Origin of the sequence: Mucilaginibacter sp. L196, assembly GCF_009765905.1 — a bacterium.
GTDB lineage: Bacteria > Bacteroidota > Bacteroidia > Sphingobacteriales > Sphingobacteriaceae > Mucilaginibacter.
In genome coordinates, this window is the sequence record NZ_LMUO01000015.1 from 1,150,575 (window position 1) to 1,265,917 (window position 115,343).

Genomic DNA, 115,343 nt, shown 5'->3' on the forward strand with positions numbered 1-115,343 from the left:
CATTACAGGTGCTACTGGTAATATCGGGGCTACTGGTGCGCAAGGTGTAACGGGAATAACAGGTGCTCAAGGAATACAGGGCATTCAAGGCATAACTGGTGCTACTGGTAATATCGGGGCTACTGGTGCGCAAGGTGTAACGGGAATAACAGGTGCTCAAGGAATACAGGGCATTCAAGGCACAACTGGCGCCACCGGTAATATTGGGGTTACTGGAGCACAAGGTGTAACTGGTGTTACAGGATCGACGGGGGCTACAGGAGCTGTTGGATTACAGGGTGTAACGGGAGTTACTGGTGCAACTGGCAATGTCGGCGCTCAAGGTATTACCGGTACAACTGGAATTACAGGCGCGACTGGTAATACTGGTGCTCAAGGTGCTATTGGAGTTACCGGCCAACAAGGTGTAACCGGGGTTACTGGAACAACGGGATCTACGGGTGCCGTAGGTGCTACAGGTGCAGCCGGTAGTGCAGGGACAGCTTCTACAATTAGCGGTATACAATATACTATTGCTACACATGGAGTAGGAGCTGGTGGACAACTTTATTTTAATCCACTTGCAAGTGGTAATGGTGTATTAGTCGGGAGTTTTACAACCGGCGGAGGTGCAGCTTTAGTACCCACCACAGCCGGCTGTCATGCTTATATAACTATTTATACTCCTAATACTATAACATGGACACTTGAAAAGGCACCATATGCAACAGGTGGTGTTGCGGGTGGTGTTGCTCCCGCACAATCAGCCTATGTTGTTGCAAAGGGTGATGCGCCCGCAACTGGTAGTTGTTCAACTTCAAGTGGAACTCCTCAATGTACTATTGATGGAGGAATTGTAACATCTGGTACATTACTAACCTTAAATTATGGCGGTACAACGGCTACTGTTGGGGTAGTATTTACCACATCTTTCTCGTGTCAATAATAAAAATCTAATAACAAAAACGGCATCATAATATTATGATGGCCGTTTTTGTTTAAGGTATTATCGTCTTAGATTAGTTAAATACGTACATTAAAAAATATTTGATCCTATTGTCAGAAGTAAAGATCAGGCTCAAAGCCCAAACTATAGCCTATTAAATTAGTAGTTAAAGTTTTAGGATTAATAGCCGCTGACACGTTACAATTAATGTAAAGATCGCGCACAAAGGTAAGAAAAGCGGTTTCAGGTAATAGTTTTTGGCAGGAGCGTAGCGTAATGTTTCGCCGTGTTGGAAGAAAACTTCATCACCTGATTAGGTTAGTTAAATGACAACGCTTTATCATAACGAATTAAAGCACACTTTGCCCTGCTATGTTTGGAAGTTGACTGCAAATCACAACAACAAAATAGTTTACCTAATTATTTGCCAGCTTTAGATTTCAGTCCTATTAGCTGATCCAACTGGTCTATATTTAGATCTTTAGCGATAATATGCTTCTCGGCATCGAGCAAGTATAGTGTTGGAATATCGGCAATATCATATAACTGTAGATAGTTAGGTACACCTTGTTTGGCTATTGCTTGTTGAGCCTCGTCGGTTTGATATGCGAATATCCAATCGTTATTAAAGTGCTTATTATTTACATAATTTTTCATTTCATTAATCAATCCACCGTTAACATTCATACAATAAATCTTAACACCCAATGCCTTCCACTTTGCCCGGTAAATACTATCTATACGTGGTAATTCTTTTTGACAATGCGGACATGTCGGATCCCAAAAAACAATTAAAGTATAAGGGGATGAAATATTATAAAGAGATGCCGGTTTTCCGTTAATATCTGTCATATCAAGTGGCGGGGTCTTATCTCCTACCTCGTTTGCCATTAGTTGATAGACTCTGTCAAACAGCATTTTTTTTGCTGCTGGATTTAGTAAGGTAGTATCACCTCTAAGAAAAAAATTATTAAAAAGATACAATAACACCTTATTCTGCCCGGCATGCTGTGGATTGAAGTATTGATTAGTAAACTTTAACAACAAGTAAGGATACATCTCTTTCCCTGTACGCGCATAAAGCAACATATACTGTAATGCATTAATAACAGAGTCGGATACCGGCGAAACGTAATATTTATAATAAGTGTCGATCTTATTTTCAAAAAATGGTGTATATAATAACCGATCATCATTAAAAGGGACATCATCCCAATAATGCTTCCTCATAAACTGTACCGCATTTAAGGTATCTTGCTTTGTTTTAAGTATGTTTCCCTTTGGTAATTTAACTTGTTTACCCAAGGTTAACAAAAGTGCGGTTACAGATTTTGGTGCGACTCTAATAATTGAATCCTTCAGTTTATCCAGTTTTGCATTACTTAATTGCTGCTTATCACTTATCAATATACTATCTGCCCTTGTTTTTGCAGTTTTATAAGTTGATACTAAAAATGCATTCTCCTTTATTATTGCTGTAGTTTTTTGTGAGTAATCTTTTAAAAGATCATTATCTGGCGACCCTGTAAACTTAACATCATTACGATTGGCGGTATCAGCAATAATCTCAAATTGCTGGCCATCGGTCATTAAGAAATCAAAAAGCATTTTTTTATCCGGAGAAACTACAAAATACAACCCATCTGTCAATTGATATTTGTTTTTGAAGTGTCCTTCACTTTTTTCATTAAGATGAGCAGTATCAACAATAGTTTGTTTATTTCCATAATATGCGCCTAAATAAATATCACAATTTACGTAGGGAGTAATTTTTACGCTAATATTATGAGTTGGTTTTGTTTGGCAGAATACGGAAGTTGTATATATCGATAAACAAAGAAAAAGCAAATATATTTTCATACCACAAACACAAAGCGCTCTAAAAGTATATTTTATTACTTAATTGACCCGAAACTATAATTTAAGGAAAAACGAACCCCACCTGCTAAAGGAGTTGATTGTTCGCTGGCTGCAACATATGAAAAATCAAGCCCAAGGTTATCAAAGCGATAACCAACACCCAATGTAAGGTAATGCCTATCGCCTTTATTAGGATTTTCATACAGATAACCGGCCCTTAAAGCAAGTTGTTTGTTATACCAGTATTCCACACCTGGTGAAACGCTTATTTCCTGCAATTCTTCTTTAAAGCCACCCGGAGCATCGCTGAATGATTCGAAAATACCATTTACAATTGACACATCCTGGCCATTGTCGGTTGTAGTCGTCCCATTTACGGTGTAAGTATGTGGCGTAGGAACCAACAGTTTATTTAAATCAACCGTAAAAGTTATTTTATTAAGATCATCCATATCCACCGTTTGTGCAGCACCAATTTTTAAATTAGTTGGTAAAAAGTAAGACGGCTGACCAATAGAGTAACTCATTTTTGTACCGATGTTAGATATATCAACACCAAATGCAAAATTACTTGTAGATCTGTAATACATTGAAGCATCCGCTGCAAAACCATTGGCTGCCGATGCCTGATTACCGCCCGCCCCTTGAGTCAGATCAGAATGAATATAACGCGCGGTTAATCCAAGTGAAAAACCTTCGCCAAATTTACGGGCCAATGAAACGTCAAATGAATATTCGTTGGGGTGTAGAGTACCTAATGAATTAAAATTATTATCATAACCATCAACATTGCCTAAGTTAAAATAGCGCATAGATGCGGCTATAGTATTACGATCATCAAGCTTTTTGTAGTAGCTTAAGTAACCTAAATTTATATCAGGAGTTAATTGCCGCATCCAGGGGGTATACGATAATGAAATATCGCTACTTTCAGTTACAAAAGCTAATTTTGATGGGTTCCAAAAAGTAGCGCTGGCATCTGGAGATATGGCTACTCCTGCTTCACCTATGCCACCAGAACGGGCATCAGGTGTAATATCTAAAAATGGGACTGCTGTTGTAATGGCATTTCCTTTGCTTCCATTTATGTTTACTGCAGTATTTTGTGCTTTAACAAAAACAGAACAACCCAATAAGAAGGAAAATAAAAGTAAATATTTTACCATATTAGAAACTGTGATAAGGTTAGTGATATACAAAATCATAAGTATATAAAAACACAAATAAATAGTGCTTTTATTAATACTAATAAAAATTTATTAAAGATAAATGGTTATATAGATAATTCCTAATTTAAAGCATTTTTTTGCGATAAATATTGTAACCATAAATAATGTAGTCGAATCCTATCATATGCAAAAAGTATTCATGCCCAATAGGTTAGGCTATATGTTGCTTAGAAAATAGACCGTTTAATTAGCCTTACGGGTGGCCTGCTCTATACTATCCCACATTTCATCAGGAACCATTTCCAGCGCACTAAACTGACCGGCACCATGCAACCATTCGCCGCCATCAATGGTTATAACTTCCCCGTTAATATAGCCCGAAAAATCAGACACCAAGAAAGCAGCAAGATTTGCAAGTTCCTGATGTTCTCCTACCCTTTTTAACGGTACCCTATTTTTAAAATCGAACTTCTTAGCCATATCTCCTGGTAATAAACGCTCCCATGCGCCTTTCGTTGGAAACGGGCCCGGAGCTATGGCATTGGTTCTGATACCATGCCTACCCCATTCAACGGCCAACGAGCGGGTCATAGCCAATACCCCACCTTTAGCGCAGGCTGATGGCACCACATAAGCCGAACCCGTGAAGGCATAGGTGGTCACGATATTTAAAATATTCCCGGGTATTTTCTCTCCTATCCAATATTTACCTAAAGCGAGTGAGCAGTTGGCCGATCCTTTTAAAACAATATCAATTACCGCTGAAAACGCATTTGATGATAACCTTTCTGTTGGAGAAATGAAATTACCGGCTGCATTGTTCATCAGTGCATCTACTCTTCCGAAAGTATCAATGGCTTGTTTAAGCATATTTTCTACTTCGTCATACTTACGGACGTCGCAAGCCACTGCAATTACCTTTCCGCCTGTTTCTGCCTCCATTTCATCGGCAGCTTGTTTCAATACATCCAATTTGCGACTGGTAATAACCAGATTAGCCCCTAGCTTTAAGAAGTAAGTGCCCATTGAACGACCAAGGCCAGTACCGCCACCAGTTATAATTATCGTTTTACCTTTCAAGGCATCGTCTCTTAACATACCCTGATATGCCGTGGCTGTATTCTCGTTCATTATTTGGATTTTAATTTTTCAATCATCATTTGCAAGCCCTTTCTGGTTTCAGGTGCCCACCATTGTTTAAGCATTATATTTAATGTTTCTGATTGATCTTGTTTTAACTGATTTATTAGCGCTGCTCGCAAATTTATTTTACTTGTGCTCCAGGTAACGGGGTTAAATTGCATTAATGCTCTTGCCTTTTTCTCAGCTACATATTGTAGATTTTCTTCCGTACAGATTTCATCTATCAACCCTGCGCTATGTGCTTCCATTGGATTTAACAATTTGCCCTCAAGTATATATTGGTAGGCTCTTCGCTCGCCAACACAAGCTGAATATAACTTAAAAATACCATCAGGTACTATAATACCAACTGGTATTTCATTTAGGCCAATAATAAATTGTCCTTCAACCATCACTCTATAATCGCAGCATAAAGCAATAACACACCCACCTGCCGGGCTATGACCATTTATAGCAGCGATCAACGGTTTTTTGAATGCAGATAACGCGCCGGGTAGCGCTAAAAAATCTATCCAGAATTGTTTTATCTGTTCTTCATCATAATCATAAGCTTCGATCAAATCTATACCCGATGAAAAAAAACCGGGTTTACCGGTGATGATTAATCCACCTACATTATCATCGTCATTTAATTGCGTGATGCAAGCAACCAGTTCCTTAACCATTTGATGATTAATAGGATTGGAACGGCCTCTATCTAAAGTGAGCGTTGCCAATCCGTTACTGGTGATAATTTGAAATGTACTCATAATATTAGTTAGATGTTACTAATGAGGGATTTTCATATGTCTCATCCGCATACATTTTTTCAATTTCAGCATCGTATTTCTCCATAATAACCTTGCGTTTCATCTTACCGGTTGGTGTGAGCTCGCCGCTATCTATCGACCATTCATTAGGTAGTAATGTAATCTTCTTAACCTGTTCAACATGGTTAAATTCAGGGTTAAAAGCATCTATAGCTTTTTGATATAAAGCGATTACCCTTTTATCTTTGATCAACTCATCATGAGTGGTGAACGGTATATCATTTTGTTTGCACCACGGTAAAAGATTGGTATATGAAGGAACAATAAGGGCAGCCGTAAACTTTTTACCAGCCCCAACTACCATCATTTGTTCAATAAAATGATTCTCTTTCATCTTATTTTCAATTGGTAAAGGTGCTACGTATTTACCACCGGATGTTTTGAAAATCTCCTTCTTACGATCCGTAATTTTAAGGAAACCATTGGCGTCTAGTTCGCCGATATCGCCTGTATAAAACCAACCATCCTGTATAACCTCGGCAGTTAATTCCTGGTTCTTATAGTAGCCGAGCATTATGTTTGGCCCTTTGCATAATATTTCCCCATCGGTAGCGATTTTAACTTCTACACTATTTAATAATGTCCCTACTGTGCCAAATTTCCTGCCTGATATGTTGTAATGATTTACTGTGATTACAGGCGACGTTTCAGTAAGTCCATAGCCTTCTAAAACTACCATGCCTGATGCTGTAAATATTTTTTCGAGTTTAATTTGTGTAGCCGAACTACCAACCACAATAGCTTTAACATTACCCCCCATAGCTGCGCGCCATTTGCTATAAACCAGTTTGTCGGCAATTGCTAGTTTAAGTTTGTACCAGGGGCTATTGCCTGTTAATTCAAATTGCTCTGCCAATTTAACCGACCATAAGAATATCTTTTTCTTAGCGCCGGTAAGTTTTTGACCTTCAGCCATAATTCGTTCAAATATCTTTTCGAGCAAACGTGGTACTGAAGTAAAAATAGATGGTTTAACATCGCGAATATTAGCACCGATCGTTTCTATACTTTCGGCATAAGAAATGGAAAAACCATAAAAAAGATAAATGTAGGTACACATTTTCTCGAAAATATGATTCAGTGGCAAGAAACTAAAAGCGCGTTTATCTGTAATTGGAACTTCTGCAAGTATATCGCCTGAATCAAAAACATTACTCAGAATATTTTTATGGCTTAACATCACCCCCTTTGGCCTACCTGTGGTGCCTGAGGTATAGATTATGGTCGCTAAATCATTCTCTGTTATTTTACTGCTCGTGTCTTTTATTCTTTGCTGATGATTATCTGTTAGTGGTTTTAATAAAGTACGCCAATTAATGCAACCCTCTACCTGATCAAAAGAATAAACACCTTTTAATGAAGGTAAATTAGCTTTCACCTGCCCTATCTTACCGCATAGCTCATCATTACTAACAAACATTAGTTTTACTTCTGCTTCGCTTAGTATTTGTTCAATTTCCTTGGTGCTGGTGTTAGGATACAGCGGAACTAAAACCGCACCCGTTAGTTGCACAGCCAAATCAACTATTACCCATTCAGGTCGGCCGTTGCCAATAAGTCCAACTTTGTCTCTACCCTCATTAGTACCGTCACCCGCAGATATCCCCATGTCCATCAAAGAGATAGCTAGTTGATAAATCATAGTATGCACGTCTTGTGTACTGTACGTGTGCCAGTTGCCGTTTTCCTTCGCAATTAAAAAATCGGCACGCGGCTGGTTGGCCTGTATCGCCATGCAATCAAATAATCTTGTCGCTTTTTCCATCTTGCTATCGTTTTATCGGCTTATATATTATAACATTTCAAATATTCCGGCTGCGCCCTGGCCTGTACCCACACACATGGTTACCATGCCATACTTTTTATCCCGTTTCTTCAATTCATTAAAAAGCTGTACAGAAAGCTTCGCGCCGCTGCAACCAAGTGGGTGGCCCAGTGCAATAGCTCCTCCATTTACGTTGATCAAGTCGGGATTAAGATTTAGGCCTTTTATTACTGCCAGCGATTGCGAAGCAAAAGCCTCATTCAACTCGAACAGATCAATTTCTTCTTGTTTAATGCCTGATTTCTCCAACACCTTTGGGATAGCATAAAGCGGCCCGATTCCCATAATACGTGGAGGCACACCAACAACCGCATAATCAACCAAACGAGCAATTGGGTTAAGGTTGTTTTGTTTCATGAAACGCTCGCTAACCACCATTACAAAAGCTGCACCATCGCTGGTTTGGGATGAATTACCTGCGGTAACTACACCCTTAGCATCAAATACCGGTTTTAATTTTGACAATGCGTCAATAGAAGTATCAGCACGTGGACCTTCGTCCGTATCTATTTTGAAATCCCTTTTCTTTTTCTTGCCGCTTTCGTCAACATAAATCTCGGTAATATTCACGGGTACAATTTCATCTTTAAACCTGCCGGATGTAATTGCCTTAATGGCTTTTTGATGTGAATTGTAAGCAAACTGATCCTGTTCTTCGCGACTGACGTTATATTCTTTCGCAACAGCTTCGGCTGTTAAGCCCATGCCCCAGTAATAATCAGGATGAGCCAATGCAACATCTGCATTTGGAACGATACGCCAGCCACCCATAGGTAGTAAACTCATGCTTTCAACCCCACCGGCAATAATACAATCGGATATACCGGCATGTATTTTCGCTGACGCGATAGCAATGGTTTCTAATCCAGAAGCACAATATCTGTTCACGGTCATCCCGGGTACTTTATCAGTATCTAGTGCCATTAATGATATTAACCGGGCCACGTTTAAACCTTGTTCCGCTTCGGGTGTAGCGTTACCTACAATAACATCCTCAATTTGGTCTTTATCCACGTTAGGTACTGATGCCATCAAATGCTTAATAACATCCGCGGCAAGCGTATCCGGTCGAGTAAATCTAAAACCACCACGAGTTGCCTTCCCTACTGCGCTGCGGCTTGCTGCCACTATATATGCGTTCATAATTTTTTAGATTTTAGTAGCGAGTATCAAGTATCAAGACATAAAAAAAAACTTGATACCTGATACTAACTACTTGATACTATAATTAGTTTCTTAATACTTTACCACCTGTTAATATTGATTGTATACGCTCCAAAGTTTTACGTTCGGTACAAAGCGATACAAAAGCTTCTCTTTCCAACCCTAACAGATAGTCTTCGCTTACAAGGTTTGGTTGCGATAAATCGCCACCTGCCATTACGTAAGCCAGTTTTTGAGAGATCTTCACATCATGCTCGCTGATATAATTGCCACTGTACATAGTGTTTGCGCCTACATAACCTAAGCCCAAAGCTTGTTTGCCTAACACCTTAATATCTTTACGCGGGACAGGTTGTACATAGCCCTTATCAGCCAATTGTAGACAATGTTGTTTGGCTTCGGCTAATAAACGATTTTGCGATACAACAACTACATCATGGCCTTTTTTAAGGTAACCGTATTCAAAAGCTTCATAGGCTGATGTGGATACCTTTGCCTGACCAATAGTCAAGAACCTATCACGGAAATTATTCGTTTCGATATCGCCGTCCTGTAATTCGTCGGATAACCTCAAAGCAAACTCCTTGGTACCGCCGCCGCCCGGGATCAATCCAACACCAAACTCAACTAAACCCATATATAGTTCAGCATGAGCAACTACCTTATCGGCATGCAAACATATTTCACAACCACCGCCTAAAGCCATTTGATGTGGCGCCACAACAACCGGGATTGATGAGTAACGAACCCGCATCATCGTATTTTGGAACGCCTTGATCACCATATTCAATTCATCAAACTCCTGATCAACTGCCAGCATGAATATCATGCCTACGTTAGCGCCCGCGCTAAAATTAGCGCCTTCGTTAGAGATCACTAAGCCTTTATAACTGGCTTCTGCAAGCGTAATAGCTTTGTTAATTCCTTCAATTACTTCACCGCCAATGGTATTCATTTTGGTATGGAATTCCAGGTTGATGATGCCATCACCAATATCAGTTATGGTAGTACCGCTGTTTTTCCAAATGGTATGCGTTGGGCGAATATTATCCAGCAATATAAATTGCTCGGTACCCGGGATTATTTTGTAGCTCTTTGATGGAATATCGTAATACAAACGTTTGCCGTTCTCCACTTTATAAAAGCTTTGGATACCTGCTGCAAGCATATCATAAACCCATTGCGCTGGTTTATAGCCTAAAGCTTCCATCGCTTTTACGGTATCGGCAACGCCCAATGCATCCCATTTTTCAAATGGCCCCATTTCCCAGCCGAAACCGGCATTCATGGCGGCATCTATTTTATAAAGTTCGTCTGAAATTTCAGGAATACGATTGCTTGAGTAAGCAAACAATTGGTAAAAAGTTGAACGATAAAAGTCACCTGCTTTATCTTTAGCTGCAAATAATATTTTAAGGCGATCTTTTAAACTATCAATAGTTTTTGTGGTTTCTAATGATGCGAATTTTACCTTTTGTGATGGTTTGTATTCCAGTGTCTTCAAATCAAGGGCGAAAAACTGGTTAACGCCGTTTACTTTTTCTTTTTTATAAAAACCCTGACCAGTTTTGCTACCCAACCAGTTGTTTTTAACCATGCCGGTTACAAACTCAGGGATTTGAAATAGCTCTTTTGCTTCATCATTAGGTGCATTTTCTGCTAATCCATTGGCAACATGTACCATTGTATCTAATCCAACCACATCATTGGTACGGAATGTTGCTGATTTTGGGTGACCAATTACAGGACCGGTCAATTTATCAACTTCTTCAATTGTCATGCCTGTTTTATCAACATAATGCAAAACACTCATAATACTGAAGACACCGATACGATTACCGATAAATGCAGGGGTATCTTTAGCTAATACCGTGGTTTTGCCCAGGTATTTCTCACCATACAACATCAGAAAATCAACCACACTGTTTAAGGTATCTTTTGTCGGAATGATTTCCAACAGTTTCAGATAGCGTGGCGGATTAAAAAAGTGTGTTCCGCAGAAATGCTTTTTAAAATCATCGCTTCTGCCCTTCGTCATTAAATGAATTGGGATACCTGAAGTATTTGAGGTGATCAACGTGCCCGGTTTGCGATATTTCTCAACCGTTTCGAATACTTTTTGTTTGATATCTAAACGTTCAACTACAACCTCTATCACCCAATCACAGTCCCCAATTTTGGACATATCATCTTCGAAATTGCCGGTCGTAATACGCTTTGCAAATGATTTAAGATAGATTGGCGATGGATTTGATTTCAAAGCGAAGGCAAGCGCATCATCCACAATTTTATTCCTGGCTTTTTTGTCACCTACAGGTGCATCTTTGGGTACAATATCCAGCAACAATACTTGCAGGCCAATGTTGGCGAAATGACAGGCAATCCTGCTGCCCATAACGCCCGACCCAAGAACGGCAACCTTTTTTATAATTCGTTTAGCATCCATTATATGTGCTTTTTATTTAATTAAAGTTCTTATTCAACTCTTGACCAGGTAGTTGTCCTGCCGAAAAGTGAAATACCTATATAGCCGCGTATGGCCAGTGTTTTACCTTTGTAAGTAATTGTACAAGAGTATGTTTTACCATTGTTTGGATCATAAATTGTTCCGTCGGTGTATTTTTCGTCTCCATCTTTTACAAAATCTGCCAGTACAGGCAAACCTAATCTTGGTCGGCTACGAAGTTTTTCATCCTGGTTTAATTCATCAACCTTGGGTTTGCCATTTTTAAGCGGTTCCCGAAGCCAAACCACTTTGCCATAAAACTTGCCATTAGGTTGTTTGTAGATAAGTATTTTACCACTTTTTACATCGTTATACCAAAGACCTTCAATTTTGTCGGCTTGAGCTTTGGCAGAAAGACTGATTGATGTAATGGCTAATACTAAAACCATTAGGCGAATGAGATACTTTTTGTGTACTGACATGTTTGTAAAGATTAATATCGGTTAATAAATTCGGTTACCAGGAATACACCAACAAGGTATGCAAAACATAACCAAAACGGAATACTCCTGATTAAAGGCGAATAAAAATCAGTCGATAGTTAATAAGTTTAGTATTGGTTTACTTATAACAAATATCCTTTTACAAAGCCAAATACAAAGGGCTAAATGGCGGAAAGATTTGTCAAAATTACGGATAGTTTGGCCTTAGCTCTTCAAACCGTCTACTACGGCGATGTATTGGTGCATTGCGTCATCGGCAGATGTGCCTTTTAGTTTTGTCCAGGCATCATATTTTGCTTTGGCTACAAAGTCAAACATCCCCGGCGGGTCACTATTAATATCACCTTCGGTAGCTTGTTTGTATAGGCTGTATAACTGCAATAATGTTTCATTATCCGGTCGTGATGAAATTTGTTTGCTTTCAATTACCGCTTTATCAAAATTCTCCTTCAATTCCATTGTGTTAGTTTTGGGGTTTTGCCTGTTCCTCCATGTAATCATGGCCTTTGGGTGAATTCATGAAATGCTCCATTAATTCGGCAGGTAGGGCAGCAAGTTTTCTTTTTTCAAGGTCGATCCAGGCGCCTTCGACAATTATGGTGGCTGCTTTTATGCCATCGCTACGAAATATCTCGTGGCGCATTGTCCATCTTGAACCATCAACACGTGATTTTATTAGTTCGCAGGATACCTTAATGCGTTCGTTGATACCCACTTCACGTGTGTAAAACAGCTCTTCCCTGAATAAAACCGGGCCAATGTTGTGTTTTAATAATGCTTTAAGATCCAGGCCCAAGCTTTCCATCATGGTTAACCTGGCTTGTGCGCCAAAGTCAGCATATGCAGAGTGTCGCATATGCTGGTTGGCATCAATCTGCGACCATAAAACCTGGCCCTCATAAAACACATTCATAACGTATTTTATTTATGTTGTTTGAATTTTTTAACGGCTTCGGTAAGCTTAGGCAAAATTTCCATCGCATCACCAACTACACCGTAATTTGCCGCTTTAAAAAATGGCGCTTCTGGATCTTTGTTGATGACAACGATTACTTTAGAACCGTTAACACCGGCCAAATGCTGGATAGCACCCGATATACCTACTGCTATGTATAAATTAGGACGAATGGTGCCCCCTGTTTGACCTACGTGCTCGTGATGAGGCCTCCAACCGGCATCCGCTACCGGACGAGAACATGCTGTTGCAGCGCCTAATTGTTTAGCCAGATCTTCAATCAGCCCCCAGTTTTCAGGGCCTTTCATGCCACGGCCACCAGATACCACCAACTCTGCATCAACAAGTGATACTTCGCCGGTTACTTTATCTACCGATTTTACTTTTATGCCGAAATCTTTATCGCCAAAAGTTACGTCCAACTTTTCAATTGATGCTTTTCCGCTACCGGGCGCTAATGGAAACGAATTTGCCATTAAAGTAATTACTTTAACATCACTGGTGATATTAACAAAAGCAAATGCTTTACCGGAGAATACAGCTTTTTTAAGCACAAAGCCTTTATCCAGATCAGGATAAGATAATGCACCTGATACTAAACCTGCTTTCAATTTTACAGCTACACGTGGTGCTACTGCTTTGCCATTAATATCGTGTAAGGCAATAATAATCTTACTTCCCTCCTTTTGAGCCGCAGCAATTAATGCTGAGGCATAGGCACGGGCATGTAATTCGTCTAGCTTTTTATCGGCAACATGTAATACTTTTTGTACACCATATGTACCAAGGTTTTCAAGTTCACTATCAGCAATAGTTCCTAAAACTAAAGCGGTAGCAGTTGTATTTATTTTTTTAGCTATTTCAGCAGCGTATTGCACTGCTTCAAAGCTTTTCTTTTTTATGTTTCCATCGGTGTGTTCCACCAATACTAATACAGACATGTTTTCAGGTTTTAATTAAATAACTTTTGCTTCAGAATGTAACAACTCAACCAGTTCGTCCATATTATCCGGACTAATCATTTTAACACCTGCTTTTGCAGGAGGCATCTCGTAAGATAAAATAGTAGTTACAGCAGCGCCTGCGGTTGGTGCAATCACATTTAATGGTTTGGTACGTGCTGCCATAATTCCGCGCATATTGGGTATACGGGCTTCGGCAACGCCTTTTTGGCAAGCGATTACCACAGGAAAGTTAACCAAATCGGTTTCTTCACCACCTTCAATTTCACGTTTTACGGTTGCCGTAGTTCCTTCAACCTCAATATTTGTTGCAAAACCGATATAATCGGCGTCCAATAATTCAGCAATCATTACCCCTACTGAACCATTATTATAATCTATTGATTCCTTACCACATAAAACCAAATCGTATCCTACTGTTTTAGCATAGTCAGCAATGTAGTTAGCTGTTTGGTAAGGATCAATGCTATCAGCATCAATACGTACCGCCTGATCGCCACCTAAAGCTAATGCTTTGCGGATAACAGGCTCTGTATCGGCTTTGCCAACAGTTATTAGATGCACGTCGGTAGCAACTCCACTTTCTTTCAGCTCGAGTGCGCGAATTAAAGCGTACCACTCATCGTAAGGGTTAATAATGTAAGTTGTACCCTGTGTATTTACAGCGGTATCGTTGTCTTTTAGCATAATTTTAGTGCTGGTATCCGGCACCTGGCTTATGCACACTAGTATTTTCATGTTAGATGTATATTTGTATTTCGTCGAATTTACTCACCCGATCTGTGCTTCGCTGGATCACCCTCTCTTCGCTGCGCGGAAAGAGGGTAAAACAACATTAAAAACAATATTTATTCTCTTCTATTAATTTAGCGGCGATGTTTCTGCGGGCCTGTGTGGTATTAAAATCTTCGGTTTTGGTGAAGCGTTTTAAACCCATCATCATCATCCGGCGTTCATCGCCATCGGCAAACGAATTTATGGCTTCTTTACCGGATTTGAAGATCTTTTCGGCTGCGTCGTTAATATAAACACGCATAATATCCAATTGTTCTTTGCAAGCTTCTTCGCCACGTATACCAACTAATTTTTCAACACGTAATTGGGTCGACTCAGCTACATACAATTCAATCAGCATATCAGCTAAGTTCATCAAAACTTCCTGTTCTTTACCTAATTGTTGCATTAGTTTTTGTACTGCCGAACCTGCAACCATTAAAACCGCCTTTTTAAATCCAGCGATATATTTTTTCTCTTTCGAGAACAGTGTTTCTTCGTCCGATCCACCAAAATCAGGGATACTCATTAACTCACCGGCAACTTTTTGTGCGGGTCCCATTAAATCAAGTTCACCTTTCATGGCGCGTTTCAACATCATATCAACGGTTAACATGCGATTGATTTCGTTAGTCCCCTCGAATATTCTATTAATACGTGAATCACGGTATGATCTATCCATTGGCGCTTCTGCGCTATAGCCCATACCTCCGTATATTTGCACACCTTCATCAACTACATAATTCAATGTTTCGGATGCATTTACTTTGATTATTGCCGCCTCGATAGCATATTGCTCTGTGCCTTTTAATTTAGCTTTAATTGGATCCATACCGGTTTCAATCAAATGCGCAGTGGCTTCTTCCATGTTTTCGCTGGCACGATACGCAGCAGATTCTGATGTATAAGTTTTTATAGCTTGTTCAGCTATTTTATAACGGATAGCACCATATTTTGAAATCGGCCTGCCAAATTGTTCACGCTCATTAGCATAGTTTATAGCTGTGCTAATTACTTCTTTACTTGCGCCAATGGTACCACCACCTAACTTAATACGGCCAAGATTTAATATGTTAACGGCTATTTTAAATCCATTCTGGCGTTCAGATAATAGGTTTTCAACAGGCACTTTACAATCGTTAAAAAACACCTGACGGGTAGAGCTACCTTTTATGCCCATTTTGTGTTCTTCTGGATTTAAGGTTATTCCCTCAAAAGTCTTTTCAACAATAAAAGCGCTTAAATTTTCATCATTATCGATTTTAGCGAAAACTGTAAATATATCAGCAAAACCCGCATTGGTGATCCACATTTTCTGTCCGTTAAGCAGGTAATGTTTACCATCCTCGGTAAGTTTAGCACGTGCTTTACCTGAGTTTGCGTCAGATCCTGAACTTGGTTCGGTTAAGCAATACGCACCCTTCCACTCGCCGCTGGCCAGTTTAGGAATATATTTCGCTTTTTGTTCTTCAGTACCATAATATAATATTGGCAGCGTACCTATACCTGTGTGGGCTGAAAATGCCACCGAAAATGAATGACCTGCGCCTAATTTTTCGGTAACCAACATGGATGTTTTAAAATCTTTACCAAAGCCACCATATTCTTCAGGTATAGATATACTTAACAAGCCTAAAGCACCGGCTTCATCCATTAAATGTGGCATTAAGCCCTCTTCCTGCTCATCAATACGCGCTAAGTTTGGGGTTACGTGTTGTGCCAAAAAATTGGTGCATGTTTCAGCAATCATTAATTGCTCTTCATTCCATTCCTCAGGAATAAAAACAGATTCTGCAGGGGTTTCCCTGATCAGGAACTCGCCACCTTTTATAGCCTTTACAGCTTCAGTATCATTCATAAAAAATTAATTTTTAAGGATGTAATTGTACGTTTATAATTATGCAGCAGTGTAATTAACTACCGCTGTAATTCTTGGTTTTATAATTAACGGTAAAATTATAAGGGTTGTTGTGGTATTAAAAGGTTTACAATGCGGAGATATTCGTCAAAAAGTCGGAAAGAAACTGTGGAAAGAACCAAGAATTAAGAGTCAAGAATCAAGATACCATTGCGTCTTGATTCTTGACTCTTAATTCTTGGTTCTTTTTACAAAGCTGTTGCTACGCGATAATCTGATGGGGATAACCCAGTGTGGTTTTTGAAATATTTGCCAAACGACGATTGGTCGGGGAAATTGATGCCCTCTGCTACTCGAGCTATGCTGATGTCATGATTTCTCAATAACACCTTGGCTTCTAATATTACAGCGTCATCTATCCACTCACCCGCTGTACGGCCAGTAACTTCCTTTATGGTTTCGGTAAGGTGTTTGGATGATACGAATAATGAATCGGCGTAATATTGAACGTTGCGGTGCTCTTTATAATGATGAAAAACCAACTCCTGGAATAAAACATTTAATTCCTGTTTCCGGGTTTGCTTACCTTTTACCATTACATGGTGACTGGTATAAATGGATTCCACCTCGTATAATAATGATGTTAAAATGCTCCTGGATATTTCCATTCGGTAAGGATGTTCTTCCCTATCCAACTTTTTCTTCATCAACATATAAATATCCAATAACATGTTGATTTCATCATGCGTGGGATAAATTACCGGCAACGAAGCACTTTTAAAGTAACTGAACGATTCCAGAAAATGACTGTTAACATTATTCTCAGTCAGGAATGCTTTAGAGAATACAATAAAACGGCACAAAAAATCTTCGCTACTGTTATATATCCTCAAAATATGAAAAGGGGTTGCCAATAACATGGCATCGGCTTTAGCCTCATATATTTGTAGATTTACTTCAACTTGCGCAGTGCCACGGGTACAAATTCCTATAATGTAACCATCAGAACGATAGGGATGTTCGCTTAAGCTAAGTAGTTGTTTTTCATCAGTAATAAAAAAATCCGGCCCAACTAGCTTGTCGGCATACAGATCTGCAAATTTAGATAGACTTAGATGAGCAATTTTTTTATTCATGCACTGCAATATATGATTTTATAGCTATTTTTGTTAGAACATATTACCTAAAGCTTAAAACATGGGGGCTAAAACCTTTATCCGACTTTTTGACGAATATCTCCGCATTATAGCCCTTTTTTTACTATTAAACCAAGCTAAATTTATTTTTTTAAACCATGCAGCCTTTGCACCTAGCAAACTGCGCTTTATAAACCAATTATATCAATTATGAAGAAACTCTTACTATTAGTGTTCGCACTGATGCCTGTCATTTCGTTTGCACAGGGTTTCCAGGTAAACCTGGAAGGTGAAAAGCAAATAGGTATGGGCCATACAGGCACCGGACTTGTCCAGGATGGAGCATCTGTATTTTTCAACCCCGGAGCGGTTGCCATGCTACCGGAAAATTACGTGCAGGGTGGCATAAGTCCTTTATTGTTTAAATCGACTTTTAACCCACAAGGTACCAACGTGCAGGATCATACCGCAAATAAAATTGCAACCCCTTTTACCTTTTATGCTGCATGGGGGCCCAAAGATTCGTTTTGGAAACTTGGATTAGGCGTTTACACACCATTTGGGGGCTTAACCGACTGGGGTGATAGTTGGCAAGGTAAGTATGTACTGGAGAGCTTAAACCTTAAAGCTATTTATATACAACCAACCTTAAGTATAAAACTAGCCGACTTTTTAAGTGTAGGCGGTGGTTTTGTATATAACAGAGGTAGCGTTGATTTAACACAGGCAATACCGTTAACAAATTCTGCAGGGCAGGATGGACAAGCGGAGCTTAAAGGTACCGGTAAAGGTTATGGCTGGAATGCTGGTATATATATAGTAACCGAGGTTGGTGTAACTGTGGGCATAACACACCGTTCAGAAGTAAACACTACTATTAACAATGGTAATGCTGTATTTACTGTACCGTCATCGTTACAGGCACAATTCCCTCAGCCCAATACATTTTCATCAAGCATACCATTGCCGGCTACTACTTCAATAGGTTTTGGATTTTATCCTAATAAACAATGGACCTTAGCATTTGATGCCAACGCCATCAGTTGGGATGTGTATAAAGTATTAGCCTTTAATTATGGTTCAACAACCGCAGCTGGCTTACAAAACACAGTAGAGCAACGAGACTATAAAGATGCGTTTAGCTTAAGAGCTGGTGCGCAATATAAAACCAACAAAAATTTAGCCATACGTTTTGGTGGCGGCTACGCGACTACCGCGGTTGAAGATGGTTTTGTATCGCCGGAGGCACCTGATGCTAACCGTGCATTTGTAACGGGTGGCTTAGGTTATACATTTTCTCATCATTTAGATCTTGATCTTTCATTTGAATACGAACATGTTATGTCTCGCGATCAAACCAACATACAAACCCAGTTAGCGGGCACTTTTGAAACTAACGTTTATATCCCTGGTATATCACTGGCTTATCACTGGTAATTAAAAAATAACAGCATGAAGAACTTTAAATTATATATACTTTCAGGCTTGCTATTTGTAGCTGCCTGCAAACCCGAGATTCATACACCAAGCTTAAGCAGGGGTACTGCTAACTTCTCTCGCTTTATTGCCGTAGGAAATTCGCTAACTGCTGGTTATTCAAACGGAGGTTTATACCTGGATGGACAACTAAACTCCTACCCTTCAATTATGGCCAAGCAAATGGCACAAGTTGGCGGTGGAGCTTTTAATCAACCTTTATTTACTTCGGCGCAAGCTAACGGCTCAGGCTATTTAACCTTAGCCGGGTTTACTAAGACGGGAAGCCCCATAATAGATACTGTCACTACTGATCTTGCTATAAGGAGCGAGTATAATGCACCCGGATTTGGCCCTGTAATTTTATATACTAAATATACCGGCGATATTGAAAACTATGGTGTACCCGGAATTAAGCTTTTAAATATTACTTTCCCCCAATATGGTAACTACAATGGTTATTTTGAGCGCTTACTACCTGGTGACGGATCAACAACAACACTAAACACGGATTATCTTGATTTTGTAACAGCAAAACCGTTTACCTTTTTTACCGATTGGTTAGGTAATAACGATGCATTAAGCTACGCGACAACTGGTGGTGCAGGTGATGTGCTTACCGATAAAACAACATTTGCGCAGCTGTATGAAGCATCGCTTCAAGCATTAACTGCAGGTGGGGCAAAAGGTGTAGTTGCTACTATCCCTGATGTTACTTCAATACCTTATTTTAATACGGTTACTGTTGCCGCAATAAATGCACAAGTAGCCGCACTCGGTGCTAAACTTTATATTACTGCCTTAGTATCTGGCACCACCTACGCGCCAAGGCTCGCTACAAACAGTGATTTGATTGTACTTACATTCCCAACCAGTATGTTAGGAACTCTTGTAAGCACTCCCTACGGCCCGCTGCCTTATGGTTTAACACCATATACGCCGGTTGACAATAAATATGTATTGGACGCTAACGAAGTTGCATTAACCCGCGATTATGTGCAATCATATAACAATACTATTAAAACTCAGGCCGCTGCCAGAGGGTTAGCTGTATTTGATGCTTATACTTACTTAAATAATGTACAGTTGAATGGCTTAGAGATTGATGGTATTTCTTTATCATCTGCATACATCACAGGCGGGTTATTCTCACTGGATGGTGTTCACCTTACCCCTCGCGGTTACGCCATTATAGCCAATGAATTTATAAAAGCTATTAACACAACTTATAGTGCAAATGTTCCACTTGCTAACGTTGCAAGTTACCAGGGATTAAAATTCCCATAAATAATATTTATTGAAAAAATAGTGCATAACAATTATGCACTATTTTTTTTATTTTAATAAAATAAATACCAATTTGGTTTTTGGTATAAAAATGCTTTATTTTTGCATATATAAAACTTTTTCAACCATGAGCAGAGAACTAACAGAATTTTCAACACTGATTGATGAGCAATTTGAAATTGTGATTGTACACAAGATTAGCTTTGGAGAATATTTGCTAAGCTTATTCAGCTTTGCGAATTAATTAAATGAGCACCTAGCCTTTTATGGAAATGTTCTGCCTATTTTTTCCCAATTCATCACAAAAGCGATTTGCTTTTTTAGTCTTCACTATAACGTTGTAGCAAATAATAAGCCTTTATTATTTGAATGCCGGCCCCGGCAATTATATTTTTGAGCAGTAGTTGACAACTGTCAACTGATTAAAACCTAATTTACAATTGTCCGGATAATGTTAATTAAGACAATTCTTAATTTTGGTTGAAGCATCAAAATAAAACTTAAATTATTAAACACTAAAAAATTGGAAAATCAATTTTCATTAGCAGGCAAAGTAATCATTGTAACCGGTGGTACCGGAATATTAGGCGACTCATTTGTGAATGGCATAGTTGAAGCGGGTGGTGCAGTGGGCATTTTAGGTAGAAATGCTGAAGTCGCCGAAGAACGTGCGGCCGCTATCAATAAAAACGGCGGTAAAGCGGTTGCTTTAGTTGCCGATGTTTTGGATGAAGCTGATCTTCAAAAGGCTAAAGTAAAGCTTTTAGATACTTTTGGGCGACTTGATGGCTTAGTAAACGGTGCCGGTGGCAATATGCCGGAGGGCGTACTACAAAACGAAGAGGATATTTTTAAAATGAATATCGCCGGAATGAAAAAGGTAATGGAGGTAAATACCTGGGGAACGATAATACCTACACAAGTTTTTGGTGATGCTATTGCTAAAACAGGTAGAGGTAGTATTGTTAATATATCATCCATGAACTCTAAACGGGCTATTACTAAGGTATTAGGATATAATATAGGCAAAGCGGCGGTAGATTGCTATAACCAATGGTTTGCTGTTGAACTGGCCAATCGATATGGTGATGCCATTCGTATGAATGCGCTTGCTCCGGGGTTTTTCCTTACTGAACAAAACCGCAACCTGCTAACCAAACCCGAAGGTGGATACACACCACGCGGCGAACTGGTGATTAACCAAACCCCTTTTAAACGCTTTGGCCACCCTGATGAGTTGATAGGCGCCTTGGTTTGGTTGTTAAGTGATGCTTCGAAATTTGTTACCGGCTCAATGATCTGTGTGGATGGCGGATTTTCAATATTTGGTGGAGTATAATCACATCTAACTTAAATATTAATGTGTTTAGCGATTGGATTCTTATCGTTATACACATTTTTTGAGGATGTACCATAATTTGTAATTGACACACTTGGTACAATTGAAACACTTTTAGCCCAAAAAACGCCCGAAAAAGCCTTAAAAAGGCGGTTTTTACTTCTCTTTTAGAGCTTTTTTTGGACAAAAAAGGCCTTATTTTAGCTAAAAAAGTGCTCATTTTAGCATAAAACAGACTAAAAAAGCGCTTTTTTAGTCTGTTTTTGACTCGTTTTTGTACCAAAATTTAGCTTTTTATACCCTATAATGCGCCCGTTTGGAACAATACCTTAAAGCCCTATTCTGTGGGAGCGAGCGGTAATTAAATTAATTTTTCAATCGCTAAGCACGTTAAATATTATACGATTCTATTTGCTCGGCCACAAGGTCGAGCAATTCTTCTTCCTCCACTCCCGCATTTTTACAAATGTGCAAATGTTTGTGAGCGCCGGGTTCAAAACTGGCTACAAATAATCCATGTTTATACAGTTCAAATTTACATTGCACACCATCATGGTGCATGTAATCGCGTACCTCAAAATGATGGTTCTCGTTTTTGTAGCTTACTGATATTTCAAATAGTTCCATACCGCTGAATATTATAATATTCAAACCATATTATGGCCTTATTGTTGTAATTATAACCAATAAATATATAAATGCAATATGGAAAATAACTACACCGCATTAAGTCTTGATAATGGCATTATCAACATGCATGAATATTACGCGATTGAGTATTGGACAAATAAGTTTGGCATCAATCGTGAGGCGTTGCAAAAAGCGGTAGATACTGTTGGCAACTCCGTTGACGAAGTAAGAAAGTATTTAAAATAACTATTATGAGCCTGGTTAAATACGCCCAGAAGCGGGATTTTAAAAAAACCGCTGAACCAAAATCCGGAAGAAGCAAGGATAAAGATCATTTGATGTTTGTTATTCAAAAGCATGATGCATCGCGTTTGCATTATGATTTCAGGCTTGAGATGGATGGTGTATTAAAAAGCTGGGCTGTACCAAAAGGCCCGTCAACCGACCCAAAAACTAAACGTTTGGCGATGATGGTTGAAGATCACCCATTCGACTATCGCAATTTTGAAGGGATTATCCCGCAAGGCCAATATGGTGGCGGCACTGTGATTGTTTGGGATGAAGGCACATACGAGCCAATTGAAGAAATAAAAGGTAAGAAAGCACAAGAAAAACATCTTTTAGCGCAACTAAAATCAGGATCGCTAAAAATAAAACTACATGGCGAGAAACTGGATGGTGAGTACGCTTTGGTTAAAACCCATGGGATGGGCGAAAATGGATGGTTGCTGATTAAACATAATGATCAATTTGCGAGTACTGATGATATTACAAAAGAAAATCAATCTGTGCTATCCGGCAAAACCATCGAAACAATGGAAAAATCCAGCGAAAAGGTTTGGCAGCATGGTCACGAAGAGGATTTGAAAGAATCACCCAAAAGCGGTAAAAAAAAAGCCCTGGCAAAACCAGCTGAGGAAGTAGTGGGTGAAAAGTTGACTGAGGGACAGGTGGATGCGGTTATAGATGTAGCTTCAATTATAAAGTCAGCCCCTAAAGGTAATATACCCAAAAATATCCAACCAATGAAAGCCACTTTGGTTGATGAACCGTTTGACGACCTAAACTGGGTATATGAAGTTAAATGGGATGGTTATCGTGCTATTGCTACGATCAATAAAGGCGAAGTGGAACTCATATCACGCAACAATAAAACCTTTAACGATAAGTTTTACTCCATCCATAAGCTACTGCAGAAATGGAAGATAAATGCGGTGCTTGATGGTGAAATTTTGGTTTTAAATAATAAAGGTATATCGGATTTTGGCGCCCTGCAAAACTGGCGCAGCGAAGCTGATGGCGAGCTGATATTTTACGTGTTCGATATTTTATGGTACGAGGATAAAAACCTTATGGAACTACCGTTGATACAACGTCAAGTCATTTTAAAAGATATATTGCCTACTGACGATGACCACATCCGCCAAAGTAAAGTATTTAGTACGGGAGGTATCGACTTTTTTAATGCCGCACAACGTATCGGACTAGAGGGTATCATAGCCAAAAAAGCGGATAGTACATATACTTCGGATTTGCGCTCAAAAGAATGGCTCAAAATAAAAATACATCAACGACAAGAAGTTATTATTGCCGGTTTTACTAAAAATGCAGGTACCAGTAAATTATTCAGCGCATTGATTTTAGCGGTTTATAATGGTGGCGAGCTCCGATATGTTGGTAAAGTAGGTACTGGGTTTAATGATAAGATGCAAAAGGAGGTGATGGAGCAATTTAAACCGCTCATTACCAATAAAAGCCCTTTTGAGGTGGAACCTGATGTAGATAAGCCATCACGCTTCCGCCCCAAAAGAATGGGAGCTAAACCTACCTGGTTAAAACCTGAACTAGTTTGTGAAGTAGCTTATGCCGAGGTTACGAGCGATGGCGTATTTCGGCAGGCAGCATTCAAAGGCATGCGCATTGACAAGAAAGCAAAAGACATTGTGCTAGAAGCACCACAAGAGACCAATGAAACAGTAAAGGAGGTTGAGATGGAATCAAAAATTGAGATTGAGGAAACACATGCTGATGTAGTATCGCCACCCAAGAACAAAGACCGCAAAACGCTGTTAAACCCAACCGATGAAACGCAGGTAAGAAAGATATGTGGTCACGACATTAAGTTTACACATTTAAGTAAAGTTTATTGGCCCGAAGACAATGTGACTAAGCGTGACATGTTTAACTACTACTACCAGGTGGCCGAATATATTTTGCCTTATTTAAAAGATAGGCCTATGTCGCTTAATCGTTTCCCAAATGGTATATACGGGTCAAGCTTTTATCAAAAGGACGTAACAGGTAAAGCACCTGATTGGATCACTAAAACCTTCCCTTATACTACCAGCGATGGCGAGCATAAGGAGTACTTGGTTGGTTCTGATGAATCTTATTTGTTATGGATGGCATCGTTGGGCTGCATCGAGATGAACCCTTGGTTTAGTCGTGTAAAATCACCGGATAATCCGGATTATTGCGTAATTGATCTTGATCCCGATAAAAACACTTTCGATCAGGTAATAGCAGCTGCCTTAGAAGTTAAAAAAGTGTTGGATGCTATCGGGGTACCATCCTACCCTAAAACTTCCGGTTCAACAGGCATGCATATTTATATTCCGTTGGATGCTAAATACACATATGATCAATCGCAAATGTTTGCCAAAATTGTTGTGCAGTTAGTATATAAACAAATACCAGATTATACCAGTTTAGAGCGTATGGTAGCCAACCGCAAAGGAAAAATGTATCTCGATTTTTTACAGAATCGTCCGGGTGCAACAATTGCAGGTCCGTATTCGCTTCGCCCAAAAGTTGGCGCAACGGTTTCGATGCCTTTGCTTTGGGATGAAGTAAAACCGGGTTTGACGATGAAAGATTTCACTATATTTAATTCCATAGCCAGGTTAAAGGAAACCGGTGATTTGTTTAAGGGTGTACTGGCTAAAGGTATCGACCTGGAAAAAACGATAAAGAAGGCGCAAAGCATTTTCGTATAATATTTCGGTTTGTAGATTTTAGTCTATCGGCAAAAAACATATAACTAAAATTGTTGTTAATTTTTATTTGTTAACCTGCAAATATTTGATTTTTATACCTGATGAGCAACTCCTTTTCTTTAGATAAAGATCAAATATTGGAAGTCCTTTCCCTTTCTCAAAACGCCACGGCTATATATGCCGGTGATAATATAATTGTACAGTCCGCCAATGATGCCATGCTTGCTTTTTGGGGTAAAGACCGAAGCATTATAGGTAAACCGTTGGAAGAGGCTGTGCCTGAACTCAAAGGTCAACCTTTTAAAAAGATGCTGCAGGAAGTGCTCAGAACCGGGGTCAGCAACATTGGTAATGCCATACCTGCTACGCTAATGGTTGATGGAAAACTCCAAATATCCTATTACAACTACCAATATCGCGCGATAAAAGATCAAAGTGGTAAAATTTACTGCATTTTACATACAGCATCTGATGTAACAGAAAAAGAGCTTAACAAAATAGCATTAAAAAAAGCTAAAGAACAGGAAGAAGCGCAAACTAAAGCCCTATTGGAAAGTGAGCGTAACCTTCGCCGGTTTATTTTACAAGCCCCTGTAGCTATCGCGCTTTTCAAAGGCCCCGATTTTATTGTTGAGATTGCTAATAACCGCGCGTTGGAATTATGGGGGAGAAATTTAGAGGAAGTATCGAAAAAACCCATATTGGAAGCGATGCCCGAGTTGAAATCCCAGGGAATTAAGCAACTTTTAGATAATGTTTATACTACCGGAGAAACCTTTTCAGCAACGGAACTACCTGTAAAAATTCTGCGTAATGGCAAATATGTAAACGCGTATGTCAATTTTATATATGAGGCCCAATATGATGCTCAAGGCAATATAAATGGTTTAATGACTATTGGTACTGAAGTTACAGATGAGGTTTTGGCACGAAAAAGTATTGAACAAAGCAGCGGAGAGCAGCTTGCTTTAAATGAAGAACTTCAAGCTTCAAACGAGGCGTTAATTGCTATAAACGAAGAACTAACTGAAACGCAAGCTTATTTACAACAAATTGTGGACGCGCTTGAAGAAAGTGAATCGCGGTTTAGGTACCTGGTACAACAGGCACCTGTTGCCATATTTATATTAAATGGTAGAAGCTTACGTATTGAAACGATGAATAACCTGATGCTTAAAATGTTGGGGAAAACAGCTGATATTGTTGGTAAAACTTACATTGAAGCTTTACCTGAATTTGTAGATCAGCTGTTTTTTAAATTGTTGGATAATATATTCGATACCGGCGAAACATTTTATGGTAACGAAGTTAAAGCTGTAATTGAATTTGATGGAATACTTAAAGAAGGCTATTACAATTTCACATACCAGCCAATTAAAGATAATAACGGCATAACCAATGGTATTATTTGTGTTTCGGTGGATGTAACTGAACAAGTAAATGCCCGTAAAAAAGTTGAGCGTGCCGAAGAAAGTTTGCGGATGGCTGTTGACGCGGCTGAACTTGGGTCTTACTATATCAACGTTGTAGATCGAATATTTGTGCCCTCACCTAAGCTAAAGGAATTCTTTGGTTATGCTCCTGGTGAAGAAGTACCATATGAAGCTGCTATAAATCAAATTCACCCTGATTATCGCCAGGCAGCAGCAGATATGGTTGAAGCTGCCATTACATACGGCATTAAGTTTGACATGGAATACCCAATAATAGGGCATAATGATGGAAAAGTACGCTGGGTAAGGGGTCTAGGAACTGTACAACATGATAACAATGGTATTGACACTTATTTTACCGGTATACTACACGAGATAACTGAAAAGAAACAGGATGAAATGCGCAAAAATGATTTCATTGGCATGGTTAGTCATGAACTTAAAACGCCATTAACCTCCTTAACTGCAATTGTTCAGGTTATGAATGCTAAGCTTAAATATAGTGATGATCCATTCATAGCTAACGCCATGGGTAAAGCCAATATACAGGTAAAGAAAATGAGTAACATGATTAATGGTTTCTTAAATATTTCGAGGCTGGAATCAGGGAAAATATTTATCGAGAAAAATATTTTTGAAATTGATGCACTCATCCTTGAAGTTATTGATGAAATCCAGATGACAGCGTTTATGCATAGCATATCGTTGGTTTCCTGCCCTCCTATTAAAGTAAATGCTGATCGTGATAAAATAGGCTCCGTAATTTCTAACCTGTTAACAAATGCCATAAAGTATTCGCCAAAGGCCCAGCAAATTATTGTAAACTGTGAGAAGATTGGCAATACAGTACAAGTAAGTATTAAGGACGAGGGAATGGGCATTAAACCTGATGATTTGGATAAGTTGTTCGATCGTTATTACCGCGTAGAAAGCAAACATACTTCCCATATTTCGGGATTTGGCATAGGATTGTATTTGAGTGCCGAGATTGTTCAGCGACATGGCGGCAAAATTTGGGCTGAAAGCGAAAGTGGCGTTGGATCAACATTCTATTTCATTTTACCGCTTTCCTAGCATGAACATATTGGGTAAGTTTTACGGTGGTACCAGCGGATTGCAGTTACCAATGCCCAAACGGGATTTCCCCTTGGAATATGCTGGTAAAAGCCGGTTGCACTTCTATTCAACAATAGCAAACAGCCTTGAGGTAAATAGCTCCTTTTATAAAGTCCCTTTAGCTTCTACAGTAAAAAAATGGTCGGAAGATGTATGCGGTGATTTTAGATTCACATTTAAACTTTGGCGGGATATTACACACAATAAAGGGTTAGAGTTTCAGGCAGATGATGTCCGTAAATTTATGTCTATTATTGATTGTGCAGGAAACCGAAAAGGATGCTTGCTTATACAATTCCCTCCCAGCCTTGCCGTTACTAATAAAAACCAGTTACAAAATTTATTGTCTGTAATCAATAATTATAATCAAAGCAAATGGCCGATTGCTTTAGAATTTCGCCATCGCTCATGGTATCGGGATGATATTTATCAATTGATTGAAACATATAAGGCTAGTTTGGTAATACATGATATGCCTACCTCGGCATCTCCTTTAGATTCATTTAACAATAATTTTGTTTACCTGAGATTTCATGGCCCCGATGGAAAATACAGGGGTAGTTATACCAATCAGTTTTTATCAGAATATGCAAGTTATATTAATGACTGGCTGCATGAAGGTAAAACTATTTATACATACTTTAATAATACAATGGGTAATGCGCTGCAAAATTTAATTACATTAAAAACATCTATCAAAATCTGATAGACAAATTAAACTATAACTAAAATTTTTCTTTTTCGTCAACCTTTAGGTAACCAATTGCGTATAAGTACATAAATACATTTTAACATGACATTAATTAATAACTTGTTTACTGCGATACTTAAGGCAGTTTGTGCTCCTGCAAGTAATGGTGGTCTATTTAAAAAAGTAAAAAGAGCGCCTTTTAATCCCAAAATCACATTAGGATTCAATTTTTAGTTCTGAATTCTAATATCTCCCGGTCATAATTTTATAACGTAATTCGTATTTTTGCCTGATGCTTCAGGTTAGCGAATTATACATTTATCCCATTAAATCATTAGGTGGCATTGCAGTTAGTAGCGCCGAAGTAACTGATAAAGGTTTTAAGTATGATCGGCGTTGGTTATTGATTGATGAAAACAATCGTTTCCTATCCCAGCGCGAATTACCTGCAATGGCTCTATTAAAGGTTATCATTGCCACCAACGGGCTACTTATAACACACAGCCTTACATCCCACAATATTCTCATCCCATTTGCGCCACAAACAAACGAACATTGTACCGTGGCTGTGTGGGATGATACGTGCACCGCTATATATGTTAGTGATATTGCCGATAAATGGTTTACTGAAAAGCTTGGTGTAAAGTGCCGACTTGTTTATATGCCGGATGATTACAAAAGACAAGTAGATGAGAAATATGCACCGGAAGGTTTTGTAACTTCTTTTTCCGATGCTTACCCTTTTCTTATTATTGGGCAGGCTTCGCTTGATGATCTAAATAGCCGCCTCACTGATAAACTCCCCATTAACAGGTTCCGGCCAAATATTGTATTTACAGGCGGCAAGCCTTTTGAGGAGGATGTAATAGATCATTTAATAATCAATAATATCAACTTTTACGGTGTAAAATTATCCGCACGCTGCATTCTCACTACTATAGATCAAATTACCATAGCCAAAACTAAGGAACCGTTAAAAACATTGGCCAAATACCGCCGTCGTGGTAACGATGTTTTTTTTGGTCAAAATCTGATACATACCGGAAATGGTTTTATATCTGTTGGCGATGAAATAAGCATAAAAAACTATCACACCGAGGAAAGATTTTTTTTAAGGGCTTAATACATTTTTATGTAAAATATTGAAATTTTCATTAAAAAACTACTAATTCCCTGTACAATATGTATATTTGGCTAATGATACTCATTAATAACACTTACTGCAACAAAGTAATATGCTGTATGTATAGCAAGTGTATTTAGCTATAAGAGGAATTAAATATTCATAATCACGACGCCTCTTTAGTTAAAAGCCGAAGAGGCGTTTTTTTAATATATTAAAATTAAAACATGCAAAGTTTTAGAACGGAACTGGAAAACCCGATAGTTGAACAGGATATAATAGATCTGGAAAAAAAGATCAGGGCATTTCGCGATGGCAAAATTCATGATGAAAAATTCAGGAGTTTGCGCCTTGCCAGGGGGGTATATGGTCAGCGCCAGCCGGGTGTGCAAATGGTTCGTATTAAATTGCCATTTGGTAAGGTAACGTTTCAACAATTACTAAAAATTGCTGATGTATCAGACGAATATGCCAGCAGGAACCTGCATTTAACTACCCGTCAGGATATTCAGATACATTATGTAAGCCTCGACAGAACACCGCAACTTTGGGCTGAGCTTGAGCGTGATGATATTACTTTGCGTGAAGCTTGCGGTAATACTGTTCGTAACGTAACGGCATCACCAACCGCGGGCATTGATCCCTTGGAACCTTTTGATGTATCGCCTTATGCTTATGCTACTTTTGAATACTTTTTACGTAACCCAATCTGTCAGGATATGGGCCGTAAGTTTAAAATATCGTTTTCATCAAGCGATGATGACACGGCATTTTCGTACATACATGACATCGGCGCCATCCCTAAAGTAAATGAAAAAGGTGAGCGTGGTTTTAAAATATTATTAGGCGGCGGCCTTGGTGCCCAACCCCTACTGGCAAGCCTGGTCGAAGAGTTTTTGCCTGAAGACCAGCTGATCCCATACATTGAATCTATTATTCGTGTATTTGATCGCTATGGCGAACGCAATAACCGTAACAAGGCCCGTTTAAAATATCTGATACAGAAACTAGGTTTGGATGAGGTTATCCGCCTGGCTAAAATAGAGCATACTGCTAACAAGGTAAAATCATATATAGTTAACCGCAATACAGTTGAAGCGCCTGTTCTTCCACAAGCAACAACCTATCCCGAAGTGGTTATAACAAACCAGCTTCGCTATGAGCAGTGGCTTGCTACTAACGTTTTTGAGCAAAAGCAAGAAGGTTTTTATGGTGTTTATATTAAAGTACCTGTTGGCGATATCGCATCAGATACTGCACGTAAATTAGTTGCAGTATTAACGCCATTGGTTGCTGATGAAATACGCATCACCCAAAACCAAGGCTTATTATTAAAATATGTTCGTAAAGAAGCTTTACCTGCTTTATATAACGGTTTAACTGAGCTTGACCTTTCAGCGCCGGGCTTTGATAGTTTGGCCGATGTAACCACCTGCCCCGGTACTGATACTTGTAATTTAGGCATATCTAACAGCATGACCTTATCTAAGGTTCTGGAGGATGTGATCTATAATGAATACGAAGATTTTATTTATAACCGCGAAATCAAAATCAAAATAAGCGGTTGTATGAATTCATGCGGTCAGCATGGTTTGGCACATATTGGGTTTCACGGGAGTTCATTAAAAGCTGGTACAAGAGTATTGCCATCTGTACAAGTATTGTTAGGCGGTGGTACCGTTGGCGATGGCGTAGGTCGCGCTGCTGAGAAAGTAATTAAAGTACCTGCAAAAAGGGCTACCCATGTTTTACGGGCGGTATTAAATGATTACAAAGCGAATTCTATACAAGATGAAACTTTCCATAATTATTACGACAGGCAGGGTAAAGATTATTTCTACCAGTTGTTAAAGCCATTAGCTAACCTGGAGACACTTACCGAAGACGAATTTGTTGATTGGGGTCATCAGGAAACATTTGCTACTGCAATTGGCGTGGGCGAATGCGCGAGCGTTATTATTGATTTGGTAGCTACCTTATTATATGAATCGGAAGAAAAAATGGGTTGGGCAAACGGCGCTTACGAAAAAGGTGCCTGGGCTGATGCGATTTATCATTCATACAATGTGATGATAAGCTCTGCAAAAGCTTTATTGTTAGATAAAGGCGTAAGCAGCAGCACTCAAGCAGGTATTATTAAAGAATTTGATGCTCATTATGTATCAACCGGCGAAATTTCATTAGATGGTACTTTTAACGATTTGGTTTTGCAGATCAACAAAAATGAGCCTTCGCATGAGTTTGCAACAAAATATAAAGCAGCAGCCGAAGACTTCCTGGCTGCAAGTAAAGTGAAGAGAGAAACCCTGGCATAATGGAGACTCAGATAAAAAAGGAAATAAAAGAACCACGCATAACTCTTGTTGGCGCAGGCCCGGGCGATGCTGATTTGATAACGATAAAAGGTATTAAGGCATTACAAACAGCTGATGTTGTTTTGTATGATGCCTTGGTAAATGAAGAGATATTGGAGTTCGCCCCTGAGCATACGGTTAAAGTGTATGTAGGAAAACGCTCTGGCGATCATTCATTTTCTCAGGATGCCATTAACAAACTGATGATTGATTACGCGCTGAATTACGGTCATGTGGTTCGCCTTAAAGGTGGTGATCCGTTCGTTTTTGGTCGTGGTTATGAAGAGTTAGATCATGCAGCATCATTCAGTATACCGGCAACGGCAATTCCCGGTATCTCCAGTTCGATAGCTGTACCAGGGTTACAACAGATACCGGTTACTCATCGTGGTTTAAGCGAAAGTTTTTGGGTAATTACAGGCACTACAAGTAACGGCAAAATTTCTGCCGATATTTATACTGCAGCGCAAACTAATGCAACTATTGTGGTATTAATGGGCGTACATAAATTAGCCGAGATTACACAAATATTTAAAAATCAGGGTAAAAACCGTTTACCGGTAGCCGTTATCCAAAGCGGATCAACCGAAAATGAAAAGGTTGCTATTGGCACCATAGATACAATCGTTGAGCAAGTAGAAGAAAAGAAAATATCTTCTCCTGCGCTTATTGTAATTGGCGAAGTGGTTTCTCTGCATCCATCATTCCAGTCTATAAAAGAGTTTTATGACATTGTTGCCGAAGGATAGTAATTTAAATATCACACAGGATGATAATGCACCGGGTAACAACCAGTTATTCCCGGTATTTATTAAACTGAATGAATTACATACCGTGCTTATTGGGGCGGGCAATATTGGTTTAGAAAAACTAACAGCTATTGTTAATAACAGTCCGCTTGCAACAGTAACAATTATTGCCCGCACGTTTTTACCTGAAGTACATGCGCTTGCCGCCCAATTTAATGGCGTAAAAGTTCTACAAAAAACTTTTGAAGATATCGACCTCGATAATGCCAACCTGGTAATTGCCGCAACTAATGACAATGCGCTTAACGAGTATATTGTTAAAGCTGCCCATGAGCGTAATTTATTAGTGAACATTGCCGATAAACCCGCCTTATGTGATTTTTATTTGGGGTCGATAGTACAAAAAGGTGATTTGAAACTGGCGATATCAACCAACGGAAAATCGCCTACCGTAGCTAAAAGAATTAAAGAAGTATTGAATGAAAGTATCCCCGATGAAATTGATGATACTTTACAGCAAATAGCCGCCCTTAGACAAACACTTACCGGCGACTTTGCTCACAAGGTTAAAAAGTTAAATGAAGTAACATCTGTATTAGTTAGTAAAAAAGAACAAAATAATAGCAAAAGCATCATTTGGTTAATATGGGGGGCTATAATTTTAGCTATCGGTATTGCGGCTGCATCTTTATGGTTTAAAGAGCCTACCTTTAAAAGCTATGTACAAAATATCAATCCGCTTTTCTATTATTTTTTAGGGGGTGGTTTTCTTTTTGCTTTGGTTGATGGTGCGATTGGCATGTCGTACGGTGTAACAGCAACATCATTTTCGCTTACAATGGGCATCCCTCCTGCTGTAGCAAGTATGGGTGTGCATTTGTCGGAAATTATGAGCAATGGAATTGCAGGCTGGATGCATTACCGGATGGGCAACATCAACTGGAAATTATTTTGGATGCTGTTGTGGACAGGTATTATTGGCGCCGTGACAGGAGCTTATATACTCTCTTCATTAACACAGTATAGCCAATATACCAAACCGTTCGTATCGCTATATACCTTAATTTTAGGTTTGGTTATCCTTTCAAAAGCATTCAATCTTAAACGTAAACGCAATACGGAAAAAATCAAACGCATCCCATTATTGGGTTTAGGCGGAGGTTTTATTGATGCAGTAGGCGGTGGTGGCTGGGGATCTATCGTGCTGTCAACACTGATAGCAGGCGGGCGCAACCCTCGGTTTAGTTTAGGTACAGTGAAACTATCGCGCTTTTTTATAGCGTTGACGAGTTCGGTCACCTTTATATACATGCTTCATGTAACCCATTGGGAAGCAGTTGGCGGATTGGTGATTGGCAGCGCATTGGCATCTCCTATCGCGGCGAAAATCTCCAATAAAATATCAACCAAGGTTATTATGATCTCGGTTGCGATTATCGTTATCCTAATAAGTGTAAACAGCATTTGGCACTTCTTAGCTAAAGTTATTTAAACATGAGTACGCAAACAGAAAATATAAAACAACAATTAACAGGAGTTGACCCTGTTGATGCATTGTCGTTATTAGCTTCAGAATATCCGGGTAAGGTGATTTTTTCAACCAGTTTTGGCTGGGAAGATCAAGTTATCACACATATGATATTTAAAAATAATCTACCGATAAAAATTTTCACGTTAGAAACCGGCAGGTTATTTCCCGAAACCTATTATACCTGGAACCGCACCATGGAAATGTATGGCCAACCTATACATGCTTATTATCCAAATAACCAGGCTTTAGAGCAAATGGTTAATGCAAAAGGGCCAAGTAGTTTTTATGAATCTGTTGATAATCGTAAAGAATGCTGCGGTATTAGAAAAATTGAACCCTTAAAAAGAGCATTAGCTGGTAATGAGGTCTGGGTAACTGGTATCCGCGCCGAACAATCACAAAATCGGCAATCTATGGATGATGTGGAATGGGATGATCAGAATAACCTGGTAAAGTTCCACCCTATTTTTCATTGGAGCCTTGATGAGGTGAAAGAATACATCAAAGTAAATAACATTCCCTATAATCCATTACATGATAAGGGTTTCCCAAGTATTGGCTGCGCCCCCTGCACAAGAGCTGTTCGCGAAGGTGAAGACTTCCGTGCCGGCCGTTGGTGGTGGGAAGAACAGGATAAGAAAGAGTGCGGATTGCATAGCGCTTAAAAGTGGTCTAAAAACGAATGTGTTTCATAGGTAACGGTCAGACAGAAGCGCGTTGTCATGCAGAGGCACCCGAAGCATAAGCTTGTAAAGGCCTACCCACATACTTCGACTACGCTCAGTATGACAGCCTCTGCGCACGTTAATACCCAACAAGTGTCATTGCGAGGAACGAAGTAATCGCGGACTTTGCAAGTTTTCTCTGTATAGCATGAGATTGCTTCGTTCCTCGCAATGACATAGTTTTAAACAGCTTCTTAGTAAAAGACGCCACTTAACTTACAGTTATCCTACCCCATCCAATATTAACAAAACGTTAAAATTTAGCTTTAATTCACTTATTTTTTAAAAAAGACTTGCAAGCTCTGTTTTAATTTGTACTTTTACACTACTAAATCAGTAGACATTATGGACTTAGTAGATTACAATATGAATTTCTCAAAACCACATCATCTGTTACGCCCCATGTTATGCCACTACTCTATCGTGGATAAATACATCTGTTGTTGATTCCCTTCACAACTGTATTACAAATTTTTTCTATTTCAACTTAATCATTTAAACTATAACACATGAAAATTAATTACTTAAAGTATTTATTTATACTAGCACTTGTATTCCCCGCATTCGTAGCTAAAGCACAGCAAAACGATGACCTCTTAAACGTACTCGTTAAAAAGAACGTTATTTCTGAACAAGAAGCTGATTCATTAAGATCAGACGAGGCAATCAAGGCTCAAAAGAAAAAAGACCAGGATGTAGCGAATCAGCACAGCATAACTATTGGTACAAGGGCTTTGCAAATAAGCGGCTTGTTACAAACAGAATATGAAGGATTTGAACAAAGCAGCAAAACAAACACTTTTTTATTGCATAGAGCAAGACTTGACGTTAAAGGAAATATATCTGATGCTTGGAGTTATGAAGTTTATACTGAATTTGCAGGTGTAAACCCAAAGCTGCTGGATGCTTATACTACTTATAAAATATTCGACTTCTTAAAACTAACTGCCGGTCAGTTTAAGGTTCCCTTTTCTTATGAAAGTTTAGTATCTGACTCTGAATTAGAATTTATTGACCGTACACAGGTTGTAAATGCGCTTGCAGGGAGATCAACAGATGTAATTGGCAATCAAAATGGCCGTGATATTGGTGCAGAGTTAACAGGCAGCTTTGCCAAAGTAAATGATCATTATCTGTTTGATTATTATTTTGCTGTGGTTAATGGTGCAGGTTATGATGTTACAACCGATAATAACAACCATAAAGATATTTCGGGCCGTTTAGTTATTCACCCTATACAAAACTTAAGCATTGGGGCTGATTTCTACCATGGTATTGATCAATTTATAGTAGGTACTGCTAAAACCGCTACCAACAACCTGAGAAATCGCCAGGGAATTGATGCCAGATATGTTTGGAATAAACTATCGTTGACGGCTGAATATGATAAAGGAACAGATGCACATATCAACAGAAATGGCTGGTACGGCCAAGCTGCATACTTTGTATGGTCGAACAAATTACAATTAGCAGCGAGATACGATACTTACGATCCTACGCAGACTATCACCACTGATCGTACTACAGATTACACTGGTGGCATAAACTACTTCTTTAACAAATGGGCAAAATTCACGGTTAACTACATTGATGCCCGTGAGCAAACTACGCAAATCAAAAACAATTTATTTGAGGCGCAATTACAGCTAGCGTTCTAATTATTTAAAACATAACTATGAAAAAATTAATTCTAAAAAATAAATTACCACTGGTGATACTTACAACTGTAGGTATAGCCATAACGGCTTCGTCTTTTACAAATCCAAAACCGAAGCCGGCACCTGTTGCTGATGATTTGGAAGGTACTATAAGTATCTCAGGCGCATTTGCCTTATATCCTATTACTGTTAAATGGGCGAGTGAGTTTAAAAAGCTTCACCCAAAAGTAACTTTCAACATATCGGCAGGGGGTGCCGGAAAAGGTATTACCGACGCGCTTTCAGGTTTAGTTGATATTGGTTTAGCTTCTCGCGACATCGATCCATCCGAAGTAAAAAAAGGTGCTTATACAGTTTACGTAACCAAAGACGCGGTTGTGCCAACTTTTAACACCAACAACCCTGATGCTGCAGCATTATTAGCAAAGGGTGTTAAAAGAGAGCAATTTTTAAGCGTATTTGTAACCGGTAGTACCACTAACTGGAAACAATTAGGCGGTAAAGTTTCGGTACCTATCCACGTTTATACCCGCTCAGATGCTGCAGGTGCAGGTGAAACATGGGCGAAGTATTTCGGTAAAAAACAGGAAGACCTTTTAGGTGTAGGCGTTTACGGCGATCCCGGATTAGCGCAAGCGGTTAAAAAAGACGTTACAGGAATAGGTTATAATAACTTAGCTTATTTATACGACCTGAAAACTCGCAAGCAAATCCCCGGCATTAGCGTTTTACCGATTGATGTAAACGGAAATGGCAAAATTGATCCAAACGAAAATTTCTATGGAACAATCGACCAGCTGACTGAGGCAATTGCAACCGGTAAATATCCTTCGCCACCGGCACGTAACCTTGGCTTTTTATTTAAAGGTAAACCGAGGAAAAAAGAACTGGTTGAATTTGTAAAATATGTATTAACCACCGGCCAAAAATTCGTCGACGAAAACGGTTACATCGCTCTGTCAAATGCAAAGTTGCAGGAAGAGCTTAAAAAAGTAAATTAAGATTTACAATTGGTTAATCGGGTTGATTGGGTATGTGATTTCGTCACAATCTGGTCAACCCATTAACTATTAGCCCCACCCAACCCTCCCCGGAAGGGAGGGCTTTAAATAAAATGAAGTAAAAGTCTCCCCAACAGGGGGAGATTTAGAGGGGGCTTATTTATATAGTTGATGCAAACAATACGTTTATTAAAAGATAAGATCATTTCAAAGCTGATGCTATTGTTTACAATACTATCAGTCTCTTTAGTTTTTATAATTGGTATCGGGTTATACTATAAATCCATTCCTGTACTTCAAAATTCCACATGGGGACATTTACTAACCTCCAGTGTATGGAAACCGCTTAAAGGTTTGTTTGGCTTTTATCCATATATTATGGGTACGCTATGGGTAACTGGTATTGCTATCATTATCGCTTTACCCTTATGTGTACTCACCTCACTTTACATTGTTGAATATGCGCATCCACGTGTGAGGCGTATATTAATGCCATTTGTAAATTTACTATCTGGCATACCTCCTGTAATTTTTGGTGTTTGGGGTGTACTTTTTATTATCCCATTAATACAGGATCATATCGCGCCTCACTTTGTTGAATTTTCAACCGGGTACAGCGTTTTAGCGGGCGGTATTGTTTTGGCGGTAATGATATTCCCGTTAATTGTGAGCATACTAAACGAAGTTTTGCGCACTATGCCGCAAGAATTAAAGGATGCTTCACTTGCTTTAGGTGCTACAAAATGGGAAACCATTAAAAAAGTAATACTGCGCAAAGCATTACCCGGTATAATAGCAGCAACTGTGTTAGCTATATCACGTGCCTTTGGAGAAACCATTGCCGTGTTGATGGTTTGCGGTAACAATGCCGTTGTGCCCCACTCTGTTTTTGATGCAGGCTATCCCCTGCCCGCTTTGATTGCGAATAACTACGGCGATATGATGTCGATACCGCTTTACGATTCGGCATTGATGTTTGCAGCATTACTATTATTTATCATTATTCTGTTATTTAACATCATTTCAAGAATAATATTAAGCCGCTTGGAAAGGAAAATGGCAGCATGAGAAGACGCAATTTAGAAGAACTCTTTTTTAAGTTCCTGATGGTATTAGCAACCCTAGTAGTGGGTGGAAGCTTTTTCCTGATTGTAGGAACTATATTTTACAAAGGTGCACCATATATGACCTTTGATATGCTTACCAAAACTCCCGGTGGTGGATTTTACATCGGCAAGGAAGGTGGCATATTGAATGCTATTATCGGATCAATGTATGTGGCTGGTGGTGCTACTATATTAGGTTTAATTATCAGCATACCGGTGGCTATTTACCTGAACATGTATATGGATGGTAAAAAATTTTTATCAAATACATTACGCATGGTATTTGATGTGCTTTTTGGTATCCCTTCCATTGTTTACGGCGCGTTCGGCTTTTTAATAATGGTTTACTTTGGATTGCGAGCGTCATTGTTAGGTGGTATTATAGCGGTTACATTGTTGGTAATCCCAATCCTGGTGCGCACGCTTGATGAAGTGATCAGAACCGTACCGCTGGAACTACGAGATGCCGCGCTATCTCTTGGTTCAACCCGCTGGGAGACCGCGAAGGTTGTTTTAAGAGCGATAAGACCGGGTATTATTACGGCTATACTAATTTCATTTGGTAGGGCTATAGGAGATGTTGCCGCGGTATTGTTTACAGCCGGATTTAGTGACAATATTCCTACCTCTTTACACGAGCCTGCCGCTACCCTGCCTTTGGCTATATTCTTCCAGTTAGGCAGCCCGATTGAGGAGGTTCAGGGAAGAGGCTATGCTTCCGCATTGATATTAACTATTGTAGTATTGATAATCACCATATTATCAGAACTGCTTGTAAAAAAATTCTACAAACACAAATCATAACATGACTAAAGATAAAGCGCATATCAGTGTACAGGATTTAAATGTGCACATAGGCGGCAACCATATACTAAAAGATCTGAATATCGATATTCCTAATAAAAGTGTTACTTCTATTATCGGGCCATCGGGGTGTGGTAAAACTACGCTATTAAAAACCTTTAACCGTTTACATGATACCGCTGCTGACGTTAAAGTAACCGGTAAAGTTTTGGTTGATGGCGAAGATATTTACGACCCAAATACCGAGATAACCCACATCCGCAAAAAAATGGGGTTGTTATCACAGCGGCCGTATCCCTTGCCTATGTCTATTTATGACAATGTTGCTTACGGTCCTCGTATCCATGGCACCCGCAAAAGACAGGATCTGGACATCATTGTAGAAAAGCAATTAAAAGCAACTGCTTTGTGGAACGAGGTTAAAGACCGTTTACACTCTTCTGCTACACGCTTATCTATCGGGCAACAACAACGCCTGTGCCTTGCACGTGGATTGGCTGTAGGCCCTGAGATCATCTTAGGCGATGAATCCACGTCGGCACTTGATCCGGTTTCTACAAGTATTATCGAAGATCTGTTTGTTAAGTTAAAGCAGGATTATTCAATTGTATTGGTTACGCACATTTTACGCCAGGCGGCGAGGGTGTCTGATTACATCATTTTTGTATACGAAGGCCGTATAGTTGAATACGGTAAAACCGAGCAAGTTTTAAGAGACCCGCGTGAGGAGTTGACAAAAGAATATGTAAAAGGCTATATTGTATAGAAATAAAAAACAATCAATAAAATACATTTTTAGATCGCAAAACATACATTTAAGATATGTTTTAATTAAAAAAAGCCATTTTAACGAATAATAATATAATTATCGACACATAACAATCTATTAAAACAATTTTCAATGTAAAAATCCATAAAAATCAATTTTTTATGGATTTTTTGCTTAATATTGATTGTTTTTTAGTTAAAAATGAGTCATAATTACCATAGAATAATTATTAAAATTGGGTCCAACCTATTTACCAACTGCGATGGATTACCTGATATTGAGCGCATTGGAAACATTGTAAAGCAAATTGCGGCCATCAAAAAACAAGGTAAAGAGGTGATATTGGTTTCTTCGGGTGCTGTAGCTTCTGGCCGAAGTTTGATTAACGTTTCTGAAAAATATGATGCGATCGCGACCCGTCAATTATTAGCCTCTATTGGCCAGGTAAAACTTATCAATACCTATTCCCAGCTTTTTGAGAAGTTCGGCATATTATGCTCACAGGTATTAGTCACCAAGGAGGACTTTCGCGACCGGATGCATTACCTGAATATGAAAACCTGCCTGGATCTTTTATTGCAGCACGAGGTTATTCCGGTGGTTAACGAAAATGATGTGGTATCGGTAACAGAACTGATGTTTACTGATAATGACGAGTTAGCCGGTCTTATCGCATCTATGTTAAACGCGCAGGCATTAATTATTTTAACTAATGTAGATGGCATTTACAATGGCGATCCAAAATTGGCATCGTCAGAAGTTATAGATAAAATCAATGGCAAAAGCATCGACTTTTCATCATTCGTTTCATCCGGAAAATCTCAATTTGGTCGCGGGGGAATGATTACCAAGTCGACCATGGCGCAAAAAGTAGCCTCTTTAGGCATCGCGGTGCATATTGCTAACGGAACTAAGGACAATGTACTGACCGACTTGCTTCAAGATGATATTACCCACACTCATTTTCTACCCAATAAAAACGCCTCCGGTAAAAAGAAATGGCTTGCCCATTCAGAAAACTATGCTACGGGAATGGTTCAGGTTAACGATGGCGCCAAAACTGCTCTTACATCCAATCGAGCTACCAGCCTATTACCTGTAGGCTTGGTAAGCATACTTTCCGACTTTAAAAAAGGTGACATTATCAAATTGGTTGATACCGACGAAAAGCTGATAGGCTTAGGTATTGCAGAATATAGCGCCGATAAGGCCAGAGAAAATATCGGCCAGAAAAATCAAAAGCCGTTGGTACATTATGATTATCTTTATTTACCATGATAGATACTGCAAATTATACCGCATATTTTGAGAACGCGATGCTGGCAGGCCGTAAAATGAACTTGTCGGCTGAATTGATCAATTCAGTATTAGAAGATGTGGCTGAAGCTGCTGTTGCTTGTACAAACGAGCTTTTATTAGAGAATCAGAAAGATTTGGACAGGATGGATATATCCGATCCAAAATATGATCGTTTAAAATTAACAGTAGAGCGCATACAAGCCATCGCCAATGATATTGAAGATGTTGCCAAGCTGGAAAGCCCTTTAGGGAAAATACTTTTAGAAGATACACGCCCTAATGGCCTTCACCTTACAAAGGTGAGAGTACCGCTGGGTGTTGTTGGCGTAATATACGAGGCCAGGCCTAATGTAACCTTTGATGTATTCGCATTATGTTTTAAAACAGGTAATGTGGCCGTTTTAAAGGGCGGTAGCGATGCGGACTACAGCAACCGGGCCATCATCAAAGTAATTCATCAAGTACTGGCAAAACACGGCATTGATGCAAATACGGCGACCTTGCTACCACCTGATCGCGAAGCTACCGAAGCTTTGCTTAACGCCCGGGAGTATGTTGACGTATTGATTCCACGAGGCAGCCAGGGTTTGATAAACTTTGTACGCAACAACAGTAAAGTACCGGTAATTGAAACCGGCGCGGGTATTGTACACACTTACTTTGATGAATTTGCTGATTTGGATAAGGGTGTTGGGATTATTTTCAACTCAAAAACCCGCCGGGTAAGCGTTTGTAATGCGTTGGACTGTTTGCTTATTCATAAAAATCGTTTACAAGATTTAATAAAGATTTCGGAACGGCTGGCGGAAAAACAGGTTGAACTATTTGCTGATGAGCTGTCTTATGAAATACTGAAAGGCCATTACCCTATCAGCTCACTAAATAAAGCCGAACCGGAGCATTTTGGTACGGAGTTTTTAGCTATGAAATTAGCAATTAAAACAGTTGATAACTTAGATGCAGCCTTAGATCATATTGCTCAATACAGCTCAAAGCATAGCGAAGCAATTATATCGGAAGATAATACCAACATTGAAAGATTTTTAAATGAAGTTGATGCGGCGGCCGTTTACGCCAATGCGTCTACCGCTTTTACCGATGGTGCACAATTTGGCTTAGGTGCCGAAATTGGCATCAGCACACAAAAATTACACGCCCGTGGCCCCATGGGTTTAGATGAACTAACCAGTTATAAATGGATTGTGAAGGGCAATGGCCAAACGCGCAATCCCTAACCCCTTAAAACATAAAAGGTGCTTATTTTAAAATAAGCACCTTCTTTTGGGGGTTGTTTGCTATAATTACACCAGGTAATCAATAACAGCAACAAAACAAATCAAAACAAGTATAATTCCTTGAATTTTTTGTTCAATTGGCATTTTAGCAATAGTTTTCATTTATTATATTTAATTAGGGTATAACAAATATATATTGTAATGAGTATGTTACAATAGCCAACTGCATTTTTACTAAAATTTAAACAAAAAGCTTTTTAACTAATATTAAAATTATCGGTGCTGTTATTTTAATATAAAAACGGCAAAAAAAGTGATCTATTTTTAATTTTTCAAGGCTATAAAGCAACTATAAAAACAGCTTTAGATAGATTTAAACCAAGATTTTCAGCATTTTATAATATGTTTAAAACATCTGTATTTTTTCAGGGTTGAGATTTAAATTACACCATCAGTATCAAAGTGCTCACATCCTATGGAAATATATTCTGTAAACCCAGTCAATGGCGAAAAGATTAAAGCCTATACCGCTCACTCCGACGAACAGATCTCGACCAAAATAATGCAAACACATGTTGCATGGTTAAGCTGGAAACTAACCGGATTTGATGAGCGTTCTAAACTGCTTATCAACATGGCCAACATACTTAAGCAACGCAAACAGGAATTGGCCAAACTAATGGCAATGGAAATGGGTAAACCCCTATTACAAGGAATTAGCGAAGTTGAAAAATGCGCGGCAGTTTGTGAATATTATGCAGCTAACGCCGCAAGTTACCTTAAAAATCAGTTAGTAAAAACTGAAGCTACCAAAAGCTACATCTGTTTCCAACCTATTGGTGTGATATTAGCTATTATGCCATGGAATTTCCCGTTTTGGCAGGTGTTTAGATTTTTGGCGCCTGCACTCGCCGCAGGGAATTGTGGTGTGCTTAAACATGCATCAAATGTACCGGGCTGCGCATTAGTTATCGAAGAAATTGTGAACCAGGCCGGTTTTCCTTCAAATGTATTTCAAACGTTATTGGCCAGTAGCAAACAGGTTACTAAGATCATTGAAAACAAACATATTATGGCGGTTACTATAACCGGCAGTACCTCCGCTGGCCAAAAGGTAGCACAAAAGGCAGGATCATTACTTAAAAAAACAGTGTTGGAACTTGGTGGTAGTGATGCTTATATTATTTTAGAAGATGCCGATTTGGATAAAGCTGCTGAAATATGTGTTAATAGCCGCATTATTAACAGTGGGCAAAGTTGCATAGCTGCTAAAAGGTTTATAGTAGTAAAAGCTGTAGCTAAGCAATTTACGGAACTATTTCATCAAAAAATGGCTGCTAAAAAAATGGGCGAACCGCTAGATGAAGGTGTAGAGATAGGTCCGCAGGCAAGAGTTGATCTGCGTGATGAGTTGCACAAGCAGGTACAAGCATCTATAGCCAAAGGCGCAAAATGCATATTAGGCGGAGAACTTATGCCGGGAGAAAACGCCTATTACCCCCCAACTATACTTACCCATGTAAAACCAGGGATGCCTGCTTATGATGAAGAATTGTTTGGCCCGGTTGCCGCCATTATCACAGCAGAAGACGAAGATGATGCCATAGCAATTGCCAACAACAGTGTGTTTGGTTTGGGTGGAGCAGTTTTTACTGTGGATAAAAAGCGAGGCGAAATAATAGCCGCTACCAAGTTAGAAGCCGGATCGTGCTTTGTAAACTCGATGGTAAAATCAGATCCCAGGTTGCCTTTTGGTGGTATTAAACAATCGGGTTACGGACGGGAATTAGGCATTTTCGGGATACATGAATTTGTAAATATCAAGACAGTGTATATCCAGTAATGGAATTTACAGAGGTCTATCGAAAAAATTATTAAACTAAATGAAAAGTTTAATTAAACATTATAATTATTTGAACAATAATACATATTAATCTATAGTTAAGCGCAATTTTCAACGATTATGAAATTTGCAATAACGTTCTCGATACAATTATGAATCAATAGAATAGGTTTTCTAGCATATTTAAAAAGCGTCACCACACTTAAAAGAAATCTATATCATCAACTTTAAAAGCACCGCTTAATAGCTTGATTTTAATCAGGATAAGTTTATCGATCCCCAATACCAACAAATCTTACCCTACCCTGACCTTTGATATTATCATCATAAATCACAATAATGTATCTTTGCAGCCAATATGAGTAAGCACGGCAGGATATTAGTGGCAATGAGCGGCGGAGTTGATAGTTCGGTAGCGGCAGTAATGCTGCATGAGCAGGGCTATGAAGTTATTGGCCTGACTATGAAAACCTGGGACTATGCTTCATCCGGAGGAAGTTCTAAAGAAACTGGTTGTTGCAGTTTGGATAGTATTAATGATGCGCGCGCTTTAGCAGTTGGCTATGGTTTTCCGCATTACATATTAGACATCAGGAGTGAGTTTGGCGATTTTGTGATTGATAATTTTGTTGACGAATACCTTGCTGGCCGTACCCCTAACCCATGTGTTTTATGTAATACCCACATTAAGTGGGAAGCATTACTTAAACGTGCCGATAAACTGGATTGCGAGTTCATAGCGACAGGGCATTATGCTAATATTCGGTTACAGGATAGCGGCAGATATGTAATTTCAAAGGGCAAGGACGAAAATAAAGACCAGTCTTATGTGCTTTGGGGTGTATCGCAAAAGAATTTAGCGCGTACCCGTTTCCCATTGGGTAGTTTCTCCAAACCTGAAATAAGGCAAATGGCCTTAGATATGGGCCAGATTGAACTTGCGGGTAAAAGCGAGAGCTATGAGATATGCTTTGTGCCTGATAACGATTACAGATCGTTCCTGCGCCATAAGGTAGAGAATCTGGAAGAACGTATTGCCGGTGGTAACTTTGTTTTGGCAGATGGCACTATAGTGGGCAAGCACCAGGGTTATCCTTTTTATACCATCGGGCAGCGTAAGGGCTTGGGTATTGCTTTGGGGCAACCAATGTTTGTTACCAATATTGATCCGGTTACCAATACCGTTGTGTTAGGTACTGCCGATCAGCTGGAACGTAAACAAGCCTGGGTTAAAAACCTTAACCTGGTTAAATATGAGAGTATAACCGAACCTTTAGAGGCGGTTACCAAAATACGTTATAAGGATGCAGGTACACAAAGCACCATTTTACAAATGGGCGAACACATGAAGGTAGACTTTATGCACAACGTATCAGGCATTGCACCTGGGCAGTCGGCCGTATTTTATGAGGGTAATGATTTGCTTGGCGGTGGCTTTTTGATGTAGTGTGTGTACCGCGGTACGAATGAAACAGTTGGTACACCTGGTACACTTTTAACCCCAAAAACACCCTAAAAAGCCTTAAAAAAGCGGTTATTACTTACAGATTCAACTGCTTTAAAAGCCAAAAATGCTGAAATAACGACTAAAAAAACGGAAATCATGCCTAAAAAAGATTAAAAAACAGTCTTTTTAAACGTTTTTCACCCGTCATTTTAACAAAAAACCCGTCAGTTTTACATCATTTCAATACACCATTGCTAAAAACAAGTTTGCGTTTCGCTTTCTTTATGTTTTATTTGCAGAAAAAAATAGCTTAAATGGCCAAAAATCTACTGATAGTTGAATCACCGGCGAAAGCCAAAACCATAGAAGGTTACCTCGGTAAAGACTTCACCGTGAAGTCGAGTTATGGTCACATACGTGATTTGATCAAATCGGAAGATGCCATTGATATCGCCCATAATTTCGAACAAAAATACGAAGTACCGGCAGACAAAAAGCAGATAGTTAGCGACTTAAAGAAGTTAGCCAAAGAAGCAGATATGGTGTGGCTAGCATCAGACGAGGACCGCGAGGGAGAAGCTATATCATGGCATTTATTTGAAACTTTAGGTTTAAAAGAAGCTACTACCAAGCGTATAGTATTCCACGAGATCACTAAGCCTGCTATTATGAAGGCTATAGACAATCCTCGTAAAATAGATTACAATTTGGTTAATGCCCAGCAGGCACGCCGTGTTTTAGATCGTTTAGTTGGTTTTGAGCTATCTCCTGTTTTGTGGAAAAAAGTAAAACCATCACTTTCTGCTGGTCGTGTACAATCGGTTGCTGTTAGATTGATTGTTGACCGTGAACGTGAGGTAAATAAATTCACTTCAGAAGCCGCTTTTAAAATAGTAGCCATATTTGGCAAAGGAAAAGAAGCTTTTAAAGCCGAATTATCTGAACGCTGGGCTAAACAAGAAGACGCCGAAAAGTTTTTACAGGATTGTATCAATGCTGACTTTGATGTTAAGTCCCTAGATACACGCCCGGCTAAACGTTCACCAGCGGCACCTTTTACAACATCTACTTTACAACAGGAAGCAAGTCGTAAACTAGGTTTTTCAGTTTCGCGTACCATGACTGTAGCGCAAAAACTTTACGAATCAGGGCATATCACTTATATGCGTACCGATTCAGTTAACTTATCTGATACTGCATTAAATGCTGCTGCCGATGAGATCACATCTGCCTACGGCGATAAATATTATCAGCACAGAAAATATAAAACCAAGAGTGCCGGAGCGCAGGAAGCTCACGAAGCTATACGCCCAACCTATTTTAATCACCATACTATTGATGGAGATAATTCTGAAAAAAGGCTTTATGAACTGATCTGGAAACGTGCAATTGCTTCACAAATGAGCGAAGCTCAGTTTGAGAAAACCACCGCAAAAATCAGTATATCAACACGTAAAGAGGAATTAGTTGCCAATGGCGAGGTGATGAAGTTTGATGGCTTTCTAAAGGTTTACCTGGAATCAAACGATGAGGAAGAAGAAACTGATACCTTAACAGATAGTGAAGATACCATGCTGCCGCCTTTAACAAAAGGCCAACGTTTGGCTTTGCAGGAGTTGACTGCTACTGAACGTTTCTCTCGTCCACCCGCACGTTACACTGAGGCAAGTTTGGTTAAGAAGCTGGAAGAATTAGGTATTGGCCGACCATCTACCTACGCCCCTACTATTTCAACCATACAAAACCGTGGTTATGTGGTTAAAGAGGAACGTGAGGGTAAGCAACGTTCATACCGCGTGCTAACACTTAAAGGGGGAAACATTGTAAAAGAAGAAAAACTCGAAAATACCGGTGCTGAAAAGAATAAACTTTTCCCTACTGATATTGGTGCTGTTGTGAATGATTTCCTGGTTAATCACTTTGAGGGTATAGTTGATTTTAACTTTACCGCCAGCGTTGAAAAACAATTTGATGAGATAGCGCAGGGATTAATGGAGTGGACGAAAATGATCCGCACATTCTATGATCCGTTTCATGAGAACGTAGAAAGCACTATAAAAACAGCTGATAAAGCTACCGGAGAACGTGATTTAGGTTTACACCCGGTAAGTGGTAAGAAAGTATCGGTACGTATAGGTCGTTATGGCCCGTTTGTACAGGTTGGCGACAATGCAACCGAAGAAGAGCCAGAGAAGCCATTGTACGCGAGTTTGCGCAATGGCCAAAGCATTGAGACCATCTCAATGGAAGATGCCTTAGAGTTATTTAAACTACCTAAAAAGGTAGGTATATTTGAGGATAAGGACATGACCGTTGCCATTGGTAAATTTGGCCCTTACATCAGGCATAATAGCGTGTTTGTTTCTTTGCCCAAAGGTATCGACCCGTTAGATGTTACGGAACAAGATGCTATAGAGCTGATATTGGAGAAACGTAAAAAAGACGCCGAAAAACTAATTAAAGCATTTGATGAAGACCCTACCGTTAAAATATTGAACGGTAGATGGGGCCCATATATAGAATTTGGTAAACAAAACGTTAAAATTCCAAAAGACAAACAGCCATTGGATTTAACTTTTGAAGAGTGTAAAGCATTAGCTGCGGCCGATGAAAAAGCTCCTAAAAAGGGTGCTAAAAAGTTTGCCAAAAAGAAAAAATAATTAGCGATTGAGTGAATGTGTGATTGAGTGAGTATTCGATTACATATTCACTCAATCACTAAATCACTAATTCAGTCCATGATTAAAGACCTTCCTGAAAATAGAGTTGAAGATATAGCTGTAGCTGTGGCGCTTGAAAAAGAAAGCGCCGAAACCAAGCTATGGTATGTGTACTTGATCAACCTAAAAAAAGAAGCTATAGAGAATGTATTGATCACATCCAAAGGATATGGTGAGAAGGATGGTGAACCTGTAAAAACCTCTGTTTTACGTCACATGTTTCCTGTTGTGCCAAGCAATTCATTTATATTGATTGAACCCATTGATGAGCAAACCTTTGGTTTAAATAATGAATATTGGATAAGCTATTACATCGGCAAAGAGATTTTCGATAAGAAATTTATCTTCCTGCCTGAAAGTATTGTAGAAATGCATTTTATCAAGCTGCCGGTTGTGAATAAGCCCGGGGTGATGATTAAGTAGTAATTTCTATTTTTTGCTTATATTTATTTCCAATTGTCATTTCGACTGGAAGGAGAAATCTTCTTCGTCATGCATTCACGCCCTGCTTATTGCAGAAGATTTCTCCCTCCGGTCGAAATGACAAGGTTAACTATTTTACCTCATGCTCGAACAATACGACCTGCATAACCTAATGGTACTTGATATTGAAACCGTGCCGCAATATAGTAGCCACGATCAGGTGCCTGAGCATTTCCAGAAGCTATGGGATCGCAAAACACAATCTCAACGTAAAGAAGAAACTGCTGAAAACTTTTATGAGCGTGCGGGTATCTGGGCCGAATTTGGTAAGATCATTTGTATATCCGTAGGGATATTCACCAATGGAAAAAGAACCGGGTTGCGTGTGAAATCTTTTGCATCACATGATGAAAAAGAATTATTGGAAAGCTTTTCGGCTATGTTAGCGTCTCAACCATCCAACCTGATATTATGTGCCCACAACGGTAAAGAATTTGATTTTCCGTATATCTGCCGCCGTATGCTGATTAATGGCATGCGAATGCCGGTTCAATTGGAAATAGCAGGTAAAAAGCCTTGGGAGATCAATCATCTTGACACCATGGAACTATGGAAATTCGGCGATTATAAAAACTTTACATCCTTAAACTTACTTACCGCAATATTTAACATCCCTACCCCGAAGGATGATATTGATGGCAGCCAGGTTGGTAATGTATACTGGAATGAAAACGACCTGCCACGAATTTGCACTTATTGCCAAAAGGATGTGGTGGCCACCGCGCAATTACTCAGGCGCTATCGTGGCGAGGAATTGATAACAGACGATTGCATAACCATTGTTAGCTAATGATGTTGCAGGTAAACCGGTTGGATGTTCAGTTTAAAACACAAAACGGTTTGTTTCATGCAGTTAAAGGCATTTCTTTCAATCTTAATAAAGGCGAAACCATTGGTATTGTTGGAGAATCAGGCTCTGGCAAATCAGTTACTTCATTAGCGTTAATGCGATTACTTAATGCCGATCAAACACAGATAGGCGGACAGGTGATTTTAGATGAGACCGATCTTTTTCATTTAGCAGAAAAAGATATGCAAGCCGTTAGAGGCAATCGCATGGCAATGATATTTCAAGAACCAATGAGTTCTTTAAATCCGGTATTAACCTGTGGCTACCAGGTTACAGAATCCATACGCCTGCATTTAAAGTTCAATAAGGCTGATGCTAAGAAAAGAGCTATTGAGTTGTTTAATGAAGTGCAATTACCTCGACCAGAAGCTATTTTCTATAGCTATCCCCACCAATTGTCCGGTGGCCAAAAGCAACGGGTAATGATTGCCATGGCACTAGCCTGTGACCCCGAAATACTGATAGCAGACGAGCCCACTACCGCCCTCGACGTAACTGTACAAAAAACTATTATTGAATTATTGCGGCGCTTAAAAGCGGAACGCAAGATGAGCCTTATTTTCATATCACATGATTTAGGTGTTGTAAGTGAAATAGCCGACCATGTGTTGGTTATGCACAAAGGCGAGATTGTTGAGGAGGGTTCTGTAAAAAGTTTGTTTAATAATCCCCAGCATCCATATACTAAAGGTTTGTTAGCATGCCGCCCCTCACCTGCTTATCATCTAAAGCAATTACCGGTTGTTAGTGATTTTGTTAATGCTGACGGTACAGGAAAAAACTTCAGCATTGATAGCATCCGTGAACAATATAAATACCCACAAAGCGAACTTGATGCACGCAAAAAACAACTTTATAGTCAATCACCAATTCTAACTATCAGCAAACTCACCAAAGAATACCAAATCGGTTCCGGCTTATTTAACCAATCAAAAGGTGTGATAAAAGCTGTTAACGATGTAAGTTTTGACGTTTATCCGGGTGAAACTTTGGGCTTGGTTGGAGAATCTGGTTGCGGGAAAACTACTTTGGGCCGAAGTATATTGCGTTTAATAGAACCGACCCTGGGTAGTATAAAATTTGAGGACATTGATATACTCTCGCTTGGCAAAAAAGGCATGCGAAACATGAGGCGCCACATGCAAATCATTTTCCAGGATCCATATTCTTCGCTTAATCCCCGCCTGACTATCGGGAATGCCATTATGGAGCCGCTTCAGGTTCATGGATTTTATAGTAATGATAAGCAGCGCAAGCAAAAAGTAATGGAACTGCTTGAGCGTGTTAATTTAATGCCTGAGCATTTTAACCGGTATCCACATGAATTTTCGGGTGGACAAAGGCAACGTATCGTAATAGCAAGAGCGCTTGCCTTGCAGCCTAAATTTATTATTTGCGACGAATCGGTTTCAGCACTTGACGTATCGGTACAGGCGCAAGTGCTTAATTTACTGAGAGAACTACAGCAACAACTAAACTTAACCTACATCTTTATTTCTCATGATCTGGCTGTTATAAAACATATAGCAGACCGTATTATGGTGATGAATAAAGGCGAAATAGTAGAAACAGGTTACCCTGATGAAATATTTAAATATCCGAAAGAAGATTACACTAAAAAACTACTTGCGTCAATCCCCGGCCTTTAACTTGATTACAATTTTTAGTTAATTTGAAATATGCAAACAAATCAAATCGTCCTAAAAAGAACAAGCAATACTGAGCCCGATTTTAAGAAACTGATAAGTAAGTTAGATAAGTATTTATCTATTGTTAATGGCGATGACGATGCATTTTATGCGCCCAATAATATTTTAGATCCACTACACACCGCAGTCATCGCCTATTACAATGATAAGCCGGTTGGTTGCGGATGCTTTAAGAAATTTGATGAACAATCGGTTGAAATCAAAAGAATGTATGTTGAGCCCGAATTACGGGGCCTTGGAATTGCATCGACAGTTTTAAATGAACTCGAAAAATGGGCAAAAGAAAGCAGATTTGAATACACTGTATTGGAAACAGGATTAAAGCTTGATGATGCTAACGCATTATACCGTAAACAAGGTTATGAGATAATAGAAAACTACGGGCAATACGCGGGGATAAAAAGCAGCGTGTGTATGAAAAAGGCTTTATAATACTAATAAGGCATTTTGTGTGTCCTTAACTCTGTTTTTAGTTCCTGTATTTGTTGTTGTGCCTGGCGATTTTCCAGGTAGAAATATATGGCGCAGGCCAGAAAAACTTTACTTAGTATAAATATCGCTGCAAATACCCATTTCCAGTTTTTGTGAACCCGTATATGAGTATTTTGCGATTCAATATCAATAAACGAATCACGCCCCCTACCTGCATCCCTTTGGTTATTAGCATTATTACCTTTTTTAAACTTTATAGGTTCATACTCAGGTATGGTGGCTAACTCATTAATACGATCTTCTATTTTATCCCATGTACCGGGTGGCGGCATAATAGCCATTTGTTGGGCCACACGCTCCATATCTGTTTCAAGCTCATATAAAGCCCTTTGCACTTCGGGGTATTGTTCTTTATAATGCAGTAATTCTTCCGTTTCCGTCGCACTGGTTGAGCCTAAAACATACAGCTCCAGTATACCACTATCTATGTATTCCTGTATCTTCATGATGCTTTTTTAATTATGAAAAACGCTTCTTTCAGTGCTTTACGTATAAAGGACTCATTCGTATTCCGTTCTATAGCAAGCTGATTTATTGTTTTTCCGTAATGGTATATACCACAAAAAACTTCCTTTTGCTCTTGCGTCATTAACTTTAAAAACTTGTTGCGATTATTATAAGTAACAAGGTCAATTTCTTTAGGCTGATAATCTTTTTTTGCATCATTGTTATAATCCGAAAGCTGTTTTTTTACTAAACGCTGTAAATGACACCATGTATTTCCTCCATTGGAAATTGTGTTTTTATAATCTTCGGGTAAGCCACTGTAAAAAGTCACCAGATGTTGTTCGGCAAGTTCATTATCTTTTACTATATCATAAATATACCCCAAAAGCATACCCGCGTACTTATCATAAAGTTCGCCTATACCATACGATGTTTGCTTTAATAATATTTGCGTATCCTTTTTCAAATTATTCTATCACAACTACAAATGAAAAACTTAAAACATCAATTAATTAGTTTTCAATGAAACTAATAGAGTAAAAATAAGCATTTTCCATATCTAAAATATATCTTATTATTATTTAGGATATTATTTTAAGATATGTTCAAAACGCAAAAAGGCCGCTTAATGCGGCCTTTTATACGTTATTAGTAAAGTTAGTTAGTTTTGCCAGGAGGTTTTCAAAAGCTTATATTTTTCCGTCTCTTCTAACGTCAAGCTGGATAAAATATTAAGAGATTTTCCATCCTTACCAGTAAAGCCATAATTACTTTTCTGGGCCGTTTCAAAAAATTGGATAGTATATTGATCTTTCAACTTTGAATTGTTCTTTATAATCTCTGCAAATTTTATTTTGAAATTTTCCTTCTGAACTGCCGATGCTGTTGTTTTGGCCATCATATTTATTTCTTTTTTACTTTAATTGCAGATAGCCCTTTTTGCCCCTGTTCGGTTTCAAAAGTGACCATATTATTTTCTTTTAAAGGTTCAGTTAAAGCGTTTATGTGTACAAAAATACTTTCCTGTGTTTGCATGTCTTTTATAAAGCCATACCCCTTCGATTCATTGAAAAAACTTACTATACCAGTCCTTACTGTATCATAAGGAATATCTTCCTGTTTAGCTACAGCAATCTGAATATCTTCTGAATTGATCTTTATCTTCCTTGAAGGATCTGGAGGTGTTGAGGTTATATTGCCATGTTCGTCAATATAAGCCATCATATCTTCCAGGCTTTTGCCTTTTCCGGCATTAGCTTTCCGTTCCTCAGCTCTTTCCTTTTTTTCCTTAGATTTTTTTAGGCGAGCCTTTTCTTTTTCCTTTTTACTAAATGTTTCTGTCGATCTTGCCAAACTGCTTATGCTATTTTAACGTTAACCGCACTTGGGCCTTTTTTGCCTTCTTCTACATCGTAGCTAACCGCATCGTTTTCACGGATGTTGTCGATCAAACCTGTTACGTGTACGAAAACTTCTTTGCCGCCACTTGTTGGTGTAATAAAGCCGAAGCCTTTTGATTCATTGAAAAATTTTACTGTTCCTGTTGCCATTATTTTATTGTGTAAGTTGGCAAGGTACATTTAATTATTGGTATAATTAGTTATTAATGAACTAAAAACAAATCAAAGGGTATTTTTAGCATGCCATTTACAGGAAATTTGAAAACTAAACCTAATTATTTAAGGTAGCCACACAATACTAGTAATCTGGCATAGGCCAAACAAGATAAATCCTGACTATAAGTAAATTATGGTAACTTAGGTCGATTTGGATACCACATTCGACGAACTCATCGACAGTTACCTGGCCACTAATGTGGGTATAGTTAAAAATTTCCTCAGTCCGTTATTATCGGCACATTTAGTGGATAATATAAATGCGCTTTATAAAGATGACAGATTATTATCTGCGGGTACAGGTAATAATCTCATAATAAATCACGACAAGCTTATAAGAAACGATAAAATTTATTGGCTGGATCGTTTGCATAATAATAGCCATGAGAATGATTTTTTTGATTTGATGGATAGCTTTATCAGCCACTTAAATCGAACCTGTTATACCGGAATAACAGGTTACGAGTTTCATTATACACTTTACGAAACAGGTAGCTATTACAAACGCCATCTGGACAATTTTAAACAAAATGGCACAAGGGCTTTCTCAATGATCATGTACTTGAATACAAGTGTTGACGGGGGCTCCTTACGTATTTACCAGGGAAATAATTCACAAGATATTACACCTAATGCCGGCAAAAGTGTGTTTTTTAAGAGCAATGAGCTTGAGCATGAAGTTTTAGTTACTCATTTGCCAAGAATGAGTATTACGGGATGGCTAAAGACGGGTGATCAATCCTATTTCAACCACGAACATTAAGTTGTATAAATTTCATGAAGATATAACTAGCTATAATCCAAATTCTATTTGTTAAATAGGATAAAAAATTAGCGCCGAAAGGTAGGGACAGCTGGTCCATGTGTTTAAACTGTCCGGGCTTCTACCGGCATTGCTTTTCATATTTTATTTAAAATTCGGCCAAACTCCTCCATACGTTCGTTTGTTAAGAATACGTTATAGACGAAAGCTATGGGCGTTAAAAACTATCGATTTCTTAGTATACGTCGCATGCTTTAACTTTATCGCATTAAACCAAAAAACTATGGAAAACAATTCAGATGACATCAGCAAATGCCCTTTTCATAATGGCAGCCTAAAACCCGCAACCGGTTTCGGTGGTGCCGGCACCAGGAATCGCGATTGGTGGCCCGATCAGCTCAGGCTTAACATACTTCGCCAGCATTCACCCATAACTAATCCGATGGATAAAGATTTCAATTATGCCGAAGCCTTCAAAAGTCTTGACCTTGAATCGGTAAAAAAGGATCTTCATGCACTTATGACCGATTCGCAGGATTGGTGGCCGGCAGACTTTGGGCATTATGGTGGTTTGTTTATTCGTATGGCTTGGCACAGTGCAGGCACATACCGTATAACTGACGGCAGAGGCGGCGCGGGACAAGGACAACAACGCTTTGCCCCTTTAAATAGCTGGCCCGATAATGTAAGTTTGGATAAAGCGCGCAGGCTGCTTTGGCCTATCAAACAAAAATATGGCAACAAAATTTCATGGGCCGATTTAATCATCTTAACTGGAAATATAGCGCTGGAATCCATGGGATTTAAAACATTCGGTTTTGCAGGCGGACGTGAGGATGTGTGGGAAGCGGATGAAGCCGTAGATTGGGGCTCAGAAAAAACCTGGTTAGGTGATGAGGTGCGCTATAAACATGGCTCAGGTGGTGTAGAGGAAGACCATGGTGTTTTGGTATCTGACGATGATGCCGACGGCGATACCCATTCACGTAATTTACACAAACCACTTGCTGCCGTGCAAATGGGATTAATATATGTAAACCCTGAAGGGCCCGAAGGTAACCCCGACCCTATTGCATCAGCCAGGGATATACGTGACACTTTTGGCCGAATGGCGATGAATGATGAAGAAACCGTTGCATTAATTGCGGGCGGGCACAGCTTTGGTAAAACACACGGCGCATCAACATCAGATCATGTGGATAAAGAACCCGAAGGTGCAGGTATAGAAAACCAGGGTTTTGGCTGGAATAACAGCTATGGATCAGGCAAGGGCGCTGATGCTATTACAAGCGGACTGGAAGTAACCTGGACTAAAACACCTACCAAATGGAGCAATGATTTTTTTGAACATCTTTTTGCTTTTGAATGGGAATTGACAAAAAGTCCGGGCGGCGCACAGCAATGGGTAGCCAAAAATGCGGGTGATGTGATTCCTGACGCATTCGATCCAAACAAAAAACATGCACCTATGATGCTGACTACCGACCTTGCATTACGCTTTGACCCGGAATATGAAAAGATTTCACGTCGCTTTTTAGAAAACCCCGACCAATTCGCGGATGCTTTTGCACGTGCGTGGTTTAAACTTACCCATCGTGATATGGGCCCGCGTGTACGTTACCTGGGCAATGATATACCTGCGGAAGAACTCATATGGCAGGATCCAATTCCCGCGGTTGATCATATTTTGATAGATGACAATGATATCACTGCCTTAAAAGCGAAAGTTTTAGCAGCCAGGCTTACTGTATCTGAATTGGTGAGCACGGCTTGGGCATCTGCTTCTACTTTCCGTGGTGGCGATAAACGAGGTGGCGCCAATGGTGCACGTATCCGCCTGGCCCCGCAAAAAGACTGGGAAGCTAACAATCCTGCACAATTGAGTAAGGTATTGTATGCTTTGGAAGGGATCCAGCATGAATTCAATAACTCAGCAAGCGGAGGAAAAAAAGTTTCATTGGCCGACCTGATCGTATTGGCAGGCGCTGCCGCAATAGAAAAAGCCGCGAAAGATGCCGGTCAGAATATTACTGTTGAATTTATTCCGGGCCGCACAGATGCATCACAGGAACAAACCGATGTGGAATCATTTGACTATATGGAGCCTGCAGCAGATGGTTTCCGCAATTACCGTAAAGCTACAAGCCGTGTACATACCGAAGACCTGTTAATAGATAAAGCGCAATTGCTAACCCTAACCGCACCGGAATTAACAGTTTTGGTTGGTGGTCTGCGTACGCTGAATGCTAACTATGATGGATCTAAACATGGCGTTTTGACTAATAGCCCCGGCCAGTTAACAAATGACTTTTTTGTAAACCTGCTGGACATGAGCACTGCATGGAAAGCCGCAGGTAACGATAAAGAAGTATTTGAAGGCAGTGACCGCAAAACCGGCGCGGTAAAATGGACAGCCACCCGTGCTGACTTGGTATTTGGGTCACATGCAGAGCTGCGTGCCATAGCCGAAGTTTATGGTAACGCTGACGGTCGTGGTAAATTTGTAAAAGATTTTGTTGCGGCGTGGACCAAGGTAATGAACCTTGACCGTTTCGATCTGGCCTAATTTGAGGTTATATTTATGTTATTGATAAAAAGGTAGACCGAGTGCAGTCTACCTTTTTTATGATATTTGATATCCTCTTTGGCTATGAAAGTGGATATTCCCAGTTATTGACCACCTCGTTCCGGAATATCAAAAATATCATTACGGAACACTTTGATCTGTTAATATTCTTACGTGCAGAACTATTTAGTTCAATAGAAAATAATAAATTCGAGCAATCAATCCACTACAAGATGTCACATCAGCTTAATTCATTTATTCATCTGGTCTTCCTCGGATTTGTCGCGCTGTTTCCAGTCGTTAATCCTATAGGAACAGCATTTATCATAAGTCCGTATTTTTCGGAACTGACACGAAAAGAGCGGTTGACGGTTGTAAAAAAGATTACATTTTATTCATTCAGCATTTGTGCTGTAACCCTATTTGTAGGACACTGGATTTTAGAGGTATTTGGGCTTTCAATTCCTATTATCCAACTAGCAGGTGGCATCATGATATGTAAAATCGGTTGGGGGCTCCTTTCCTCAGATAGTAACGATACGCCGGAGGTCAAAACTTCCACCCAGATTGATTTGGACCATATCCCTTTAATCCAAAATAAACTTTTCTATCCCCTTACTTTCCCCATAACAACAGGTGCCGGCACAATTTCGGTTCTGTTTACGCTTGGTGCCAATAGTGCTAATCAAGACATGTCTCTTTATCTCGTAAACGTTGGTGCTCTATTGGTTTCTATCATTGGTATATGTATTTTAATTTTTATATTTTATTTAAATACAAACCGGCTAATCAGCTATATAGGTTCACGTAATGAAAAAATAATTAACAGTATAATGGCATTCTTGATATTCTGTGTTGGCCTCCAGATAGCGATAGGCGGGATCTTCCATCTAATTAAAAGTTATTCGTAACGGCATTAAGAGTTCAGAGCATCTAATACCAGGCCAACCTTACTGCAAGATTATGTAATTGGTCAAATAGTGGCTATATGGTTGCCTTAAACTACGTTAAAGCAAAAAAGGGTTATTATGAATATCTGTTTATATCGAAAAGTTGAAGTTAAGTCTAAGGGAAATCAATTTTTTCGGGAACTATTTTTGGATTGATAATTATCTCACTTGCCAAATGAACTGAATAATTATTTGCAAGATAATATTCTTTAATATACCATTTCTTTCTATTCAGAATTCCGTAATCGTCGAAAAGTTGTACTTGTTTTAAAGGTATATTCAAACCCTCTCCTGAAGCCTTTAATATCGCTTCCTTTTTAGTCCAACAACTATAAAATTCTCTATACGGATCAATAGCGCCGGTAATATTCAGCCACTCATTAGCCGTAAATTGGCTTTCAAAATGTTCTAAATTTATTAATTTAACCTCTTCGATATCAATTCCAACCTTACCTTCATTACTTAATGCGCATGCGACAAAAGCACCTGAATGGGAAAGGTTAAAATCAATACTGCCTTCGATGAATGGTCGATCGAATGGAGTATACTGTAGATCATTAAATGTAAATGAACTGAAGCCGCAATTTAAAAGTGCGGCTTTTAAAAGAAGTTTGCCAAACAGACTTGCATATGAATCTTGCCATCGTCTAAATTTTAATACTTTATCTTTTAGAGATTGAGGTAATTTATCTAAATAAATCTTAAACTCGGTTTCGTTTCGAGGAAATGAAATGTCTGTATAAAAAATCCTTGTCATTTAGCAGTTTCCAGCAAAAATAATTCTGAAATAATTCTGAAATAATTCAATTCGGTCTTACCGGACTACCTACCCAATTAGTCCCCGGCGCAAGCCGTTCACCCTTCATGATCAGTGATAGCGCCTCTATGCAGGTGTCATCACCGATTTCACTATCATATAAAACAATGGTTCCCGCACCAATCGTACTTCTTGCACCTATTTTTACCGGGCCAACTTTCATCACACGGTCTTCAAACAAATGTGTTTGCGGTCCACAATCGGTATTCAGGGCGGCATCGTCACCGATGGAAACCATGTCGAATTCAGTAACATCAGTGGTGTTCATCCAAACACGTTTGCCGGTTTTTACACCAAGCAGTCTGAGCAACAAAGGCAACCACGGCGTCCCTTGCATATACACTAATAAGAATGGTACTGATAACGCCTCATAAGTTGACGTGATAGCCTCGCTGCGCCATACGGTCCAGGTCCACATAGGTTTTTGCAAAGGCTTGTACTTCCCTACAAAAAGCCATTTGAGCAATACTGTTAATAAAAACGCAGGCAAGCCCATATAAAACAGGTAATAGAACGGGAAGAGCAAAATGATCTTCCACAAAGGTTCCTGCGTAACAAGATCATGCCCATAGGCAATAAATAGGATGGATGAGCAGATAATAGCGCTTTCAGGTAAAATAGTGCGGATAAACTCCACTGTGCCCCGAGCCAGCTTACGAGCAAATTTTGGCTTTATTGTGAGTGCTGCAGGGAAAACATTACTTTCCTGCCTGCGCGGCAACCTGATGGCTGGCGAACCAAACCAATCTGAACCGCCAATTCCGGACATTTGCTCCTGATCAGGCGGAATGGATAGTACTCCGATAAGCATATCGCTTTGCAGATGGTAGCCCTGCGGAATGAGCGCGCTGTTACCCACAAAGCTATTTCCTTCTATTATTGTTTTTTCCAGTATAAGCTGCTGGCCGCGTACATCTGCCTCACCAAGTGTTACAGCATCGGCAACAAACGCGCCGTCGCCAATTTCAAGCAGCGGATGCGTTACGCTGCCTGCTGTTGATATTTCTGCGCCTTTGCCAACTTTTGCACCAAGCGCGCGGAAAAACCCGGAAATAAACACCGTAGCATAAATAGGATGCAAAACAACCAAATTGATGGAGAGCACTTGGTCAGTAAACCATTTACGCACATACGCCATACTGTATATGGGATATTTACCGGGCTTCAGATCATGCTGCAATATGCGGCTGATGAGAATTGTTTCCCCGGCGAACAGAACGATATACAGTAGGGCCAGCAATGGCGCAGTCACCATGTAATTAAAGTTATAATCAGATGCGGCATCATCCATTTTGTTTATAGTGATGATGGTTGGCAGCAACGGTAAAAGGATAATGAGCGGAAACACCTGTATGCAAAGGATAAATAAGGCATTATACTTTATGCGGTCTTTACGTGATACAGCTAAAGGCTGCGGCAGGTCTTCTATCTTTTTCTTTTCTTTAAACTGAGCGGGGCTTCCACGCCAAACTTCGGCTTGTGCTATAGTTTTACCAATCTGCAAACAGCTCAGATCCTGCAGTTCGCCCCAATCTTCTATTACGCTATCGCCCGATATTATTGAACTACTGCCAATATAAGCGTGGTCACCAATGGTTATTTTGCGCAGTTTAAGCATACCATCTTCCACAAAGGCATTGTTTAAATGCGTTTTTGAGCTCAGACTGGCATCACTACCAATGGTAATGAGGTCCTCCGCTCCAAACTCAAGGTTACTTATCTGCGCATCAGGTGCTATTTTCATTCCCAGCCAACGAAGATAAATTGGATATAAAGGTGAACCACCCAGAAACTGCGCGGGCGAAAGACGCTGCAAGCTTTTTACAAACCACCATCTGAAATAGTAACTTCCCCATAGCGGGTAATCACCCTCTTTTATTTTGCCTATAATTAGCCATTTACCCGTAATACAAATGAATGTAAACAAAGGTGTAATTAGCGCGAAAAGCACCAAAGAGGTAATAATAGAGTAGCCAATACTGTCAGTTTGCTCCTTAACATAATAATAGCCCAGGTAGGGAATAAATATTTGGAAGGCAAATAACCCGTATATAGCCAATAACGAAACGGATTGTGCAGCCCAGCACAACAGGTAACGTAATGTTGGTACTTTATTAAAAATTCGTTGTTTTGATGGTTGCTGTGTCTGCTCCTCTTCTTCCCAGTGAGCAATAAGGTTGCTTATGGGGCGATGAAGGTAAACATCTTTTAAAGCAGCATGCGGTAATCCGGCTTCGCGCCTCAATTGGGAAACGAATGCCGCTGCCAGTAACGAATGCCCTCCAAGATCATCAAAAAAGTCCATTGAAGGATCGAGATTCCGGCCAGGGAACACATTGTGCAAAACAGCCATTACCTTATCACATGCCGGCGCATCCGCGTCAATTGCAATATCTTCTAATTCATGTTCAAGCTCATCGGGCACAGGCAAGGCTTTACGGTCTATTTTACCGCTGGGCAGGCGGGGCATTTCACGCAGGGAAACAATACTGCTCGGTATCATGTATGCAGGCAGTGTTTTGGAAAGTTCCAGCCTAAGCAGTTTATCATCAATACAGGCCGAATCCTCCATCATCACATAGCCAACAAGGTGCTCGCGGTCATGACTGTCTTTTTTTATGCCTACTGCTGCTGCGCTGACTCCAGCCAGCGTGTTCATCCTACTTTCTATTTCGCCCAGCTCAATACGGTAGCCCCGCAGTTTTACCTGGTCATCCATTCTGCCCTGTAGTTTTACTGCTTTGTTTTTCAGCATAATGGCCACATCCCCGGTGCGATAAACCGTATCGCCCGGTAAAACGGATAATGAAATAGGTTTTGGTATAAATTTTTGCCGGGTAAGTTCGGGCAACCCGATATAACCTTTCGAAAGACCGGGTCCGGTGATGACCAGTTCACCTGGTTCGCCAAGCGGCATTAGGTTCATGTCGGCATCAATCACCGCCAAATTGTAATTAGGCAGCGGATGGCCGATAACAATATCATTCCCTTTCTTCAGCTTTGCTATGGCGGCTGTAACGGTAGTTTCTGTTGGGCCGTAGCTGTTATAAAACGCTAAACCATTGCCTGCCCATTTGGCCAGCACCTGCGGCGTACAAGCCTCGCCTCCTGCATTGATAAGCCTTAACGATGGTACTTCATTCTGCATAAGTGCCAATAAACTGGGCACAGCATGTAAAATAGTTATATTTTCCGTTTGCAAAACCGAGCTCAGTTCGTCAATGGATTTTGAAGTAGTATTATCTGCTACCCACAAAGTGGCCCCGACAAAATAACTTAGCCAGGTTTCTTCACACCACATATCAAATGATACGGAAAATCCCTGGTAAACTTTGTCGGTCGCGGTAATGTTGAATACATCCTGCTCCGCTCTTACCAGGTGGCATATCTGTTTGTGGCCGATAGGTATACCTTTGGGTTTACCGGTGCTGCCCGAAGTATATAAAACATAGGCAATGTCCTCCGGTTCGGGACATGTTAGTTCAATACTTTGGGTTGAATTTAGTATGGTGGGTATTTCCTCGTAGGCGGGAATTTGTAGAACAGGGCATTCTACATTCAAAGGGTCCATGCTGAAACATGCCGAGGCGCCTACCGCTGTAAGTATCATTTCAAACCGCTCAGCCGGTACGTCACGATCCACAGGTACATATGCAGCGCCTGACTTTATAATGCCAAGAATGGCAGCATGCAATTCAAGCCCCCTGGGCCACCAGATACCAACTGTACTTTTGCGGGTAATGCCATTATTGATCAGATGCAAGGCAATGGCATCACTCCATTTATCAAGCTCGGCATAGGTCAGTTGCCTGTCGTGAAAAATAAGCGCCGTATTACCGGCAAAATGCTTCACTGAATTTTTAAATATATCGACAAGTGTTTCATCTCTTATCAAGTCAGGTCTGTGTGGGCCAAAGGCGACACTTAAATTACTCATAACTGGCAGGTTTTCTCCAAATTTAGACCATCTGTGGCATGCAAAGTTTATTTCAATAGGTTATAAAATGTGTAAAGCTTTTATTACACACCAGGTAAAAAAGGGATTTAGACACTGGTAAAATTTAGTTATACCTTCAAATTTCATAAATGGATCTTATAATAACCAGCCATTATCAACACAATCGAGAACTTTTTTTTCATATGGGCGATACTGTTCAGTGTTGAGTTATGATTTAGATTCTTTACCGTACTATCTTGTATTTTTTAATATTTCGGCCTTACCTGTTTTCGTAAACGCGACGCTCTTTGTGTCAATCTTGTAGCCCCCTTTAATTTATTTATTTCACAACAATAGTTTTGCTTTGTGTAGTATGGGCGCTAAAATAGCCCAGGGTAACCGGTGTAATATTTGTAGGTGGATTAGATGGTGTAACGCTCCCACCAGGCCCATTAGCCTGCGCCTGCATCAGGGTTTCCCAATAGGTATAAACAGGTTTATCGATGCACTGCATTTCTACAGTTGCGGTATCACCCGAAAAGATTCCCTTATCAACACTGCTGCTGGCGGTATTTTCAAACAGGTCAATACTAACATAGCGCCCATCATTAAACTGGTCGTTATACGCATAAATATCATTCGCCTGCACATTGTTCACATATAGTACAAAACGGTATTGGTTAGCTATACCCGCAGGGTCCTGGTAATAAACAGTGACGAGTTTTTTATGATCGCTCGTTTGAATCACATCATTCTTTGAAGTTAGCGAGTCTAAATTAACAACAGCTGGCATCTTGGAACTAGCGGTGTAGGTCTTTCCCCCCGTTACAACGGTCATGGTATAAGTATTTCCTGGGATGCCAGTTAGTTGGCTGTTGGAATAAGTACCGGAAGGCCCTTCGGTAAAGGTATAAGCATTGCCATTTTGGTCGCTCACGCTTACCGTGGCACCGGTTACCGGTGGATAGGTATTCGTATTAGTAAAAGGCACGTTGGTGCTTAGTTTGATGATTTGCGGACCGGCAGTGTTGGTAATATTACCTTCAATAACCAGTTGGCCAGTATTATTTCCCAGTTTTAGGTCGATCACTTTGGTACAGGAAGCCAGTGCGAATAAAGAAAAAAGATATATGGTTGTTTTTAAAACTTTCATGTCTGATTAAAATTTAAAGTTCCAGGTAACTGAAGGGATTGGTGTAGCAAAGATGCTGGTCTCCAGCGCTTCTGTAGTATTCGGTACTGTCTTGCTGTTTTGGAAAGTAATGCTGTAAGGATCACGGTGCCCATATACATTATAGATACTGAACGTCCAGCTGGAATGATATTTTTTATGCTGTTTTCCTTCCAGGGTAGCGCCTATATCCAGCCTATTGTTGGATGGTTCGCGGTAACCGTTACGTTCTGAATAAGAAAAAGTAGTTAAACCACCAACCTCATATTTACCTGTCGGATAGGTAACCGCATTCCCGGTTTGATAAATGAATGTACTTGACAACGACCAGCGTTTGGTTAACTGGTAAATGCCGACCACGGAAAGGTCATGGGTACGATCCTGCGTAGCGGGGAAATAGTTACCATCATTAATGGCAGCGAACTTATCCTCGGTACGTGACAGGGTATAACCGATCCAGCCATTGAAACGGCCGTATTTTTTCTTCAGGAACAATTCCAACCCATAAGCCCTGCCGGAACCATAAACCAATTGTGATTCCACATCTTCGTTCACTAGTAATTGCGCACCATCTTTATAGTTGATCTGGTTTTGTAACCATTTGTAATAGATCTCAGCCGAGAATTCAAAGATATTATCGCTAAAATTTCGGAACCAACCTGTGGAAACCTGGTCAGCGATTTCCGGTTTGATGTTATTGCTGCTCATTACATACAAATCAGTAGGTGAACTGGTAGTTGAATTGGTCAGTAGGTGAATATTCTGGGTGTTGCGGTTGTATGAGAATTTGACCGAGCTCACATCATTCAGCTGATAGCTGGAGGACAAGCGCGGTTCCAGGTTGAGGTATGATTTAGCCACCTGCCCTGACCCGTAAGTCGAGGTTGATAGCACATCACCCGCTGCATCATAAGTATTAAAAGAACCAGACCCAAACAGAAAGAAACCACTCAGTCGCAAGCCGTATAAGATGGTCAGTTTATCGCTGGCTTTCCAGTCGTCGCTTACATAAGCTGCCGTTTCAAACCCATAGCGTTGCTGGACAGAAATATCATTAAAGCTCGATGCCGAATTTGAAGTAATATCACCCGGCGCGATGGTATGGTGCAGTATATTAACACCAAATTTGAGTGTATGGTTGCTACTCAATGAATATTGCAAGTCTTCTTTTAAATTGATGTCGTTTATTTTAGACGTCGCCTTAAAATTATTATCGCTCAAAAAACTTTGAATAACATAATTGTAATTACTGAAGATCAGCGAAGTATTGGAAAATAACTTACTGTTAAAAATATGGTTGTACCTGATGGTACCTGTTGCATTGCCCCAGTTCGTTCCGAAAGTATTTTTTAAACCGATGACATCCTTGCCAAAATAGCCCGAAAGATAAATGGCGTTATTGTCATCAAAATGATAGTTGGCTTTGGCATTGATATCATAAAAGTAGAGCGAACTTCCTTTAATCGTGGAATCCTTGGACGCTTTTAAAAAAACATCAATATAGGTACGCCTGGCGCTGATCATAAAGGAACCCTTGTCCTTTTGGATCGGCCCTTCCACTTTAATACGGGATGAAATTAATCCAAGCCCACCCTGAACCGTAAAGTCCTTATCATTACCATCCAGCATTTTCACATCTAATACCGATGACAACCGGCCGCCATATTCTGCAGGCATCCCGCCTTTGTAAATGCTCACGTCCTTGATCGCATCAGAGTTAAAGGTAGAAAAGAACCCGAATAAGTGGGACGCATTATACACAGTGGCCTCATCCAACAGGATCAGATTTTGATCTGCCGCCCCTCCGCGTACATAAAAACCGGTATTGCCTTCCCCTGCCGACTTGACACCCGGCATCAGAGTGATTGTTTTTAATATATCCCTCTCCCCTAGTACGACAGGAACCTGGTTAATCTGGCTCATGTTTAGTTTTTCCACGCCCATTTGTGGAGAAGTGATCTGGTCGTTATTTGGCCGGTTGGCACTGATAACAACCTCTGTCAGGCTGCCGCTGGAGGTTAATGCCATGCCTATCGTTTCATCAGCATGAAGAGCAATCGGTTTTTCGACGGTTTGATAGCCTACATAAGAAAACAGCAGAGTATAGTTCCCTGCCGGAGCTGTTAAAGAATAAAAACCGTAGCTATTAGTTGCTGTGCCGACTGAAGGAAGCTCTTTGATTCTTACAGTAGCCCCGATCAGTGTTTCGCCGGTTGCCGAATCTTTAATGGTTCCGCTGATGGTATATTTTTTTTGGCCGAAGGCAGATAATGTAAGGAATGAGAAACAAAAAAGTAAAAGTAATCTGGCCATAGTTATTATTTTACCGCTAAAATATGGGTTGTACTGATATAAACTGTTCATATTATACCAATATAGTTACTTATTATACCAAAGTGGCCGTGGTATATAGAACTAAAAACTCATATTTATTTGATTACGGGTTCATTCTCTGTTAGATCCAAAATTAGAATAGGATATCAGATCGTAATTTGGTATAATAAATAACGGGGTTGGTATAATTGAGTAGGGCGAATAAACATGATTATCTACCTTTAATAAAATGTTTTTAAGCAAATAGCATGGAGCCGGTAGTAAATGATGTAAAACCCTTTAACAATGATATCATTCTTAAATTTCTTGTAGATCGGAAGTATAGGATACTGCGGCACCTAATTTTGATCGCGCTTTTGGGAGCCGTATTTTATACCAGCAAGACGGAGTTTTCCGACCCTCTAAGTACATATGTTAAAGTTAGCTCTTTTTTAATTTTGCTGTCCTTGTTTTACATCAACATGTACTGGTTGGTTCCAAAATTGCTTTTCAAAGATAGCTACCTGGGCTATTTTTTGGGGAACATCGTTTTGTCTATCCTGGTTGCGCTGCTAGCGATAATTGTAAAGTATTTTGTAGCCACTCATTCTAAACAACCTGTTCACCCAAGGGATGAGTCGAATTTATTTGTTTTTTATTTTTTATTTGCCGTGTTGATAGGCGCCTCCGCGGCGATAAAGCTTTTCCAGCGGTGGATTGCGGCTTCTCAACGGATCAATGAATTGGAAACGGCTACTATACAGTCGGAGCTTGAAAACTTGAAAAAGCAGATCAATCCTCATTTTCTTTTCAATACCTTAAATAACGCTAACGTATTAACCAAAAAAGACCCGGAAAAAGCATCACAGGTATTAATGAAATTAAGTGATCTGTTACGTTACCAATTATACGACAGCGCGCGGGCAAAGATATTTCTGACCGCCGACATCCATTTTCTGGAAGATTTCTTGAACCTGGAAAAGATCAGACGAGATAACTTTGATTTTACCATCACCCAGAACGGGGTTTTACAGGGGCTGGAAGTCCCACCTTTATTATTTATTACATTTGTAGAAAATGCAGTAAAACACAACATTGATGCGGAGGAACGTTCTTTCGTATATGTGTTTTTTGCTATCGAAGACGAAGAACTTCATTTCCGTTGTATTAATTCCAAGCCGAAAATAAAGGTAAAGAGAGATGGAAGCGGCGGTTTGGGTTTAGCAAATGTAAAGCGTAGGCTGGAGCTGATTTACCCTGACAGGCATGATTTGCAGGTAACCGATAATGTTGAAACCTTCAATGTGCACTTAATTATAAAAAAATGAAAGCAATCATTGTTGATGATGAACCGCTGGCAAGGGAAGCTATAGAGCTATTAGCTGCCGGCATGTTAGATTTAGAGATTACCGCCACATTCAGCAGTGCCCTGGTCGCTTCAAAATACATCCATGAAAACCCTATTGACCTCATCTTTCTTGATATTGAAATGCCCGGGATCAACGGGATTGAATTTGCCAAAACCATTCCCGAGAAGACCCTTGTGATATTTACCACTGCATACTCTGAATATGCGTTGGACGGATATGACCTGGATGCGATTGATTACCTGGTAAAACCCGTTAAAGAGGAACGTTTTCAAAAAGCAGTTAATAAAGCCATCGCCTACCACCAACTATTGGATGGTAAAGCTTCCACAAGTGAAATACAAAATTATGGCGATGACTATTTCTTTGTCAAGTCGGAAAGGAAATTTATTAAAATATACTTTAAGGATATTCTTTTTATTGAGGGGTTGAAAGACTATGTGGTGATGCAGACAGATGATCAAAGAATTATGACCGCAATGAATATCAAGACGATCCATGACCAGTTGCCGCAGCATATTTTTGTACGGATCGGCAAGTCCTATGTAATCAATATAAAAGAAATTGCCTCTTTTGATAATAATACCGTACTAATAAGAAAATACGAAATTCCGATAGGTAATACATACAGGAATTACTTTTTTGATAATTTCATAACAAAGAAGGTTATTGGCAGATAATTGGAAAGCTAGGAAAACCCATCGGTATTCGAATTGATATTGCTATCACCCAAATGCATGAATCAGGACAAGGCCCCCACATCCTCTTTAACCAAAAATAAATGCCTTTATCGTTTAGTTCATTGGTAACTGCCTTAAACTTGTTTCCAATGAAACCCTTTTTATCGACAAATGGAAAAATGAAACAAAATCCCCCCGATAACAATATGGTTACATTATTGTTAAAAAGTAATATATAGCTATCTTGTATTTACATTTTATCCTATGATAATGTCTGATCAAAAGAAAGATATACCACCCGGGGACGAATCGCTGTTATCCGGTAACCGTCGTGATTTTTTGAAACAAACCACTTTTTTAACAGCTATCGCACTTGCACCAGTTGGCATTGTGAAGGCGGCTGAAAATAAGCTGGACGAGCAAATTGCCGCTGTTTTTGAAAAAATGCCCCTGACCATGGAAGTGAACGGCGTAGCCTGCCAGCTCTCGGTTGAGCCGAGGAGTACCCTGTTGGATGTATTACGCGAACAATTGGACCTGACAGGCACAAAAAAAGGCTGCGACAGAGGCCAGTGCGGCGCCTGTACGGTACACGTCAATGGCAGGCGGATCAATTCCTGTCTGAGTCTGGCTATCACCAACAATGGCAAAAAGATCACCACCATTGAGGGCCTGGCAAAAGGCGATGAATTGCACCCAATGCAGCAGGCCTTTATTGAGCGCGACGGTTTTCAATGCGGTTACTGCACCTCCGGCCAAATTATGTCGGCGGTCGCCTGTATCCACGAAGGGCATGCCAATTCTGAAACGGAGATCAGGGAATTTATGAGCGGCAATATCTGCCGCTGCGGGGCCTACCCAAATATTGTAAACGCGATACAGGATGTTGCCAAGGGAGGTGGAAACGCATGAACCAGTTCCAGTATAATAAGGCAAATGAATCGCTAAGCGCGGTGAAGTTAGCAGCCAAAGATCCGAATGCACATTTTTTAGCAGGCGGCACCAATTTGATCGACCTGATGAAAATGGGCGTGGTTATCCCATCAAAACTGATAGACATTAACCATCTACCTTTTTCAAAAATCGAGAAGATGCCCCATGCGCTGCGCGTCGGCGCTTTGGTAACCAATAGTGATGTAGCCGAAAACGACCTCATTAAATCTCACTTTCCGCTGCTTTCCTTAGCTATCAATGCCGGTGCATCGCCCCAGTTGCGGAACATGGCTACCGTTGGCGGTAACCTGATGCAGCGCACGAGGTGTCCCTATTTTTTTGATACTACGATGCCTTGTAATAAACGTAGCCCAGGCAGTGGCTGTGGCGCGCTGGAAGGCATTAACCGTATGCATGCCATATTTGGCGCGAGCGAGCAGTGTATTGCGGTAAACCCAAGTGATATGAATGTGGCCATGCGGGCGCTTGATGCTGTGGTGCATGTCAGCGGCCCAAAAGGCGAGCGGGCAATTCCAATAGCTGATTTTCATCGTTTACCCGGCAATCATCCTGAACTGGATAATACCCTGCAAAAAGGTGAACTCATCACCGCCGTTGACCTGCCGTATACCCCTTTTACCAAAAATGTGTATTACCTGAAAGTGCGCGACCGTTCCTCCTATGCATTTGCTTTGACATCCGCGGCGGTTGCCTTATATATTGAAAATGGTACCATCAAAGAAGCAAGGTTGGCTATGGGCGGCGTTGCGCATAAACCCTGGCGGTTAACCATTGCGGAGGAATTTTTAAAAGGCAAGGCAGTCAGTGAGGATCATTTTAAACAGGCATCGCAAATAGCCATGCAGGGCGCTAAGGCTTATCAGTATAATCAGTTTAAACTCAAACTTGCGCCGAACACTTTAGTGCAAAGTTTAAAAATGGCATCAGGAATAGCCTCTTCATAACAGTAGCATCATGAAAAAAGATACGATAGGAGAACCGCTGAACCGGGTGGATGGCAGGTTAAAAGTAACCGGTGGTGCAAAATATTCCGGTGAATATAAGTTCCCAAATTTAACTTACGCGGTGCTTGTACCCACCACCATTACGAATGGTACCGTTACCGCTGTCGATATCAGGGCAGCGAAATACGCGCCGGGTGTATTAGCAGTAATTACGCCATTTAACGCACCCAAAGTGCCCGGTTACCAGCCCGACGCTAAAAAGCCTGTAAAAGGCTTAAAGCTATTTAATGATAACCAGATTCATTTTAACGGCCAGCCAATAGCCCTGGTTGTAGCGGATACTTTTGAGCGCGCCACTTACGCAGCCTCCCTGGTAAAAGCCACTTACCAGGCACAGCCATTTGAAACCAACTTTCATAAAAACTTCGACAGCGGTGTAACACCGGATGGCGGTAAGTATAAAGATTATGTACGCGGCGAAGCCGATGCATATAAAAACGCGCCTGTAAAAATTGAGCAGGAATATATACAGCCATCAGAAATGCATAACCCAATGGAATTACATGTAACCACCGCCTATTGGGAGGGTGATGATCATGTGACCGTTTATACCAAATCACAAGGGGTAATGAGTTCGCAAAGGGCGGTTGCTGCCGCTTTTGATCTCGAGCCAACGAATGTGCAGATCAATTCGCGTTTTGTGGGCGGTGCCTTTGGTTCCTCATTGCGTACCTGGCCGCATGAGATAGCGGCTGTACAGGCGGCAAGACTGGTTAAACGCCCGGTAAAATTGACACTTACTCGTGAGCAAATGTTTACATTGGTAGGCTACCGGCCGCTAACCATCCAAAAAATAGGATTAGGCGCTACCGCGGATGGAAAGTTAGTTGGTATTACCCATGAATCGCATTCGCAAACTGCCGTATATGAAGAATTTACGGAAGGCGCGGTAAATGTTTCCAGGTTCCTCTACCAAAGCCCTAATGCCAATACCCGTTACAAAGTGGTGCCGTTGAATATCGGCGTGCCTGCGCCCATGCGAGGTCCCGGTGAATCAACCGGCGCTTACGCGCTGGAATCGGCTATGGATGAACTGTCCTATGCCTTAAACCTCGACCCTATTGAGTTAAGACTAAGAAATTATACTGATGCCGACCAGGAACGCAACCTACCCTGGTCGAGCAAATATTTAAAAGAATGTTATCAATTAGGTGCCGATCGTATCGGATGGAGCAATCGCGCGCAAAAACCCGGTACGGTAAAAGACGGCGACTGGTTAGTAGGTTATGGCATTGGCTGTGGTGCCTTCGGCGCTTATCGCGGCCACGCCGAAGCTAAAATCAAACTCATGGCCGATGGAAGCGTAAATATTCAAAGTGCCACAACCGATATTGGGCCCGGCACCAATACCGCCATGATTGTGATCGCGGCAGACACGTTAGGCCTACCCGCAGAAAAGATCACTTTCGATCTCGGTAATTCCTCCTTACCGCCTGCACCTACACAGGGCGGTTCGTCAACGGTTTCATCCGTTGGCTCAGCCGTGCATGATGTTTGCGTAGCCTTGAAACAAAAACTATACATATTACAAGGTAAGCCACAGGATAGTACGGATGATATTGATTATGCCGGCGTTTTAAAACAGCAAAATTTACCATATCTGGAAGTAACAAAAGGATCACAAAGTGGCGATAACGCCAAAAATTACTCGATGTACTCCTTTTCGGCACATTTTGCCAAAGTTTATGTACACCCGCTAACCGGTGTGGTAAAGATCAAGAACCTGATCGCTGTGGTTGATGCTGGTAAAATAGTGAACCATAAAACAGCAGCCAGCCAGATGAAGGGCGGCGCGGTTGGCGGCATCGGCATGGCTATGACCGAAGAAGCCATCATTGACGACCGTTTTGGCCGCTATGTTAATGGGAATTTCGCAGACTACCATGTACCAGTGAATGCCGACATCCCCCAGATCGAGGCTATCTTTATTGATAAGGCCGACCCTATCATCAATCCGGTCGGTACCAAAGGCATCGGGGAAATTTCATTGATTGGCGTAGCACCCGCCATTGCAAACGCGGTTTACAATGCCACCGGTATACGGGTAAGGGATCTGCCAATCACACCCGATAAGCTCATTTAGAATTACTATGAAGGAGATCATCGATATTGTCGACGCTTACGCGATAGCCAGCAGGCAGGGCAAAAAAACGGCCCTGGCCACTGTGGTATTGGTGGAGGGTTCGGCTTACCGGAAAGCCGGCGCAAGAATGCTGATCACCGAGGACGGACAGCTAACTGGTGCGATTAGCGGGGGATGTTTGGAGGGCGATGCTTTACGTAAAGCAAGGATGGTAATCTTACAGCAGGAAGCATTACTGGTTACCTATGATACTATGGATGATGACGATGCCAAACTAGGTGTTGGCCTTGGCTGTAATGGCATCATTCATATCCTTATTGAACCAATACATGAACGATCAAACAATCCAATAGATCTGTTAAAAACGATCATAGCCACGCGTGGCTATGCGGTACTGGTTACTTTATTTTCCATTGAAAACCGGAAAGCTCCACAGCCGGGCACCTGTTTATCCCTTACCCACCATAAAATGCTCGCTAATGGACTGGAAAACCTGCCCTTTCAAAATGAACTATCAATAGATGCCAGAGACGCTTTAACCAATCAATCATCTTCGATTTTTAACTATAATAATTATACTGCATTTATTGAATGCGTGAAGCCATTGATATCTTTGGTTATTATTGGTGCAGGAAATGATGCTATTCCATTAACCAAAATAGCCGCCGTATTAGGCTGGGACATTACCGTAATTGATGGCCGGCCAAACTATGCTGTAGCTGATCGTTTTCGGCTAGCCCAAAAAGTATTGGTCGCCAAACCTGAACAGGTATTGGATAACCTGGAATTAAATGAATGGACAGCCTTTGTGCTGATGACCCATAATTATAATTATGAGATCGCTTTTTTAAAGGAACTATTACCTTTAAAGGTATCCTACATAGGTATTCTGGGGCCAAAAAAGAAACTGGAACGCATGCTGGGCGAGCTGGAAGACAAAGGTGCACACATTACTGATGAAAATATGGATGCTATACACGGGCCGGTAGGATTGGATATCGGATCAGAAAATGCTGAAGAGATCGCTTTATCCATCATTGCAGAGATCAAAGCAGTATTCTCTGCAAGAAGCGGCAACCCGTTAAAATATAAAACTTCCGTTATACATAGCTTATAATATAACGATGACCGGCCTTATTATACTTGCAGCAGGAGAATCAGGCAGACTGGGACGGCCCAAACAAAACCTTTTATTTCAGGGGCAGACACTTTTGCAAAGGGCTGTTGGAACCGCGCTGGCTTCGGCTTGCGTGCCGGTCATGGTTATACTTGGCGCTAATGCTGATCAGATCGCGCCTATTGCAAACGCCGACATCATTTATAATGATGACTGGAAGGGAGGCATGGCTTCATCCATACGACTTGCTGTTAGCGCAATAACAAAAGATGCTACCATTAGTGCGATTATTATTATGCTGTGTGACCAACCTTTTGTAAGCGCGGAATTGCTTAATTCAATGATCACAACGCAGCTTCAGACAGGTAAATCCATAGTGGCCTGCACATATAATGGCACCACGGGCGCACCTGTGTTATTTACTAAAGCATGGTTTCCTGAATTGTTGCTATTACAGGGACAGGAAGGTGCTAAAAAAATCATCAAAAACCACCCGGAACATGTGGCCACGGTAACGTTTAAGCAAGGAAGTATTGATATCGATACACAGGCAGATTACGATAATTTGGCCAATTTGTAAAACGCGCTAGCGTTGTAGTGAAATCTTAATTTTTCAGGCAATGCTGGTGAAGACACGTTGAGATCAAAACAAGTTAACCTGTTCCGCTCCCCCACCCGATAACTCACGCTGGTAAACACGGATGAGCCCGATTAGTTCCGCGCCATATTGGCCAGCCTTATGCGGCCCAACTCCTTTAATGCCGCTCAATGCCTTAAGCGTCTCCGGCAGCTTCTCCGCAATAGCCGCTACTGTTTTCTCAGATAGTATCATGCTTGGCATCACCTCATCCGCTAATGCCTTTACTTCCCGCCACTCAAGTAACCGCTCATAGAGTAATTCATTGGGTAGCGCATTTAACGCCTTTAAATAAGAATACAAAGGCGTCGCCAATTTATTTTTAGCCAGCGCCAGGTAACTATCTGTGGCAAAAGGATGAACTGCGAAACACTCCAGTAAACGGATACGGTTCATCAGCCAGCTAATCAACTGGTCCGCCTTAGCCGCCCTATCTTTTGACTGGCCAATGAGCGATGGTAATTGCAGATGCAGCGATTCGATAGCCGCCAGGGATTTCTCCAAAAAATAGCTTGCCGCTTGTGGACTTCGTTCAGGATTTAATTGTTTAATAAACTTTTCAGCCACGTTTAAAATATCGCTTTTGAACGTCGGTAGCATCAAGTCAAAACCGTTAAGTTTAACTTGCAGTGGAACAAAATTAAACAATTCTGTCAGCAGGAACCTTCGGTATAATTCTTGGGCATGCTCCAAGCTTTTCGCATCAGGAGCAATAGTTTTAGCCTGCTCGGTAAAACGGGCGACGGCAGGATCACCGATGATATTATGCGCAGCTATCGGGTTACGCAATATCATCCCGGATAAGGTTCGGCAGCGGCTCAAAGCCACATAAGCCTGCCCATGCGCGAATGATTCCGAAACATCGATGATCGCCTTATCAAAACTCAAACCCTGGCTTTTATGGATCGTAATCGCCCAGGCTAGTTTTAACGGTATCTGTGCAAAACTACCTACATTTGTTTCATTGATTGCCTCACCCGCCAATTGATATTTCACATTTGTCCATTCCAGTGCCTCAACCGAAAGTTCCTTTTCTTCACGTCCGCATTGCACAAAAACAGTCTTGTCCTCAATACGGGTTACCGTTCCAATCTTGCCATTATAAAATAGCTTTTCTGCTGAACTATCATTTTTCACAAACATCACCTGCGCACCGGTCTTCAGCTTTAAACTGGTTTCTGTCGGATAGGCATCCTTTGGAAACTCTCCGCGAATCGTCGCAGTAAACTCTATTTCATTACCCGCCAATGCATCCAAAAACTCCGAATTGACTTGTTGGGCAATCCCGTTATGAGTGGTTAGTGTGATATAAGGATCTTCGGCAGTAGGTCGAAAATCCGGTACATAGCGTGCATTCAGCAACGCTAAACTTTCAGGGCTGAGTTGTTGGTTGCGTACCTCATTTAAAATATCCACAAAAGCCTGCTCCTTTTGCCGAAACACATGGTTGAGTTCAATGCGCACATAAGCCGCTTTTTGCATTACCAGGCTGCTAAAGAAATACGGGGTCGCATAGTGGGGCCGTAGGATACCCCATTCTTCCTCGCGAATGATCGGGCTTAGCTGAGACAAATCCCCGATTAATAACAATTGTACCCCGCCAAAAGGATAAGTCGAACCTTTGATGTTCCTTAGGATCAGATCGATTTGGTCCAGCACATCCGGCCTGACCATACTGATTTCGTCAATAATTAACAACTCCAAAGCAGCTAACAATTCTTTTTTTTCCAGGCTGTAATGTACTTCCGGTCGTTCCGTGCCACCGGGTATCAGTGGCCCGAATGGCAGTTGAAAGAAAGAATGAATAGTCATTCCACCTGCATTGATCGCTGCCACACCCGTCGGCGCCACTACCGCCAGTTTCTTTTTGGAAGTATGCCGCAGGTTTTGCAGAAACGTAGTTTTACCTGTTCCCGCCTTACCCGTCAGGAAAACCACAGTATTCGTACTTTCTAAGTAATCATAAGCCAGTTGCATCACTGGATTGAACTCCGTCATCTTACCTGCAATGTTAAACAATCATCTAAAATTCTATCCCTTATAAAACACCTCTTTTTCGATTTTTTATCCACAGGCATATTGCGTACATTGGAAGCAGGCTTCGTTGTTTCATCCTCCAGTGTCATAAAATATTGGGGTGGGATTTCGATTAATGAGAAAAAATAACTAATTAAGCAAAAATGTCTTAACCTGTCACACTTCATGCTAGTTATAATCCGATTTAAGCACCTCCACTATTCTCTTATTAAATCTTATAATGAAATCTCCTAGTGCCATTATTTACGACCTCGACAATACAATTTATCCTGTCAGTGCTATATCCAAGGATGTTGCATCACCAGTTTTTAATGCAATTCTAGATGTGGGGAAAAAACATTTTCCAATTACAAAGCTACAAGAGATCATGAACGATTGCTATAGAATATCTATACGCGAGATAATCAAGAAATATGAATTCCCTGTTGAGATGGTCAATATCGTTGAAATTGCTTTCGATAAAATGACTATTGATTATCAACTAGATACATATTCAGACTATCCGGCCATAAAGAATATATCTGGCCGGCGTTTTTTAGTTACTTCAGGTCATTTTAAGTTCCAGAATCTTAAAATCGATAATCTTAGCATTCGTAAGGATTTTGATGAAATTTTCATACATGACGATGATGATGAAGGTTGTATAGGAAAAACGAGAATCTTTACACAGATATTAAAGAACTTTAATCTTGATAAAGAAAGTGTTATAATAGTTGGAGATAGCATTAACTCAGAAATAGCTGCCGGGAAAAACCTAGAATTAATTACAGTCCAAATTTTGCGCCATGGAGTAAAGAAATCTGCTGGCGCTACTCATTATATTAAAAATTTTCACGACTTGGCCTACCTCATAAAAAAAGCATAAAACAAACTATAAACATTGAACCAGACCACCTGATTCCGGCGCAAGCACTTGGATGGAAAAAGCTTGAAACATAGGAATCTTACCCTACCACTTTATTTAATGCGATGATGGCCGTCTTGAACTGCGCTCGTTCGATCAAGAATTGAATGTTGACTTTGCCTTTGGCGACACCCGCACTGATGATGTTGATCTCGTATTTGGCGAGGGCTCTGGCAGCGTTGGCGAGGAGACCGGGCTGGTCCATGTTAGTGCCGAGGAGACAGACCATCGCGACGGGTTCGGTGCTTACTTTTTCGAATTGCTTTTCCAGGTCGGTGATGAGTTCTGGTTTGAAGTCGCTTTCCCAGATGACGATGCTGATGCTGTTGGCGCTGGTAACTTTGAAAGTGTAACTAACGCCATGCTGGTAAAAGAGCTGCATGATGGCTAGGTCGGAGCCGACGTTGCCAGTCATCAGCGGGTCGTAGATATCGATCAGGAGTTGCTGGTCGGTGCCAGTGATCACTTCTACCCTTTTAATCTTGCTGATGTAATCTTTGGTGATGAGGGTGCCGGGATGAGCCGGTTCAAAAGTATTCTTGATCCGCAGGTGTATACCGGCCATTTCCAACGGTTTGGCTGCTTTGGGATGGATGGCTTCCATACCTACGTCGGCGAGTTGATCGGCAATATCATAATTGGTATTGCCGACGGGCTTAACGTTCTCTATACCCACCAGGCCGGGATCTGCCGTGGATAAATGGTATTCCTTATGGATAATGGCTTCCTGTGGTTTTAAAATTTCGGCGATCTTACTAAAAGTGACTTCGGAATACCCCCTATCAAACTCGCGCATAATACCTTCAGTCCCCTTGGCATAGCCTGTCGTGATACAGATGCAGTTGCTCAGATCAATAGCCCTAAAAGCATCAGCGATCCGCTCGCTGATGGTCAGCGCGCGACGATCCTCAAAACCCGACAGGTCAATGAGTTTGGCATTGATGCCTTTGCGCTGGAGTATATCAGCAAGAACATAAGCCGAATGAGTCTCACCAATAGAAGCTAATATTTCCCGGGCGGCCAGCAGGATACCCTCGTTGAGGTAACCCGAAGCGAGCATGGTTGTGGCGCTTTCCAAATAGGTCAGCGCTTTGGCAATGTGCCGGTCAATAAAATCATTGGCTTTGGCCACATCAAGACCAAGCGTTCCAAATGATTGATTCAGCGATTTTAGTTGGTTTGCAACCTCGGTGAGCGTCTCATGATAATCTTCATTATTCGCCAGTTTGTGATAAACGCCCGGCGCCTTGGTTTTCTTGTTTTCTAATAACAAGTTGGTCACACCCGAAAACGCCGATACCACGAACACACGGTCCTGCAGCTGCCCATTAAAATAAATAATATTTTCGATCACTTCTTTGAGCGCACTCATCGAAGTCCCGCCGATCTTTTCTACCGTTAGCATAATTCAAATTAAAAATCCGAAACTAAGGATTTTTAATCTTTATAAAAACAGGGAGTGGCAGCAGGCATTATTTCTTTTTGCCTGCGGATACGTCATCCTTAGAAACTGTTTTCTTACCGCTCTGATAATCAGATGTACTTTTTTTACCGTCAGTTGCCGGGGCCTTTTTAACGTTCTTACTGCCTTTGTCTTTGCTCATGATTGTTGGTTTTAATTTAACTAGCTTGTTCTGTCAGGAAAGCGATCAGGTGTACTTCCAGTAATCGCATTGATATAATCAACGAATCCGGTTTTCAATAAGCCGAACAGCGTTTCCGCATTTAAGGGTTTTACATTTTGGATAACAGTCATACCCATGCACAAGCATTCGGCAGGCGTTATGTTTGAGGATGCGACGATTTAATTTTCCGGCTATCCCATCTGATGATTAGCTTTGCCGCATGAAGTCACCTTCTTTCAGATGGGTCGTTTTGGCAACGAGCCTGGCTTTTGTGGTCGCGCAGCTGGATGTTTCTATAGTAAACCTTGCTTTGCCACAGATCGGGAACGCCTTTAGGGCGGGGATCAGTACATTACAATGGGTGGTTGACGCCTACACCTTGGCTTTTGCCGTATTGATGCTTTCGGCCGGTAGTATCAGCGACCGGCTGGGTTCACGGCGCATCTTTCAGTTGGGCATTGTCATCTTTGGTTTGGCGTCCGCAGGTTGCGCTTTTGCGCCGGATGGGGTGTCGCTGGTTATAGCCAGGGTCATCCAGGGCATGGGGGCAGCGATGATGATACCCAGTTCGCTGGCCTTGCTCAACGGGCATTTTGCGCATCAGCCGGAGGTCCGTGCGCGGGCAGTGGGATTATGGACAGCTGCGGGTAGCGCGGCGATGGCAGCGGGGCCAACGATTGGCGGCTTGCTCATCGAACTCGCCAACTGGCGGTTTATCTTCCTGATCAATATACCCATCTGCCTGGCGGGTTTCCTGCTGAGTTTCAGATTGAAAGATGGAAAAGTCAACACAGGAAGTGGGAAATTTGACTGGGCCGGTCAGCTGAGCTGGACATTGGGGATCACGGCGCTGATCGCAACCATTATTGAAGGGCCGAAACTAAGTTTCGGCAATCCATTGGTAATCACAGGTTTGGTCTTTTTCTTGGTAATGTTTATAGTTTTCTTGTGGATCGAAAGAAAAGCGTCCCGCCCGGTATTGCCGCTGTACTTATTTGGCTCCGGTACATTTAATGCTTTATTAATGTTGGGCGCGGTGTTGAATGGCGCTTATTACGGAAGCATCTTTGTATTAAGTCTGTATCTACAGCAGGTGTTACACTATACATCTTTAGTTGCGGGTCTGGCCTTTATCCCACTGACTGCAGGCTTTGTGCTTTCCAACGTAGCCAGCGCACGCATCATTGCCCGTTACGGTACTTGGAAACCTATTTTGTTTGGATTAGGCATTTTCGCCTTGGGTTTCGCTGGCTTGTTTATTGCTGGCACAGATACCCCCTATTGGAAGCTATTTTTACCCTTCCTGACCATTTCAACCGGTATGGGGCTTGCCGTACCTGCCATGATCAATGGTGTTCTCGGCAGTGTGGATAAACAACTTTCGGGCACCGCCTCTGCAATACTCACCACCTCCCGTCAAACCGCAGGCGCTATCGGCGTTGCAGTATTTGGAGCCATGGCCGCGGGAAATGGTTACGCGATCCTTCATGGCGTTTACCAAGCCTCGGCTGTTTCTATAACCATCACGGTCATCGCCCTGATCATAATCTACAGGATCGCTAGAAAACAAAATTGAAATAATTAAATAATAAATGATTGGTTGTAAAAGAGGAGAATTACGTTGCGATGATCTATAAAATCATGAGCCAGCGGTTTCATATAGCGTTGAAACTTAGTTTCGCTATCCTTGGTGGTATCCAAATAATTCTTCAGTACGGCACCCATCCTAGCTTCAGCATACATTTTCTTTTCGTAAGGAGTGGGAAAGCCCGCTATCATTTGTTCGAATGCAGCAAAGGGTATCGCGGTGAGCGAGAATATTGGAATCAGCAAGACTAGCAACTTTATCTTATCTAGCCATCCTAATCGATAATCAGAAGCTAAACAAAATAATTTTAAATTTATTAGCGCTCAACAACTGATAAACCTTTGCTTAAAAAATCCTTGTATGTTAATGCAATGCCTTCGGCTAAGGTAGTGTGATATTTCCACCCTGCTTCGGTCAGTTTAGTTACATTCATCAGTTTTCTTGGTGTACCATCTGGTTTTGAAGTATCAAATTTTATTTCGCCCTGGTAACCAATTATTTGTTTTACAAGTAAAGCCAAGTTTTTGATAGACAAGTCTTCACCTGTACCAATGTTGACTAGTCCGGGTTCATTATAAATTAGCATAAGGTAGTAGCAAGCTTCTGCCAAATCATCGGCAAATAAAAATTCACGTTGAGGCGACCCTGTACCCCAGATAACAACTTCCGGTATATTTTGCTCTTTAGCCTCATGAAAACGACGTATTAAAGCCGGCAATACATGTGAATTTTGTGGATGATAATTATCATTGTAGCCATATAAATTGGTAGGCATTACCGATATATAATTGCAACCGTATTGAGATCGGTAAGCATCGCACATTTTTATGCCTGCAATTTTGGCAATAGCATAAGGTTCGTTGGTTTCCTCAAGCGGACCTGTTAACAAGTATTCTTCTTTTAACGGCTGAGGAGCCAGTTTAGGGTAAATACAACTTGATCCCAGGAACATCATTTTTTTTACGTCATTAAGGTAAGAGCTATGGATAACATTCATTTGTATCTGTAGGTTATCGTACAAGAATTCTGCACGGTAAGTATTGTTAGCTATAATTCCACCAACTTTTGCGGCCGATAAAAACACATACTCGGGTTTTTCCTGACTAAAAAAATCGCTTACCTGTTGCTGATTGCGCAAATCAAGTTCTGATGAATTACGCATAACGAAATTAGTGAATCCCTCTTTAACCAGTTTACGGTAAATTGCCGAGCCAACCATTCCTTTATGACCAGCTATGTATATTTTCGCTTGCTTATTCATAGAATAACTATTCAAATTGATTTTTCTTAACGTATCCCGATTCTTTAACAATTTCTCTTTACCAAACATATCCCTTTGATAGAAGTAATTCAGTAAGGTAATCGCCACCCTGGCCAGTTATGCCTGTTAATAAAGTTTTTTTAGAAAAATTTAAGGACTCGATTTAGGTGCATAGATTCATCTATTAAATTAATTACATAAACAGCATAAATTGGGCGACTAAAGCTGCGTGGGTTTATTTACCACTTCTTTACGGCAGATTAAAAGTGGCGCAATTTGTTGCAAGGCCATAGCCCGATTCTCATTTTGCAGCGAACGACTCCTGCGAACTAAAGCAAGCAAATCGTGTGGTATTTGCATTGATAATTTTGTCAAATCAGGTGGCCCATCCTGATATCGTTCCTGGTAACTGATGCGATTATAACGACTAAGATGCATCAAATCATCGAAGTATTTTTTGGCACAGCAGGTACGAACCTGCCGATTGGAAACGACACGTGTTAACACGATTTCACTCTTAAATATATCGGCAAATTTGATGACTTCGCAAACTGACCTATACTCATCTTCCTTCAACATAGTTACAAAGACTATTTTTTTGAAAGGTTTAAATTCCATACCCGGAGGTATTAACAATAACGTTAGCCCTGTCCGGTCCACCAATTTTTTGATCCAGTCTTCCATTAAAGTACTAGGAGTCTTTTGGTGCGATCCTGAAATTAATAAATTTACCTTATCGTTCTGATTGTAATTCAATAGCAACGGATCGAAAATACCGTTAACCCATTGATACCTTACAGATGGTAGATAGGCATCAGGAGCAAAAGTTTCGGCGAGCTTGCGCGTAGTAACGCTTAATTGACGTAACCTTTCAATTCCTGCGTTTTGATTGACTATCAAACTTTCCTCTGACCACCCATCTCCCCTTAATGCGGGTATAGACACTATATGCTGGAAACAACAATGTAGAACAATGTCCATTTTAAGACAGGATGCTAATTTGAATGCATATTCTGCAATTTGGTTCGCATTTACTGAAAAATCCACCATTACAAGTATTTTATTCATAATTGTTGTTTATTGTAAGATCATTGGGTAGAAAGTAAAGATTATTGGATACTACAAATTGGGGGCCTTTCTTAAATGCCCCACAAGCATAACTTTACTAATTCCTGATATGGGGGCGTAGAAGAGACAACGAAGATAAAAATAGAGTGCAAAAAAATATAAATTACTATTTGTGTTAAATACAAGGCGGCCTAAACGGTCATTATTTTCACTTTCTATACTGCGAAAAGTTGCCGTCATGGCGATAGTAGCAATTCTCCCGATTACCTTAATCACTAAACCGATTTGTGACCTTTTTTTATTACCCCCGAATTAACATATTCATGTATTATTAATTCATATAACTCCTTATTATCTTTCGCTATATCTAAGTTTTGCCTTATTAGGAGCAACAAAGCACTATTGTGTATCGATAACCCGAGTTCATATAAAATTGAATAACTTGTAATCTCCATACTTTGCAAAGCAACTAAATCGAAGAGAATACCGAGCTCTGTTTCGAGATTAGATGCAGCTGCAGTGTTGACAGTTTTAATAATTTCATATGTAATTGCTTTTACTTCGTCGCATTCCTGCGTCTCATATTTTTCGCCGATCATATTAAAAATCTCTTTAATTCTATTCAACTGGATATGTATTTCTCCAATATTTTCCTGTATTGCTTGTTTGAGAGTCGTGCGTGAAACATTAGCTGCAAATATTGGTAGGTATTCCAACAGACAATGTTTAATGCTAAAAATATCGCTCAATTGCGTAATAAAGATTTTTTTGATGCAATCCTGATGCGATTGATGAGGACCACTAATCAGACTGGTTCCTTTTTTTGCTTTCATCATTAACCAATTAAATAAAACTTATTAATTATCAGGTTTAAAAAAAACGTAAGAGTTCTTAATTAGATACATTTAGTGTTTAAATGAATAAGTAATAAAAGACTTTATCTTATTTATTTAAAACATTGTTATAATAAAGAAAAGATTAGATCACGACTATAGATTTGATAGACAAGATCAGTAATTCAGCGAGCTGAGCACATTTCGGAGAAAAATAAAAAACAGAAAAGCACTACACTACTTTGGATTACCAAAGTAAATCACATCCCTTCAGTTTATAGATATGAGCGAATGAATTTGGGGGGATATTCACGCTAGAGTTAAAAAACGATGTTGTCTAAAAGAACCTTTAATGTTTAAGATTGTAGTATTGAACTTTACAGTCTTTAATAAAGCAATCAGATCTTCAGCTAAAATATACTAGCAAGATATTACCATATTAAAACACTAGTAATAAGTTAAGTACGAGTGAAATCATATTAGGCTTCTTTAGTATTGTTAAAAAAATTTTGATTTATTCTTTCCAGCAATCTAATATATCTTTCCATCCAATAGTATATTGGATCGCTGTTTTGTTCCCCTCCATCAATGTCTTTTAATACTTCTTTATCCAGCAGGCAAGATCTATTAGCTAACTCATCTGGAAATTCTACTGAAAAATCATGAGAGGTGACCAACCCAATTTTAACAATTATATCAGTACTTAATTTCTTAGTTTCAAACCAGTGGTACAACGTAGGTCTGCTAACGTCCAATCGCCTGGCGATTTCACTTATGCTTATACAATTGCTCCGAATATGTCGCTCTATTATTTGCCCATGATGAATATTATTTCCATCATGCCGTAAGGCATTTCTTAAACCTGGGTTATCGGATTTTTTAAGTTCGCTTTGCATAAATTCATCTTTAAATTAATTAAACATTGAAATGAGTGCAGTTGAGCCCAAATAGTAGAGTTGGTCAGGGTAGATGACTTAAAAAGCTTTAATTATTAATATTTTATTATAATTAAATATACTTCTTTCTAATTTAAAATACATGATGATACACATAAATACAGGCTTTAAAAGGTCTTTCTTTACCTAATAAGGGTATAAACCTCAAATTCGATTTCTTAATTTCTACTAATAGAATATTTATTTAAAAATTTATTTTTCGAAATAGTCATATAAAGCATCCCGCGTTCGTGATGATTAATCTCAAAACCAAGTTTTTCATAACGTGTTATTGCAGATATATTTGACGGATGAATTTTCAAGTAAATTATTTCTAAACTTTTTTCTAAAAAGCCGTATTGAATCATTAAAAATGCGGCCTGTAACCCCACTCCTTTTTCCTTGTAAAGCGAATTTCCAATATAGCAATGCAGTTCAGCACGATTACCACGGATATTAATTAATTCTACGTTACCTACATATGTGTCAAGTTCTTGCAGACAAATAGCAAACAGTATTTGATTCGTTTGCTTTAGTTTATAACGCAGCCAGGCCATTTCGTCTTCTATAGTGTTATTATTCAAGCAGGTCATTTTTTTAAAAGACCAAAGGTCTTTATCATCGTTCCATAAAATGGAAGTATTGGCATCCTCTAAAAGTGGAATTCTTATATAAATCATAACTATCATACAACTCGCGATATGCATTTAATTTAAAAATCATAACTAATTAAACAAATGACCGTAAGTAAATTAAACGAAATCTCGTCGATGTCATATAATTGCAGTTGTCGGCAAGTTTACCCTTACTGTGGTCTTGGTATCCAGAAAAATGAATTATATCCACCAATAGAGAGTCTTAAATGCTGATTCAACTATTCAATTCTACAACACGATGCCAAAATCGAAGACATCTAATAGCTGTTTGAATTAAGGCGTAATAAAATATATAAAGGAGCGTGGAGATCCTTATATCCAAAAAAGATAAATGATATATTCCCCATTAATTCTTCAATGTGAAATATTATCAACATATATCGATTATTGTTAGCTATTGGTATCCATGGACATATATACCAGATAATATTGGCCAGGCCTCATATTCATTAAGTTCAGCCGACCTTCATTAATATCCACTGGTCCTTTCTTAATGCAATTCTAACGTATCGGTCCACATTGTTTTAAGTTCTGGTATAAGCCGATTGTAGATAGAACTAATTAAACCATTTTTTTAAAATGTGAAATATCATCAACACATATCAATATATATCGTTCATTGATATCTAATTGTGGCCAGGGACGTATATACCAGGTAATCCAAATAGGCCCCATATTTATTAAATTAAGTTGTCCCTCATTAAAGTGCACAGTTCCGTTGTTAACGCAATTTTCTAACGCATCGGCCCACATTGTTTTGAGTTCTGGCAGAATCCGGCTATAGACGGAGCCAACTAAGCCATTTTTTTTAAATTCAAAAACATTAGTCCATTCTTTCGAGAAAACCACATATTTAAATTTATTATCAAGTACTGCTACCGGAAATCCAGCCTGACTTACAGTGCTTAAAATTAAGTTCTCGGTTGAATTACTGCCTTTATAAAGCAAGCTTTGCTTTTGAGATTTATGTTCCAGATATTTTTTATACCAAACAGTAAAGTTGCTTTGATTTGCAAACTTTAGCATCCAGGCTATCTGTTTTTTATTGTACCGATTTTCGTCCAATAACTTTTCTGCCATTTCCATCTGCAAGAACCTGTAAAATGAAAATAATGTAGTGTTGAACTTAGCTTTGAAATGGCGTTTCAATTTTGTTTCAGAAATGAAATGAAGTTTTGAAAGTGCTGTAATTCCAGGGAATCCAGTCAGTAACGACGACTGTAGATTATCTTCGATTTTTTTTAAAACTTCATCGTCATAATAAAGCAAGTGTTTCATTTTACATTGCGGGTTTAACATAAAGTATAAGATTACAGCATCTTTAATTTTACAAATAGATGTAATAGAGAATTATTAAATTCTCTGATGAATCTTTGATGAATTAAAAAAATGGTAAATGCTTCTAGGTAGGTAGGAAAAAAAAACAGATGTGTTGACTTAGTTGAGTCAAGCAACGCAATAGCACTTCAAAATATTCTATAACTTAATATAAATAAAAGTAAGATAAATTTATGTATTTTTTAATAAACTTTATCCTTTCCTGTAAATATATTAAAAATTGTAATGATGATAATTTTTAAATCCAATATAAACTTCCAGTGCTCCAAATACCAAATATCATGTTTAACTCTTTCCTCCATCGATTTTACGTCGCGGGTTTCGCCTCTTAAACCCTTTATTTGAGCCAATCCGGTGATCCCTGGTTTCATATATTGCCTGACCATATAATTCTCAATGATTCGGCTATATTCATCTGTGTGTTTAAGCATATGAGGCCGGGGCCCTACCACACTCATATTTCCGATCAGTACATTAAAAAATTGAGGAAATTCATCAAGGCTTGTTTTTCTTAAAAATTTCCCTACGTCCGTTATTCTCGCATCGCCTTTAAAAACCTGTTTCGTATCGCTTTCATTATTCATGTACATACTCCTAAATTTATAACACCAAAATTGCAGATTATTTCTTCCGGTTCTTTTTTGTTTGAAAAGTACCGGCCCAGGGCTTTGGCATTTAATAATAATAGCTAAAAGAGGGTAAAGCCAACTCAAAATAAAAAAAAGTGCGAAAAGACTAATTGTTATATCTAACAGTCTTTTCCTTATACGATGAGGGCCTTCTTCCAAGGGTTCTGAATTCGGGCTAATAATTTGAATGTGGTCTAAATAATTTACGCAAAAACTACCTGTAGCCGGATACTTGAAATCCGATACAAATTTCAACCTGATACATCTCTTATTAGCTTCTAAAATCATATCATCTATAATATGATTGCTACAATGAGAGAGTGTGGTATAAACCTCGGTTACGCCGTTTATGGTTGCTTGATCAAGCTGGTTTACAAAACTAATTAACTCATCTTTTGCATTATCAGCATTTTCGTGATGTTCGCCATTCAAAAAACCCTCAAACGAGAAGATCGTATCATTTGTCTTAAAGTATTCGGCTAAACGAAGCGCACTTTGGTTAAAGCCCCAAATAGCTACTTTTTTTTGCTTAATAATAGTTCCATTAGCATGTCTTTCAAGTACATTAAATAAAAACTCCCTCAACAAAAAATTGAACGTTGTGAGTATACAGAAGAAGAATAGAAACACACGCCCCCCAAAAAATTGGCCGGTAAAGAAAAAGCAAAGTATTACCATTACCATATAGGCTAATAGCTTATTCCAGAAATGGTATTGCTTTTTTTTCGCAAAAACAGATGTTGAATGGCGAAAATAGCTTGAACAAGCAAACCACAACAAATTAATAATAATGATAAAGCTTCGCCCCCATATAGGGAACGGAGAATTATAATTACTTGCGATTGCCAATGAGAGGCAGTAAACATAGTTAAGAATTATATAATCTGATACTTGAATAATTAACCATGGTGAATAGTTGTAGTAATTTTTCATGTTACGTTTTCTAATTTTTTTCACTTATCGACGAATACAGGATATAATCAACGGTAATACCGACCTTATTCTAAGTCGTAATATTAACAGGAAGAAATTTTGAGAATTTTCACAAGAATTACATCAAATGAATGCTTAAACTGATTCATAGTCTGTGACTTGCTAAACGAATTTGGCGGCGTTAGTAAGCTATTTTTGAACGATTTTTCCTGGCAAACCTCATATAGGCAACATTAACGAAAAGCAACAATTGTTACAACTGTTACATTAAAACCATAAAATAAATAATATATTAATAATATATCCGTTTGCTTAATGATTATTTTTTTAATTTATTATGAAACAATTTTAGAAAATTATCGTAAAAATCCCTAGCTAAAAAATTATGATTATGATTACAAAACAAAAAATGCATTTAAAAAGAAGAACAAAAATTTCATTTATTCTATTGTTGGCACTATTTGCCGCCCGATGTACAAAGGATCAATCTAAAACCAGCGTTCAGAAAACCACTACCCCTACAACACCATCTGCCACAACAGTTGCTTCAAGCGCAAACCAGATTACTTATACAAATAATAACCCCACCGATAATAGTAAAAACTTACAGGCACTTATCGCCAATAATGTTACTATTTACTTTCCAAAGGGAACTTATAACTTCACTAATTTTGTGAGTATAAATAATAATAACACCATCCATATATATGCTGCACCAGGAACTGTATTTCAGAGTTCAATTGATAAGATCTTTGAAATAAGTGGTCAAACCTCAGACATAGAAATCAATAATATTAGTTTCGTGTCAACAAAATCCAGCTCTGTAAATGACACCGAAGGCATTATTTTTATAGCCAACTACGGTGCTACCGACGTGATGAATAATATAAACATTCATAATTGTAAGTTTTCTAATCCCAATACGCTCTGCGATGCGATAAAGCTAGTTAGTGAAGGAACAAACTCACTTGCCAAAAACATTACAATTACCCTCGACACATTTAAAAGTGTAGGCAGATTTGGGGTTGAACTGCAAAACAACAATTATACCCCTATGGTTGCAAGGTTTACAAATTACAACATTAACAACAATAATTTTCAGGACGTTGGGACCATTCAAAGTGGCCCGGCTTCTTCGTGTGTTTCAGTAACTGGTTACGGATTGAATGGAGTAATCGACAATAACTATTTCTTAAACATGCGAATGAATACAACTAGCAATGTATATTATGGAATAGAAAATGCGGGAACTGTAAACCTGGAAACCAAAGGAAATACATTCGTATCTAACACTTACGGCTTTACAGGGTTATTAGGTTCGGGGCCAACGCTTGCAGAATCTATTGCCAGAAACCAACCATTAAAAACTAATTGGGTTATAGAAAATAACACCTTTAACCTTATTGGTAGCACAACAGATAAAACAAAAATACGTGCTATGGATCTTGGTGATACTTATAACTATTTTATCGAGAACAATAACATGAATACTGATGGCCAATGTATAAGGTTTTCCAATTGTCAAAACGGAATAGTATCATCGAATATTATGACCACCAATTTTGGTAATGCCCTTTACTTTCAGGATGGTAGTACAAAAAATAAAGTTACAAGCAATACTATTACTTCAAAGGGCCCCGATCAAGGTACTGTATTTTTCGATGGTGCATCAACTAATACTAACTATGCCTTCGGTAATACGCTAACTAAAGCCAATGGTGTTACTGGTGATTACAGAAACTACGACGGCGCTTACAACAACTTTTAAGATCACAGCTTAATAAAGCAGTCTTTTATTGTGGTAAAGATAGCTTATTGACGGTACGATTAGATTAGCGTGCTTATTAAATGAGTCAGAAATATAAACGGATTTGATTCCAAGGTTATAAGCCGGGATCAAATCCGTTTCTGAATCTCCTATCATCCATGATTTATTGAACTGAATATCATAAGCATTTACTGCGCGTAAAAAAAGCCCTGTATTAGGTTTTCTGCAACTACAATGATCCTCTATCAAATGTGGGCATACATAGAACCTGTCAATTGGCGTCCCTAACAACTTATTAATATGATTATTGATAACATTTAATTCGTCAAACGAAATGAGTTTCTTGCCTATGCATTGCTGATTTGTTATTACAATAATGTTTTTAAACTGTGTCTTCGCCCAATGTAAAAACAATCTGGCATCGTCACAAATCTCAATATCTTCAACTTTTAGTACATATCCGAAATCTACTTTTTTGTTGAGCACACCATCTCTATCAAGGAATAGCGTACTTAAAGGTTTATCAATCATTGATATTAAAAAAAGATTGAGCGCGATTAAAATCCTCCGGAATACCGATATCAATAAATTTGCCCGGATAAATTTCTCCGTAGGCTAAAATCAGTGATAACTTATTTTGAAATAATTGTTCTTCTATTGAGAATTTACCAGACATTGGGAATCTTTCAGTAAGTGACTTTTTCATTATATAAATCCCACCATTAATTGTTGCCGAATCATCATTTACCTTTTCCGAAAATGAAAGGATACGGCCGTCATCTGCACATTTTACTGAACCATATCTTTGTGCATTCTTCAATTTCTTTAAGGCAAATACCATCTCGGCTGACTTTTCTTCAAATTGATGAACCATTTGCTGCAACTGGACATCAAAGTAAGTGTCTCCATTTATAACAAATGCATGTTGGCCCTCAATAAATTTAAATGCGTTATAAATCCCCCCTCCCGTTCCCAACGGTTCTTTTTCTATGCTAAACTTAATATCCAAGCCCCAATTATTTAACGAATTATCAAAGTGTTCCTGAATGAGTTCATGTTTGTATCCTATAGCTAAAACAACCTTCCTTATACTATTCTTGTACAAATAAGATATTATATAATCCAAAAATGGTTTGCCCGCAACTTCAGCCATTGGTTTAGGAACTTCTTTAACAACAGATTGCAGCCTGATACCCAATCCTCCTGCTAAAACAATCGCTTCATCAATCATCATTTCTGGTTAAACATTGAATTTTCTACTATTTCACAAATAATATGCCCTATTAAGATATGTGACTCCTGAATTCTGGGAGTTTTGTTAGAGGGTACTTTAATTATAATATCAACTTCTTTTTCCATTTTACCACCTGAAATTCCGGTTAAAGCAATGGTAAATAATCCCCTGTGTTTACCCTCTCTTAAAGCCCGGATAATGTTTTCGGAGTTTCCAGATGTAGAAATACCTATAAGTGCATCACCCGATTTGCCTTTTGCTTTTATCAACCGCGAATAAACTTCTTCGTAAGAATAATCATTGGCTACAGCGGTTAAATAAGACGTATTGACGTGTAATGCCTCGGCATCTAGTGGAGCGCGGTCAAAATTAAATCTCCCTGAAAACTCCGCAGCAAGGTGTTGAGCATCCGCCGCACTTCCGCCGTTTCCGCATAGCAGTACTTTACCGTCATTTCTAAATGTTTGAATGATCTGTCGGGATACCTTTTCAATATCTTGGAGCAGTAATAAATCTTTCAAAAGTTCTTCTTTTACATCAATGCTCTGCTGAATTTTAGATTGAATAAAATTTATCATATGTACGCGAGATTAATAATCACTTTAAAATGAAACTAGTGTAAGGATAAATGTTATCAGCGGCTTACATTTTATTAACCATTGCTAATATTACAAGCTGATATATAATATTGAAGCATTATCATGTAATTCTTAATGTCAAACCGTTCAGCAATGGTTAATTTGGCTTGGGAGCTGATTTGCTCCAAAGTCTCCCGTTCCATAAATATCTTTGACAGAATATTTTTTAATATTTCCTTATTCCCTTTAGCAGCAATAAAGCCGTTATATTCATCTTGAACCACAGACGTAATCGATGCGTCGTCTGACACGACAACTACACACCCTGTATTCATAGCCTCTAGCAACGCCATCGGCAACCCTTCACTGGAAATTGACGGCAATAGAAAAATATGTGAACTTGATAACGCTTCGACTTTCGCTTTTCCTTGTACAACGCCAAAATATTTAAAGTTTAATTTCTCTATTTTTTGAAGAGTTTCTAAAAAGCCATTAAGATCGTTACCGGCTCCGTAAATGTGTAATTCAAACTGATCGTAAAAGTCATGAAGCTCAGCCAAAGCGGAAGCCAGCAGGAATATACCCTTAGACTGGACTACTCGCCCCAGGAAAATAAGTATAAGCTTGTTATTAAAGTCTTTCTCAACAGCTATTTGCGAGGGCATTACAGCATTTGGAAGGCTAAATGTTCTGACTTCATAGTTTTTTGAAATATGATCTTTTTCAAGATCGCTTAAAACTAAATTTACGTCAGCCCCCAGCAACATACTTCTTACTAATCTCCAAAAAAAAGTGCCTTTTGGAAAAGATTGCATTAAAAAGAAGCCACCATGAATATGCAATAAAACTGGTTTATTAAATAGTCGCCTTACCACTAAAAAAACAATATAATCTCTTAATAAAGCCTGCTTCTCAAAGGTTATATTTAAATGAATTAACTGAATATCAAATTTCAGCATTTTATATAAAAGCCTGGGGACTATAAGGGTTTGGTCAGCAAACCATCTCAATTGCTTTTTCTGACAATCACTTTTTCCCAGGCGAAAATGATAATATTTATTTTTTGATTTACTTTCTAAGATTGTTCGCACAACAGTTGATATTCCGCTGACGGTTTTCTTTTCATCGAGCCATGGGGCGGTAATTAGAATGTTTGCCATCTGTTTATTATTGTTATGCATAATTTATTCATTGTCAAGCAAGGTTGTTTTTAGCCCCCATGATTAATTAGAATGAACCTGATCAAACATTTCCTCGTATGTGTTAACGATTGTTTTGAAAGAAAACTTTTCGTTAACATAAATTTCCATACGATCTTTAAGCGCGGCATAGTTAGATGAGGTCCTTGTTAATGCTTCAAGCAGAACGAGATCAAGTCCTAAAGAATCAGCCATATTAAAATGATAACCCGTTACTCCTTCTTCAAAAAATTCTTTGAAACCCTCAGCATCGCTTACTATTACAGGAACATTGTAATTATAGGCGATCATCAACGGCCCGCTTTGTGTAGTGTCGCGGTATGGAAGAATCAAATAATCAGCCCTTGCAAAAAAAAGCGGAATTTCATCATTACCAATATATCTTATCTGCTTTTCGATAAAAGATTCATCGTCAATTAACCCCTGGTATTCCTGATCCCAATCATCGCATCGACCTGCAATAATAATTTTGAACTTAATGTTGCCTTGAGCAATCCTTCTAACTGAATTTAACAAAATGTCAAGCCCCTTATAGGGTAAAATAAAACCAAAAAAAAGGAATGTAACTAATCGCTCTGGCACCGGCGGTCGTTTTGGTTCCCCAAAACCAATTAATGGCAAAGGAATGCGGAACGTTACTTTATCAGGATAGTTTTTTTTTAATACACACTGTTGAATTGACGAGTAGGTCAGGAAGTATTTAAAGTAATTCAGCAACACCTTTTTAGACAGCCGAGCCAGCTTACTATATGAAGTATTGCTATGACTTACAACATCATGCATTCCTACAATTGTTATATTCTTATCAACAAGTCGTAACAGTATATTAATATAAACCTGATCGAAATTTGCAAAAAAAATCACATCAGGTTTCAAACGTTTAATCGTCCTGATGATCTTAAAATAAGTGAGCAATACCAATGGATTTCGAAACCTATACTTTAATTGAAATGGAATAAACGATAAGCTATGCTTTCGACAATAAGATTCTATCTCGCCAGGAGTATAATTCGAATTTTTATAAGGAAAAATCACACTGTATATTATTTCATATTGTTTCGAAAAACGATGAAGCAAACTGGTTTGATTATCTGAAAATGCGGATGACGAGAGGTAAAATATTTTCATTTATTGCGAATAAGTGGATTGCTGAATCAGGATATATCTCTATCGATTAGTTGATTGACATAATTTTTGATCTTTTCTTTATTGTCAATAGTATATTTTTTTATTTCTGGCAAAACACCTTCTGCTTTAGTGAAAAATTGAAATGTATTTAAAAGATCTTCAGGCATTTGAATAGGCCTGATCAAATCCTCAGATAACGTTTTAATACCTCTTTCAATAAATATATCTACGACAATCGAAGCAAGTTCCTGATGAGAAATTGGATGCCCTGACCCTAAATTGTAAATACCATTTTCCCAGTTACCTTTCATAATGTTAATAATAACACTGGTAACATCATCTACCCAAACATAGTCTCTCAAAATTTCCTTATCAAAAAGGCCGATAAACCCGTCCTCTTTTATAAATTGATAAAATCGGAAAGGTAAACTCGCATTTTTTCCTTTATGAAACTCACCCATCCCGAAGATGTTGAAGAAGCGCAAACCAATAACCGGGGTTTTAAATCTGTCCAACCCGGAAAAAACCAATTTGTCAAACATCCATTTTGACCAGGCGTATACGTTATGAGGATCTTCACACTTTTGGTTTATTTTACAGCAATTACTATTCCCGTAAACTGCGGAACTCGAAGCATAAATTAGCGGAATTCCTTTTCCAAGGCAATAATTAAGGTAGAACTTTGAATGATCATAATTTAAATTTAGCATCAATTCGGCATCTTTAATCAACACATCAGCATTTGCGCCAATATGAATAATATGCGAAATAGAATATTGATTAAGCTGTTTCTCAATATGATCAATACCATGCTTATAGGAGATAAAATCGATGAATAAGCTATTCTTGATATTTTTAAATTTACGTTCATCATAATCGTCAATAATAACGATTCGATTAAATCCATTTTGATTAAGTTTATTTACCAAATTTGATCCGACAAAGCCGGTGCCGCCTGTAATAACAATAGTATCTGAGTTCATAATAATTGTTTGATATGGATTGGATATTAAAATAACAAACACCACAATTATAAAATCCAGAAAATGATCAACATCTTAGGCTCTAATAATGGAGGAATTCTTAAATAAGCAGAATTGAGCAACAACTCGTGAAAACGGCGGTATATGTACCTTTTTAAGTATTAATTCCGAATGGCAACAAACCTAACACCGCTCGTATTCAATTGATTTTTCCCAATTAATTACATCTTGATAAGCTTGAATAACAGTTGCTTTTATCTTATCATGACAATGCCTATTAATGCCACTCATCCTTGCATTATATGACAACCGTGCAATACAGTCTTTATCATCATTTAACTTCAATATTTTAGCAGCAAGCTCATATGGATCGTTAGAGTTGTACAATATTCCGCTTACCCCATCCTCTATCAATGAAGGAATCCCACCAACATAGCCAGCTATGACGGGCATGCCAAGCAGCATTGCTTCGCACACGCTGTTAGGACTATTATCAATATGTGAAGGGTGTACAAAAATATCTGAAACTAAAAGCTGCTGTATTAAATCGTACTCGTTTTTATGCCCGATGAACCTCACGTGAAGATTTTTAAATTTCAACTTAAAAATTGATTCCATCAATAACACTACTTCATCGTTTTCTTTTACACCAACAATTATCCATTCAAAGTTCAAGTCTGATATTCCGGTCAAGATCTTAGCAGTGCTTAATACGATGTCAATTCCTTTATATAGCTGTGGGCTAACGGTCGTGATTATCTTAAGCTTTTTTTCCTCCTTTTTTATCCGTTGCCATTCGTATAGATAAAACAATGGCCGCAATACCTCATCACAATGATAATATTGCAGATCTTTTTTATAAAGCCCGAGAAAATTTTTATCCCAATCAGTACGCCCAAAAAAGTATTTCCTATAGTTAACAATTCGTAACTCTCTTTTTGCCCGCTTTTTAAATAGCCTATATTCAAAATAAAGGCCTCTTCTAAAAAGTAACGAACGAAATGATGAATGCCGAAATACAACGCCGTTTGAGATCCCATTTGGATGCCAATTATTTAAATAAGGATTTACCAGCCCCTGCATATGCACGATAATGGGAACCGAGGTTAAATTATTAAGATCGCCAATACCAGACTCCGTACCAAAAAGATGAATAATATCGGGTTTAAATTCCTCAATAACATCCAACACCGACTTGACGTTGACATCACGTTTAAGTGTAAAAATGCGTTGAACTAGTTTACCGATAGCAGACGTGTATTTTAAAAGTACGGGGTAATAAGTTGTCTTACCAATTTCAAAGGGTTCAGTTTTTTTGTCGGAAAAAAAGGCTATTCCAAGTGTTATGTCGTCCATACAAGTAAAAAGCTCTTCGAGTGAGCTGATCCACCCTCTTCCTGGCTCTTTAAAATTTACCCTATTACTGGCACCCGCAGGTGTATGAGTCAACCAAAGAACTTTCATATATATATAATTTTGATAATTGTTCCTAAGTTCAAATAACCTTTTGGATAAGAATTTCACTCTCAGTAAGTCTTCTGAATGACTTGGAATAGCAAACTCCTACGGCAAACCAAACCAGCATATATCGAACAGAAATTGTTGGCAGTCCATATGGGATCATATCAATCAGCCATAACAATATAATTATGCCACAAGCCTTTGAAAGACCATTTCTGGAATAGAAAACACCCAAAATCACAGCAGGAACCGTGATCAATAAAAACAAAAAAAGTTGAATCAGACCGCCAGACAAAATAATCTGTAAATAACCGCATTCAATTACATCTCTTTCGACGAGTTGGTTTTCTTTAGTCACCTGATTAAAAACAGGGCAGATATAAGTTCCATCCATACCTTTCCCCATTAACTCGTAACCTTTTATTCCACTAAAATAGTAAGTTAAAACACCTTGACGCGTGTCTTCCGATGCACGTCCAGTGATCAGTTTAAAATCTGTTCCTTTTCGTTGTTGAAAAACAACCACAGCCAAACTAATCATTACAAGAAAAAAGAAAAGCGAACTTAATTTCTTCTGTATATTACCCTTAGTATAATACCCCAAATAGAGCAAAAATGAAAAGATCAGAAAATTAATATTTGTAAGAATGAGGTTCCGCCTGGCCAGAAGTGTTACAACTATCAGGGCAGTAACAATCGCCCCCAAAGCCACAAGTCGTCTGAAATTTGAATGATATTTCCAAGTAAGTAAAATAAATCCACCACCACTCGAAAACGCCCAAACGCCCTGTTCTCCAATACTGGGCTCAACAAAGTATAACTTAGCCGCGAAAATTGCAAAGACTAAAAAAACGATTGCTAAGTAAAAGAAAACCAGGAACATTTGCTTAAAGACTACCCCATTTTTGGGTAGTAATGCTGTAAAAGGAACAATAAATGGCCAAAATACAAAATCAGAATAGATATACTTTTTTACAGAGGGAAATGACAAATCCAGCCCCTTGAATATAACAAACGATGACCAGGCTATTAAAGCAAAAAACAAGATTTTTAAATAGCTACTTTCAAACTTCCAATCAGCCATTACAAAAAGCTTTTGCAAAAATAAAACACAAGCTACAGTTTGAATTAATTGAGCTATAATTGGACTTATTGTAAAAAATACAACATTCCCAATGGAAAATAGAACCACACCTATAGTAAAATATAGTGCATTTTTTTTTATTGTAAAATTTAGATCTTGGATCACATCTAAATTCATAGTTACTGGATTCATGATTCTAATTATTTAATAGAATAGCATATAAATTCTATAGATGTTAACGATACTGAATACGATATTTAAATCGCGTCCATAGGTATCGGTATTTATCGAGCAGTAAACCAATTCCACAGCATATCACCAATACCCCAAAAATGACTTGCCATAAATCTCCGATTAGGACTCCATTAGTCGTATTAAACGCCGCATTCCACAGTATAATCAGCGGAAAATGCAATACATATAGTGGAAAAGTAAGTTCAGCACCGGCCCGCACAGCTTTATAAAAAAATTGATTTACCCCAGCTGAATGAAGTGGTAAAAACCAAAAACTTAGTGCAATGCTAAAGCCAATTATCCAGTCAGTAGAAAACTGATTGGCATATACCAATGGATATATGCCTAACTGCGCCGCAGGTACAATAACTTTTATTAAAATTGCTGTAATCAGTAATGTACAAAATACAATAATCCATCTAACTGAACTTTTAATGTTGATTCGGGGCGAAAGCTTATACGCAAAATACCCAAAAAGCCAGATAGGCATAAGTAATAGTATTTTAGGGCCCGCCACCACACAAGCCAATATTCCGGGAACATAGGATTTAAATCCTCCAGACCGGTAATAAAACAAACCGAATATTATGTAATACCAAAATTCGTAACTTAAAGACCACAATGGTGTATTTAAAGCTGGCGCTGCAGAATAAAACCATATCTCGTTGCAAAAAACACCCGAAATTATGTAGTGGCTGAATGATAACCCTTTGACAAAAAATCCTAAAATATTGGGAAAATACATTTTTAGTATAAATTGTATAATTCCTGTTATAATTAGTGCTGGCAGTACAACTGAAACCAATTTACTTAACCGCACTATTAAGTAGTTATTGAGTGTACTTATTTTTCTGGATGTTGTATAAGCAATCACATATCCAGAAATTACAAAAAAAACTATAACTGCTAAGTGCGAAAGTTTATCTAGTATATGAGTTACATCGCCATTGGGGTATCTTAAAAAATACACATGATAAAAAAAAACTGTTAATGCCGCAATAATCCTGAGCATATCCAAATAAATACTTGACCAGCCGGGCAATTTCTTTGCCGGACTAGGGGTTGCCCCGACAAGTAATCGCTTCATATGATTTAATAAAATTATGGTGAATATAATTGAGTATTAATTTGTTCGCATACCACCTCCTGCCGTTGTAATATGGTTTAATGAGGCGCGTGAGCAATGATTGCTGCAAACATAACCTGCTATAAAAGTGGATTAAAACCGGCTAAAGAACTGCATCATATTGGTTTTTAACATCAAATTATTTCCCCTTTTTACCCTGGAATAATAGTTATCGCTATAATCATATCCATACTGTTTGCGGTCTACTCCGTTAAACACTATGTGCATGTTGCTAAATAGATTTTTTTTGTATAACGATTTAATAAAGGGCAATAAAGTTTTATAAGTATAAGCCTGGCGAACGACGTACAGAGTAATATCAGCAAACCTGGCAATCAATTTGGCATCTGTAACCAAATTAACAGGCGGCGTGTCCACAATAATATCATCGTAATTTTTCAGAAGAAAGGTAAATAAAATGTCCATTGATGCGCTTTGCAGAAGTTCGGATGGGTTGTTAACGAACATCCCCGAACTGATAACATGTAAGTTATTATCATGTTCAGACACCTGAATAATATCTTCTATGCTGGATTTACCCTTTAAATAATCTGTTAACCCGGGAGATCGTTCAGACATACCAAACACCTTAGAAATTTGAGGTTTTCTAAAATCCATTTCCAAAACAATTACTTTTTTCCCTGAAACCGCAAAAGTACAGCCCAGGTTGCTGCTAATAAAACTTTTACCCTCATTAGCAATACTTGACGTAACCATTATCACTGAACCTTTATTTATATGGGTTCTTTTTGAATTTAAATTTGTTCGTAAATCTCTAAGTTCCTCGGTTATACCAAAACACCCATCATTAAAATTAACCAGCGATGGTGTCAAATAAGTTTTGGATATTTCACCTAATATTTCAATTTCGAGTTCTCGCTCAACCTGATCCAGGTCGATAACGCGGTTAGTCCATGTGATTCTACCGTAAATAATACCTGTAGGTAAAACTACACCAATCAAAATAAGTATTATACCAAACATCATTCTAGACGACTTTGGCGCCCCTGCATAAGCGTAGTCAACTATTCGGGCATCGGGCAAAATTGCAGCATAGTTAAGCCCAATTTCTTCTCTTTTTTGAACGAGATAGGTATAAAGATCTTCTCTGATTGATTGTTCTCTGGTTTTACTAATTAATTCCCGTTCCTGTTGGGGTACATTTTTTATAGAGGATTCAAAATTTGAACTATTATCATGAAGCTTACTTTTAGTAAGCAGCAACGATTGTTTTATGGATTGAATATTATTTGCAATTTCAACCTTTAGCGACTGAATGGCTCTGTTTATTGGATCAAAAGCCGGGTTACCTTCGGGTGTATTAGCCAGCATCTTTTCACGCTGTAAATCCAATTGAGAAAGTTTTTCTATTAAATCATTTAATGCCGGGTAATTAGGCCCTAATGATGCGGAAACCATTTGAATATTTTGCGACGAAACCAAATATTTGCTAATTCCGTTAATAATACTTAGTTGAACATTTACATCATTTAGCTTGCTATCATTCGACTGTTCATTTTCAAGATAAATTTTCGATTGCGAAGACATGTCTGCGATCCCTTCGCTTTTTCTATAATTTTGAACTGCGATCTCAGAAGACGTTAAAGTACCTGAAAATGAGGCAATCCGACTATTTATAAAGTTAAGTGCCTTTTCCGTTAGTTGATTTTTTTCGTCAAGATTATTTTGATTATAAAGTTCAATTAAATGATTAAGAATAGTTTTACCCCTTTCGGGAATCTGATCTTTAATTGACAACTCGATTACGGGAACCAGTTTGTTTGGTAATTCTGCAACCAAAGCATCCTGATAGCCGTCGACTGTATTATTATAAGAGTTGACAACTATGGTAATTTGCTTTTTACTAAAATTATCATATCCTGCAGCCGGTGAAATTGTATATGTTCCTAATTTTAAACTAGTTAAATTTTGCCCAAATAAAAATTCTTTAGCTTGACCGCTAGGCTCTTCAATCTGAAACACCTTTCGATTTTTTATTTTGATTCTAAGTATTCCAGTTGTATCATCTCCGGGCAGGTTATACATATGGAAATTTACCGGACTATTATTATAAAGTTCTAGGGTTTTGAAATTATCTTTTACAAAATAACTAACTTGAAGATGCAGGTCTTTTACAACCTGGGTCATTAGTGTCCGCGACTTTAATTTCTCTAATTCATCTTCGGCTAAATTTGGTGTATTGTAAACCTCTAACTGCTCAAGCTGACTTTTAAAGCCCGGTTCTTTTACTTCATCCTTAATAATGATAGATGCTTTAATTGTGTATACTGGAGCAGTAAACTTGCTGTAAAAAAACAAACAGACAAGCGAAATTGCGAAAAAGGCAATATATAAGGGCCAGTGATACAGGTATCTGCTTACCACTTTCCGAAAGTCATCCTTCGGATTAAGTGGAGCATACGGCGTTGACGAAAAATCTGATAATTGTGCGCACATTTTAAACTTGTTTAATATTTTTTATATCCCAAGAACTGCCTTACTCAACTTTTAACTACGCTCTTTAATTCAGATTAAAATCATGCTTCATCAATTAATAGACATTAAAATCTACTACTCTGAATTAATCTCATAGATGTTGCCGGATAGCGTTATATAAGTTTCGTTTTAACCGAAACCCATTAAATAAAATATTATTGATATGACCTTTGGCTAAGTTTACCTATTGTGTTTAATGATCTTGGCTGGGACACCTGATACCACACAATTATCTGGAACATCAGAAATAACAACAGAATTCGGTGCGATAATTACATTGTTTCCAATGATTATTTTGCCGATTGCTTTGGCCCCTGGTCCGAAATAAACATCGTTTCCAATGGTTGGAACCGATTCAGGATCATTTTTTTGACCGATGACGACACCGGGTTGAAGACTACAGTTACTACCCAAACGCGCATTGGAGTGAACAATTATAAAGCCTATGTGATATATTCTTAAACCGGGACCCACTGTATTCACCGGTAAGTTAATTTGAAGCTTAAATGATAATTTCCGATAAGCTATTAGCACAAAGAAATAACGAATCTTATTAATAATATTTCTTTTTTTATTGGTTAAGTATTCTAACCTGCGTAAAGTCAATACAAATTTTTGAAGAAAATATTGTTCGGAAAAAAAAACACCGTGTAGCCGACTATACTTTTTATCATATCTTGCCAAGTCCGCAGCCCTATAAATAGCATATTCCTTTTTGGTGTCGAGCATTGGTGATATTATTTAATTACCATAAGTATCTATAAAGCGGCATTTATTCCTTTTGTCAGAAACTGAGTTACATTTTTGATATACACCGTTTCCTTCATCTTTAACACAAAGGCAAATAATATATATACCTGTACCCCTGCTAATAATTTGATCAGTAATTTTAAAAGCAAAGAGATTTGCGAAAAACTTAATACCTTATCCGTAATAACTGTAACCAAAAACACCAAAAAAGCGGCAAAAACATATTTGCCAATCCAACCTAGCTGATCAATTACGGATATATTTATTTTCTTTGAAAAAAACCATAAATAAGTCAGGTATTGAAAAACGGCCATAATCAAAGAACTTATGATTACGTAAATAACACCATGACTTATGAATGCCAACACACATATTATTTCCAAAATAGAAAAACCAACCAGTATTTTACTGGATAGTGCGGCCTGTCCTTTAACTAATAAAACTTCTTTATATATAATGATAAAGGGATAAAACAATTTAACTATACAAAAAAACTCTAAAAATATGATAGACCCCTCCCACTTTTTGGTAAACAATATAATGGTTAAATCTCTGGCATTGGAAAAGAGAATCGTCATTAAAGGAAATGTAATAAATGCTAATATTTGAATTGTTTTTTTTAGTACCTCAGAAAGTTGGTCATTATTGTCTTGAACTTTTGAAAATACAGGAAATGCCATTTTTAACACAACCCCCTCAACTACACTTGTTATTAATTCAGGCAACCTGCTCCCCCGGTGAAAAAGCCCCAGTTGGGTTTTATTGTAATACCGGCCTACAGCCATATTATTGAATTGCTGAATTACAAAAAAAACAATACTGCTAAATAAAATAGTGAGTCCGAAACTCAACATTGATTTTATCGATGAATAACTAAATTCCAGTTTTGGGCGCCAGGAAGAGCAATATAAGTATCCCAACAACATTATTAATTGGGATGTTAAAGTTGAAATTACCAGCGCCCAAACACCACTACCACTCATAGCCAGTATTATACCGACTATTCCGCCTAGCACAGAACCGAAAATATGAGAATAAGATATCTTTTTAAATGCCAGATGTTTTCTCAACAAGGCACTGGGGGTTTGCCCTGCTGCATTAATGATAATGCCAATCGACATTATCCGCAAAACCATTGTTAATTTAGGGGCATTAAAAAATATAGCCACCATTGGAGCAAATAGAATTATAACAAATACCATGACCATGCCCAAGACGATATTAATAAAGAATATGGTATTAATTTGAACGCTGGAAAGGTCTTTTTTATGAATTAAAGACTTTTCAAACCCCCCATCCGTAATCGCTGCTGAAACACCGGAAAACACCATCGTTAGTGCCAGTAGGCCGTAATCTCCCGGGCTTAAAAGCCTTGCCAGGATTACGCCGACAATAAACTGAACAAATAGCATGGAAAATTGCTCGAGCATTGACCAAAGCGACCCATTGATTGCTTTGGATTTTAAATCGGATATATTTTCCATTAAGTATTTTTACGTTTAATTACATACGAAAACCTCTGGACAATAATCTAGCATCAAGTACCATCACCAATAACAGCCTTGTTCTACCTTATCAAAATCATTAGGAACTTCTTCGCTTAATGGTTTTACCCAATATTCATTCATGATTCGGGTTTTGTAATCAAGATAATTGTCCTCCCATCTCTTTCCCTTTATCCCAAAAAGTAACTGGGTGGCCCCACCCAGATGTATGGCTTTCTTCCCCAAACGTTTAACAAAGGCTGCAAGTGGCAGGCCATAAGCGCCGCAACCAATAATTGCAACATCAAATGATTCAGATACAATCTGATCTTTCATGTAATTTAAAGCATCAAACCAATTCTCAAATTGCGATTTATTATTACTGATTGTTTGTACAGCACGAATCGTTTTCAAGTCAAATTCCGGAAGTACCCGCTTATCGCTAAATAAAAAATCCCGGTTTTTATATTGAGCCTGAATACTCCGGTCATATGGGTGTATTACAAGCACCTTTTTCCCTTTTAAATGCTGGCTCCAAGGCTCATTATGATTATAAGGCTCCAAATTAAGTAAGCCAACTTTCGAAGTACTTTTTAATTGTGAAGAGAATAATACTTCTTCTTTTAACCATGAGCCCAGTATGTCAATTTCACACATATCATCCAACATCATTTCACTAAATCGTGCCAGCATATCTACATTCACTGGAAAAAATCCAGTTGAAGTGCCCATTGATTTTAGCGTTATGTCTTCCCATTTATAGGAGTCTATTTTCCCAAAAATGTAATCCGAATATTTTCGGAAACTTTTTTTTTGATTTATATAATTTAATACACAATTCAACTCTATTGAACCAAGCCGGGAGATCATTAAAGGCTCATTATCCAATAACCTATCAGCAATTAATTTTGAAGCATCTTCAACAAAAAAGTCAGTATAGGAGCTAGGTAGTTGTCCACGCAATTTATATTTAGCAGGTGAAATTTTCCTTGCCAATAGAAGTGACTTTTCGAAAATGTTGATCATAATTACACATTGGATTAACATGAATACCGGCTTCTTTTGCAGGCTACTAGAAAACCTTTATTCGCCGGGCGATACACCCTGTCAGAAATTATCGCGGGCACCCTCAAAATTCACATACCACTTTGGATGATTATCTATTTTAGGGATTTTATTATCAAAAGCTTTATTGTTACGAGTCTGAATACCTTTGAACATCACAACCCCTTGTCTAAGCGTTTGTGCACAGTCCAGTTGATTGTGGCAAATAAGATTTCCAGAACAAATACCCTGCAGGTACAACGCGTTGCCGTTTTTGACTAATACATTATTGTCAACAATTTCCCCTCTTAAACAATCTGTTAATTTTATTCCGATACCATCAGTTAGAATAATATTATTGTTGATGTTGTAATCATTTGAATAGCTTATGTCCATTCCGCGTATTTTAGTTTTATCCGGTACAGACCCTTTCAATGAGATAATATTTCGCTCAATGATCCATTTAGACTTTAATGGCTGTCCCCTACTCAGCGACTCGGCTATTGAAGGTCCGGATCCTAAAATTCCTGTAAAGCCATATCCGATGGTATGTATATAATTTCCTTTTATTAATAATCCAACTGTTCCTGCATTCTCAATACCGTAATACACATTTGTTGAAGTATTCATATGCATATCCTTTATTTCATTATTGGAAATTTCACCATTTAAGGCATATCCACTTACGGAAATACAAGATGGAGCCGGCCCAGTTTGGATGGTTCCTACATCATAAAAAAGATTATGGGCGATAACGTAGTTTTTATATCTCAAACGTACGGGCTCGTACAAATGATTTTGTAACTCAATACCCATCCTGCCTATATGTGCAAAAACATTATCATCAATGCTAAGATGATTAATCATTGACTGAGTACCTTCGCTTATAACCTTAATACCATTTGCCTGGGTATTCCGGTTGGTAAACCGACATTTTTCAATTACGATATTGTCCATTGTATCATGAACCCCATAATTTGCTATTACTATTAAACCTTCGGTATCATTCAGCGAGCTTTTCTTTGTTGATGAAAATTTAAGCCCGCTTAACACAACGTTTTTTAACGTTCCGCTTAATTCGATTATTTTGTTTCGGCTGCTTGTAAAAACAGTTCCCACATCGCCGATTATTTGAAAATTTTCCACATCATGTATCTGGATGTTGTTATCGATATGATAAACACCACCGTGACAATGCAGCACAACATTATTTGCAATAAGAGACTGAATAAGGCTTGGGGTATTCGAAAATGACGCGCTATTTATATCAATATATTTATTTTTTTTGTGAGCTATATCTTTATCTGTTAACCGGTCATTGAAATTTCCTTTAGAGCTTTTTTTTAAGGATTCAACCTCTGATTTATTGAAATAATTAGATCGTAATTCTGAACTAAAGCGTGGCTCTGTTAAAACAATTCCCTTGGTTTCATTTTTTATGTTTTTCCCCGCTAATAATCCCAACCAAATAATAAACACGCAGGCACAATAGATCTTCGAAGGTACCATATGCTCAATTTATCAATTATTAAAAAAAGAAATAACACTATAAAAGGAGTTATATAGTTAATTAATGCTATGACGTTTATGCCGCGATATAAATTGATTCAAACTATTTGTGAAAAACCAGGTAAGCCAATGTTATCATAGCGGTTATAGCAGAAACAAATAAAGCTGCATTGCGGCTACCTTGCGTTTCAATTGTTGACACTTTAAGCCTTGCAGGCTGAACATATACAAGATCATTATTAGTTAGATAATAATAGCTTGATTTAAATATTTCCTTTGAAGTAAGATCAATCGGAATAAATTCTTTGACGCCATTTCTTTCTGTGACCAGTAATACGTTTTGACGATCTGCTGTAATATTTAAATCGCCCGCCAGGCTCAATGCATCTGTTATTGTAATTCGCTCGGCATTTACCGTATAAACGTTAGGGCGCATAACATCACCCAGAACAGAAACCTTAAAATTCAAAATTCTCACCGTTACAGTGGGCTCTTTCAGAGATACGACCAATTTTTTTACCAAAACTTCACTTAATTGTGTAGTAGTCATACCCGAAACTTTCAAGGTTTTAATCAATGGAAGTGTAATTTCCCCGTTTTGATTTACAAAATACCCAAATATTGGAGTACCTGAATTATTAACATTAACCTGGATATTGTTGTCAAAGATGGCAGATGTTTCCGGGGTCAAACTCGAAATATTGATCGATAACTGATCTTCTGGCTGGATAACCGGTGATGTAAAATTGAGAGCTTCTGAGGTTATTTTCGACCTATCAACATCTTGAAAATAGGGAATATGTTTATAAGACGCACAAGACGAAAAAACAAACAATAAACCTAAGAGGCTCCAACGATAGCAGTTAGTTACTAACAAATTTTGAGTCAACATATTAAATATATTTTAGGGAAAGGCACTTAAAGAAATAATGTTGTAACTTCTTGAGTTACTACTAAATTATAAGCATAATGAGCTCACATTTAGCTTCTGAATTTAACTTAAATCCTACTTTAGTTTACTTTGCTGCTAACAATTGTCCAGCACATTCTGCAAAACCACTGCAAATTCTTTCACATTTGGTTTATGTAAAATAGTGTTATGGTCACCCGGAATTTCAAAAACTTTCAATCCACTTTTTGCATAATTAAACCATCCTAAAGACTTCAAATCATCGGCATAATTAAATTGATCCCTTGCTTTAAAGAGATATAGATATGAAGTAACTGGTTTAAGGACATACGATTTCCAGGCTGAGTAATAATTTTGGTTCTCCTCAAGTATTTGCCCCCGGATTTTTTCAATGTCTGTAATATCTCCTTTAGTTATCCTGCCATAAGCAGTTTTGAATTTCTTGGCATAATAATTATAATGATATGCTAAAAAAGGAGCAGGTTCAATTACTGATTTTCCAATTACCCAAAAAAACTTAGGTATTTGTCTTATCATTTTTTTCCAAAAGATCGAATTGATAGATTTGTTATAAATACAATTTTCACTATTGGTATCAAAAATGCCTACCATCTTTACTGTTTTGCCCATTTCAACAAGCTGTCTGGCCATTTCAATTGCAATAAACCCCCCAAATGAATACCCTGCAATAGCATAAGGCCCAGTAGGATTGTGTAATAAGATTTCATCAAGATAAATTTTTGCAATATCATCCATTGTTTCTATCGCGCTGTCAATCTCGTCTAATTCTTTTGGCTGTAAACCATAAACGGGCTGTTCTCGATCGACATTCTTAGCCAACTCATTGAAACCTACTGCATACAGCCCATTGCCATGGACAATATATAGTGGAGTTTTAGTTCCACTAGGTTTAATAGGGACTAGTGATTTCCATTTAGAATTTAAATCATTTTTACCAATAGCGGTAGCTAATGAGGCAATTGTAGGGTTTTTAAAAAGCGTTCCAATGGCAATCCGCCTCCCGGTAATACTTTGAAATCTTGACAAAATTTGAACAGCGTCAAGAGAGTCTCCCCCGAGTTCAAAAAAAGTATTATTTGGCGCTATGTCTTTTACATCAAACACATCTTCCCAAATATCCTTCATAATACTTTCTTCTGAAAGTACTGTCTTGTCTTTGATCTCCAATTTGCGCTCAGGAAGTTCGATATTTGCTAGTTCATTCCTGTCAATCTTACCATTAATATTTAATGGCAAGGCATCCATTTGAATCCAGAGCAATGGAATCATATAATGAGGCAACTTAATTTGCAGTTGTCTAATAATATCATCCTTGTTAAATACATTTCTTACTACAACATAGCCAACCAAATATTTTTTTGAATCATGATTGACCTTCGCTAAAACTACAGCCTGCGATATTTCTGGAATTTGATGTAATGCACTTTCTATCTCACCAAGTTCAACCCGAAAACCCCTGATTTTCACCTGATTATCAACCCTACCAAGAAATTCCATATTCATATCAGGTAACATCCGGCCTAAATCGCCGGTTCGGTACATCATTCCATCCGGGCAGTCATTAAATATATCTTTAACAAAACTGGCGGTTGTCCTCACTGGATCATTGATATAACCTTTGGCCACGCCAACCCCACCAATAAACAAATTACCTGCAACTCCAATTGGCACAGGTTGTAATTGGTCATTAAGGATATAAAAGAAATTATTGTCAATTGGCTTTCCATACGGTACACTTTTCCAAGTCTCATCCATTTCCTCAATCGGGTAATAGTTCGACCATACCGTAGCTTCAGTAGCGCCACCCAAACTAATCACTTTGGCTGATGGGAAATGCTTTTTGATTTTGTTTGGTAATTTTACCGGGATCCAATCACCACTCAAAAAAACCAGTCTTAATGAATTTTGCACAAAATCTGTATCGCCAGCTTCCAACTCTCTGATCAAATAGTCAAATGTAGATGGGACTGAATCCCAAAAGGTAATTTGATATCGTTGCAGCATCAATTGTAATTTATTAAAATTATTAATTTCAGCCTGAGTTGCTATTACAAGGCCGGCACCTGCTGCCAGCACGCCAAAAATATCATATACAGAAAGGTCGAAACACATCGATGTAACAAACAATAGGCGGTCATCAGAGCTAATATTAAAAGTTTTATTAACCCAGCAAACAAGATTTACTGCCGAATGGTGTTCAATCATTACACCTTTCGGCTGCCCTGTAGAGCCTGAAGTGTATATTGTATAAGCTAATTGCTTGCTATTTATCTCCAGTTCCAAGTTGTTTTTATCAAATAAATCATATTCAACCGAGTTGAAATTTATAAAATTTACTATGGGGTTAAAATTGTTTACTAAAGTCTCCCTGTCAGTCAAAACCAATTTTACAGCAGAATTAACTATAATAAATAATTGCCTTTCTTCAGGATAATCGGGATCAACCGGTACATAGGTGCCCCCTGCTTTTAAAATGGCTAACATGCCGATAATCATGTCGAAATTTCTGCCAACGAGCAATGCTATGTTATCTCCTTTTTTAATGCCACGCATTATTAAAGCCCTGGCTAATTGATTTGACCGCTCATTTAGTTGCGTGTAACTAAATATTTCATTTCCAAAATATAATGCAATATGGTCGGGCGTTATTGCAGCTTGTTCCTCAAACAACTGATGAAGTGTTTTAGTATTTGGATAAGGCTTCGCCGTATCATTGAATTCGCTTAATTTGCGTGCCTCCAGCTCTGTCAACATCGGGATATCACCTATTTTGTTCATTGATTTTTTTAACATACCGCGTAATAATATTCCAAAATGATCAGTTAATGTGGAGATCTTTAATGGCTCGAACTGATTTGAGTTATAAGAGAAACGGCCAAATATTTTATTCTTAACGATATAAAATGATAAAGCTAAATCATAAATACACCCACTTAAAGAACTATGATTAAACGGAGTTTGTGAAATTTCAGGGATAATTAGGCACCGGTAATTATCGGGCTCTTCAGCAATGTGTCTCCCATCGTTATTAAAGGACTCAGTATAACTAAGTTCTACGTTTTGAATTAGATCTTGAAAACAAATGTCACCGTTAATTGGGGTTTCACATGGTACTATGTGATCATTTCTCACTATACCTAATCCAACTACGGGCTGTGGACTATAGCGATACAGTAACGCTACATAAGCTGAGAATATAATATTTGATAAACTAGCTGGCTTATTCAATTTGACATTCAAAAAATCCGCTTCATTTAATAATGGAAAATCTATTAACTCCATCCCAATACTATCATTTTGTACGTCATTTGAATACAAGCCTATTTGCACCCTATCAACCCAATAGTCTTTAATAAAGGGCCTTCTAGTTGAGTTTGTTGCTTCCATTTTTTTTCAAACTTAATTGCCATAACTATTTATATCTGTTGTAACCTAAAATTTGCAAAAATCTGATATTAGAATTTACTAACATTGTGTTTTCCAGGTCAATACCCCTCTTTCATAAAAAGTAACCCGTTCAACCATTCCTCCAAATTCATTTAAAACTTTTATTAAGTGATAGAGATAACCATTCTGAACATAAAACATCATATAGCCACCACCGCCGGCTCCTGACATCTTGCCCCCTAATGAACCGTTTTTCATTGCTATATCATATATTTCATCGATAACGTCATTACTCACTTCGTCGGCAGTATTTTTCTTAGAAATCCAACTTTCATTTAATAGTTCGCCTATATCGTTTAGTTTCCCTTTCAATAGAGACTCTTTCATATTAAAAGCTAAAGATTTTAATGAATGCATTGCATCTATTGACTTGGTACAGTTACTACTAACGTTATGTACCTGGGCATCAATTATTTTCGATGAGAGGCGGGAAGTTCCGGTATGATACTGAATTAAGGAAAACTCTAACTCATAGATGTAATTTTGTTTTACCCTCAATGGATTTACTAAAACTCTATCCGAATAAAACTCCATGAAATTAAATCCCCCGAATGTCGCAGCGTACTGATCTTGTTTACCTCCCGATAATCCTAAATCATCCCTTTCAATACTATATGCAAGATGAGCCAGGTCATAATCGCCCAAAGGCAAACCTAACCATTCGGCAAATGCAGCAACAATGGTAACGATTAGTGTAGATGAAGACCCAAGCCCGGACCCCGGAGGGGCATCTACATAGGTTTCTAATTGATAAAACATCGGTTTTTGAATGTTGAACTCTTTCCGAATGCGATTATGAATACCTTTGATTAATATGAGGTGCTTATCATTGAGATCAAAATCGTTCACATTATTAAAAACATGATGCTCATTAATATCATGACATTTAATAATAATCTGGGGGAGTTGTAGAGGCGTTAACGTTACATACGCAAATTTGTTAATTGTTGCATTCAATATTGCTCCGCCAAACGCATCACTATAAGCACTAACATCTGTTCCACCGCCAGCAAGACCGAGTCTAAGCGGCGCTCTAGCGCGTATAACCATTTTTCGTAATTTTAATAAGTTTTATTAAAGCGCCGGGAAATAAACAAATTCATAAGTAGAGAAAAGAGTGCCGGCTAATCAGCTATTACCAAAAAAGGCAATAGATTTATGGCATGAGACATGTTTTTTTAAATCCTATTTACACATAAATAGCAGTTAAGCTTTGGTTAAATAAAACCGAATAATTATCAAACATGACGTTAATCGAGCCTTTTGGATACCTAAAGATATTTTTAAATTTTAGTTAACAATTTGCTGGGGATTTGCAACTTGCTCTGTTATCCATTGATATGTTTTCTCAATGCCTTCACTAAGAGATTGAGAGGGTGCCCAAGCCAATTTTTCCTTAATAAGGGTATTGTCTGAATTTCTTCCCCTAACCCCTAAAGGGCCTGGTATGTGATTTATAAAAATTTCCTTTTTAGCGACTTTAGCTACTAGGGTAACCAAGTCGTTAATTGGCAGCATTTCTTCAGAACCAATATTTACCGGGCCTAAGAAATCTCCTATCATCAAGCGCCTCACGGCTTCAACACACTCGTCGACATATAGAAACGAACGAGTTTGTTTACCGTCGCCCCAAATATCGATTAAACCACCATTTTCAGCTTGAGCCACCTTACGGCAAACAGCAGCAGGAACCTTTTCCTTTCCCCCTTCCCAAGTGCCCTGCGGACCAAATATATTATGGAACCGGCCAATTCTTATTTGTATACCCCAATTTTTATAATAAGACAGGTATAGTCTTTCACTAAATAATTTCTCCCAACCATACTCACTATCGGGTGCAGCAGGGTAAACAGTGTCTTCTGAACAATTGGGATTTTCAGGGTCCATTTGATTATATTCAGGATAGACACATGCGGAAGAAGAATAAAAGATTTTTTCAACGTTATTAATCCTACTTAAATCCAATATATTTAAATTTATTAATGCGGAATTATGCATAACATCAGCGTCATTTTCCCCCGTAAAAAGATATCCTGCACCTCCCATGTCCGCCGCCAGCTGATAAACCTCATCTATTTTCCGATCAAATAATGACTCGCAAACTTCATGGTTTCTTAGATCGCCTAGCACGAAATCATCTGCACTGTTATTTCCATATTCATTTGATTTAATATCGGCACCTCTTACCCAATATCCTTCTTTTTTAAGTCGATTAACCAAATGGCCTCCTATAAAACCACCTGCCCCACAAACGATAGCTGTTTTCATATTTTAATTATTTAATGATTATTTAGATGTGTTTATTCTTAACTACCTTATAATTAATTAACCCACATGTTTGCAAAATAAAAGCAGCCATAAATAAGCTATACATCAGTATATACCGTTTCCATAGTCTCTTAAAATCTTTTCCCAGTAAGCGAAATAACCATTCGAAACCAGAGTTACGAATGAAATCGGGGGCCATCTTTATCCTCCCTCCAAAAAAATCAAAAGTGGCTCCCGCTGCAATAAGCACCGATCCTCTAATTATATCCAGGTGTGTATCAATCCAATAATCCTGCTTAGGGGTTCCGAGGCCCACACACACAATATCTGGCTTTAACCTATTAATTTCAGCCATCGCGAATTCTTCTTCTTGATTAGTCAATAGCCTGAATGGTGGCGAATAATATCCAACAATATTGATATGGGGAAATTTTGCTTCTAAAAATAATTTCATGTTGATGCACACCTCCGGCGATCCACCATATAGATAAAAAGTATATTTCTTAATGGAAGCGTGTTCAGCTAACTGTAAAATTGTATCTGGCGCTGCAATTCTGTCGCAGCTCATCTTTTTCACCCTTCTTATCCATTTTACAAATGGAATCCCATCTGCGCCGGTAACATCAGCATTGTTATAGATGCGATAAAGTTGTTTATTTCCTAAAGAAAGCGCGACGTTATAGGCATTTACACATGCGATATGATGAGATCGGCCATTTTTATTTTCAATCCAATGATCTATTTTTGTAAATAAATCTTCATAAGTCATGGCATCAACTCCAATGCCTAAAAAATTAACATAGTTTTGATTCATGATTCTAATTTTAAGTTAATGAAGATTTAAATGGAGTTAGATGATTATTACAGTGGGGCTCGGTGATAACCGTATAATATTCTAATGGCAACGGTATCATTGTGAATAGTCACCCTTAAACAGCTTCTGTAATCATTAAAAGTGGAATTCAAGCAAAGGGTGTTAACACTCGCCAAAGTACCCTTCTAAGATTATAGAAAAGATTACTGGTGAAGAAAACAACAAATTGTATTGGATTATTAGTGGCAACAAGAGAGTAATAAAAAATAAGTTTTAGATTGTTAGAGCTTCTGAAATCTGTTAGCAGATATATAGCCTCCTTAATTGAAATTTTTTGTTTGATATCAAGTGAATAAGTAAACTCAGGCAATTCATATACAACGGCGTCATAACAAACCAGCAAATCGTATCCGGCTTTTTTTGCCCTCAACGGTAAGTCCATATCTCCGCGGTGTTTAAATCTGTTATTATTGAATAAACCAATTTTACTAAACACTTCTACCGGTATATACAAACCTCTGCCATACAAATCGAATGAAGAAACAACATGACCGACGGGAAATTTATTTCTATTAACACCACCATTAATGATCTTCTCTGTTGCAAACCATGCGTTCATTTTCCTTCCACCATACGTTAATATTTCCTTATTTTTTTGCGTAGATGTAGCACACCCGATCAAACAGTTTCTATTATTTGTTATGGCGGCAATTAAATTATTAACCCAGTCAATATTTACTATGATATCATCATTTTGTAAAATAACCCCCTCCAGATTTCCGAAAGTATTTAAGGCATGTTTTATTCCCATATTTATAGCTCCAGTCCACCATAAATCACCCTTACTTTTTATCAAGTTAATTTCTGGGTAAGCTTTTGCTATCCATTCATAACTTCCATCAGTTGAACCATCATCTACAACAATTATCTTAACGGAATAATTTCTAGATACGTTAGCGTTATATAGCATTACCGATTGGGAGATATAAAACAACCCTTGTTTGGTCACCTCCAACCTATTGTAGATTGGAATAATTAATGAAATCACTTTTTCAACATCCATTGGCACACTAATTATTGATTTTCAACACATTACTATCCAAATATTATAATGAAATTCCAATTGCCAGGTATCATAAATTTGAAAAATCCAAGACTAAAATATACTCTGCATTTATACA

The 115,343-nt window shown here is 38.8% G+C and carries 94 protein-coding genes and 1 pseudogene; 40 read left to right on the top strand and 55 right to left on the bottom strand.

Features of this window, described 5'->3' with window-relative positions; genetic code table 11:
- Positions 1 to 925, top strand: a pseudogene (locus GSQ74_RS22930) (collagen-like protein); the annotation flags it as partial.
- 420 nt (positions 926 to 1,345) lie between these two features.
- Here GSQ74_RS22930 and GSQ74_RS15690 read toward each other — a convergent pair.
- From GSQ74_RS15690 to GSQ74_RS15755, 14 genes are all read right to left on the bottom strand, one after another.
- The gene (locus GSQ74_RS15690; protein WP_158994922.1) at positions 1,346 to 2,785 is read right to left on the bottom strand and encodes a TlpA family protein disulfide reductase; all 1,440 of its coding nucleotides are present in this window, start codon (positions 2,783 to 2,785) and stop codon (positions 1,346 to 1,348) included.
- A gap of 35 nt (positions 2,786 to 2,820) precedes the next feature.
- Positions 2,821 to 3,951 (bottom strand): type IX secretion system outer membrane channel protein PorV, encoded by a 1,131-nt coding sequence (gene porV / locus GSQ74_RS15695; protein WP_158994924.1) that lies wholly within the window; start codon positions 3,949 to 3,951, stop codon positions 2,821 to 2,823.
- A gap of 246 nt (positions 3,952 to 4,197) precedes the next feature.
- A complete protein-coding gene (locus GSQ74_RS15700) occupies positions 4,198 to 5,085 on the bottom strand; it encodes an SDR family oxidoreductase (RefSeq protein WP_254060900.1) in 888 nt (295 codons plus the stop codon).
- Positions 5,085 to 5,846, bottom strand: coding sequence for an enoyl-CoA hydratase/isomerase family protein (locus GSQ74_RS15705; RefSeq protein WP_158994926.1), 762 nt, complete (start codon positions 5,844 to 5,846; stop codon positions 5,085 to 5,087). Before GSQ74_RS15705 ends, GSQ74_RS15700 begins: the two co-directional genes overlap by 1 nt.
- A 4-nt stretch (positions 5,847 to 5,850) precedes the next feature.
- Entirely contained in the window at positions 5,851 to 7,671 is a 1,821-nt protein-coding gene (locus GSQ74_RS15710; protein WP_158994928.1) for a long-chain fatty acid--CoA ligase, read from the bottom strand.
- 27 nt (positions 7,672 to 7,698) lie between these two features.
- Complete coding sequence (locus GSQ74_RS15715; protein WP_158994930.1) at positions 7,699 to 8,874, bottom strand: acetyl-CoA C-acyltransferase; 1,176 nt, start codon at positions 8,872 to 8,874, stop codon at positions 7,699 to 7,701.
- An 85-nt stretch (positions 8,875 to 8,959) separates the two neighbouring features.
- Positions 8,960 to 11,341, bottom strand: a complete 2,382-nt coding sequence (locus tag GSQ74_RS15720; protein WP_158994932.1) for a 3-hydroxyacyl-CoA dehydrogenase/enoyl-CoA hydratase family protein — start codon at positions 11,339 to 11,341, stop codon at positions 8,960 to 8,962.
- Positions 11,342 to 11,370: 29 nt separating this feature from the next.
- Positions 11,371 to 11,823, bottom strand: a complete 453-nt coding sequence (locus GSQ74_RS15725) for a DUF2147 domain-containing protein (RefSeq protein ID WP_216846757.1) — start codon at positions 11,821 to 11,823, stop codon at positions 11,371 to 11,373.
- A 225-nt stretch (positions 11,824 to 12,048) separates the two neighbouring features.
- Entirely contained in the window at positions 12,049 to 12,303 is a 255-nt protein-coding gene (locus GSQ74_RS15730; protein ID WP_158994934.1) for an acyl-CoA-binding protein, read from the bottom strand.
- 4 nt (positions 12,304 to 12,307) lie between these two features.
- A complete protein-coding gene (locus GSQ74_RS15735) occupies positions 12,308 to 12,757 on the bottom strand; it encodes a thioesterase family protein (RefSeq protein ID WP_158994936.1) in 450 nt (149 codons plus the stop codon).
- Positions 12,758 to 12,765: 8 nt separating this feature from the next.
- Positions 12,766 to 13,740 (bottom strand): electron transfer flavoprotein subunit alpha/FixB family protein, encoded by a 975-nt coding sequence (locus tag GSQ74_RS15740; RefSeq protein ID WP_158994938.1) that lies wholly within the window; start codon positions 13,738 to 13,740, stop codon positions 12,766 to 12,768.
- 15 nt (positions 13,741 to 13,755) lie between these two features.
- Positions 13,756 to 14,499: an electron transfer flavoprotein subunit beta/FixA family protein gene (locus GSQ74_RS15745; RefSeq protein ID WP_158994940.1), complete on the bottom strand. Its 744-nt coding sequence runs from the start codon at positions 14,497 to 14,499 to the stop codon at positions 13,756 to 13,758.
- Between the two features lie 97 nt (positions 14,500 to 14,596).
- On the bottom strand, positions 14,597 to 16,393 hold the full coding sequence (locus GSQ74_RS15750) for an acyl-CoA dehydrogenase family protein (RefSeq protein ID WP_158994942.1): 1,797 nt from the start codon (positions 16,391 to 16,393) through the stop codon (positions 14,597 to 14,599).
- A 248-nt stretch (positions 16,394 to 16,641) separates the two neighbouring features.
- Positions 16,642 to 17,529, bottom strand: coding sequence for a helix-turn-helix domain-containing protein (locus GSQ74_RS15755; protein WP_158994944.1), 888 nt, complete (start codon positions 17,527 to 17,529; stop codon positions 16,642 to 16,644).
- Positions 17,530 to 17,739: 210 nt separating this feature from the next.
- On the opposite strand from GSQ74_RS15755, the gene GSQ74_RS15760 reads away from it, so the two are divergent.
- The 3 genes from GSQ74_RS15760 to GSQ74_RS15770 all read left to right on the top strand — a co-directional run bounded on the left by GSQ74_RS15760 (position 17,740) and on the right by GSQ74_RS15770 (position 21,631).
- Positions 17,740 to 18,966, top strand: a complete 1,227-nt coding sequence (locus GSQ74_RS15760) for an OmpP1/FadL family transporter (RefSeq protein ID WP_158994946.1) — start codon at positions 17,740 to 17,742, stop codon at positions 18,964 to 18,966.
- 15 nt (positions 18,967 to 18,981) lie between these two features.
- The gene (locus tag GSQ74_RS15765; RefSeq protein ID WP_158994948.1) at positions 18,982 to 20,292 is read left to right on the top strand and encodes an SGNH/GDSL hydrolase family protein; all 1,311 of its coding nucleotides are present in this window, start codon (positions 18,982 to 18,984) and stop codon (positions 20,290 to 20,292) included.
- Between the two features lie 523 nt (positions 20,293 to 20,815).
- Positions 20,816 to 21,631 (top strand): SDR family oxidoreductase, encoded by an 816-nt coding sequence (locus GSQ74_RS15770; RefSeq protein ID WP_158994950.1) that lies wholly within the window; start codon positions 20,816 to 20,818, stop codon positions 21,629 to 21,631.
- A 390-nt stretch (positions 21,632 to 22,021) separates the two neighbouring features.
- Here GSQ74_RS15770 and GSQ74_RS15775 read toward each other — a convergent pair whose 3' ends face one another.
- The gene (locus GSQ74_RS15775; protein ID WP_158994952.1) at positions 22,022 to 22,258 is read right to left on the bottom strand and encodes a hypothetical protein; all 237 of its coding nucleotides are present in this window, start codon (positions 22,256 to 22,258) and stop codon (positions 22,022 to 22,024) included.
- 78 nt (positions 22,259 to 22,336) lie between these two features.
- On the opposite strand from GSQ74_RS15775, the gene GSQ74_RS15780 reads away from it, so the two are divergent.
- The 23 genes from GSQ74_RS15780 to GSQ74_RS15890 all read left to right on the top strand — a co-directional run bounded on the left by GSQ74_RS15780 (position 22,337) and on the right by GSQ74_RS15890 (position 52,335).
- Positions 22,337 to 22,507: a DUF3606 domain-containing protein gene (locus GSQ74_RS15780; RefSeq protein WP_158994954.1), complete on the top strand. Its 171-nt coding sequence runs from the start codon at positions 22,337 to 22,339 to the stop codon at positions 22,505 to 22,507.
- A gap of 5 nt (positions 22,508 to 22,512) precedes the next feature.
- Complete coding sequence (ligD, locus tag GSQ74_RS15785; protein ID WP_158994956.1) at positions 22,513 to 25,257, top strand: DNA ligase D; 2,745 nt, start codon at positions 22,513 to 22,515, stop codon at positions 25,255 to 25,257.
- A gap of 101 nt (positions 25,258 to 25,358) precedes the next feature.
- Entirely contained in the window at positions 25,359 to 27,764 is a 2,406-nt protein-coding gene (locus GSQ74_RS15790) for an ATP-binding protein (RefSeq protein ID WP_158994958.1), read from the top strand.
- A gap of 1 nt (position 27,765) precedes the next feature.
- Positions 27,766 to 28,512 carry a DUF72 domain-containing protein gene (locus GSQ74_RS15795; RefSeq protein WP_158994960.1) on the top strand — a complete coding sequence of 249 codons (747 nt, stop codon included), beginning with the start codon at positions 27,766 to 27,768 and terminating at the stop codon, positions 28,510 to 28,512.
- Positions 28,513 to 28,789: 277 nt separating this feature from the next.
- Complete coding sequence (locus GSQ74_RS15800; RefSeq protein ID WP_158994962.1) at positions 28,790 to 29,620, top strand: MOSC domain-containing protein; 831 nt, start codon at positions 28,790 to 28,792, stop codon at positions 29,618 to 29,620.
- A 227-nt stretch (positions 29,621 to 29,847) separates the two neighbouring features.
- Entirely contained in the window at positions 29,848 to 31,935 is a 2,088-nt protein-coding gene (locus tag GSQ74_RS15805) for a HEPN domain-containing protein (protein WP_158994964.1), read from the top strand.
- Positions 31,935 to 32,723, top strand: a complete 789-nt coding sequence (cobA, locus tag GSQ74_RS15810) for a uroporphyrinogen-III C-methyltransferase (RefSeq protein WP_158994966.1) — start codon at positions 31,935 to 31,937, stop codon at positions 32,721 to 32,723. Before GSQ74_RS15805 ends, cobA begins: the two co-directional genes overlap by 1 nt.
- The gene (locus GSQ74_RS15815; RefSeq protein WP_158994968.1) at positions 32,701 to 34,215 is read left to right on the top strand and encodes a TSUP family transporter; all 1,515 of its coding nucleotides are present in this window, start codon (positions 32,701 to 32,703) and stop codon (positions 34,213 to 34,215) included. The genes cobA and GSQ74_RS15815 overlap by 23 nt, the downstream gene beginning before the upstream one ends.
- Before the next feature lie 2 nt (positions 34,216 to 34,217).
- A complete protein-coding gene (locus GSQ74_RS15820) occupies positions 34,218 to 34,919 on the top strand; it encodes a phosphoadenylyl-sulfate reductase (RefSeq protein ID WP_158994970.1) in 702 nt (233 codons plus the stop codon).
- A 569-nt stretch (positions 34,920 to 35,488) separates the two neighbouring features.
- Positions 35,489 to 36,637 (top strand): porin, encoded by a 1,149-nt coding sequence (locus GSQ74_RS15825; protein WP_158994972.1) that lies wholly within the window; start codon positions 35,489 to 35,491, stop codon positions 36,635 to 36,637.
- A gap of 17 nt (positions 36,638 to 36,654) precedes the next feature.
- A complete protein-coding gene (locus GSQ74_RS15830; protein ID WP_158994974.1) occupies positions 36,655 to 37,638 on the top strand; it encodes a PstS family phosphate ABC transporter substrate-binding protein in 984 nt (327 codons plus the stop codon).
- 171 nt (positions 37,639 to 37,809) lie between these two features.
- Positions 37,810 to 38,706 carry a phosphate ABC transporter permease subunit PstC gene (pstC, locus tag GSQ74_RS15835; protein ID WP_158994976.1) on the top strand — a complete coding sequence of 299 codons (897 nt, stop codon included), beginning with the start codon at positions 37,810 to 37,812 and terminating at the stop codon, positions 38,704 to 38,706.
- The gene (pstA, locus tag GSQ74_RS15840) at positions 38,703 to 39,548 is read left to right on the top strand and encodes a phosphate ABC transporter permease PstA (protein WP_158994978.1); all 846 of its coding nucleotides are present in this window, start codon (positions 38,703 to 38,705) and stop codon (positions 39,546 to 39,548) included. The genes pstC and pstA overlap by 4 nt, the downstream gene beginning before the upstream one ends.
- Position 39,549: 1 nt before the next feature.
- Positions 39,550 to 40,314 (top strand): phosphate ABC transporter ATP-binding protein, encoded by a 765-nt coding sequence (locus GSQ74_RS15845; RefSeq protein ID WP_158994980.1) that lies wholly within the window; start codon positions 39,550 to 39,552, stop codon positions 40,312 to 40,314.
- A gap of 204 nt (positions 40,315 to 40,518) precedes the next feature.
- The gene (gene proB, locus GSQ74_RS15850; RefSeq protein WP_158994982.1) at positions 40,519 to 41,595 is read left to right on the top strand and encodes a glutamate 5-kinase; all 1,077 of its coding nucleotides are present in this window, start codon (positions 40,519 to 40,521) and stop codon (positions 41,593 to 41,595) included.
- Positions 41,592 to 42,851 carry a glutamate-5-semialdehyde dehydrogenase gene (locus GSQ74_RS15855; RefSeq protein WP_158994984.1) on the top strand — a complete coding sequence of 420 codons (1,260 nt, stop codon included), beginning with the start codon at positions 41,592 to 41,594 and terminating at the stop codon, positions 42,849 to 42,851. Before proB ends, GSQ74_RS15855 begins: the two co-directional genes overlap by 4 nt.
- Positions 42,852 to 43,326: 475 nt before the next feature.
- Positions 43,327 to 44,694, top strand: a complete 1,368-nt coding sequence (locus GSQ74_RS15860; protein ID WP_158994986.1) for an NAD-dependent succinate-semialdehyde dehydrogenase — start codon at positions 43,327 to 43,329, stop codon at positions 44,692 to 44,694.
- Between the two features lie 358 nt (positions 44,695 to 45,052).
- A complete protein-coding gene (mnmA, locus tag GSQ74_RS15865; RefSeq protein WP_158994988.1) occupies positions 45,053 to 46,141 on the top strand; it encodes a tRNA 2-thiouridine(34) synthase MnmA in 1,089 nt (362 codons plus the stop codon).
- Positions 46,142 to 46,455: 314 nt separating this feature from the next.
- Positions 46,456 to 48,801, top strand: coding sequence for a type I DNA topoisomerase (topA, locus tag GSQ74_RS15870; protein ID WP_158994990.1), 2,346 nt, complete (start codon positions 46,456 to 46,458; stop codon positions 48,799 to 48,801).
- 78 nt (positions 48,802 to 48,879) lie between these two features.
- The gene (locus tag GSQ74_RS15875; RefSeq protein WP_158994992.1) at positions 48,880 to 49,284 is read left to right on the top strand and encodes a hypothetical protein; all 405 of its coding nucleotides are present in this window, start codon (positions 48,880 to 48,882) and stop codon (positions 49,282 to 49,284) included.
- Between the two features lie 142 nt (positions 49,285 to 49,426).
- Complete coding sequence (locus tag GSQ74_RS15880) at positions 49,427 to 50,134, top strand: 3'-5' exonuclease (protein WP_158994994.1); 708 nt, start codon at positions 49,427 to 49,429, stop codon at positions 50,132 to 50,134.
- Complete coding sequence (locus GSQ74_RS15885; protein WP_254060901.1) at positions 50,134 to 51,843, top strand: ABC transporter ATP-binding protein; 1,710 nt, start codon at positions 50,134 to 50,136, stop codon at positions 51,841 to 51,843. The genes GSQ74_RS15880 and GSQ74_RS15885 overlap by 1 nt, the downstream gene beginning before the upstream one ends.
- Positions 51,844 to 51,873: 30 nt before the next feature.
- Entirely contained in the window at positions 51,874 to 52,335 is a 462-nt protein-coding gene (locus tag GSQ74_RS15890) for a GNAT family N-acetyltransferase (RefSeq protein WP_216846758.1), read from the top strand.
- A gap of 2 nt (positions 52,336 to 52,337) precedes the next feature.
- Here GSQ74_RS15890 and GSQ74_RS15895 read toward each other — a convergent pair whose 3' ends face one another.
- The 5 genes from GSQ74_RS15895 to GSQ74_RS15915 all read right to left on the bottom strand — a co-directional run bounded on the left by GSQ74_RS15895 (position 52,338) and on the right by GSQ74_RS15915 (position 54,392).
- Positions 52,338 to 52,841, bottom strand: a complete 504-nt coding sequence (locus GSQ74_RS15895; protein ID WP_158994996.1) for a hypothetical protein — start codon at positions 52,839 to 52,841, stop codon at positions 52,338 to 52,340.
- A complete protein-coding gene (locus GSQ74_RS15900) occupies positions 52,838 to 53,308 on the bottom strand; it encodes a hypothetical protein (protein ID WP_158994998.1) in 471 nt (156 codons plus the stop codon). Before GSQ74_RS15900 ends, GSQ74_RS15895 begins: the two co-directional genes overlap by 4 nt.
- 195 nt (positions 53,309 to 53,503) lie before the next feature.
- Positions 53,504 to 53,743 (bottom strand): hypothetical protein, encoded by a 240-nt coding sequence (locus GSQ74_RS15905; protein ID WP_158995000.1) that lies wholly within the window; start codon positions 53,741 to 53,743, stop codon positions 53,504 to 53,506.
- A 2-nt stretch (positions 53,744 to 53,745) separates the two neighbouring features.
- Complete coding sequence (locus GSQ74_RS15910; protein ID WP_158995002.1) at positions 53,746 to 54,195, bottom strand: cold-shock protein; 450 nt, start codon at positions 54,193 to 54,195, stop codon at positions 53,746 to 53,748.
- A gap of 5 nt (positions 54,196 to 54,200) precedes the next feature.
- Positions 54,201 to 54,392 carry a cold-shock protein gene (locus tag GSQ74_RS15915; protein ID WP_158995004.1) on the bottom strand — a complete coding sequence of 64 codons (192 nt, stop codon included), beginning with the start codon at positions 54,390 to 54,392 and terminating at the stop codon, positions 54,201 to 54,203.
- 217 nt (positions 54,393 to 54,609) lie between these two features.
- Here GSQ74_RS15915 and GSQ74_RS15920 point away from each other — a divergent pair, with 217 nt between their 5' ends.
- From GSQ74_RS15920 to GSQ74_RS15930, 3 genes are all read left to right on the top strand, one after another.
- Positions 54,610 to 55,221: a 2OG-Fe(II) oxygenase gene (locus tag GSQ74_RS15920; RefSeq protein ID WP_158995006.1), complete on the top strand. Its 612-nt coding sequence runs from the start codon at positions 54,610 to 54,612 to the stop codon at positions 55,219 to 55,221.
- A 283-nt stretch (positions 55,222 to 55,504) separates the two neighbouring features.
- Positions 55,505 to 57,787, top strand: coding sequence for a catalase/peroxidase HPI (katG, locus tag GSQ74_RS15925; RefSeq protein WP_158995008.1), 2,283 nt, complete (start codon positions 55,505 to 55,507; stop codon positions 57,785 to 57,787).
- A gap of 59 nt (positions 57,788 to 57,846) precedes the next feature.
- Entirely contained in the window at positions 57,847 to 58,698 is an 852-nt protein-coding gene (locus GSQ74_RS15930; protein WP_216846759.1) for a MarC family protein, read from the top strand.
- Between the two features lie 154 nt (positions 58,699 to 58,852).
- Here the strand turns inward: GSQ74_RS15930 and GSQ74_RS15935 are convergent, their stop codons facing one another.
- From GSQ74_RS15935 to GSQ74_RS15950, 4 genes are all read right to left on the bottom strand, one after another.
- A complete protein-coding gene (locus GSQ74_RS15935; protein ID WP_158995010.1) occupies positions 58,853 to 59,494 on the bottom strand; it encodes a 4'-phosphopantetheinyl transferase superfamily protein in 642 nt (213 codons plus the stop codon).
- Positions 59,495 to 59,540: 46 nt separating this feature from the next.
- Positions 59,541 to 63,491 carry a Pls/PosA family non-ribosomal peptide synthetase gene (locus GSQ74_RS15940; RefSeq protein ID WP_158995012.1) on the bottom strand — a complete coding sequence of 1,317 codons (3,951 nt, stop codon included), beginning with the start codon at positions 63,489 to 63,491 and terminating at the stop codon, positions 59,541 to 59,543.
- A gap of 340 nt (positions 63,492 to 63,831) precedes the next feature.
- Positions 63,832 to 64,644 carry a DUF4249 domain-containing protein gene (locus GSQ74_RS15945; RefSeq protein ID WP_158995014.1) on the bottom strand — a complete coding sequence of 271 codons (813 nt, stop codon included), beginning with the start codon at positions 64,642 to 64,644 and terminating at the stop codon, positions 63,832 to 63,834.
- Positions 64,645 to 64,650: 6 nt separating this feature from the next.
- Positions 64,651 to 66,975, bottom strand: coding sequence for a TonB-dependent receptor (locus tag GSQ74_RS15950; RefSeq protein ID WP_158995016.1), 2,325 nt, complete (start codon positions 66,973 to 66,975; stop codon positions 64,651 to 64,653).
- A gap of 482 nt (positions 66,976 to 67,457) precedes the next feature.
- Between GSQ74_RS15950 and GSQ74_RS15955 the strand changes: the two genes are divergently transcribed.
- The 7 genes from GSQ74_RS15955 (at position 67,458) to GSQ74_RS15985 (ending at position 74,760) form a co-directional block, all read left to right on the top strand.
- Positions 67,458 to 68,303, top strand: coding sequence for a sensor histidine kinase (locus GSQ74_RS15955; protein ID WP_216846760.1), 846 nt, complete (start codon positions 67,458 to 67,460; stop codon positions 68,301 to 68,303).
- Entirely contained in the window at positions 68,300 to 69,022 is a 723-nt protein-coding gene (locus GSQ74_RS15960; protein WP_158995020.1) for a LytTR family DNA-binding domain-containing protein, read from the top strand. The genes GSQ74_RS15955 and GSQ74_RS15960 overlap by 4 nt, the downstream gene beginning before the upstream one ends.
- A 270-nt stretch (positions 69,023 to 69,292) precedes the next feature.
- Positions 69,293 to 69,934 carry a (2Fe-2S)-binding protein gene (locus GSQ74_RS15965; RefSeq protein WP_158995022.1) on the top strand — a complete coding sequence of 214 codons (642 nt, stop codon included), beginning with the start codon at positions 69,293 to 69,295 and terminating at the stop codon, positions 69,932 to 69,934.
- Positions 69,931 to 70,920, top strand: coding sequence for a xanthine dehydrogenase family protein subunit M (locus tag GSQ74_RS15970; protein WP_158995024.1), 990 nt, complete (start codon positions 69,931 to 69,933; stop codon positions 70,918 to 70,920). The genes GSQ74_RS15965 and GSQ74_RS15970 overlap by 4 nt, the downstream gene beginning before the upstream one ends.
- 10 nt (positions 70,921 to 70,930) lie before the next feature.
- On the top strand, positions 70,931 to 73,063 hold the full coding sequence (locus tag GSQ74_RS15975) for a xanthine dehydrogenase family protein molybdopterin-binding subunit (RefSeq protein ID WP_158995026.1): 2,133 nt from the start codon (positions 70,931 to 70,933) through the stop codon (positions 73,061 to 73,063).
- Between the two features lie 7 nt (positions 73,064 to 73,070).
- Complete coding sequence (locus tag GSQ74_RS15980) at positions 73,071 to 74,180, top strand: XdhC family protein (protein ID WP_158995028.1); 1,110 nt, start codon at positions 73,071 to 73,073, stop codon at positions 74,178 to 74,180.
- 7 nt (positions 74,181 to 74,187) lie between these two features.
- Positions 74,188 to 74,760, top strand: coding sequence for an NTP transferase domain-containing protein (locus tag GSQ74_RS15985; RefSeq protein WP_158995030.1), 573 nt, complete (start codon positions 74,188 to 74,190; stop codon positions 74,758 to 74,760).
- Positions 74,761 to 74,823: 63 nt separating this feature from the next.
- Here GSQ74_RS15985 and GSQ74_RS15990 read toward each other — a convergent pair whose 3' ends face one another.
- Positions 74,824 to 76,815 (bottom strand): HRDC domain-containing protein, encoded by a 1,992-nt coding sequence (locus GSQ74_RS15990; RefSeq protein WP_158995032.1) that lies wholly within the window; start codon positions 76,813 to 76,815, stop codon positions 74,824 to 74,826.
- Between the two features lie 259 nt (positions 76,816 to 77,074).
- Between GSQ74_RS15990 and GSQ74_RS15995 the strand changes: the two genes are divergently transcribed.
- Positions 77,075 to 77,719 carry an HAD family hydrolase gene (locus GSQ74_RS15995; protein ID WP_158995034.1) on the top strand — a complete coding sequence of 215 codons (645 nt, stop codon included), beginning with the start codon at positions 77,075 to 77,077 and terminating at the stop codon, positions 77,717 to 77,719.
- Between the two features lie 79 nt (positions 77,720 to 77,798).
- Here the strand turns inward: GSQ74_RS15995 and GSQ74_RS16000 are convergent, their stop codons facing one another.
- Both GSQ74_RS16000 and GSQ74_RS22905 read right to left on the bottom strand, forming a co-directional pair.
- On the bottom strand, positions 77,799 to 79,163 hold the full coding sequence (locus GSQ74_RS16000; protein WP_158995036.1) for an aspartate kinase: 1,365 nt from the start codon (positions 79,161 to 79,163) through the stop codon (positions 77,799 to 77,801).
- 67 nt (positions 79,164 to 79,230) lie between these two features.
- Positions 79,231 to 79,362, bottom strand: a complete 132-nt coding sequence (locus tag GSQ74_RS22905) for a hypothetical protein (protein ID WP_256366303.1) — start codon at positions 79,360 to 79,362, stop codon at positions 79,231 to 79,233.
- A 241-nt stretch (positions 79,363 to 79,603) separates the two neighbouring features.
- Between GSQ74_RS22905 and GSQ74_RS16005 the strand changes: the two genes are divergently transcribed.
- Complete coding sequence (locus tag GSQ74_RS16005; RefSeq protein WP_158995038.1) at positions 79,604 to 80,959, top strand: MFS transporter; 1,356 nt, start codon at positions 79,604 to 79,606, stop codon at positions 80,957 to 80,959.
- Between the two features lie 5 nt (positions 80,960 to 80,964).
- Here the strand turns inward: GSQ74_RS16005 and GSQ74_RS16010 are convergent, their stop codons facing one another.
- The 8 genes from GSQ74_RS16010 to GSQ74_RS16045 all read right to left on the bottom strand — a co-directional run bounded on the left by GSQ74_RS16010 (position 80,965) and on the right by GSQ74_RS16045 (position 88,624).
- A complete protein-coding gene (locus tag GSQ74_RS16010) occupies positions 80,965 to 81,216 on the bottom strand; it encodes a hypothetical protein (RefSeq protein WP_216846761.1) in 252 nt (83 codons plus the stop codon).
- 71 nt (positions 81,217 to 81,287) lie between these two features.
- On the bottom strand, positions 81,288 to 82,232 hold the full coding sequence (locus GSQ74_RS16015; RefSeq protein WP_158995042.1) for a GDP-L-fucose synthase: 945 nt from the start codon (positions 82,230 to 82,232) through the stop codon (positions 81,288 to 81,290).
- Positions 82,233 to 82,451: 219 nt separating this feature from the next.
- Positions 82,452 to 83,300: a universal stress protein gene (locus GSQ74_RS16020; RefSeq protein ID WP_158995043.1), complete on the bottom strand. Its 849-nt coding sequence runs from the start codon at positions 83,298 to 83,300 to the stop codon at positions 82,452 to 82,454.
- A gap of 275 nt (positions 83,301 to 83,575) precedes the next feature.
- Positions 83,576 to 84,136, bottom strand: a complete 561-nt coding sequence (locus tag GSQ74_RS16025) for a DUF892 family protein (RefSeq protein ID WP_158995045.1) — start codon at positions 84,134 to 84,136, stop codon at positions 83,576 to 83,578.
- Between the two features lie 476 nt (positions 84,137 to 84,612).
- Positions 84,613 to 85,029: a TetR/AcrR family transcriptional regulator gene (locus tag GSQ74_RS16030; RefSeq protein ID WP_158995047.1), complete on the bottom strand. Its 417-nt coding sequence runs from the start codon at positions 85,027 to 85,029 to the stop codon at positions 84,613 to 84,615.
- Between the two features lie 218 nt (positions 85,030 to 85,247).
- Positions 85,248 to 85,757, bottom strand: a complete 510-nt coding sequence (locus tag GSQ74_RS16035; protein ID WP_158995049.1) for a GNAT family N-acetyltransferase — start codon at positions 85,755 to 85,757, stop codon at positions 85,248 to 85,250.
- A 528-nt stretch (positions 85,758 to 86,285) separates the two neighbouring features.
- On the bottom strand, positions 86,286 to 87,002 hold the full coding sequence (locus GSQ74_RS16040) for a helix-turn-helix domain-containing protein (RefSeq protein WP_158995051.1): 717 nt from the start codon (positions 87,000 to 87,002) through the stop codon (positions 86,286 to 86,288).
- A gap of 242 nt (positions 87,003 to 87,244) precedes the next feature.
- A complete protein-coding gene (locus GSQ74_RS16045; protein ID WP_158995059.1) occupies positions 87,245 to 88,624 on the bottom strand; it encodes an exopolysaccharide biosynthesis polyprenyl glycosylphosphotransferase in 1,380 nt (459 codons plus the stop codon).
- Positions 88,625 to 89,015: 391 nt separating this feature from the next.
- Between GSQ74_RS16045 and GSQ74_RS16050 the strand changes: the two genes are divergently transcribed.
- A complete protein-coding gene (locus GSQ74_RS16050; protein ID WP_158995061.1) occupies positions 89,016 to 90,392 on the top strand; it encodes a hypothetical protein in 1,377 nt (458 codons plus the stop codon).
- Positions 90,393 to 90,401: 9 nt separating this feature from the next.
- Here the strand turns inward: GSQ74_RS16050 and GSQ74_RS16055 are convergent, their stop codons facing one another.
- The 20 genes from GSQ74_RS16055 to GSQ74_RS16150 form a co-directional block, all read right to left on the bottom strand.
- Positions 90,402 to 90,923 (bottom strand): HAD-IIIA family hydrolase, encoded by a 522-nt coding sequence (locus tag GSQ74_RS16055; protein WP_158995063.1) that lies wholly within the window; start codon positions 90,921 to 90,923, stop codon positions 90,402 to 90,404.
- Complete coding sequence (locus GSQ74_RS16060; RefSeq protein ID WP_158995065.1) at positions 90,916 to 91,626, bottom strand: nucleotidyltransferase family protein; 711 nt, start codon at positions 91,624 to 91,626, stop codon at positions 90,916 to 90,918. The genes GSQ74_RS16055 and GSQ74_RS16060 overlap by 8 nt, the downstream gene beginning before the upstream one ends.
- Entirely contained in the window at positions 91,623 to 92,204 is a 582-nt protein-coding gene (locus tag GSQ74_RS16065; RefSeq protein ID WP_158995067.1) for an SIS domain-containing protein, read from the bottom strand. The genes GSQ74_RS16060 and GSQ74_RS16065 overlap by 4 nt, the downstream gene beginning before the upstream one ends.
- A gap of 74 nt (positions 92,205 to 92,278) precedes the next feature.
- Positions 92,279 to 93,364: a glycosyltransferase family 4 protein gene (locus GSQ74_RS16070; protein WP_158995069.1), complete on the bottom strand. Its 1,086-nt coding sequence runs from the start codon at positions 93,362 to 93,364 to the stop codon at positions 92,279 to 92,281.
- Between the two features lie 63 nt (positions 93,365 to 93,427).
- The gene (locus GSQ74_RS16075) at positions 93,428 to 94,531 is read right to left on the bottom strand and encodes a glycosyltransferase (RefSeq protein WP_158995071.1); all 1,104 of its coding nucleotides are present in this window, start codon (positions 94,529 to 94,531) and stop codon (positions 93,428 to 93,430) included.
- Positions 94,532 to 94,557: 26 nt separating this feature from the next.
- Positions 94,558 to 95,514 (bottom strand): NAD-dependent epimerase/dehydratase family protein, encoded by a 957-nt coding sequence (locus GSQ74_RS16080; RefSeq protein WP_158995073.1) that lies wholly within the window; start codon positions 95,512 to 95,514, stop codon positions 94,558 to 94,560.
- A gap of 183 nt (positions 95,515 to 95,697) precedes the next feature.
- A complete protein-coding gene (locus GSQ74_RS16085) occupies positions 95,698 to 96,978 on the bottom strand; it encodes a glycosyltransferase (RefSeq protein WP_158995075.1) in 1,281 nt (426 codons plus the stop codon).
- Between the two features lie 31 nt (positions 96,979 to 97,009).
- The gene (locus GSQ74_RS16090) at positions 97,010 to 98,251 is read right to left on the bottom strand and encodes a hypothetical protein (RefSeq protein ID WP_158995077.1); all 1,242 of its coding nucleotides are present in this window, start codon (positions 98,249 to 98,251) and stop codon (positions 97,010 to 97,012) included.
- Between the two features lie 43 nt (positions 98,252 to 98,294).
- Complete coding sequence (locus GSQ74_RS16095) at positions 98,295 to 99,380, bottom strand: acyltransferase (protein WP_158995079.1); 1,086 nt, start codon at positions 99,378 to 99,380, stop codon at positions 98,295 to 98,297.
- Between the two features lie 132 nt (positions 99,381 to 99,512).
- A complete protein-coding gene (locus GSQ74_RS16100; RefSeq protein WP_158995081.1) occupies positions 99,513 to 101,876 on the bottom strand; it encodes a tyrosine-protein kinase family protein in 2,364 nt (787 codons plus the stop codon).
- 219 nt (positions 101,877 to 102,095) lie between these two features.
- A complete protein-coding gene (locus GSQ74_RS16105; protein WP_158995082.1) occupies positions 102,096 to 102,644 on the bottom strand; it encodes a serine acetyltransferase in 549 nt (182 codons plus the stop codon).
- Positions 102,645 to 102,673: 29 nt separating this feature from the next.
- Positions 102,674 to 104,149 carry a lipopolysaccharide biosynthesis protein gene (locus tag GSQ74_RS16110; RefSeq protein WP_158995085.1) on the bottom strand — a complete coding sequence of 492 codons (1,476 nt, stop codon included), beginning with the start codon at positions 104,147 to 104,149 and terminating at the stop codon, positions 102,674 to 102,676.
- 63 nt (positions 104,150 to 104,212) lie between these two features.
- Entirely contained in the window at positions 104,213 to 105,175 is a 963-nt protein-coding gene (locus GSQ74_RS16115; RefSeq protein WP_158995087.1) for a hypothetical protein, read from the bottom strand.
- Positions 105,176 to 105,256: 81 nt separating this feature from the next.
- Positions 105,257 to 106,702, bottom strand: coding sequence for a hypothetical protein (locus GSQ74_RS16120; protein WP_158995088.1), 1,446 nt, complete (start codon positions 106,700 to 106,702; stop codon positions 105,257 to 105,259).
- A 103-nt stretch (positions 106,703 to 106,805) separates the two neighbouring features.
- Positions 106,806 to 107,594, bottom strand: coding sequence for a polysaccharide biosynthesis/export family protein (locus tag GSQ74_RS16125; RefSeq protein WP_158995089.1), 789 nt, complete (start codon positions 107,592 to 107,594; stop codon positions 106,806 to 106,808).
- A gap of 135 nt (positions 107,595 to 107,729) precedes the next feature.
- Positions 107,730 to 111,020, bottom strand: a complete 3,291-nt coding sequence (locus GSQ74_RS16130; protein WP_158995090.1) for an amino acid adenylation domain-containing protein — start codon at positions 111,018 to 111,020, stop codon at positions 107,730 to 107,732.
- Positions 111,021 to 111,098: 78 nt separating this feature from the next.
- The gene (locus tag GSQ74_RS16135) at positions 111,099 to 112,130 is read right to left on the bottom strand and encodes a dehydrogenase (RefSeq protein WP_158995091.1); all 1,032 of its coding nucleotides are present in this window, start codon (positions 112,128 to 112,130) and stop codon (positions 111,099 to 111,101) included.
- 240 nt (positions 112,131 to 112,370) lie between these two features.
- Positions 112,371 to 113,348 carry an NAD-dependent epimerase/dehydratase family protein gene (locus tag GSQ74_RS16140; protein ID WP_158995092.1) on the bottom strand — a complete coding sequence of 326 codons (978 nt, stop codon included), beginning with the start codon at positions 113,346 to 113,348 and terminating at the stop codon, positions 112,371 to 112,373.
- Between the two features lie 22 nt (positions 113,349 to 113,370).
- Positions 113,371 to 114,162, bottom strand: a complete 792-nt coding sequence (locus GSQ74_RS16145; protein ID WP_158995093.1) for a WecB/TagA/CpsF family glycosyltransferase — start codon at positions 114,160 to 114,162, stop codon at positions 113,371 to 113,373.
- A 148-nt stretch (positions 114,163 to 114,310) separates the two neighbouring features.
- Positions 114,311 to 115,225 carry a glycosyltransferase family 2 protein gene (locus GSQ74_RS16150; protein WP_158995094.1) on the bottom strand — a complete coding sequence of 305 codons (915 nt, stop codon included), beginning with the start codon at positions 115,223 to 115,225 and terminating at the stop codon, positions 114,311 to 114,313.
- Positions 115,226 to 115,343 lie beyond the last annotated feature (118 nt).

Bases quoted from the DNA above. Each gene is read 5' to 3' on its own strand.
- GSQ74_RS15975 (WP_158995026.1), top strand. From the start codon at position 70,931: ATGAAAAAAGATACGATAGGAGAACCGCTGAACCGGGTGGATGGCAGG.
- GSQ74_RS15800 (WP_158994962.1), top strand. From the start codon at position 28,790: ATGCTTCAGGTTAGCGAATTATACATTTATCCCATTAAATCATTAGGT.
- GSQ74_RS16060 (WP_158995065.1), bottom strand. From the start codon at position 91,626: ATGATGATTGATGAAGCGATTGTTTTAGCAGGAGGATTGGGTATCAGG.
- GSQ74_RS15885 (WP_254060901.1), top strand. From the start codon at position 50,134: ATGATGTTGCAGGTAAACCGGTTGGATGTTCAGTTTAAAACACAAAAC.
- GSQ74_RS16135 (WP_158995091.1), bottom strand. From the start codon at position 112,130: ATGGTTATACGCGCTAGAGCGCCGCTTAGACTCGGTCTTGCTGGCGGT.
- GSQ74_RS15705 (WP_158994926.1), bottom strand. From the start codon at position 5,846: ATGAGTACATTTCAAATTATCACCAGTAACGGATTGGCAACGCTCACT.
- topA (WP_158994990.1), top strand. From the start codon at position 46,456: ATGGCCAAAAATCTACTGATAGTTGAATCACCGGCGAAAGCCAAAACC.
- GSQ74_RS15930 (WP_216846759.1), top strand. From the start codon at position 57,847: ATGATATTTGATATCCTCTTTGGCTATGAAAGTGGATATTCCCAGTTA.
- GSQ74_RS15745 (WP_158994940.1), bottom strand. From the start codon at position 14,499: ATGAAAATACTAGTGTGCATAAGCCAGGTGCCGGATACCAGCACTAAA.
- GSQ74_RS15880 (WP_158994994.1), top strand. From the start codon at position 49,427: ATGCTCGAACAATACGACCTGCATAACCTAATGGTACTTGATATTGAA.
- GSQ74_RS15955 (WP_216846760.1), top strand. From the start codon at position 67,458: ATGTACTGGTTGGTTCCAAAATTGCTTTTCAAAGATAGCTACCTGGGC.
- GSQ74_RS16015 (WP_158995042.1), bottom strand. From the start codon at position 82,232: ATGAATAAGCAAGCGAAAATATACATAGCTGGTCATAAAGGAATGGTT.
- GSQ74_RS16100 (WP_158995081.1), bottom strand. From the start codon at position 101,876: ATGTGCGCACAATTATCAGATTTTTCGTCAACGCCGTATGCTCCACTT.
- katG (WP_158995008.1), top strand. From the start codon at position 55,505: ATGGAAAACAATTCAGATGACATCAGCAAATGCCCTTTTCATAATGGC.
- GSQ74_RS15780 (WP_158994954.1), top strand. From the start codon at position 22,337: ATGGAAAATAACTACACCGCATTAAGTCTTGATAATGGCATTATCAAC.
- GSQ74_RS16035 (WP_158995049.1), bottom strand. From the start codon at position 85,757: ATGATAGTTATGATTTATATAAGAATTCCACTTTTAGAGGATGCCAAT.
- GSQ74_RS16050 (WP_158995061.1), top strand. From the start codon at position 89,016: ATGATTACAAAACAAAAAATGCATTTAAAAAGAAGAACAAAAATTTCA.
- GSQ74_RS15945 (WP_158995014.1), bottom strand. From the start codon at position 64,644: ATGAAAGTTTTAAAAACAACCATATATCTTTTTTCTTTATTCGCACTG.
- GSQ74_RS16090 (WP_158995077.1), bottom strand. From the start codon at position 98,251: ATGAATCCAGTAACTATGAATTTAGATGTGATCCAAGATCTAAATTTT.
- GSQ74_RS15995 (WP_158995034.1), top strand. From the start codon at position 77,075: ATGAAATCTCCTAGTGCCATTATTTACGACCTCGACAATACAATTTAT.
- pstC (WP_158994976.1), top strand. From the start codon at position 37,810: ATGCAAACAATACGTTTATTAAAAGATAAGATCATTTCAAAGCTGATG.
- GSQ74_RS15720 (WP_158994932.1), bottom strand. From the start codon at position 11,341: ATGGATGCTAAACGAATTATAAAAAAGGTTGCCGTTCTTGGGTCGGGC.
- GSQ74_RS15730 (WP_158994934.1), bottom strand. From the start codon at position 12,303: ATGGAATTGAAGGAGAATTTTGATAAAGCGGTAATTGAAAGCAAACAA.
- GSQ74_RS15960 (WP_158995020.1), top strand. From the start codon at position 68,300: ATGAAAGCAATCATTGTTGATGATGAACCGCTGGCAAGGGAAGCTATA.
- cobA (WP_158994966.1), top strand. From the start codon at position 31,935: ATGGAGACTCAGATAAAAAAGGAAATAAAAGAACCACGCATAACTCTT.
- ligD (WP_158994956.1), top strand. From the start codon at position 22,513: ATGAGCCTGGTTAAATACGCCCAGAAGCGGGATTTTAAAAAAACCGCT.
- GSQ74_RS15990 (WP_158995032.1), bottom strand. From the start codon at position 76,815: ATGACGGAGTTCAATCCAGTGATGCAACTGGCTTATGATTACTTAGAA.
- GSQ74_RS16140 (WP_158995092.1), bottom strand. From the start codon at position 113,348: ATGAAAACAGCTATCGTTTGTGGGGCAGGTGGTTTTATAGGAGGCCAT.
- GSQ74_RS16055 (WP_158995063.1), bottom strand. From the start codon at position 90,923: ATGATTGATAAACCTTTAAGTACGCTATTCCTTGATAGAGATGGTGTG.
- GSQ74_RS15940 (WP_158995012.1), bottom strand. From the start codon at position 63,491: ATGAGTAATTTAAGTGTCGCCTTTGGCCCACACAGACCTGACTTGATA.
- GSQ74_RS15830 (WP_158994974.1), top strand. From the start codon at position 36,655: ATGAAAAAATTAATTCTAAAAAATAAATTACCACTGGTGATACTTACA.
- GSQ74_RS16075 (WP_158995071.1), bottom strand. From the start codon at position 94,531: ATGAAAATATTTTACCTCTCGTCATCCGCATTTTCAGATAATCAAACC.
- GSQ74_RS15895 (WP_158994996.1), bottom strand. From the start codon at position 52,841: ATGAAGATACAGGAATACATAGATAGTGGTATACTGGAGCTGTATGTT.
- GSQ74_RS15970 (WP_158995024.1), top strand. From the start codon at position 69,931: ATGAACCAGTTCCAGTATAATAAGGCAAATGAATCGCTAAGCGCGGTG.
- GSQ74_RS15820 (WP_158994970.1), top strand. From the start codon at position 34,218: ATGAGTACGCAAACAGAAAATATAAAACAACAATTAACAGGAGTTGAC.
- GSQ74_RS16000 (WP_158995036.1), bottom strand. From the start codon at position 79,163: ATGCTAACGGTAGAAAAGATCGGCGGGACTTCGATGAGTGCGCTCAAA.
- GSQ74_RS15890 (WP_216846758.1), top strand. From the start codon at position 51,874: ATGCAAACAAATCAAATCGTCCTAAAAAGAACAAGCAATACTGAGCCC.
- GSQ74_RS16095 (WP_158995079.1), bottom strand. From the start codon at position 99,380: ATGAAGCGATTACTTGTCGGGGCAACCCCTAGTCCGGCAAAGAAATTG.
- GSQ74_RS16120 (WP_158995088.1), bottom strand. From the start codon at position 106,702: ATGGTACCTTCGAAGATCTATTGTGCCTGCGTGTTTATTATTTGGTTG.
- GSQ74_RS15690 (WP_158994922.1), bottom strand. From the start codon at position 2,785: ATGAAAATATATTTGCTTTTTCTTTGTTTATCGATATATACAACTTCC.
- GSQ74_RS15790 (WP_158994958.1), top strand. From the start codon at position 25,359: ATGAGCAACTCCTTTTCTTTAGATAAAGATCAAATATTGGAAGTCCTT.
- GSQ74_RS15725 (WP_216846757.1), bottom strand. From the start codon at position 11,823: ATGTCAGTACACAAAAAGTATCTCATTCGCCTAATGGTTTTAGTATTA.
- GSQ74_RS15950 (WP_158995016.1), bottom strand. From the start codon at position 66,975: ATGGCCAGATTACTTTTACTTTTTTGTTTCTCATTCCTTACATTATCT.
- GSQ74_RS15860 (WP_158994986.1), top strand. From the start codon at position 43,327: ATGGAAATATATTCTGTAAACCCAGTCAATGGCGAAAAGATTAAAGCC.
- proB (WP_158994982.1), top strand. From the start codon at position 40,519: ATGAGTCATAATTACCATAGAATAATTATTAAAATTGGGTCCAACCTA.
- GSQ74_RS15805 (WP_158994964.1), top strand. From the start codon at position 29,848: ATGCAAAGTTTTAGAACGGAACTGGAAAACCCGATAGTTGAACAGGAT.
- pstA (WP_158994978.1), top strand. From the start codon at position 38,703: ATGAGAAGACGCAATTTAGAAGAACTCTTTTTTAAGTTCCTGATGGTA.
- GSQ74_RS15915 (WP_158995004.1), bottom strand. From the start codon at position 54,392: ATGGCAACAGGAACAGTAAAATTTTTCAATGAATCAAAAGGCTTCGGC.
- GSQ74_RS15980 (WP_158995028.1), top strand. From the start codon at position 73,071: ATGAAGGAGATCATCGATATTGTCGACGCTTACGCGATAGCCAGCAGG.
- GSQ74_RS15965 (WP_158995022.1), top strand. From the start codon at position 69,293: ATGTCTGATCAAAAGAAAGATATACCACCCGGGGACGAATCGCTGTTA.
- GSQ74_RS15825 (WP_158994972.1), top strand. From the start codon at position 35,489: ATGAAAATTAATTACTTAAAGTATTTATTTATACTAGCACTTGTATTC.
- GSQ74_RS15855 (WP_158994984.1), top strand. From the start codon at position 41,592: ATGATAGATACTGCAAATTATACCGCATATTTTGAGAACGCGATGCTG.
- GSQ74_RS16115 (WP_158995087.1), bottom strand. From the start codon at position 105,175: ATGATCAACATTTTCGAAAAGTCACTTCTATTGGCAAGGAAAATTTCA.
- GSQ74_RS15795 (WP_158994960.1), top strand. From the start codon at position 27,766: ATGAACATATTGGGTAAGTTTTACGGTGGTACCAGCGGATTGCAGTTA.
- GSQ74_RS16080 (WP_158995073.1), bottom strand. From the start codon at position 95,514: ATGAACTCAGATACTATTGTTATTACAGGCGGCACCGGCTTTGTCGGA.
- GSQ74_RS16085 (WP_158995075.1), bottom strand. From the start codon at position 96,978: ATGAAAGTTCTTTGGTTGACTCATACACCTGCGGGTGCCAGTAATAGG.
- GSQ74_RS15905 (WP_158995000.1), bottom strand. From the start codon at position 53,743: ATGATGGCCAAAACAACAGCATCGGCAGTTCAGAAGGAAAATTTCAAA.
- GSQ74_RS16005 (WP_158995038.1), top strand. From the start codon at position 79,604: ATGAAGTCACCTTCTTTCAGATGGGTCGTTTTGGCAACGAGCCTGGCT.
- GSQ74_RS15775 (WP_158994952.1), bottom strand. From the start codon at position 22,258: ATGGAACTATTTGAAATATCAGTAAGCTACAAAAACGAGAACCATCAT.
- GSQ74_RS15845 (WP_158994980.1), top strand. From the start codon at position 39,550: ATGACTAAAGATAAAGCGCATATCAGTGTACAGGATTTAAATGTGCAC.
- GSQ74_RS15875 (WP_158994992.1), top strand. From the start codon at position 48,880: ATGATTAAAGACCTTCCTGAAAATAGAGTTGAAGATATAGCTGTAGCT.
- porV (WP_158994924.1), bottom strand. From the start codon at position 3,951: ATGGTAAAATATTTACTTTTATTTTCCTTCTTATTGGGTTGTTCTGTT.
- GSQ74_RS15710 (WP_158994928.1), bottom strand. From the start codon at position 7,671: ATGGAAAAAGCGACAAGATTATTTGATTGCATGGCGATACAGGCCAAC.
- GSQ74_RS15715 (WP_158994930.1), bottom strand. From the start codon at position 8,874: ATGAACGCATATATAGTGGCAGCAAGCCGCAGCGCAGTAGGGAAGGCA.
- GSQ74_RS16040 (WP_158995051.1), bottom strand. From the start codon at position 87,002: ATGAAACACTTGCTTTATTATGACGATGAAGTTTTAAAAAAAATCGAA.
- GSQ74_RS15815 (WP_158994968.1), top strand. From the start codon at position 32,701: ATGACATTGTTGCCGAAGGATAGTAATTTAAATATCACACAGGATGAT.
- GSQ74_RS16070 (WP_158995069.1), bottom strand. From the start codon at position 93,364: ATGGCAAACATTCTAATTACCGCCCCATGGCTCGATGAAAAGAAAACC.
- GSQ74_RS16145 (WP_158995093.1), bottom strand. From the start codon at position 114,162: ATGAATCAAAACTATGTTAATTTTTTAGGCATTGGAGTTGATGCCATG.
- GSQ74_RS16125 (WP_158995089.1), bottom strand. From the start codon at position 107,594: ATGTTGACTCAAAATTTGTTAGTAACTAACTGCTATCGTTGGAGCCTC.
- GSQ74_RS15935 (WP_158995010.1), bottom strand. From the start codon at position 59,494: ATGACAAGGATTTTTTATACAGACATTTCATTTCCTCGAAACGAAACC.
- GSQ74_RS16110 (WP_158995085.1), bottom strand. From the start codon at position 104,149: ATGGAAAATATATCCGATTTAAAATCCAAAGCAATCAATGGGTCGCTT.
- GSQ74_RS16020 (WP_158995043.1), bottom strand. From the start codon at position 83,300: ATGAATAAAATACTTGTAATGGTGGATTTTTCAGTAAATGCGAACCAA.
- GSQ74_RS15750 (WP_158994942.1), bottom strand. From the start codon at position 16,393: ATGAATGATACTGAAGCTGTAAAGGCTATAAAAGGTGGCGAGTTCCTG.
- GSQ74_RS16065 (WP_158995067.1), bottom strand. From the start codon at position 92,204: ATGATAAATTTTATTCAATCTAAAATTCAGCAGAGCATTGATGTAAAA.
- GSQ74_RS15735 (WP_158994936.1), bottom strand. From the start codon at position 12,757: ATGAATGTGTTTTATGAGGGCCAGGTTTTATGGTCGCAGATTGATGCC.
- mnmA (WP_158994988.1), top strand. From the start codon at position 45,053: ATGAGTAAGCACGGCAGGATATTAGTGGCAATGAGCGGCGGAGTTGAT.
- GSQ74_RS15765 (WP_158994948.1), top strand. From the start codon at position 18,982: ATGAAGAACTTTAAATTATATATACTTTCAGGCTTGCTATTTGTAGCT.
- GSQ74_RS16030 (WP_158995047.1), bottom strand. From the start codon at position 85,029: ATGCAAAGCGAACTTAAAAAATCCGATAACCCAGGTTTAAGAAATGCC.
- GSQ74_RS16150 (WP_158995094.1), bottom strand. From the start codon at position 115,225: ATGGATGTTGAAAAAGTGATTTCATTAATTATTCCAATCTACAATAGG.
- GSQ74_RS16025 (WP_158995045.1), bottom strand. From the start codon at position 84,136: ATGATGAAAGCAAAAAAAGGAACCAGTCTGATTAGTGGTCCTCATCAA.
- GSQ74_RS16105 (WP_158995082.1), bottom strand. From the start codon at position 102,644: ATGCTCGACACCAAAAAGGAATATGCTATTTATAGGGCTGCGGACTTG.
- GSQ74_RS16130 (WP_158995090.1), bottom strand. From the start codon at position 111,020: ATGGAAGCAACAAACTCAACTAGAAGGCCCTTTATTAAAGACTATTGG.
- GSQ74_RS15740 (WP_158994938.1), bottom strand. From the start codon at position 13,740: ATGTCTGTATTAGTATTGGTGGAACACACCGATGGAAACATAAAAAAG.
- GSQ74_RS15700 (WP_254060900.1), bottom strand. From the start codon at position 5,085: ATGAACGAGAATACAGCCACGGCATATCAGGGTATGTTAAGAGACGAT.
- GSQ74_RS22905 (WP_256366303.1), bottom strand. From the start codon at position 79,362: ATGAGCAAAGACAAAGGCAGTAAGAACGTTAAAAAGGCCCCGGCAACT.
- GSQ74_RS15760 (WP_158994946.1), top strand. From the start codon at position 17,740: ATGAAGAAACTCTTACTATTAGTGTTCGCACTGATGCCTGTCATTTCG.
- GSQ74_RS15985 (WP_158995030.1), top strand. From the start codon at position 74,188: ATGACCGGCCTTATTATACTTGCAGCAGGAGAATCAGGCAGACTGGGA.
- GSQ74_RS16045 (WP_158995059.1), bottom strand. From the start codon at position 88,624: ATGAAAAATTACTACAACTATTCACCATGGTTAATTATTCAAGTATCA.
- GSQ74_RS15755 (WP_158994944.1), bottom strand. From the start codon at position 17,529: ATGAATAAAAAAATTGCTCATCTAAGTCTATCTAAATTTGCAGATCTG.